The 92739-nt window shown below is 71.6% G+C and carries 73 protein-coding genes and 2 tRNA genes (1 of these 75 cut by a window edge); 37 read left to right on the forward strand and 38 right to left on the reverse strand.

Going from position 1 to position 92739, the window contains the following annotated elements; translation table 11 throughout:
- On the reverse strand, positions 1-596 hold the 5' portion of the coding sequence (locus tag JQN70_RS17020) for a dienelactone hydrolase family protein (protein WP_204132572.1). The gene continues 214 nt to the left of window position 1, outside the view; only the first 596 of its 810 coding nucleotides appear in the window; it begins with the start codon at positions 594-596; its stop codon lies beyond the left edge, outside the window.
- 35 nt (positions 597-631) lie between these two features.
- Between JQN70_RS17020 and JQN70_RS17025 the strand changes: the two genes are divergently transcribed.
- Positions 632-1189, forward strand: coding sequence for a PadR family transcriptional regulator (locus JQN70_RS17025; RefSeq protein WP_204132573.1), 558 nt, complete (start codon positions 632-634; stop codon positions 1187-1189).
- Between the two features lie 98 nt (positions 1190-1287).
- On the opposite strand, the gene JQN70_RS17030 is transcribed toward JQN70_RS17025, so the two are convergent.
- The 7 genes from JQN70_RS17030 to JQN70_RS17060 all read right to left on the reverse strand — a co-directional run bounded on the left by JQN70_RS17030 (position 1288) and on the right by JQN70_RS17060 (position 10043).
- The gene (locus JQN70_RS17030) at positions 1288-3120 is read right to left on the reverse strand and encodes an ABC-F family ATP-binding cassette domain-containing protein (protein ID WP_204132574.1); all 1833 of its coding nucleotides are present in this window, start codon (positions 3118-3120) and stop codon (positions 1288-1290) included.
- On the reverse strand, positions 3120-4049 hold the full coding sequence (locus tag JQN70_RS17035) for a 4-(cytidine 5'-diphospho)-2-C-methyl-D-erythritol kinase (RefSeq protein WP_204132575.1): 930 nt from the start codon (positions 4047-4049) through the stop codon (positions 3120-3122). Before JQN70_RS17035 ends, JQN70_RS17030 begins: the two co-directional genes overlap by 1 nt.
- 79 nt (positions 4050-4128) lie before the next feature.
- Positions 4129-4992: a 16S rRNA (adenine(1518)-N(6)/adenine(1519)-N(6))-dimethyltransferase RsmA gene (rsmA, locus tag JQN70_RS17040; protein ID WP_204132576.1), complete on the reverse strand. Its 864-nt coding sequence runs from the start codon at positions 4990-4992 to the stop codon at positions 4129-4131.
- 92 nt (positions 4993-5084) lie between these two features.
- Positions 5085-6206, reverse strand: coding sequence for a resuscitation-promoting factor (locus tag JQN70_RS17045; RefSeq protein ID WP_204132577.1), 1122 nt, complete (start codon positions 6204-6206; stop codon positions 5085-5087).
- A gap of 328 nt (positions 6207-6534) precedes the next feature.
- Positions 6535-7395: a TatD family hydrolase gene (locus JQN70_RS17050; RefSeq protein WP_239111775.1), complete on the reverse strand. Its 861-nt coding sequence runs from the start codon at positions 7393-7395 to the stop codon at positions 6535-6537.
- Positions 7392-9191 carry a methionine--tRNA ligase gene (gene metG, locus JQN70_RS17055; RefSeq protein ID WP_204132579.1) on the reverse strand — a complete coding sequence of 600 codons (1800 nt, stop codon included), beginning with the start codon at positions 9189-9191 and terminating at the stop codon, positions 7392-7394. The genes JQN70_RS17050 and metG overlap by 4 nt, the downstream gene beginning before the upstream one ends.
- Before the next feature lie 60 nt (positions 9192-9251).
- The gene (locus JQN70_RS17060) at positions 9252-10043 is read right to left on the reverse strand and encodes a GNAT family N-acetyltransferase (RefSeq protein WP_204132580.1); all 792 of its coding nucleotides are present in this window, start codon (positions 10041-10043) and stop codon (positions 9252-9254) included.
- A gap of 170 nt (positions 10044-10213) precedes the next feature.
- On the opposite strand from JQN70_RS17060, the gene JQN70_RS17065 reads away from it, so the two are divergent.
- A complete protein-coding gene (locus JQN70_RS17065; RefSeq protein ID WP_204132581.1) occupies positions 10214-10816 on the forward strand; it encodes a DUF4126 domain-containing protein in 603 nt (200 codons plus the stop codon).
- Between the two features lie 7 nt (positions 10817-10823).
- Here the strand turns inward: JQN70_RS17065 and JQN70_RS17070 are convergent, their stop codons facing one another.
- Positions 10824-11582, reverse strand: a complete 759-nt coding sequence (locus JQN70_RS17070) for a hypothetical protein (protein ID WP_204132582.1) — start codon at positions 11580-11582, stop codon at positions 10824-10826.
- Positions 11579-12187 (reverse strand): TetR/AcrR family transcriptional regulator, encoded by a 609-nt coding sequence (locus JQN70_RS17075; RefSeq protein WP_204132583.1) that lies wholly within the window; start codon positions 12185-12187, stop codon positions 11579-11581. Before JQN70_RS17075 ends, JQN70_RS17070 begins: the two co-directional genes overlap by 4 nt.
- A 114-nt stretch (positions 12188-12301) precedes the next feature.
- On the opposite strand from JQN70_RS17075, the gene JQN70_RS17080 reads away from it, so the two are divergent.
- Positions 12302-12487, forward strand: a complete 186-nt coding sequence (locus tag JQN70_RS17080; RefSeq protein WP_204132584.1) for a hypothetical protein — start codon at positions 12302-12304, stop codon at positions 12485-12487.
- Positions 12488-12602: 115 nt separating this feature from the next.
- Entirely contained in the window at positions 12603-13349 is a 747-nt protein-coding gene (locus JQN70_RS17085; RefSeq protein ID WP_204132585.1) for a CPBP family intramembrane glutamic endopeptidase, read from the forward strand.
- Positions 13350-13372: 23 nt separating this feature from the next.
- Here JQN70_RS17085 and JQN70_RS17090 read toward each other — a convergent pair whose 3' ends face one another.
- The 4 genes from JQN70_RS17090 to rsmI all read right to left on the reverse strand — a co-directional run bounded on the left by JQN70_RS17090 (position 13373) and on the right by rsmI (position 17824).
- Complete coding sequence (locus JQN70_RS17090; protein WP_204132586.1) at positions 13373-14110, reverse strand: succinate dehydrogenase/fumarate reductase iron-sulfur subunit; 738 nt, start codon at positions 14108-14110, stop codon at positions 13373-13375.
- A 52-nt stretch (positions 14111-14162) separates the two neighbouring features.
- Entirely contained in the window at positions 14163-16163 is a 2001-nt protein-coding gene (locus tag JQN70_RS17095) for a fumarate reductase/succinate dehydrogenase flavoprotein subunit (RefSeq protein ID WP_204132587.1), read from the reverse strand.
- A 13-nt stretch (positions 16164-16176) separates the two neighbouring features.
- The gene (locus tag JQN70_RS17100) at positions 16177-16881 is read right to left on the reverse strand and encodes a succinate dehydrogenase cytochrome b subunit (RefSeq protein WP_307836050.1); all 705 of its coding nucleotides are present in this window, start codon (positions 16879-16881) and stop codon (positions 16177-16179) included.
- A 106-nt stretch (positions 16882-16987) separates the two neighbouring features.
- A complete protein-coding gene (gene rsmI / locus JQN70_RS17105) occupies positions 16988-17824 on the reverse strand; it encodes a 16S rRNA (cytidine(1402)-2'-O)-methyltransferase (RefSeq protein WP_204132589.1) in 837 nt (278 codons plus the stop codon).
- Between the two features lie 56 nt (positions 17825-17880).
- On the opposite strand from rsmI, the gene JQN70_RS17110 reads away from it, so the two are divergent.
- From JQN70_RS17110 to JQN70_RS17125, 4 genes are all read left to right on the forward strand, one after another.
- Positions 17881-19440 (forward strand): dolichyl-phosphate-mannose--protein mannosyltransferase, encoded by a 1560-nt coding sequence (locus tag JQN70_RS17110; protein ID WP_204132590.1) that lies wholly within the window; start codon positions 17881-17883, stop codon positions 19438-19440.
- Between the two features lie 53 nt (positions 19441-19493).
- Positions 19494-23060, forward strand: a complete 3567-nt coding sequence (locus JQN70_RS17115; protein ID WP_204132591.1) for a TM0106 family RecB-like putative nuclease — start codon at positions 19494-19496, stop codon at positions 23058-23060.
- Between the two features lie 116 nt (positions 23061-23176).
- Positions 23177-23716 carry a SigE family RNA polymerase sigma factor gene (locus JQN70_RS17120; protein ID WP_204132592.1) on the forward strand — a complete coding sequence of 180 codons (540 nt, stop codon included), beginning with the start codon at positions 23177-23179 and terminating at the stop codon, positions 23714-23716.
- Entirely contained in the window at positions 23710-24954 is a 1245-nt protein-coding gene (locus JQN70_RS17125; protein WP_204132593.1) for a hypothetical protein, read from the forward strand. The genes JQN70_RS17120 and JQN70_RS17125 overlap by 7 nt, the downstream gene beginning before the upstream one ends.
- A 131-nt stretch (positions 24955-25085) precedes the next feature.
- On the opposite strand, the gene JQN70_RS17130 is transcribed toward JQN70_RS17125, so the two are convergent.
- Positions 25086-25158 (reverse strand) — tRNA-Ala (locus JQN70_RS17130).
- A gap of 160 nt (positions 25159-25318) precedes the next feature.
- On the opposite strand from JQN70_RS17130, the gene JQN70_RS17135 reads away from it, so the two are divergent.
- Positions 25319-26599 carry an AI-2E family transporter gene (locus JQN70_RS17135; protein ID WP_204132594.1) on the forward strand — a complete coding sequence of 427 codons (1281 nt, stop codon included), beginning with the start codon at positions 25319-25321 and terminating at the stop codon, positions 26597-26599.
- Between the two features lie 102 nt (positions 26600-26701).
- On the opposite strand, the gene JQN70_RS17140 is transcribed toward JQN70_RS17135, so the two are convergent.
- The 6 genes from JQN70_RS17140 to JQN70_RS20330 are packed head-to-tail and all read right to left on the reverse strand — an operon-like array spanning position 26702 to position 32013.
- Positions 26702-27682, reverse strand: a complete 981-nt coding sequence (locus JQN70_RS17140) for a SepX/GlpR family protein (RefSeq protein ID WP_204132595.1) — start codon at positions 27680-27682, stop codon at positions 26702-26704.
- 19 nt (positions 27683-27701) lie between these two features.
- A complete protein-coding gene (locus tag JQN70_RS17145) occupies positions 27702-28430 on the reverse strand; it encodes a GNAT family N-acetyltransferase (protein WP_204132596.1) in 729 nt (242 codons plus the stop codon).
- On the reverse strand, positions 28430-28927 hold the full coding sequence (locus JQN70_RS17150) for a MogA/MoaB family molybdenum cofactor biosynthesis protein (protein WP_204132597.1): 498 nt from the start codon (positions 28925-28927) through the stop codon (positions 28430-28432). Before JQN70_RS17150 ends, JQN70_RS17145 begins: the two co-directional genes overlap by 1 nt.
- Positions 28924-29355, reverse strand: a complete 432-nt coding sequence (moaC, locus tag JQN70_RS17155; RefSeq protein ID WP_204132643.1) for a cyclic pyranopterin monophosphate synthase MoaC — start codon at positions 29353-29355, stop codon at positions 28924-28926. The genes JQN70_RS17150 and moaC overlap by 4 nt, the downstream gene beginning before the upstream one ends.
- 55 nt (positions 29356-29410) lie before the next feature.
- Positions 29411-30631: a molybdopterin molybdotransferase MoeA gene (locus JQN70_RS20325; protein WP_239111765.1), complete on the reverse strand. Its 1221-nt coding sequence runs from the start codon at positions 30629-30631 to the stop codon at positions 29411-29413.
- Positions 30631-32013, reverse strand: a complete 1383-nt coding sequence (locus JQN70_RS20330; RefSeq protein WP_239111766.1) for a UTP--glucose-1-phosphate uridylyltransferase — start codon at positions 32011-32013, stop codon at positions 30631-30633. Before JQN70_RS20330 ends, JQN70_RS20325 begins: the two co-directional genes overlap by 1 nt.
- Before the next feature lie 14 nt (positions 32014-32027).
- Between JQN70_RS20330 and JQN70_RS17165 the strand changes: the two genes are divergently transcribed.
- Positions 32028-32597, forward strand: coding sequence for a 5-formyltetrahydrofolate cyclo-ligase (locus JQN70_RS17165; protein WP_204132598.1), 570 nt, complete (start codon positions 32028-32030; stop codon positions 32595-32597).
- Between the two features lie 132 nt (positions 32598-32729).
- On the opposite strand, the gene JQN70_RS17170 is transcribed toward JQN70_RS17165, so the two are convergent.
- The gene (locus tag JQN70_RS17170; RefSeq protein WP_204132599.1) at positions 32730-35390 is read right to left on the reverse strand and encodes a penicillin acylase family protein; all 2661 of its coding nucleotides are present in this window, start codon (positions 35388-35390) and stop codon (positions 32730-32732) included.
- Positions 35391-35437: 47 nt separating this feature from the next.
- Between JQN70_RS17170 and JQN70_RS17175 the strand changes: the two genes are divergently transcribed.
- The 3 genes from JQN70_RS17175 to JQN70_RS20335 all read left to right on the forward strand — a co-directional run bounded on the left by JQN70_RS17175 (position 35438) and on the right by JQN70_RS20335 (position 38841).
- Complete coding sequence (locus JQN70_RS17175) at positions 35438-37012, forward strand: potassium/proton antiporter (RefSeq protein WP_307836051.1); 1575 nt, start codon at positions 35438-35440, stop codon at positions 37010-37012.
- A gap of 96 nt (positions 37013-37108) precedes the next feature.
- On the forward strand, positions 37109-38008 hold the full coding sequence (locus tag JQN70_RS17180) for an ABC transporter ATP-binding protein (RefSeq protein WP_204132600.1): 900 nt from the start codon (positions 37109-37111) through the stop codon (positions 38006-38008).
- Positions 38005-38841 carry an ABC transporter permease gene (locus JQN70_RS20335; protein WP_204132601.1) on the forward strand — a complete coding sequence of 279 codons (837 nt, stop codon included), beginning with the start codon at positions 38005-38007 and terminating at the stop codon, positions 38839-38841. The genes JQN70_RS17180 and JQN70_RS20335 overlap by 4 nt, the downstream gene beginning before the upstream one ends.
- 52 nt (positions 38842-38893) lie before the next feature.
- On the opposite strand, the gene JQN70_RS17190 is transcribed toward JQN70_RS20335, so the two are convergent.
- Positions 38894-39898 (reverse strand): cyclic nucleotide-binding domain-containing protein, encoded by a 1005-nt coding sequence (locus tag JQN70_RS17190; protein WP_204132602.1) that lies wholly within the window; start codon positions 39896-39898, stop codon positions 38894-38896.
- 89 nt (positions 39899-39987) lie between these two features.
- Here JQN70_RS17190 and JQN70_RS17195 point away from each other — a divergent pair, with 89 nt between their 5' ends.
- The 4 genes from JQN70_RS17195 to JQN70_RS17210 all read left to right on the forward strand — a co-directional run bounded on the left by JQN70_RS17195 (position 39988) and on the right by JQN70_RS17210 (position 45335).
- Positions 39988-43605, forward strand: a complete 3618-nt coding sequence (locus JQN70_RS17195; RefSeq protein ID WP_204132603.1) for an ATP-binding protein — start codon at positions 39988-39990, stop codon at positions 43603-43605.
- A gap of 159 nt (positions 43606-43764) precedes the next feature.
- Positions 43765-44136, forward strand: a complete 372-nt coding sequence (locus JQN70_RS17200; protein ID WP_204132604.1) for an FmdB family zinc ribbon protein — start codon at positions 43765-43767, stop codon at positions 44134-44136.
- Positions 44137-44176: 40 nt separating this feature from the next.
- Complete coding sequence (locus JQN70_RS17205; protein ID WP_204132605.1) at positions 44177-44842, forward strand: SAF domain-containing protein; 666 nt, start codon at positions 44177-44179, stop codon at positions 44840-44842.
- A 118-nt stretch (positions 44843-44960) separates the two neighbouring features.
- Positions 44961-45335 (forward strand): MscL family protein, encoded by a 375-nt coding sequence (locus JQN70_RS17210; RefSeq protein WP_204132606.1) that lies wholly within the window; start codon positions 44961-44963, stop codon positions 45333-45335.
- Positions 45336-45681: 346 nt separating this feature from the next.
- Here the strand turns inward: JQN70_RS17210 and JQN70_RS21075 are convergent, their stop codons facing one another.
- Together JQN70_RS21075 and JQN70_RS17220 are read right to left on the reverse strand one after the other, a co-directional pair.
- Positions 45682-49422: an AAA domain-containing protein gene (locus JQN70_RS21075; protein WP_307836052.1), complete on the reverse strand. Its 3741-nt coding sequence runs from the start codon at positions 49420-49422 to the stop codon at positions 45682-45684.
- Positions 49423-49597: 175 nt separating this feature from the next.
- Positions 49598-50887: an MFS transporter gene (locus JQN70_RS17220; protein ID WP_307836053.1), complete on the reverse strand. Its 1290-nt coding sequence runs from the start codon at positions 50885-50887 to the stop codon at positions 49598-49600.
- A 91-nt stretch (positions 50888-50978) separates the two neighbouring features.
- Here JQN70_RS17220 and JQN70_RS17225 point away from each other — a divergent pair.
- A tRNA-Arg gene (locus tag JQN70_RS17225) sits at positions 50979-51050 on the forward strand.
- Positions 51051-51210: 160 nt separating this feature from the next.
- Entirely contained in the window at positions 51211-52377 is a 1167-nt protein-coding gene (locus JQN70_RS17230; protein WP_204132607.1) for a tyrosine-type recombinase/integrase, read from the forward strand.
- 224 nt (positions 52378-52601) lie between these two features.
- Here JQN70_RS17230 and JQN70_RS17235 read toward each other — a convergent pair whose 3' ends face one another.
- Both JQN70_RS17235 and JQN70_RS17240 read right to left on the reverse strand, forming a co-directional pair.
- Positions 52602-53708 (reverse strand): MFS transporter, encoded by a 1107-nt coding sequence (locus tag JQN70_RS17235; protein ID WP_204132608.1) that lies wholly within the window; start codon positions 53706-53708, stop codon positions 52602-52604.
- A gap of 87 nt (positions 53709-53795) precedes the next feature.
- Positions 53796-54479, reverse strand: coding sequence for a GntR family transcriptional regulator (locus tag JQN70_RS17240; protein ID WP_204132609.1), 684 nt, complete (start codon positions 54477-54479; stop codon positions 53796-53798).
- 241 nt (positions 54480-54720) lie between these two features.
- On the opposite strand from JQN70_RS17240, the gene JQN70_RS17245 reads away from it, so the two are divergent.
- The 12 genes from JQN70_RS17245 to rraA all read left to right on the forward strand — a co-directional run bounded on the left by JQN70_RS17245 (position 54721) and on the right by rraA (position 68220).
- On the forward strand, positions 54721-55896 hold the full coding sequence (locus tag JQN70_RS17245; protein ID WP_204132610.1) for an ABC transporter substrate-binding protein: 1176 nt from the start codon (positions 54721-54723) through the stop codon (positions 55894-55896).
- Between the two features lie 135 nt (positions 55897-56031).
- Positions 56032-57705 (forward strand): ABC transporter permease, encoded by a 1674-nt coding sequence (locus tag JQN70_RS17250; RefSeq protein WP_204132611.1) that lies wholly within the window; start codon positions 56032-56034, stop codon positions 57703-57705.
- The gene (locus JQN70_RS17255) at positions 57698-58828 is read left to right on the forward strand and encodes an ABC transporter ATP-binding protein (RefSeq protein WP_204132612.1); all 1131 of its coding nucleotides are present in this window, start codon (positions 57698-57700) and stop codon (positions 58826-58828) included. The genes JQN70_RS17250 and JQN70_RS17255 overlap by 8 nt, the downstream gene beginning before the upstream one ends.
- Before the next feature lie 27 nt (positions 58829-58855).
- Positions 58856-59947, forward strand: a complete 1092-nt coding sequence (locus tag JQN70_RS17260; RefSeq protein WP_204132613.1) for an isocitrate/isopropylmalate dehydrogenase family protein — start codon at positions 58856-58858, stop codon at positions 59945-59947.
- On the forward strand, positions 59944-60651 hold the full coding sequence (locus JQN70_RS17265; RefSeq protein WP_204132614.1) for an aspartate/glutamate racemase family protein: 708 nt from the start codon (positions 59944-59946) through the stop codon (positions 60649-60651). Before JQN70_RS17260 ends, JQN70_RS17265 begins: the two co-directional genes overlap by 4 nt.
- The gene (otnK, locus tag JQN70_RS17270) at positions 60651-61904 is read left to right on the forward strand and encodes a 3-oxo-tetronate kinase (RefSeq protein ID WP_204132615.1); all 1254 of its coding nucleotides are present in this window, start codon (positions 60651-60653) and stop codon (positions 61902-61904) included. Before JQN70_RS17265 ends, otnK begins: the two co-directional genes overlap by 1 nt.
- Positions 61901-62557: a 3-oxo-tetronate 4-phosphate decarboxylase gene (gene otnC, locus JQN70_RS17275; protein ID WP_204132616.1), complete on the forward strand. Its 657-nt coding sequence runs from the start codon at positions 61901-61903 to the stop codon at positions 62555-62557. Before otnK ends, otnC begins: the two co-directional genes overlap by 4 nt.
- Positions 62554-63621, forward strand: coding sequence for an Ldh family oxidoreductase (locus JQN70_RS17280; protein ID WP_204132617.1), 1068 nt, complete (start codon positions 62554-62556; stop codon positions 63619-63621). The genes otnC and JQN70_RS17280 overlap by 4 nt, the downstream gene beginning before the upstream one ends.
- 4 nt (positions 63622-63625) lie before the next feature.
- Positions 63626-63964 (forward strand): putative quinol monooxygenase, encoded by a 339-nt coding sequence (locus tag JQN70_RS17285; RefSeq protein ID WP_204132618.1) that lies wholly within the window; start codon positions 63626-63628, stop codon positions 63962-63964.
- Complete coding sequence (acnA, locus tag JQN70_RS17290; RefSeq protein ID WP_204132619.1) at positions 63961-66666, forward strand: aconitate hydratase AcnA; 2706 nt, start codon at positions 63961-63963, stop codon at positions 66664-66666. Before JQN70_RS17285 ends, acnA begins: the two co-directional genes overlap by 4 nt.
- 28 nt (positions 66667-66694) lie before the next feature.
- Positions 66695-67681: an amidohydrolase family protein gene (locus JQN70_RS17295; RefSeq protein WP_204132620.1), complete on the forward strand. Its 987-nt coding sequence runs from the start codon at positions 66695-66697 to the stop codon at positions 67679-67681.
- A gap of 71 nt (positions 67682-67752) precedes the next feature.
- Positions 67753-68220, forward strand: coding sequence for a ribonuclease E activity regulator RraA (gene rraA / locus JQN70_RS17300; RefSeq protein WP_204132621.1), 468 nt, complete (start codon positions 67753-67755; stop codon positions 68218-68220).
- A 175-nt stretch (positions 68221-68395) separates the two neighbouring features.
- Here rraA and JQN70_RS17305 read toward each other — a convergent pair whose 3' ends face one another.
- Together JQN70_RS17305 and JQN70_RS17310 are read right to left on the reverse strand one after the other, a co-directional pair.
- Entirely contained in the window at positions 68396-69853 is a 1458-nt protein-coding gene (locus JQN70_RS17305) for a hypothetical protein (RefSeq protein WP_204132622.1), read from the reverse strand.
- Entirely contained in the window at positions 69850-70224 is a 375-nt protein-coding gene (locus JQN70_RS17310) for a hypothetical protein (RefSeq protein ID WP_204132623.1), read from the reverse strand. The genes JQN70_RS17305 and JQN70_RS17310 overlap by 4 nt, the downstream gene beginning before the upstream one ends.
- A gap of 133 nt (positions 70225-70357) precedes the next feature.
- Here JQN70_RS17310 and JQN70_RS17315 point away from each other — a divergent pair, with 133 nt between their 5' ends.
- Positions 70358-71305 (forward strand): hypothetical protein, encoded by a 948-nt coding sequence (locus JQN70_RS17315; RefSeq protein WP_204132624.1) that lies wholly within the window; start codon positions 70358-70360, stop codon positions 71303-71305.
- A gap of 20 nt (positions 71306-71325) precedes the next feature.
- On the opposite strand, the gene JQN70_RS17320 is transcribed toward JQN70_RS17315, so the two are convergent.
- Positions 71326-71580, reverse strand: a complete 255-nt coding sequence (locus tag JQN70_RS17320) for a hypothetical protein (RefSeq protein WP_204132625.1) — start codon at positions 71578-71580, stop codon at positions 71326-71328.
- Positions 71581-72152: 572 nt separating this feature from the next.
- On the opposite strand from JQN70_RS17320, the gene JQN70_RS17325 reads away from it, so the two are divergent.
- Positions 72153-72389: a hypothetical protein gene (locus JQN70_RS17325; protein WP_204132626.1), complete on the forward strand. Its 237-nt coding sequence runs from the start codon at positions 72153-72155 to the stop codon at positions 72387-72389.
- 146 nt (positions 72390-72535) lie between these two features.
- The gene (locus JQN70_RS17330; protein WP_204132627.1) at positions 72536-73996 is read left to right on the forward strand and encodes a ParB/RepB/Spo0J family partition protein; all 1461 of its coding nucleotides are present in this window, start codon (positions 72536-72538) and stop codon (positions 73994-73996) included.
- Between the two features lie 95 nt (positions 73997-74091).
- Here the strand turns inward: JQN70_RS17330 and JQN70_RS17335 are convergent, their stop codons facing one another.
- Positions 74092-74427 carry a hypothetical protein gene (locus tag JQN70_RS17335; RefSeq protein WP_204132628.1) on the reverse strand — a complete coding sequence of 112 codons (336 nt, stop codon included), beginning with the start codon at positions 74425-74427 and terminating at the stop codon, positions 74092-74094.
- Positions 74428-74721: 294 nt separating this feature from the next.
- Between JQN70_RS17335 and mobF the strand changes: the two genes are divergently transcribed.
- On the forward strand, positions 74722-80409 hold the full coding sequence (gene mobF / locus JQN70_RS17340) for a MobF family relaxase (protein ID WP_239111767.1): 5688 nt from the start codon (positions 74722-74724) through the stop codon (positions 80407-80409).
- Between the two features lie 224 nt (positions 80410-80633).
- On the opposite strand, the gene JQN70_RS17345 is transcribed toward mobF, so the two are convergent.
- The 5 genes from JQN70_RS17345 to JQN70_RS17365 form a co-directional block, all read right to left on the reverse strand.
- Positions 80634-81725 carry a DUF3644 domain-containing protein gene (locus JQN70_RS17345; RefSeq protein WP_204132630.1) on the reverse strand — a complete coding sequence of 364 codons (1092 nt, stop codon included), beginning with the start codon at positions 81723-81725 and terminating at the stop codon, positions 80634-80636.
- On the reverse strand, positions 81706-84462 hold the full coding sequence (locus JQN70_RS17350; protein WP_204132631.1) for a class I SAM-dependent DNA methyltransferase: 2757 nt from the start codon (positions 84460-84462) through the stop codon (positions 81706-81708). The genes JQN70_RS17345 and JQN70_RS17350 overlap by 20 nt, the downstream gene beginning before the upstream one ends.
- The gene (locus JQN70_RS17355; protein WP_204132632.1) at positions 84459-87755 is read right to left on the reverse strand and encodes a helicase-related protein; all 3297 of its coding nucleotides are present in this window, start codon (positions 87753-87755) and stop codon (positions 84459-84461) included. Before JQN70_RS17355 ends, JQN70_RS17350 begins: the two co-directional genes overlap by 4 nt.
- 423 nt (positions 87756-88178) lie before the next feature.
- A complete protein-coding gene (locus JQN70_RS17360; RefSeq protein WP_204132633.1) occupies positions 88179-88460 on the reverse strand; it encodes a hypothetical protein in 282 nt (93 codons plus the stop codon).
- The gene (locus JQN70_RS17365; RefSeq protein ID WP_204132634.1) at positions 88460-88708 is read right to left on the reverse strand and encodes a DUF2188 domain-containing protein; all 249 of its coding nucleotides are present in this window, start codon (positions 88706-88708) and stop codon (positions 88460-88462) included. The genes JQN70_RS17360 and JQN70_RS17365 overlap by 1 nt, the downstream gene beginning before the upstream one ends.
- Positions 88709-89159: 451 nt before the next feature.
- Between JQN70_RS17365 and JQN70_RS17370 the strand changes: the two genes are divergently transcribed.
- Positions 89160-90293, forward strand: coding sequence for a hypothetical protein (locus tag JQN70_RS17370; RefSeq protein ID WP_204132635.1), 1134 nt, complete (start codon positions 89160-89162; stop codon positions 90291-90293).
- 248 nt (positions 90294-90541) lie between these two features.
- On the opposite strand, the gene JQN70_RS17375 is transcribed toward JQN70_RS17370, so the two are convergent.
- Together JQN70_RS17375 and JQN70_RS17380 are read right to left on the reverse strand one after the other, a co-directional pair.
- The gene (locus tag JQN70_RS17375; protein ID WP_204132636.1) at positions 90542-90913 is read right to left on the reverse strand and encodes a hypothetical protein; all 372 of its coding nucleotides are present in this window, start codon (positions 90911-90913) and stop codon (positions 90542-90544) included.
- 357 nt (positions 90914-91270) lie between these two features.
- Complete coding sequence (locus JQN70_RS17380; protein WP_204132637.1) at positions 91271-91618, reverse strand: hypothetical protein; 348 nt, start codon at positions 91616-91618, stop codon at positions 91271-91273.
- Between the two features lie 324 nt (positions 91619-91942).
- Here JQN70_RS17380 and JQN70_RS17385 point away from each other — a divergent pair, with 324 nt between their 5' ends.
- On the forward strand, positions 91943-92605 hold the full coding sequence (locus JQN70_RS17385) for a hypothetical protein (RefSeq protein WP_204132638.1): 663 nt from the start codon (positions 91943-91945) through the stop codon (positions 92603-92605).
- Positions 92606-92739 lie beyond the last annotated feature (134 nt).

The raw sequence follows: 92739 nt of genomic DNA on the forward strand, positions 1-92739 counted from the left end.
AGCGGGACGGAGGTCGCCCGGGCCGCGGCGACGGCGTCGGGCACCCCGTCCCAGTGGTCGGGTCCGGAGAGGTCGACGACCGCGTCGGCGCCGGCGGCCTCACCGACACCGAGGGCGCGCGCCCCGCCCATCGAGGCCCCGACGACCGCCACCCGCGTCGCGCCGCGCGTCCGGGCCGCGTCGACGGCGACCGCCACCTGGGCACGGGTGTCGGCCGTGACCGCCGGGGTGCAGCGGGACGCCCCGTGGACGCAGTCGTCGACCGCGAGGGCCAGCACCCCGTGCTCACCGAGCCACCGCGCGTACGGCACCCAGCCGCACAGCCCGCCGGCGCCGGTCTGGTGCAGCAGGACGACCGCGTCGGTGCCCGACCCGTACCCCACCGACGTGAGGGAGGACCCGTCCGCCCCCGTCAGCGCCTCGAGGTCGCCCGGCCCCTCGACGAAGCAGCGCTCGGCGACGGTGGCCGGCGCGTTCGTGGGCAGCGGCGTCGGGGTCCGGGACGGCGTCGCGTCATCCGCTCCCGAGGGGCCGCCCGCGCAGCCGGCCAAGAGCAGCACCGCGGCCGTCCACGCCCCCCACGCCGTCGATCGCATATGTCGACTCTGACATATCGGACTAGCCTGCGTCCATGCCCTCGGACCTCGGCCACGCGCTCCTCGGCCTGCTGGCCCGCCGGCCCTCGACGGGCTACGAGCTCGCGCGGCGGATGCAGCGGCCGGTCGGGTGGTTCTGGACCGCCGGCCACAGCCAGGTCTACCCGGAGCTCGCCCGCCTCGAGGCGGCCGGGCTCGTCCGGCACGACGTCGTCCCGGGGCGCGGGCCGCGCGCGACGAAGCGCTACGCCCCGACCGCGGCCGGGACCGCGGCGCTGCGGCAGTGGGTCACGGCCGAGCTCGCGCCCCAGCCCGTCCGCGACCTCGAGGTCCTGCGCCTCTGGTCGGTCTGGCTCGTCGACCCCGAGGCGGCGTCCGACCTCGTGCACCGGGTGCGGGACGGGCACGCGCAGCGCCTCGCCGCGTACGAGGCCGACCTCGCCACGCTCGACGGCGTGGCCGCGGCCCACGACCCCTCGGCCCCGGAGTTCGCGAGCCGGCTCACCCTCGAGGGCGGGCTGCGGACCCGCCGCGCGGCGGTGGAGTGGTGCGACTGGATGCTCGCCGAGCTGGCCCGCGCTGCGCCCGGCTGATCGCCCTCCCCGGCCTTGTGGGGAGCCGGCCGCCAAGAGGCCGCCCCGGACGGCGTGTCGGCGGACGCTGCCCCACGAAGTGGGGGATGGAGGGACGGTCAGCCGGCGACGTCGGCCGCCTCGAGCCACTCGAGCTCGAGGGCCTCGCGCTCGTCGACGACCTCGCGCAGCTCGCGGTTGAGGCCGAGGACGCGCTCGTGGTCGGTCGCCGCCGCGGCCATCGCCGTGTGCAGGCGGTCCTCGCGCTCGGCGAGCCTGGACAGCTGCTTCTCGACGCGGGCCATCACCTTGCGTGCCTCGCGGACCTCCGCGGGGCTCGGCCCGCCGTCGGCCGCACCCGGGGCCGCACCCGCAGGGGCCACCCGGCCGGCGCCGGGGACCTCGCGCACCCCTCCCCCGCGCTCGACGAGCTCGTGGCGCCGGCGCAGGTACTCCTCGACCCCGCCGGGGAGGTCGCGCAGGGCACCGTCGCCGAGCAGGGCGAGCTGGCGGTCGCACACGCGCTCGAGCAGGTACCGGTCGTGCGAGACGACGACGAGGGTGCCGGCCCAGCCGTCGAGCAGGTCCTCGAGCGACGTGAGGGTCTCGATGTCGAGGTCGTTCGTCGGCTCGTCGAGGAGCAGGACGTTCGGCTCGTCCATGAGCAGGCGGGTGAGCTGGAGGCGTCGGCGCTCGCCACCGGAGAGGTCCCCCACGCGCGTCTGCTGCCGGGGACCGGTGAACCCCAGCCGTTGCGCGAGCTGGGACGCGGAGAGCTCCTTGCGTCCCAGGCGCACGACCGAGCGGACGTCCTCGACCGCCTCGATGACCCGACGGTCGGCCCACGCGTCGAGCTCGCGCACCTCCTGGGTGAGGAACGCGAGCCGCACGGTGACGCCGACCTTCCGTTTCCCGGCGGCGAGCGGCGCCTCGCCCGCCAGCGCCCGCAGCAGCGTCGACTTGCCCGCGCCGTTGACGCCGACCAGCCCGACCCGGTCGCCCGGGCCGAGGCGCCAGGTGAACCGGTCGAGGAGGACGCGGTCGCCGACCGTGAGCCGGGCGTCGAGCAGGTCGACGACGTCCTTGCCGAGCCGGGTCGAGGCGAAGCGCATCAGCTCGACGTCGTCGCGGGCCGGCGGCTCGTCGGCGATGAGCGCGTTGGCGGCGTCGATGCGGAACTTCGGCTTGCTCGTCCGCGCGGGCGGGCCACGGCGCAGCCAGGCGAGCTCCTTGCGCAGGAGGTTGTCGCGGCGTTCGGCGACGACGCCCGCCAGCCGCTCGCGCTCGGCCTTGGCGAGGACGAAGGCCGCGTACCCGCCCTCGTACTGGTGGACCCGGCCGTCCTCGACCTCCCACGTCTGCGTCGCGACGGCGTCGAGGAACCACCGGTCGTGGGTGATGACGACGAGGCCGGTGTCCGGGCGCGCGAAGGACCCGGAGAGGTGCTCGGCGAGCCACGCGACGCCCTCGACGTCGAGGTGGTTCGTCGGCTCGTCGAGCAGGAGCAGGTCCGGCGACGCGACGAGCAGGGCGGCGAGGGCCACGCGCCGCCGCTCGCCGCCGGAGAGCGGGCCGACCGTCGCGGACAGGCCTCCGACGACCGGGGCGTCGAGACCGCCGAGCAGCCCGACGAGCACGTCCCGCACGCGCGGGTCGGCGGCCCACTCGTGCTCGGCCATCGAGCCGAGCACCGCCTCGTGCACCGTCGAGGCGGCGTCGAGGGAGTCGTCCTGGGTGAGGACGCCGACCCGCAGGCCGCCCGTGCGCGCGACCCGGCCGTCGTCCGGCGTCCGCGTCCCGGCGAGCACCCGCAGGAGCGTCGTCTTGCCGCCGCCGTTGCGGCCGACGACGCCGATGCGGTCGCCGCCGGACACGCCGAGGGAGACGGCGTCGAGCACCTGCGAGGTGCCGAGGGCCAGGGAGGCGCGCTCGACGGAGACGAGGCTGGCCACTAGTCGACCCGGTGGTGGATGACGTGCGCGCCGTGCACCGGCCCGCTGGCCCGGCGGACGTCGCGCACCGCCCCGCTGGCGGTGAGCGCGACGGCGAGGTCGATGCCGGCCTCCGTGCCCTCGACGAGGAAGGCGATGGTCGGCCCCGAGCCCGAGACGACACCGCCGAGCGCCCCGAACTCCATCCCGTCGGAGAGCACCTCGCCGAGGTCGGGGCGCAGGCTGATCGCGGCGTCCTGGAGGTCGTTGACGAGCTGCGGCGCGAGCTCGTGGGGGTCGCCGGTGCGCAGGGCGGCCATGAGGGCCGGGGTGGCGACCGGCTCGGGGACGTCGGTGCCCTCGCGCAGCCGGTCGCACTCGGCGTAGACGGCCGGGGTCGACAGCCCGCCCTCGGCGAGCGCGAGCACCCAGTGGAAGGTCCCGCGGGTGAGGACCGGTGCGAGCATCTCGCCGCGCCCGCTGCCCATCGCGGTCCCGCCCGCGACGAGGAACGGCACGTCACTGCCCAGCTCGGCGGCCATCTCCTCGAGCTCCTCGCGGTCGAGCCCGAGGTCCCAGAGGTGGTCGAGGGCCACGAGCGTGGCGGCGGCGTCCGCGGAGCCTCCGGCCATGCCGCCGGCCACGGGGATGCCCTTGCGGATCGAGACGTGGACCGGCTCGCCGTCGTAGCGGTCGGCGACGAGGCGCGCGGCCCGCAGGGCGATGTTGTCGTCGTCGGTGGGCACGCCCTCGGCGAGCGTGCCGGACACCGAGACGCCCCACTCGTCGGCCTCCCCGACGGTGACGTCGTCGTAGAGGCTGAGGGCCTGGTACACGCTCGAGAGCGAGTGGTAGCCGTCGTCCCGGCGGGGTCCGACGAGCAGCTCGAGGTTGACCTTGGCCGGGACGCGCACGGTCACCGGGCCGGGCACGATCGGGGCCGAGGTCATGAGGTCACCCTAGCCAGAGCGCGGCACGCATCCGGGGCCGTGGGGACGGGCTGTGCCGGAAGGGCTCTCGGCGGCGACGTCAGGACGCACCCCGTGCGGCGGCGATGCGGGCGAAGGCCGCCACGTCGAGCTGCTCGCCGCGGGTGCGTGGGTCGACGCCGGCCGTGACGAGGGCCTCCTCGGCCGCGGCCGGCGACCCGGCCCATCCGGCGAGGGCGGCCCGCAGGGTCTTGCGGCGCTGGGCGAACGCGGCGTCGACGACGCGGAAGACCTCCTCGCGCGAGGCCGGGGTGGCGGGCGGCTCGCGCCGGGTGAGGGCCACGAGCCCGGAGTCGACGTTGGGCACCGGCCAGAAGACGCTGCGCGGCACCTGGCCGGCGAGCCGCACGTCGGCGTACCAGGCGGCCTTGACGCTGGGCACCCCGTACGTGCGCGAGCCCGGCCCCGCGGCGAGCCGCTCGGCGACCTCGAGCTGGACCATGACGAGCACCGAGCGCAGCTCCGGGAAGTGCTCGAGCATCCGCAGGACGACCGGGACGGAGACGTTGTACGGCAGGTTCGCGACGAGCGCGGTCGGCGCGGGGCCGGGGAGCGTGCTCACGGCGAGGGCGTCGGCGGGCACCACCTCGAGCCGGTCCGCGAGCGCCGGCGCGTGGGTGGCGACGGTGTCGGGCAGCGCCCCCGCGAGCACGGGGTCGACCTCGACGGCGACGACCCGGCGCACGACGGGCAGGAGCGCGAGGGTGAGGCTGCCGAGCCCCGGCCCGACCTCGACGACGACATCGTCCTCCCCCACGCCCGAGACGCGGACGATGCGGCGGACGGTGTTGCCGTCGACGACGAAGTTCTGCCCCCACTGCTTCGTCGGGCGGATGCCGAGCCGGCCCGCGAGGTCGCGGATCTCGGCGGCCCCGAGGAGGGCGGCGTCGGGGGCGTCGGTCACGGCGGTCACCCTAGCGAGGGTCCGGGCGCGGGGACGACGCGAGCCGCCCGCCCCGGTTGTCGGGGCGGGCGGCTCGTCGGTGCTGCTCGTCGTCAGGCGGCGTGCGCGCAGCCCCAGGGGCTGAGGCCGGCCTTCGCGTAGTAGCGGTTGGCGACGGTGATCTGCTCCTCGCGCGAGGCGAGGTCGGCCCGCGGGGCGAAGTCGTCGCCACCGTTGGCCAGCCAGGACGCGGTGGCGAACTGGAGGCCGCCGTAGTAGCCGTTGCCGGTGTTGATGTGCCAGTTGCCGCTGGACTCGCACTGGGCGATCCGGTCCCACATCGCGGCGTTGGCGAGGTTGAGGCCGGCGCCGCTGACGTTGCCGGCGCTCGGGGCGGCCGGGCGGGCCTTGGTGCCGACCTTGACGACCGCCGCGACCGGCTTCGTGAGCACGGTCTTGGAGAGGACCTTGGTCGAGGCGAGCTTGCCGTCGACGTAGCGCAGCTCGCGGGTGACCTTCTGCGAGCCGTTCCTGCCCGGCGTCACCGTCTTGGACTCGCCCTCGTACATCGAGGAGTCCTTCTGCTTGGTCGTCGGGTAGCGGAGCGCCTCGGTCTTGGTCTGCCGCTTGGTGACGACCCGCTGGAGGACGATCTTCATCCCGTCGTCGACCGGGGTGTCGAGGCCCGGGGCGACGACGTCGGCGGCGTTGCGGTTGACGCCCAGCTCGCCGAAGACACCGGACACCTTCGGGGCGGAGGTGGTGACGGTGCGGGTCTTGCCGTCGACGACGACGCTGACCTTCTTCGGGGTCGTCACGGCGAGGGCCAGGCCCTGCCGGCCGAGGGACTGCGAGCGCGAGGCGGTGAGCACCGCGCCGTCGGCGCGGACGCCGATGTCGCGCAGCGCGGAGTCGACGGTGGTGGCCGTCGTCCAGTACTCCTTCGTCTCACCGTCGACGGTGACGACGAGCTTGCGCCCGTAGCGCACCGAGATGCGGTCGCCGTCGTCGATGGCGCTGTCGAGCGAGGGCACGACGACGTCGTGCTCGCCGACGCGGATGCCCTGCTTGTCGAGGGCGTCACGGACGGTGGAGCCGAAGACGTGGACCGACTGCGGCGAACCGTCGACGCTGAGCGCCACGGCCTTGTCGAAGTGGGCGACACCGACGGAACCGACGGCGACGGCGAGAGCGGCCGCGCCCTGGGTGGCGTGGCGGATCGAGCGCGAGAGCAAGAGTTCTCCAGGGGTGGTACGTCCCGGGCACCGGTGTCGGACGCCGGCCCCGCGGGGCCCCGGCCGCAGGGGGCCGAGCGGAACACAGCGCCTCCCCGCGACACTGCCGGAAGGCGCTCCGTCCACGACGTCCGGGGCGTTCCGGCCCCGGCCATCTCCCCCCACCGTGCAGGAGGCACCACCCGAAGGTCAAGTTTCGGTAACGGCCGTCTCTCAGGAAGGGACGCCGACCGATGCCTCGTACGCCTCATGAGTCACACGCGTCACTCGGCCCGTGCGGGGTGGACCACTCGGCGCCGGTTTCGTCACACCCGTCGCACGGGGCGGGTCACCAGGGGCCGTAGAGCCGCTCGGCGTTGCCCGAGAGCGCCTCGCAGAGCGTCGGCACGGCGACACCGAGCACCGAGGCCATGACCCGCACGGTCAGCGGCACGAGGACCGGGCTGTTCGACGCCCCGCGCCACGGGTGGGGCGTGAGGTACGGCGCGTCGGTCTCGACGAGGAGCAGCTCGAGGGGGGTGACGGCGAGGGCGTCGCGCAGGTCCTTGGCACTCTTGAAGGTGACCGTGCCGCTGAACGACAGGTGGTAGCCCCGGGCGACGCACTCGCGGGCCATGTCGAGGTCGCCGGAGAAGCAGTGCATCACCGTGCGCTCCGGGGCGCCCTCGTCGGCGAGGACCCGCAGGACGTCGGCGTGGGCGTCGCGGTCGTGGATCTGGAGGGTGAGACCGGCGCGCTTGGCGAGGTCGACGTGCCGCCGGAAGGACTCCTCCTGCACGGCATGCCCCTCGGGGCCGGTGCGGAAGAAGTCGAGCCCCGTCTCCCCGACGACCCGCACGCGGGGGTGCGCGGCGAGCTCCTCGATGCGCGCCAGGGCGTCGTCGAGCCGGCCCGCCGCGGCAAGGCCCGGGACCTCGTTGGGGTGCAGCGCGACCCCGGCCAGCACCGACGGGTACCGCTCGGCCGCGGCCACCGCGAACTCCGCGCCCGGCAGGTCGCACCCGATCTGCACGACCCGGTCGACGCCCACGGCGGCCGCCGCCCGCAGCACCGGCCCGAGGTCGTCGACCCGCACCTCGTCGCCCTCGCGGCTGACGTCGAGGTGGGTGTGGTTGTCCACGACCGCGATCGGCAGCGGGTCGGGCGCCACCGGCTCCCCGCGCCGACTCGGCTGCGACGTCACGCTCAGCCCTCCGCGAGGGCCAGCTCGTCGTCGACGACGGACTCGTCGAGCTTGGTGAACACCGGCGCCGGCTTGGCCACCGGCGTGCCGACCACCACCGGTCGCGACTCCCACCGCGGGAAGTCCGAGTACTCACCGGTGATCACCGGCCACGAGCGCCCCTCGTCGTCGGGGTCGAGTCCGGTGACGGTCTCGAGCCGAGGCATCGGGACGAGGTCGCCCTCGTTCCCGAGCGCCCGGTGCACCCGGTTCGCGGCGTGCGGCAGGAACGGCGAGAGCATCGTGTTGAGGTCGCTGACGCACTGCACGAGGGTGTGGAGTACGGTCGCGAGCCGCTCGCGCTGGTCCTCGCCCTTGAGCTTGAACGGCTCGGTGCGTGACACGTAGGCGTTGACCTCGCCGACGACCCGCATCGCCTCGGCGATGGCCGCCTTCTGCCGGTGCCGCTCGAGCAGCGTTCCGACGGAACCGAACCCGGCGAGCACGGTCGCGCGGACCTCCTCGTCGACGGGCTCGAGGACCCCCGGCCGCGGCACCTCGCCGAAGTTCTTGGCGACCATCGCCGCGGTGCGCGACACGAGGTTGCCCCAGCCGGCGACGAGCTCGGAGTTGTTGCGCTGGACGAACTCGCGCCAGGTGAAGTTGGCGTCCTGGTTCTCGGGGCCGGCCGCGCAGATGAAGTAGCGGATGCCGTCCGGGCCGTAGCGGTCGAGGACGTCGCGCACGCGCACGACGTAGCCGCGCGAGGTGGAGAACTGCTTGCCCTCCATCGTCAGGAACTCGCTGGAGACCACCTCGGTGGGCAGGTTCAGCTCACCGTAGGTACCGGGCTCCCCTCCGCGAGAGCCCCGCCCGGCATAGCCGAGCAGCTCGGCCGGCCAGATCTGGGAGTGGAAGGTGATGTTGTCCTTGCCCATGAAGTAGTACGAGAGCGCCTCGGGGTCGTTCCACCACTCGCGCCAGCGCTCGGGCTCGCCGAGCCGTCGGGCCCACTCGATGGACGCCGAGAGGTAGCCGATGACGGCGTCGAACCACACGTAGAGGCGCTTGGCGTGGTTGTCGCGCCAGCCGTCGAGCGGCACCGGGATGCCCCAGTCGATGTCGCGGGTCATGGCCCGGGGCTTGATGTCGTCGAGGATGTTGAGGCTGAACTTGATGACGTTCGGCCGCCACGAACCCGAGGCGTCACGGCCGGCGAGCCACTCGCGCAGCGCGTCGGCGAGCGCCGGCAGGTCGAGGAAGAAGTGCTGCGTCTCGACGAACTCCGGTGTCTCACCGTTGATCTTGCTGCGGGGGTTGATGAGGTCCTCGGGCTCGAGCTGGTTGCCGCAGTTGTCGCACTGGTCGCCGCGGGCATCGGGGTAGTGGCAGATTGGGCACTCGCCCTCGATGAACCGGTCCGGCAGGGTGCGGCCGGTGGACGGCGAGATGGCGCCCTGCTGGGTGCGCTCGACCATGTAGCCGTTGAGCCAGTTCTGCCGGAACAGCTCCTGGGCGACGGCGTAGTGGTTGGCCGTCGTCGTGCGCGTGTAGAGGTCGTAGGTGCACCCGAGGTCGGCGAGCTCGCCGGCGATGACCGCGTGGTTCGTGTCGACGAACTCGCGGGGCGTGACGCCGGCCTGGTCGGCGAGGACGAGGATCGGGGTGCCGTGCTCGTCGGAGCCGCTGACCATGAGCACGTCGTGGCCCGCCATCCGCATGTACCGGCTGAAGACGTCGGACGGCACACCGAACCCGGCGACGTGGCCGAGGTGGCGCGGACCGTTGGCGTACGGCCAGGCGACGGCGGAGAGGACCTTCATGACCCGAATCCTAGGCGTCGGCCGCAAGCGGGTTCCGGCGGCCACCCGGCACCGGAGGCGTCAGCGGGTCCACTCGTACGGGGTCGTCGTCGTGACCCTCACGAGCCCGGAGCGCTCGAGGATGGGCCGGGAGTACTCCGTCGAGTCGCTGTGCAGCACCGTCTTCCCCAGGCGCAGGGCCGAGCGGGCCCGCTCGGCGGTCAGCGCCCGGTAGATGCCCCGGCCGCGCCACCCCGGCAGCGTCGCTCCGCCCCACACGCCGGCGACCTGGGTGCTGGGCACCGGTTCGAGGCGCCCGGAGCTGACGATGCGGCCGCCGGCCTCGGCGACCCAGAGCTCCATGTCCGGGTCGCGCGCCAGCCGGAAGAGCAGGTCGTCGGCCCGCCGCGAGGAGACCGGGTCGCCGAACGCCTCGTCGGCGGCGGCGCTCATCGCCCGGACATCCTCCTCGGTCGTGACGCGGCGCAGCGTGACGTCCTCCGGCAGCGGGACGTCGACGGCGAGCCCGGCGGCGGGGCCCATCATCACGGACTCGACCTCGCCGGGGACGAAGCCGTGGTCGACGAGGGCGTCGTGCAGACCCGGCGCGACGTCGTGGCCCCGGGTCTTCCACTCGACGTCGGTGACGGCCGGGTCGGCCGCGAACCGGGCCCGCACCTCGCCGACCCAGCCGCGGACCGTGGCGGCGTCGGCGCCCCCGAGGTCGCGGTAGGAGACGAACCCCCGCCCGCCGGGGAAGGTCGCGAGCCGGAGCGGACCGAGCCGCTCGAGGGACGCCGCGCCCGGCGTCTCGGCGTCGGTGCGCAGCTGGTCGTCGTAGATCCGCAGGAGGGCGGCGGGGTCGGTGTCCACGCCCCGGATCCTCTCGTCCCGGCGACGCCCCGACCACCGGGTTTCGGTACCCGGCCACCACACAACGGTTCGGTCACGGCGGAACGCGCCGGGACTACCCTGACGTCGGAGCGGTGTTCGCTCTCCGGGTGCGGCCGCGTCGGGCGGTCGCCGCAGGTCAGGAGGTCGCCGTGCTGGCTGCCCTCACCGGGATGGGTCTGTCCGCGGCCGCGGGCCTCAACGCCTACATCCCCTTCCTCGTCGTGGCGCTCCTCGCGCGGTTCACCGACGTCGTCACGCTCCCCTCCGGCTACGAGTGGATGGAGAGCGGCTGGGCGATCGGGGTCGGGGCCGTCCTCCTCCTCGCCGAGGTCGTCCTCGACAAGGTGCCGGCGGTCGACACCGTCAACGACGCGATCCAGACCTTCATCCGCCCCAGCATGGGCGGCCTGATCTTCGCCGCGACCACGGCCGCCGCCGAGATAGACCGCTCGACGTGGATGGCCGACCACCCCTGGGTGTCGGTGGTCCTCGGGGTCGTCATCTCCGGGCTCGTGCACACCGGGAAGATGGCGGCGCGGCCCGTCGTCAACGGCGCGACCGTCGGCTTCGGCGGGCCGGTCGTCTCCACCGTCGAGGACGGCGCCTCCATCGGCCTGTCCGTCATCGCCGTCCTCGCCCCGGTCTTCGTCGTCGTGGCGCTAGGCCTGCTCGCGTGGCTCCTCGTCTGGATGTGGTTGCGGGTGCGCGACTGGCGCCGGTCACGCCGACCTCCGTCGTACGCGGGGCCCTGAGGTCCGGTCAGCCGAGGTCGGGCACGTCGCCCGCCGCCGGGGGCTGCCACACCGTGGCGCGCTCCCACCCGGTCGTCGTGAGGTCGACGGCCCCCTTGCCGGACACCGCGACCCGCAGCACCTCGCCACCGCCCGCCGCCGCCACCCACACGCGGGCGCCGCCGTCCTCGGTCCCGAGCCGCCAGGCGGGCCGACCCTCCACCTCGTCGTCGACGACGGGCGCGGGGTCCTCCTCGAGGGCGGCCACGGCGGGCCGGGAGAACGTCGCCTCCAGCACGCCGCGCAGGGTCTCGGGCCCGACGGCCCGTGCGTCGGCCGCGCGCACCGGGGCCCACGTCCCGACCCGGGCCCGCGCGTCGGCGGCGTTCGGGGTGCGGGTCCGCCAGAACGCCTCGTCACCGGCCAGCCAGTGGCCGTCCCCGACGGTGAGGACCACCGCCGTGCCCCGGCCCCGCACCGCCCGGACGAGCCGCTGGTTCGCGCCCGACGCCGACCCCTCGAGGTCGATGCGGACCGCGGCGGCCCCGGTGCCGAGCGTGCCGACGAGGTGGCCGGACTCGGCCGCGAGCGCGAAGGTGCGGGCGTCGCGGAAGGCGTCGGCGGTCGCCGGCAGCGACGGCGTGGGCGTGGGGGCGGCGGAGGTCCGCTCCGGCAGCCGGGCCGAGCCGAGCGCGGAGCACCCGGCGAGGGCGAGCAGCAGGACGGTGAGGACCGCGCCGACCGCGGCCCCGACCCCGGCCGCGGGCCGCCGGGGACCGCGCGTCACCGGGCCTCGTGGAGGGCGTGGACGAGGAGCGGGACGGCCCCGCGCAGGAACGGCTCGCGCCGCGCCGCCGGCAGCCGCACCGCCGTGACGAGCAGGCCCTCGACCGCGGCGACGACCACGACGGCGTCCTCGGCGGGCTTCGGGCGGCCGGCCCGCTCGCCGAGCCCGGCGACGGTGCGCAGCAAGCCGTCGCGCCACCGCTCGAAGACCTCCATCAGCTCGGGCTGACGGGCCGCCTCGAGGGACAGCTCGGCCTGGGCCCGGACGAGGGAGGGGTCGCGCACCCACCCGACGGTCAGCTCGGTGACCGCCGCCGACACGGCCACGGGGTCGCCGGCACACCCCTCGAGGTCGTCGCCGAGCGCCTCGACGCGCTGCTCGAGCGCCCGCCCGACGTACTCGGCGAGGGCGACGAGGAGCGCGCCACGGGTGCGCAGGTAGGCCGAGCAGGTGCCCTCCGGCAGACCGGCCCGCGCGTCGACGGCTCGGTGGGTGAGGCCCCGCAGCCCGCTGTCGGCGACGACCTCGACCGCGGCGGCGAGCAGCTCGGCCCGACGGCCGGTGGGCGCGGCCGGGCGGAGGTCGGGGCTGGTCGACGAGGTCATCCACGCCATTGTGCCGCCCCGCGTCCGACGCGACCGGCGGCCGGGGGAACAGCCGGGTGGCGCCTCGCGTTCTACTTCTGTAGAATCCTCTACATCCGTAGAAAGGAGTCGGCCATGGGACCGATCACCGGACTGTCCGTCATCGCCACCACCCTCCTCTGGACGAGCGTGGTCCTCGGGCTCGTCGTCGCGGGGCTCAGCCTCGCCGTCGTCGCCCCCGTCCTCACCCGCTCGCGCGAGGACCGTCGGCGCCGCCACCTGAGCATCCCCGCGTACTACCGCCTGACGCCGGCGCACTGACCCACCGCCGCGTCGCGGGCACCCGCCACCGGGCCACCCGCGACGCGGCGACGTCCAGCCTCCTCCCAGCGCGGTCGCGGCCGACACACCGGTCCGGCGACCTACGCTGGCCCCCATGCGACGCCGCCTCCTCACCGAGACCTGGCTCGTGCTCGGCGTCTCGCTCGGGTCCTCCGCGATCTACGCGCTGCTACGTATCGTCGACCGGCTGACCCGCCCCGAACGGCTCTCGCAGCAGACCGCCGCGATGAACACCTCGGTCACCCCCGACCGGCCCTGGCTCGACGTCGCCTACCAGCTCGTCGGCATCGGGCTGGCGCTCGTCCCCGTGCTGCTGGCCCTCCACCTGCTGCGTCGCGACGACCCCGACGAGCCGCACACGATGGGCTTCGACCTGCGCCGCCCCGGGCAGGACCTCTGGCGCGGCGCGGCACTCGCGGCCGTCGTCGGCATCCCCGGCCTCGGGCTCTACCTCGTCGCGAAGGCCGCGGGCCTCAACACGACCGTCGCCGCCGCCAACCTCGTCGGCGCGGCGTGGTTCACCGTGCCGCTCCTCGTCCTCGCCGCCGCGCAGAACGCGGTGCTCGAGGAGACGATCATGGTCGGGTACCTCTTCCGCCGCTGGCGCGAGGCCGGCTGGGGCACCTGGCGGGTCATCGTCACCTCGGCCCTCGTCCGCGGGACCTACCACCTGTACCAGGGGTTCGGCGGGTTCGTCGGCAACGTCGTCATGGGCCTGCTCTTCGGGTGGCTCTACACCCGGACCAAGCGCGTCATGCCGCTCGTCGTCGCACACACCGTCCTCGACGTCGTCGCCTTCGTCGGGTACTCACTCGTCAAGCCGCACGTCTCCTGGCTCTGAGCCGTCGCTGACGAGGCGGGCGGTCAGCCGCGCAGGGCGGTGCGCAGGTCCTTGTTGAGCGTGGAGATGACGTCCTGCGGGATGCCCTTGGGGCAGGCCTGCGAGCAGGCGCCGACGTTGGTGCAGCCGCCGAAGCCCTCCTCGTCGTGCTGGTCGACCATCGAGACGACCCGGGCCATCCGCTCGGGCTGGCCCTGGGGCAGCTCGGAGAGGTGGGTGACCTTGGCGCCCATGAAGAGCATCGCGCTGGCGTTCGGGCAGGCGGCGACGCAGGCCCCGCAGCCGATGCACTCGGCGGCCATGAACGCGCGGTCGGCGGCCGGCTTCGGCACCGGCGCCGCGTGGGCGTCGGGGGCCGACCCGGTGTTCGCGGAGATGTAGCCGCCGGCCTGGATGATGCGGTCGAAGGCGCCGCGGTCGACGACGAGGTCCTTGATGACCGGGAAGGCGTTGGCCCGCCACGGCTCGATGGTGATGACCTCGCCGTCGCTGAAGCTGCGCATGTGCAGCTGGCAGGTCGTCGTCTTCTCGGGGCCGTGCGCCTCGCCGGAGATCATCAGGCCGCACATGCCGCAGATGCCCTCGCGGCAGTCGGAGTCGAACGCGATGGGCTCCTCGCCCTTGGCGTTGAGCTGCTCGTTGAGGACGTCGAGCATCTCGAGGAAGCTCATGTCCTCGCTGATGTCCGTGACCTTGTAGGTGACCATCTCGCCCGGGTGACGGGGACCGGCCTGCCGCCAGATCTTGAGGGTGAGGTTCATGCGCGAAGTCCTCGGTGGGTGTCGGTGGTGTGGTGCGGGAAGCGGCGAGCCGTCACTTGTAGCTCCGCTGCTTGAGCTCGATGGCCTCGTAGACGAGGTCCTCCTTGTGGAGCACCGGCGTCGACATCTGGCCGTCGCCGTCGCCGCCGGAGAACTCCCACGCCGCGACGTAGAGGAACTCGTCGTCGTGGCGCAGCGCCTCGCCGTCCTCGGTCTGGCTCTCGGCCCGGAAGTGGCCGCCGCAGGACTCGCGGCGGTGCAGGGCGTCGATGCACATGAGTTCGCCGAGCTCGAGGAAGTCGGCGACACGGCCGGCCTTCTCGAGGCTCTGGTTGAGCGTGTCGGCGGCACCGAGCACGCGGACGTTGCGCCAGAACTCCTCGCGCAGACCGCGGATGAGGTCGATGGCCTTGAGCAGCCCCTCCTCGGAGCGCTCCATCCCGCAGTACTCCCACATGATGTTGCCGAGCTCGCGGTGGAAGGAGTCGACGCTGCGCTCGCCGTTGATCTCGAGCAGGCGCGTGGTGCGCTCCTCGACGCGGGTGCGGGCCTCGACGACGGCCGGGTGGTCCGCGGCGAGCTTGTCGAACGGGCCCTTGGCGAGGTAGTCGCGGATCGTGTTCGGGAGGACGAAGTACCCGTCGGCCAGGCCCTGCATCAGCGCCGAGGCGCCGAGGCGGTTGGCCCCGTGGTCGCTGAAGTTCGCCTCGCCGGTGACGAAGAGGCCGGGGATGCTCGACTGGAGGTCGTAGTCGACCCAGAGCCCGCCCATGACGTAGTGCACGGCCGGGTAGATCCGCATCGGGGTCTCGTACGGGTTCTCGCCGGTGATCCGGGCGTACATGTCGAAGAGGTTGCCGTACTTCGACTCCACGGCGTCGCGGCCCAGGCGCTGGATCGCGTCGGCGAAGTCGAGGTAGACGCCCCGGCGGAAGTCGCCGACCATCGGGCCGACGCCGCGGCCCTCGTCGCAGACGTTCTTGGCCTGCCGCGAGGCGATGTCGCGCGGGACGAGGTTGCCGAACGAGGGATAGATCCGCTCGAGGTAGTAGTCGCGGTCCTCCTCGGGGATCTGGCGCGGGTCCTTGTCGCAGTCCTCGCGGTTCTTCGGCACCCAGATGCGGCCGTCGTTGCGCAGCGACTCCGACATGAGGGTCAGCTTCGACTGGTGCTCGCCGGAGACCGGGATGCACGTCGGGTGGATCTGCGTGTAGCAGGGGTTGGCCATGTAGGCGCCCTTGCGGTGCGCCCGCCAGGAGGCGGTGACGTTGCTGCCCATCGCGTTGGTCGACAGGAAGAAGACGTTGCCGTAGCCACCGGAGGCGAGGACGACGGCGTCGGCGAGGTGGGTCTCGATCTCGCCGGTCACGAGGTCACGGACGATGACGCCGCGCGCCCGGCCGTCGGCGACGACGAGCTCGAGCATCTCGTGGCGGGTGAACTGCTCGACGGTCTTCGCGGCGACCTGCCGCTCGAGGGCCTGGTAGGCGCCGATGAGCAGCTGCTGGCCGGTCTGGCCGCGGGCGTAGAAGGTGCGCGAGACCTGCACGCCGCCGAAGGACCGGTTGTCGAGGAGACCGCCGTACTCGCGGGCGAAGGGGACGCCCTGCGCGACGCACTGGTCGATGATGTTCGCGCTCACCTCGGCGAGGCGGTAGACGTTGGTCTCGCGCGAGCGGTAGTCGCCGCCCTTGACCGTGTCGTAGAAGAGGCGGAAGACCGAGTCGCCGTCCTCCTTGTAGTTCTTCGCCGCGTTGATGCCGCCCTGGGCCGCGATGGAGTGCGCGCGGCGCGGGGAGTCCTGGAAGCAGAAGACCTTGACGTTGTAGCCGGCCTCGCCGAGCGTCGCGGCGGCCGAGCCGCCCGCGAGCCCGGTGCCGATGATGATGACGTCGAGCTTGCGGCGGTTGGCGGGGTTGACGAGCGCGGCGTCGAACTTGCGCTGCGTCCACTTGCCGGCGATGGGGCCGGCCGGGGCCTTGGTGTCGGCGACCGGCTCGCCCTCGGTGTAGAGGCCGTGGGCGATCCCGGCGTTGACGGTGGTGTCGGTCATCGGTTCTGTGCCCTCACTTGATCAGGCCGAAGAGGATGGCGAGCGGTGGGATGAGGAAGCCGACGACGACCACGGCGGAGACGGCGTGGCCGACGAGCTTGGCGCGACGGTAGGCGTGCGGGGTCATCGTCCAGCCGAGGGTCTGCTGCGCGCTGAAGACACCGTGCGAGAGGTGGAAGGCCAGCGCGACCATCGCGAGGACGTAGAGCAGGGTCAGCCACGGCACCTGGAAGCTCGCGACGACGAGCTCGTAGGGGTTCTGCTGCACGTCCGGACCCTGCTTGTCCGGGTTGACCGAGAACTTGAGGATCGTGAACTGGAGCAGGTGCCACCCGATGAAGAGGAGCAGGAAGACCCCGCCCCAGCGCATCCACGCCGTGCGCATCGCGGTCTTCACGGCGGCGTACTTCGTGCGCCGGGCGTTGCCCGCGCGGCTCCACAGGGCGAAGGCCGAGTAGGCGTGGCCGACGAGGCTGGCCAGCAGAACGACCCGGATCACCCAGAGCAGGCCGCCGTACGGGAGCATCGGCTCGCCGATGGTGCGCAGGTGCTCGGCGTAGGTGTTGAACGCCTCCTCCCCCGCGAGCGCCTTGAGGTTGCCGTACATGTGGAGGAGGACGTACAGGACGAACACGAGGCCGGTCGCTGCCATGAGGACCTTGAGGCCGATCGTGGTCCGCCGTGCCGTCCCCGCGCGCGAGGGAGTCAGTGTGGCCACGGAGGGAACCCTAGCCCCCGCTCCGCACCGGATCGACCGCTGTCGAGGGCTGGTGCGGTGTGACATTCACCCGGTTACCCCGAGGTAGCCGCAGGTGGCGGGCGGTCTACGCGCGGCGGGCGGCGACGGCCGCGTCGTAGAGCGCCTTCTTCGACAGCCCGGTGGCCGAGGCGACCTCGGCGCAGACGTCCTTGAGCCGTTCGCCGGCTGCTGTGCGCGACAGCACCTCAGGGAGGACGTCGTCGAGCCCGGCCGCCGGACCGGTGGCCCCCGCGACGACGACGGTGATCTCGCCGCGCGCGTGCTCCTCGGCCCACGCGGCAAGCTCGGCGAGCGGGCCGCGGCGCACCTCCTCGTAGGTCTTGGTCAGCTCACGGCAGACGGCGGCCGGACGCTCGGGGCCGAACGCGGAGGCCATCGAGGCGAGGGCCCGGGCCAGCCGGTGCGGGGCCTCGAAGAAGACCATCGTCCGGGGCTCGGCCGCCAGCGCCGCCAGGGCCCGCTCGCGCTCGCCCTCCTTGCGCGGCAGGAAGCCCTCGAAGCAGAAGCGGTCGACCGGCAGCCCGGAGACGGCGAGCGCCGTGAGGACGGCCGACGGCCCCGGCACCGAGGTGACCCGGACCCCGGCGGCGACGGCCGCGGCCACGAGCCGGTAGCCGGGGTCGGAGACCGAGGGCATCCCGGCGTCCGTGACGACGACGACCCGGGCCCCCCCGAGCATCGCCTCGACGAGGTCTCCGGAGCGGCCGGACTCGTTGTGCTCGTGGAAGGAGACGACCCGGCCGGAGAGCTCGACCCCGAGCTCTCCGCAGAGGCGACGCAGCCGGCGGGTGTCCTCGGCGGCGACGACGTCGGCGGTGGCGAGCTCGTCGCGCAGCCGCGGCGGGGCGTCGCGCGGGTCGCCGATCGGGGTGGCCGCGAGGACGAGGACGCCGGCGCTCATCCCGCGATCCTCGCACGGCCCGTCGGGGTCGCAGGTGGCCCACCTACGATGTGCCGGTGACCCGGACCGACGAGCTGCGCCACCGCCTGCTCGGGGTCCGGCCCACCGACACCCTGTGGGGGTGGCTGGGCCCGGGGCTCATCGCCCTCGTCGGCGGCGTCCTGCGCTTCTGGGACCTCGCGCGGCCGCAGGCGCTGGTCTTCGACGAGACGTACTACGTCAAGCAGGGCTGGTCGATGATCCGCTTCGGGGTCGAGATGCGGACGCTGTCCTCGCTCAAGAAGCCGGACGAGGCCTTCGTCGGCGGCAACCCCGACGTCTTCAGCACGGTCGACGGCGACTTCGTCGTGCACCCACCGGTCGGCAAGTGGGTCATCGGGCTCGGGGAGTGGCTCGTCGGCCCGGAGTCCGGGTGGGGCTGGCGGTTCTCGGTGGCGCTCCTCGGGACGCTGTCGATCCTCATCCTGGGGCGGGTCGCCCGGCGGATGTTCGGGTCGACCGCCCTGGGGTGCGTGGCGGCGTTCCTCCTGGCGTTCGAGGGCTCGCACTTCGTGATGTCGCGCACCGGCATCCTCGACATCATCGTCATGTTCTTCGCGCTGTGCGCCTTCGCGGCGCTGCTCGTCGACCGCGACCGCAGCCGCGAGGTGCTGGCGCGGAAGGTCGGGGCGCTGGGGCGCGGCGAGTGGCCCGGTGGCGGCGGTCCGTGGCTCGGCTGGCGGCCGTGGCGCTGGGTGGCCGGCGTCTCGCTCGGGCTGTGCACGGGGACGAAGTGGTCGGGGCTGTTCTTCCTCGCGGCCTTCGGGCTGATGACCGTCTGGTGGGACCTCGGGGCGCGGCGCGCGGCCGGGGTCCGTCACTGGGCGCGTGGCGGGCTCCTCCGGGACGGGCCGTTCGCGGCGGTGCAGCTGGTGCTGACGGCGGCGGTGGTCTACACGGTGTCGTGGACCGGGTGGTTCCTCTCCGACAACGGCTACCACCGGCACTGGGACCGCTACAACCCCGGCGAGGGGGTGCAGTGGCTGCCGTCGGTGGTGCGGAACTGGCTGAAGTACCACCAGGACGCGTTCACCTTCAACACGACGCTGCACACCCCGCACCCGTACCAGTCGAACCCGTGGTCGTGGCTGCTCCAGACCCGGCCCACGTCCTTCTACTACGAGAGCCCGAAGCAGGGGGTCGACGGCTGCACCGTCGCGCAGTGCTCGCAGGCGATCAACCCGATCGGCACGATCTCGGTGTGGTGGGTCGGCATCCTCGCGCTGCTCGTCGTCCTCTGGTGGTGGCTGGTGCGCCGCGACTGGCGGGCCGGGGCGATCGCGGCCGGCATCGTCGGCGGCTACCTGCCGTGGTTCGTCTACCAGGACCGGACCATCTACACCTTCTACGCCGTGGCCTTCGAGCCGTGGGTGGTGCTCGCGGTGACCTTCCTCGTCGGGCTGTGGGTCGGGCAGCGCTCGGCGGACCCGGCGCGCTGGCGGGTGCGCGTGTACGTCGTCGGCGGGTACCTCGCGCTCACCCTCGCGCTGTTCGCGTTCTTCCACCCCGTGTACGTGGCGGACACGATCCCGTACGACCACTGGCACTGGCGGATGTGGTTCCCCAGCTGGATCTGAGGTCGCGGCCGAGGCTCACCGGCGGTGTCGGTGGGGCGGCGTAGGTTCGGGTCATGTTCCTCCTCGGCGACGACGCGCGGCTGGTCCTCAGCGCGTCCGACCTGCGCACCGCGTCGCAGTGCGAGTTCGCCCTGGTGCGGCAGCTCGACGTCGTCCGGGGGCTGGCCGCGTCGGTCGAGGACCCCGACGACCCGATGCTCGCCCGCGTCTCGGCCCTCGGCGACCAGCACGAGAACGCCGAGCTGCGCCGTCTCGGCCGCGAGCACCCCGGCGGCGTGCGGCAGCTGCCCTCCCCCGACTACTCGCCGGCCGGGCTCGCCGAGGCGATGGGCCGGACCCTCGAGGCGCTCGCCGGCGACGCGCAGGTGCTCTCGCAGGCCACGCTCTTCGACGGCCGGTTCGTCGGGCGCGCCGACTTCCTCGAGCGCTCGCCGCAGGGCTGGGTCGTCAGCGACACCAAGCTGGCCCGCCACGAGAACGTCCCGGCGCTGCTCCAGGTCGCGGCCTACGCGGCCCTGCTCGACGAGGCCGGGGTGCCGGTCGCTCCCGTCGCGCGGCTCGTGCTCGGCGACGGCGTCGTGCGCGACGTCCCGCTCGGCGACGTGCTGCCGGTGTACCGGTCGCGCCGGGCGCGGCTCGAGTCGCTGCTCGCCGACCACCTCGCCGAGGGTGGGGCGGCGATGTGGGGCGACCCGCGCTGGCTGGCCTGTGGCCGCTGCCCGGTGTGCTCCGCGGAGGCCGAGGCCGCCCGCGACCTGCTGCTCGTCGCCGGGATGCGGGGCCCGACCCGCCGGCGGCTCCTCGACGCCGGCATCACGACGCTCGAGGAGCTCGCGGCGTCCACCGGCCCGGTCCTCGACGTGCGGGCGGCGATGCTCGAGCGCCTGCGGGCCCAGGCCCGGCTCCAGCAGGAGCAGGACGCCGACCCGCTCGGGCGAGTGCGTCACGAGGTCGTCGGGCCCGCGGCGCTGCGGCTGATGCCGCCGCCCAGCGAGGGCGACGTCTTCTTCGACTTCGAGGGCGACCCGTTGTGGCAGGAGCCCGGCTCGTCCGTCTGGGGTCTCGAGTACCTCTTCGGGATGGTCGAGACCGATTCCGGCGCACCGCGGTTCCGCGCCTTCTGGGCCCACGACCGGCACGAGGAGCGGCAGGCGCTCGTCGACTTCGTCGACCACCTCGCCGAGCGGCGGCGTCGCTGGCCCGACCTGCACGTCTACCACTACGCGCCCTACGAGCCGGCCGAGATGCTGCGGATGGCCGCCCGCCACGGGGTCTACGAGGACGAGGTCGACCAGCTGCTGCGCGAGGGCGTGTTCGTCGACCTCTACTCGGTCGTGCGGGCCGGCATCCGGGTCTCGCAGCGCTCGTACTCCATCAAGAAGCTCGAGCCGCTCTACATGGAGGCGCGCGAGGGCGACGTCCAGGGCGGCGCCGAGAGCATCGTCGTCTACCACCAGTTCACGGCGGCGCGCATCGAGGGGCGCGATGACGAGGCGGCGACGCTCATTGCCGAGATCGCGCACTACAACGAGGACGACTGCCTCTCGACGCTCCGGCTCCGTGACTGGCTGCTCGACCGGCGCCGCGAGCTCTTCGGCGACGACTGGAGCCTGCCGGCACCGGACGAGGTGTCCGAGGTCGTCGTCAGCGAGAAGCGGCAGGTGGCCCTCGACCTCGAGGCGGCCGTGCGGGGGCTCGTGGCCGATGTCGTCGCCGCCGAGCGCACCGACGCCGACCACGCCGTCGCGCTCGTCGGGTCCGCCGTCCTGTTCCACGCGCGCGAGGACAAGCCGAAGTGGCAGGAGCACTTCGAGCGGCTCCGGCTGCCGGTCGGCGACTGGCGCTCGGCGGAGGGCGTCTTCCTCGTCGAGTCCGCCGAGGTCGTGCGCGACTGGTGGCAGGCCACGCCGCGCCAGCGACCGCGCCGCACGGTCCGGCTGCACGGTGAACCGATGCGGCAGAACGGCATCGGGGTGGGTGCCGCGGTCTCGGCCGTGTACGGGGCGCCGCCGCCGCTCGGCATCGTCGCCGAGCGCCTGCACGCCAACGCCCGCTCGACCGCCACCATCACGGTGCTCGAGGTCGAGGACCGCCTCGCCGAGAACGGCCGGCTGCACCAGAGCCTGCTCGTCGAGGAGCTCCAGCCCAAGGACGGCGAGCCGCACGTCGACGTGCCCGTCGCCCTCGTGCCCAACGACAACGTCAGCTCGGCGCCCATCGACCGCGCGCTCGCCGAGGTCGCGGAGGCGGTCCGAGACACCGGGCGGGTGCCGGTCGGCGCCGGCACCGACGTGCTCCTCCGGGTGCCGCCCAGGTTGCGCGGTGGTGACGCGCTGCCGCCGGTGGGTCCGGGGCCCGACGGGTACGTCGACGCCATCACCGCCGCGCTGCTCGGGATGGACGACTCCTACGTCGCGGTCCAGGGGCCGCCCGGCACCGGCAAGACGCACGTCGGCGCGCACGTCGTCGCCCGGCTCGTCGAGCAGGGCTGGGCGGTCGGGGTCTGCGCGCAGAGCCACGCCGCCGTCGAGAACGTGCTGACCAAGATCGTGTCGTCGACGGGGGTGGCGGGCGAGCAGGTGGGCAAGGTGGCCCGGGCCACGACCGACCCGGCGTGGACCGCTCTCGGCAAGGCCGACGAGCTCGCCGGGTTCGCGGCCGGGCACCGGGCGGCCGGCCGCGGGTACGTCGTCGGCGGGACGGCGTGGGACCTCACGAACCCGGCCCGGGTCGGGCGCGGGCAGCTCGACCTGCTCGTCGTCGACGAGGCCGGTCAGTTCTCGCTCGCCAAGACCCTCGCGGTGTCGGTGGCGGCTCGTCGCCTGCTGCTGCTCGGTGACCCGCAGCAGCTGCCGCAGGTCACCACCGGGGTCCACGCCGAGCCGATCGATCTCGCGGCCCTGGCCTGGCTGGCGCGCGGCGAGTCCGTGCTGCCCCCCGAGCTCGGCTACTTCCTCGCCACGACCTGGCGGATGCACCCCGCCCTCACCGCACCGGTGTCCCGGCTGGCGTACGACGGGCGGCTGCACGCGCAGGAGGCCGTGACGGCGGTCCGCACGCTGGAGGGCATCGACCCGGGACTGCACGTGCGGCTCGTCGAGCACCGCGACAACTCGACGACCTCGGTCGAGGAGGCCGAGGTGGTCCTCGACCTCGTCCGCGACCTGCTCGGCCGGTCGTGGTCCGACCCGGGCGAGCGCGACGACGACGGCCGGCCGCTGGGCGCGCGCCCGCTCGCCGAGCGCGACGTCATCGTCATCACGCCGTACAACGCCCAGGTCGGGCTGCTCCGGCGGGTGCTCGACGACGCCGGGCTGCCGCAGGTGGCGGTCGGCACCGTCGACAAGTTCCAAGGTCAGGAAGCGGCCGTGGCCATCCTGTCGATGGCCGCGTCGTCGCACTCCGACGTCTCGCGCGGGATGGGCTTCCTCCTCGACCGGCACCGGCTCAACGTCGCGATCTCGCGCGCGAAGCACTCGGCCTTCGTCGTGCGCTCGCAGGTGCTCACCGACTTCTCGCCGCGCACCCCCGACGAGCTGCTCGCCCTCGGCGCGTTCCTCCGCCTCTGCGACGGCGCCGTGACCTCCGAGCGCGTCGGCGAGCCGCACCCCGTCGCCTGACCGGTGCCCGTCCGCACGCCGGCCCGCGCGACGCACGCGTGGCCCGCGCCCGCGATGCAACCATTGCCGCCCCCGGCCGCGTGTAGTAGGTGTCTGGGAAGGACGGATGCACGCTGATGGCCCGACGCGACGGCGACGACTTCCTCGACTTCGCGGCGGCGATGGGTCCGCGGATGCGTCGCACGGCCTTCCTCCTGTGCGGGGACTGGGACCGCGCCGGCGACATCGTGCAGGAGTCACTGATCCGCCTGTACGTCGCGTGGCCGCGGTTGGAGCCGGGGCCCGGCATGAGCAGCTACGCCCGGCGGACCGTCGTCCACGTGCACGCCGATTGGGCCCGCAAGCGCTCGAGCCAGGAGGTCGTCACCGACGTGCTGCCCCAGCAGCAGGTCGACGACGCCACGGCCGGCATCCCCGAGCGCGTGGTGCTCATGAACGCACTGGCAGCGCTGCCCGAACGGCAACGAGCGTGCGTCGTCCTGCGTTACTACGAGGACCTCGGCGTGGCCGAGGTGGCGACGCTGCTGGGCTGTCGGGAGGGGACGGTCAAGAGCCAGACCGCCCGGGGGATCGGCGCACTGCGTCGGGCGTACCAGCGGGCGGGAGGGGACCTGGGGGTCGACGACCGGGGACCGAGGGAGGAACCGGCATGGTGACCGACCTGCGCGCGGCGCTGCACGAAGCCGTCGACGACGAGCCGACCGGAGGCGTCGACGTCGTCGCGGCCCTGGCCGGGGGGCGGCACCGGGTGCGCCGCCGCCGCGTGCTCGCCGGGGCCGGCGCCGCGGCCACGGTCGTCGCGGGGGTGGTCGCCGTCCTCGCCGGCTCGGCCATCACCGGGCCCGACCGCGCCGTGGCCCCGCTCCCGGCCGGACCACCGCCGCTCGAGGTGCGCCGCGTCGTCGAGTTCGACAGCGCGCAGCCGGCCCCGCTGGACGTCCTCACCTCCACCCGGACGCTGTGGCGGGACCCGGTGCACGACCAGGACACCGACCGCTTCGTCGGGCTCACGGACGACGGGCTCGCGGTGCGCACCCGGTTCACCGCGGACGGTGTGCGGACGGAGGTCGCCCTCGTCGACCCCGCCACCGGCCGGACCACCCGGCTCCCGGACCCGGACCCCGGCGTCGGTGAGATCCGGGCGGTGTCACTCACGGCGGACCGGTTGGTCTTCCTCGTCGGGCGCCAGCACTACACCGATGCCGTCCTCACCTTCGACCGCGCAGCGGGCACCTGGTCCCAGCACTCGGTCTCCACGACCGACGAGGTGGGCCGGTTCTTCGGGTGGCAGGCGACGCTCGGCACCGACGACCGGGTCTACCTCGCGGGCGAGTCCCTGGCGCTGCGCTGGTGGTCGACCGGCACCACGGAGGGTCCGCTGGTTCACGAGGCCGGGCTCGACGGCCGTGCCGTCGCGTGGAACACCGACGAACGCGCCACGGTCGACCAGCGCGGTGAGGTCCGCCTCGAGCGCGGAGGCACCACTCAGGTGCTCGCCGAGCGGGCGCCGCGGGGTTGCACTCCGCCCGCCGACAGCAGCACGGCGGCGCCTCCCTCGATCGGCTTTTCCGGCTCCATGCTCGTCGTCCTGTTCGCGTGCACGGAGGGACGGCAGATCGTCGCCTTCGACGACTCCGGGTCGGCCGTTGCGACCCTGCCCCCGCGCGCCGTCACCGACCTCTCGATCGGCGCCGAGGGCGTCCTGTTCGCCGTCGGCGACCGGCAGGACCTGTACCTCTTCGAGCCGTCCACCGCACGGCTGCGGACCCTCGGACGGCACCTGCACGAGGAGGGTCTCCACACCGCTCACGGATTGGTGCTGTGGAACGAGCCCGGCCCCGAGGACTCCGACCAGGTGCTGGACATCGTGTACACGGTCGCGGCCCTGCCCTGAGTGCCGGTGCACCCCGGACCCGTCGCGCGGCGGCGCTTCGCGCCGGAGTCTCCTCCCGAATCCCCGCGTCTCACCGCTACCGATAGACAGAGGGCCCGGCGAAAAAGCGTGCCGGGCCCTCTGTCTATCGGTGGAGCTGAGGGGATTCGAACCCCTGACCTTCTCATTGCGAACGAGACGCGCTACCAACTGCGCCACAGCCCCGAGTGCGGGAGAAACGATAACACCAGCGCGACCACGCCCCGAAACCGGTGGGAGGGGTCGCGGTCCGCACGAGGGCGCTGCCCACGTCGCCGCAGGTCACCGGGCGCTGCGACCGCCCGGCGACCGGTCCGTGGTGGGCGCCACCCCCTAGAGTCGGGCCATGCGACTGCGACTGCCCGGCACCCGCCGCTCCCCCGGCCCGGGCGACCTCCCGGCGCACCTGGCCGCCCCCGGGGTCGACGTGCTCGGTCCGGCGGACCCGCGGCGGCCTCCGGAGTGGTCGGTCCCCCGGGGCGTGCGCACGGCCAGCGAGTGGGCCTGGCGGGCGCTGGTCATCGGCGCCGCGCTCGTCGCCGTCCTCTACCTGACGAGCCTGCTCTCCGAGGTCGTCATCCCGATCATCGTCGCCCTCCTCCTGTCGGCCCTGCTGCACCCCCTCTACGCCCGCCTCTCGCGCGTCGTGCCGCGCGGGTTGGCAGCCGGCATCACGGTGCTCGGCACGATCGGCGTGGTCGCGGGGATGCTCTCCTTCGTCGGCTCGCAGCTCACGAGCCAGCTCGGCGACATCACCGGCAAGGTCACCGACGGCATCGAGCAGATCCGGCAGTGGGTGCAGGACACCTTCGGCATCACCGACACCCAGCTCACCGACTACATCGACCGGGCCCGCGAGTCGCTCAGCTCGGGCGGCATCACCGACTCCCTGACCGCCGCCGGGCTCACCGCAGGCCACGTCATCGCGGGCTTCTTCCTCGCCCTCTTCACCCTCTACTTCTTCCTCTACGACGGCCCGACCATCTGGGCCTGGGCGGTCCGCCTCTTCCCGCGCGGCGCCCGCGAGAAGGTGCACTCCTCCGGGCTCATCGCATGGGGGCAGCTCGCGGCGTTCACCCGGGCCACGGTCCTCGTCGCCGCCGTCGACGCCACCGGCATCGGGGTCGGTGCGCTCGTCCTCGGCGTACCGTTCGCCTCCGGCATCGCGCTGCTCGTGTTCTTCGGCGCCTTCATCCCGATCGTCGGTGCGGCGGTCTCGGGTGGTGTGGCCGTGCTCCTCGCGCTCGTCGCGCTCGGCCCCGTCAAGGCGCTCATCATGCTCGGCGTCGTCATCGGCGTGCAGCAGCTCGAGAGCCACCTGCTCCAGCCGTTCCTCGTGGGACGGGCGATGCGCCTGCACCCGCTGGCCGTCATCCTCGCCATCGCGGCCGGCGTCATCCTCGCGGGGATCATCGGCGGACTCGTGGCGGTACCGACCATCGCCGTGCTCAACGCGGTGGGCCACCACCTCCTCGACTCCCCCGACGGCCCCGAGACCTCCGAGAACCTGTCGGTGTCCGACGTCGTCGGGCCCCGGGACACGGCCCGGGCCCACGCACAGGCCGCCGAGGACTCGCCGGAGTCACCGATCGTCCCCGAGGTGCCGGAGGGCCCGGAGCGCGACTGACACCCCACCCGTTCGTCGCGGGCTACCGCGCAGTACTCGTCGTGATCACGACCAGTACTGCGGTGTAGCAGGGTCCTGGAGGGGTGGCGTGGGTCGGGTCGCTCAGGCGCCGGCGACGCGACGCTCGTCGAGGTCGTCCTCGCGAGCGCGCAGGCCCTCGACCGGCACCGGGTCGGGGGTGACCGCGGCCGGGGCGACCTCGGGCCGCTCGGCCTTGGCCTTCATCGTGTAGGTCGGCCGCGGCACGGGCACCGGGTCCCACGTCAGCGGGATGTCGTCCTCGTCGACGAGGTGGACGTACTCGATGACCGGCTCGGGCTCGGGCTCGGGCGCCGCGGGAGCGGCCTCGGCGACGACCTCCACCGGCTCGGCGGCCGCCACGGGCTCGACCGCCGCCGGCACGGTCTCGGCGGCCGGCTCGGCGGCCACCGGCTCGGCGGCGGGCTCGACGACGGCGCCGGCGGGGGCCGGGCGGGCGGTGGCGCGCGAAGCGGACGGACGCGCTGCGACCGGACGCGACGCGGCCGCGGCACGGCGCCGGGCCTGTTCGCGGGCCCGACGACGCCGGGCGGCCGCGGCGGCCCGGTCGGCGCGGACCCCGGCCCGCACCCAGGCCAGGGCGAGGACGACGGCGCCCAGTGCGACGGCGGGCGCCCACGGGACGAGGACGGAGAAGGCGGCCAGCGCCGCGGTGACGAGGAGCCCGACGAGCGTCGTGAGGAGGACCAGGCCGCGGGCGCGGCGCGGCGCACCGGCGCGGGCGGCCGGCGCCGGGCGGGCGTCGCGCTCGACAGGCGCGGACACCGTTCGCGGAGAGGGGACCTCGGCCGGGACGGCGCGCTTGACGACCACCTGCGGGCGGGCCGAGCGGGCCGGGTGCACCGACCACGACCGCGGCGCGGGGTCGGAGAGGTCGGTGCGCGGGATGGTGGCCCGGCGCTCGAGGACGCGCATCGCGGCACTGAACTGCTCGACCGAGCGAGCGGTCGCCAGGTGGTCCCGCCGACGGATCCAGTACTGCACGAAGTAGGCAGCCCAGACCCCGAGGAGGACGAGGAAGATCAGGCTCGACGGGGACTGCACGGTCCGACGGTAGGCGTGCTCACCCCGCCGGTCCCGCACCCGCGTCGGTGTGTCGCGCAAGTGACTCGTGTGACGACTGTGTCGCAGCCGTCAGCCGGGTCAGGCGCTGGAGCATCGTCTCCCCCGCGAGGTCCTCGACGGTGAGCGCGAAGGACAGGTGGTCGCGCCACGCGCCGTCGATGTGGAGGTAGTGCGGACGCCGTCCCTCGGACCGGAACCCGAGCTTGCGCACCACCGCGAGGCTCGCCGTGTTCTCGGGCCGGATGTTGATCTCCATGCGGTGCAGCCCGACCCGTCCGAAGAGGTGGTCGGCGACGAGCGCGACCCCGGTGGGCACGACCATCTGCCCGGCGACCGCTCGGCTCACCCAGTACCCGACGTAGCACGAGCGGAACGAGCCGAGGACGACCGTGCCGGCGTTCACCTGGCCGACGAGCCGGCCCCCCGCCTCGACGACGAGCGGCAGCGCCCGCCCGGCGGCACCGTCGGCGTCGTACTGGCCGACGAGGTCCTCGAAGGTGCGGGCCGGCGCGTCGGGGTCCGGCGACGTGGCGTCCCAGGGCTCGAGCCACGCGGCGTTGGCCCGGCGCACCGACTGGAAGACGGACCGGTCGGCGAGGGCGAGCGGGCGCAGCGTGATGGGCGTGCCGACGGGCGTCGTGCCCTGCAGGCGCACCGGCCACACCCACTCGGGGGGCGGCGCCGCCCCGCCCGGCCCGCGCACGGCCGCGACGAGCCGGCGCCACATCAGTGGTCGCCCCCGGCCACCTGGTCGAGGGCGTGCGGCAGCACCTCGGCGAGCACCGCGAGGGCGTCCTTGACCCCGCCCGAGGACCCGGGGAGGTTGACGACGAGCGTTCGTCCGGCCAGCCCCGCGAGCCCGCGCGACAGCACGGCGGTCGGGACGCCCTGGGCGACGCCGCGGGCCCGGACGGCCTCGGCCAGCCCGGGGACCTCGCGGTCGAGCAGCGCTCGGGTGGCCTCCGGGGTGCCGTCGGTGGGGGTCAGCCCGGTGCCCCCGGTGGTGAGCAGCAGGTCGGGGCCGGAGGCGAGCGCCTCGGCCAGCGCCGCCGCGACGGCCGGACCGTCGGGGACGACGACCGGGTCGTCGACGGAGGCTCCCCAGCCGCGCAGCGCCTCGACGATCAGTGCCCCGCCCCGGTCCGGGTAGACGCCCGCCGCGGCCCGCGTCGAGCAGGTGACGACCGCGACCCGGCGGCCGGCGAGGTCGGGCCCGCCGCTCACGCCTCCTCCACCCAGTCGCCGGAGCGGCCGCCGGACTTCGCGGTGACCCGGACGTCGGTGATGCGCGCGTGCTTGTCGACGGCCTTGACCATGTCGACGAGGGCCAGCGCGCCGACCGAGACGGCGGTCAGCGCCTCCATCTCGATGCCGGTGCGGTCGGCGGTGCGCACCTCGGCCCGCAGGTCGACGCCGTCGTCGGCGACCTCGAGGTCGACCTCGACGGCGTGCACGGCGACGGGGTGCGCCAGCGGCACGAGCTCGGGGGTGCGCTTGACCGCCTGGATGCCGGCGATGCGCGCGACGGCCAGCGCGTCGCCCTTGGGCACGGTCCCGTCCCGCAGGGCGGCGACGGCGGCCGCCGAGAGGAGCACGCGCCCCCGGGCCTCGGCCCGTCGCGCCGTGACGGCCTTGGCCGAGACGTCGACCATGTGGGCCGTGCCGTCGGCGCGGACGTGGGTCAGCCCGCTCACCGGGCGCTGGGGGTCAGCCACAGCCCCGATGATGCCCCAGGAGCGGCAGGCAGACCACGGTGTCCCCGGCCTCGACCCGCGCGACGTCCTCGGGGACCATCGCCAGCGCGGTGGCCCCGGCGAGCGCGCCGAGGACGTGCGAGCGCTGGCCGCCGGAGGGACGCACCCGGCCGTCCTCCTCGACGACGCGCGTCATCTCCGCCCGGCCCGGCGCGGTGGGCCACGCCTCGGCGGCGACCGCCTCGAAGCGGCCGTCGGCGTCGGGGTCGAGGCCGGCCATCCGGCGCAGGGCCGGCAGGACGAAGACGTGGAAGGAGACGAACGAGCTGACCGGGTTGCCGGGGAGCGTGACGACGGGCAGGCCGGAGGCACCGACCGCGCCGCAGCCCTGCGGCATCCCGGGCCGCATCGCGACCTTGACGAACTCGACCCCGCCGTCGGCGGTGAGGACCTCCTTGACGGTGTCGTAGACGCCCATCGACACACCCCCGCTCGTGATGACGAGGTCGGGGTCGCCGTCGGGCGCGGCGAGGAAGGCCCGCACGGTGTCGGCGTCGTCGCGCAGGTGCACCCCGGCCGCCACCTCGGCGCCGGCGGCCTCGACGAGCGCGCGGAGCATCAGGTGGTTGCTGTCGACGATCTGCCCGTGCTCGAGGGTCGACCCGACCGGGACGAGCTCGTCACCGGTGGAGACGACAGTGACCCGCGGGCGGCGGCGCACCGCGACCTCGGCGACGTTGGCCGCCGACACCAGCCCGACGTGCCCGGGTCCGAGGCGTGTCCCGGCCCGGACGACGACCGACCCCGCGTGCACGTCGTCGCCGCGGTGCCGGAGGTGCGCGCCCTCGACCGGCGCGACCCGCACCGCCACCTGCGCGGCCCCACCGTCGGTGTGCTCGACGGGGACGACCGCGTCGCAGCCGTCGGGCAGGGGCGCCCCGGTCATGATCCGCAGCGTGCGCCCCGGCGCGAGGACGTGCCGGGCGGTGTCGCCGGCCGCGACGTCGCCGTCCACCGGCAGGACGACGGGCGCGCCGGCGGCGGCCCCGACGAGGTCGGCGGCGCGCACGGCGTAGCCGTCCATCGCGGAGTTGTCGAAGCCGGGCAGGTCGACGGCGGCCGTGACGTCCTCGGCGAGGACGCGGCCGAGGGCGGACCCGATGGCGACGCGCTCGGCCGGCAGGGCGTCGACGAGGGCCAGGACGGCGGCCCGGTGCTCGGCGACCGTGCGCATCAGGACTGCCCCTCGAGCCGGGTGCCGTCGGCCAGGGTGCGCGCCTCGCCGGTGAGGTGAACGTCGCCGACGCACACGACGTCGGCGCCGAAGGTGACGTCGGCCTCGACCCGCAGGCTCGTGCACTCGCGCAGCGACGGTGCTCCGTGCGGGAAGCGGTCCTCGAACCCGTCGAGCAGCCGGTACTCCGGGCCGAGGTCGACGAAGGGCTCGGGCCGGTCGGTGGTGGCCTCGACCCGGCCGTCGTCGGTGACCCGGTAGAGGTCGCTGCGGATGAGGAGCAGCTCGTTGGTGGTCTTGACCGGCCGGAACCGGCTGCGCGGCACCGCGATCGCGCGGGCGCCGTCGAACAGCTCGACGGCGGCTCCCATCGCCGACTCGACCTGGACGACCGGCGTGGAGTCGGGGTCGGTGGGGTCGACGGTCTTGCGGTTGACGATGATCGGCAGGCCGAGCACGCCGTCGCGGTCGTCGAGCCGTGCCGCGAGGACGTCGAGATCGACCCAGAGGTTGTTCGTGTGGAACCACCGGTGCCGGTCGAGGTCCTGGAAGTACCCCTCCTCGCCTGGGACGACCATCGCCGAGTCGCGCAGCACGAGCCGGCCGTCGGCGCGGCGCACGACGAGCTGGCCGCCCTTGCGGTCGTTGACGGTGCGCGCGCTGACCTCGGCGACGTACGGGATCCCCTCGGCCGCCATCCACGCCGGGACGGCCCCGTCGCAGGTGGCGCCGAGGTTGTCGGCGTTGGAGAGAAAGAGGTACCGGTACCCGCGGGACCGCAGCTCGTCGAGCAGGCCGGTGGTGCGCAGCGCGACGTAGACGTCACCGTGGCCGGGAGGGCACCACTCGAGCTCGGGGTCGGCCGGGTGGTCGACGGGGAAGAGGTCGTCGGCGCGGAGCTTCGGCTCCTTGCTCTGCAGGAAGTCGAGCGGCAGGCCGTCGAGCTCGATGCCGGGGTGGCGCGCGAGGACGGCCAGCGAGGCGTCGCGGGTGCGGAACGAGTCCATGAGGAGCAGCGGCACCGCGACGTCGTGCTCGGCGCGCAACGCGAGGACCTGCTCGGCGATGACGTCGAGGAAGGTGCGCCCCTCGCGCACCTCGAGGGCCGACTTCGGGCCCTGCACACCCATGCTCGTGCCCAGCCCGCCGTTGAGCTTGACGACGACCGTGCGGCCCAGGGCCGCGCGGACCTCGTCCTCCGGCGGGCGGACGTCGTCGAGCGACGGCGGGTCGGTGAGCGGGTCGACGGTGTCCTCGGGGATGGTCCCGGTGACGTCGGCCGCGAGCTGGTCGTGGAACGCGGCGAAGACCCGGACGGCCAGTTCGTCGACGCCGGCCCTCCGCATCCGGTCCGTGGCCGCGCGCAGGGCGTCGCTCGTCATGGCGCCACCCTACGATGCAGGTCGTGGCCCCCACCCCGAAGACGCAGCGCCGGCGCGAGCTGCGGGCCCGGCGCCGGGAGATCGCGGCCGGTCGCGACGCCGCCGCGGACGACGCCGCGCTCGCCGCGGGGGCGCTCGCCCTCCTCCGCCGGTCGGGCCTCGGGCCGGGCTCGGTCGTCCTGTCCTACGAGTCGGTGCCCGGCGAGCCCCCGACCCCGGCGACCAACGCCGCGCTCGTCGCCGCCGGCGTGCGGGTGCTCGTCCCCGACACCCTCGCCGACCTCGACCTCGACTGGCACGACCTCTCCGACCCCGCGGCCGGACGGCTGGGCCTCGACGCCGTGGGCCTCGCCGACCTCGTCCTCTCCCCCGGGCTCGCGGTCGACCCCGGCGGCACCCGGCTCGGGCAGGGCGGCGGGTGCTACGACAAGGCGCTGCCGCGGCGCCGCCCGGGTGTCCCGGTCGTCACGCTGTTGCACCCCGGCGAGCTCGTCGGGGTCGACGACGAGCCGCTGCCGCGCGAGCCCTTCGACCAGCCGGTCGACGCCGTGCTGACGGCCGACGGGTACACCGCCCTGCGCTGAGCGCCGGCCGCGGAGGCCGTCCATCAATCGACACATTCGTCGAAAGATGGACACCGTCCACCAATCGACACATTCGCCGAAAGATGGACGGGACGGGTCGGATCGGGTCGGGTCGGGTCCGGTCGCGAGGCGTCAGCCGGTGCCGGACACCGGGTCCGGGCGCAGGGTCATCACGTCGGGGTCGGTGTCGTCGACCGCCGCCGCCGAGAACGGCCACGGTCGCTGCCGGCCGGCGACCCAGTCGGAGATCTGGTCGGCGTAGTGGTCGTCGGTGGCGTGGCCGCTGACGCCGGTCTGGTTGACCCAGGTCGAGCCGTCGAGGTCCGAGAGGTCGACGACCATCCGCATCGACGGACCCCAGTCGACCTCGTACCCCTGGCTGGCGTCCCACCCGTTGGCGTTGACGATGGCCGAGCCGCCCGGCATGTCGTACGGGCCCTCGTTGAAGAGCCACCGCACCGGGCCCGGCACGCTGTCGCCGCCGAGGACCTTGTGCTCCAGCGTGATGCGGTGCAGCTTGCCCCAGTCCCACTCCTGCGGGTCCTTGCCGAGCTCCTTGGTGAGCTCGAGGCGGGCCTGGACGAGCGCCTGCCGGAGGATCTCGTCGCGGCCCTCGGTGACGTTGGGCGTCAGCTTGTCGTCCCACCACTCGCTCTGCGGGTCCTTGAGGAGGGCCTGCACCGCCGCGCGCCAGCGGTCGCCGCCGTCGGCCTTCATGTCGGCGGGCAGCTCGTCGTCGAAGAGCAGCTCGCAGAGGTTGCGCCACACCGCGTTGTAGTAGGCGGCGGCCGCCGAGGCGTCGGAGTCGGAGGCCGGCGTGGAGAAGTTCCAGCCGCGCAGGAGGTCGCGGGCGTCCTCGGTGAAGTCGAGGAGGTCCTGCTGGTCGGCCTCGCCCGTCGGCCCCTCGAGCGGCACCGCGAGCAGCGCCGGCACGAGGACCTTGGCGAAGAGGTCGGTGTCGTCCATCTGCACCGAGGCCATGTCGGCCGGCGTGGCCTTCTCGAGCGACGCGAGCCGCTCGGCGATGCGGGTCGAGCGCCAGCCGTGGTCCCACTCGGAGGTGAGGAACGGCGTGCGGCTCGAGGTGACCTCCTGGTTCGCGGCGACGATGACGCCGTCCGGCGGGTCGAACGCCCACGGCAGGTCCTCGAAGGGCACCCAGCCGGTCCAGTCGTAGGAGGAGTCCCAGCCCGGCGCCGGCCAGTACCCCGGCACGCTCTTGGCGATCGCCGCCCGGCGCACCGGGATCTGCCCCGGCGCCTGGTACCCGATGTGCCCCGCGCGGTCGGCGTAGAGCAGGTTCTGGGCGGGCACGGCGAACGAGCGCGCGGCCTCGCGGAACTGCTCGAAGGTGCGGGCCTTGTTGAGCCCGATGATGGCGTCGGCGGTGCGGCTCGGCGTGAGCCCGGTCCAGGCGAGGGAGACCGCGTAGTCCTGGTTCTCGTCGCCCTCCTGCTGGGTGGGGGCCCGCGCCCCGGCCTCGCGCGCCGAGGACAGGACGTCGGACATGATCGGCCCGTGGGTCGTGGCCCGGACGGTGATGCGCTGGTCGGCACCGCCGGCGACCTTGATGGTCTCCTCGCGGGTCGTCACCTGCTCCCACTCGCCGTCGCGCAGGTAGGTCTGGCCGACGATCCGCTCGAGGTAGAAGTCGGAGACGTCCGGGCCGAGGTTCGTGAAGCCCCACGCGATGTCGGCGTTGTGGCCGATGATCACGCCCGGCACCCCGGCGAACGAGAAGCCGGAGACGTCGAGCGGGCACTCGGCGCTCACCGTGCGGCAGTGCAGGCTGTTCTGGATCCAGATGCCCGGCTGGCCGACCCCGAGGTGCGGGTCGTTGGCGAGCAGCGGCCGGCCCGAGGCGGTGTGCTGGCCCGAGAGCACCCACGAGTTCGAGCCCACCCCGTCGCCGTGGCCGACGAGCTGCGGCACGGCCGCGAGGGCGCGGTCGACGGCCGCGTAGGCCGCCTGTGCTCCCGGTGTCGTCGTCTCGGCGACGACGTCCTCGTCGGCGGCGGTCAGCGCCGGCGGCACCGCCGACGGGTTCGTCGTGACGCCCGCACCGGGGGCGGTGCGCCCCGGGGCCCACTCGGCGTCGGAGAGGATCGGCGGGTGCGCCGCGGAGTCGTACGCGGGGTAGGCGGCGTTGATCTGCGCACGGGACATCCGCCCCGAGAGCCGGGCCCGGGCCAGCTCGTCGGTGTAGTCCCCGCGCAGGTCCCAGGCCATCGCCTTGAGCCACGCGAGGCTGTCGACGGGGGTCCAGTCCTCGATGTCGCCGAGCGGCAGCTGGAGCCCGAGGACGGTGTACTCGGCCGACACCTGGCCGGGCGAGCGCCCGCGCAGGTAGCGGTTGACGCCGTCGGCGTAGGCCTGGAGCAGCTGGCGGGTCTCGGGCTCGAGGGTCGGCAGCTCCTCCTCGGCGACCCGCCGCCAGCCCATCGTCCGGACGACCTTGTCGGTCTCGACGCCCGCGGACCCCACGAGCTCGGAGAGCCGGCCGGCGGTGATGTGCCGGCGCAGGTCCATCTCGAAGAACCGTTCCTGGGCGTGCACGTAGCCCTGCGCGCGGGCGAGGTCGGTGACCGAGTCGCCGTAGATGTGCGGGATGCCGCTGCCGTCGCGCTTGACGGTGACCGCGGCCGACAACCCGGGCAGGGTCGCCTCTCCGGAATGGGTCGGGAGGGAGTCACGGACGGCGCGGACGACGACCACTCCCCCGACGAGCGCCGCGACGACGACGAACGCGATCAGTCCCAGCAGGACCCGGCGGGCGACGACGAGGCGACTCACCCTGCGAGACTAGGACACCACCCCCGACGACAACGAGGACGGTCCCGGTGACACTCCCCTGGGCGAGCGCCATCGCCGGCGGTGGCGTGCGCGCCGGCCTGCCGGCCGAGCCGGCGACCTCGGGGTTCTCGCTCGACGACCTGTCCTCGGTGCTCCTCGTCGGCAGCATCGTGCTCGTCGTCGCGGTCGCGGCGGTGCGCCTGTCGCTGCGGTCGGGGCTGCCGTCGCTGCTCATCTACCTCGGCATCGGGCTGGCCCTCGGTGAGAGCGGCCCGCTGGGCATCCGGTTCGACTCCCAGCAGCTGACCCAGGTGCTCGGGTACGCCGCGCTCGTCCTCATCCTCGTCGAGGGCGGGATCACGACGCAGTGGTCGGGCATCCGGCGCTCGGTGGCCCCGGCCGCCGCGCTCGCGACCGTCGGTGTCGCGGTCAGCGTGCTCGTCGTCGGGGTCGTCGCGCACCTCGTCCTCGACTGGTCGTGGGAGGTCTCGCTGCTCATCGGCGCGGTCGTGGCCTCCACGGACGCGGCGGCCGTCTTCTCGGTGCTGCGCCGGGTCCCGTTGCCGCGCAGCATCTCCGGGATGCTCGAGGCCGAGTCGGGGTTCAACGACGCCCCGGTCGTCCTCCTCGTGACCGCCCTCGCCGCCCAGCTGGCGCCGGACGGGCAGCCCGAGCCGGTGTGGCAGATCCTCCTCGTCGCGGCGGCCGAGCTCGCCGGGGGCGCGGCGATCGGCCTCGGGGTCGGGTGGCTCGGCGCCCGGCTGCTGCGGCTCGTCGCGACGACGTCGTCGGCCCTCTTCGCGATCGGGGTCCTCTCGGTCGCGGTGCTCGCGTACGCGGCCGCCGACACGCTGCACACCTCGGGGTTCATCGCCTGCTACCTCGCGGCGCTCGTCCTCGGCAACGTCCGTCTGCCGCACCGCCCGGCGGTCGTCGGCTTCGCGACGGCCATCGGCTGGCTCGCGCAGATCGGCTTGTTCGTCCTCCTCGGCCTGCTCGCGTCGCCGGAGGGCTTCCCGGGCCAGCTGCTGCCGGCCCTCGTCGTCGGCGCGGCGGTGCTGCTCCTCGGGCGGCCGCTGTCGGTCATCGCCTCCTGCCTGCCGTTCGGCATCCCGTGGCGCACGCAGGCCTTCCTCTCGTGGGCCGGGCTGCGCGGAGCCGTGCCCGTCGTGCTCGCCACCGTGCCGGTCACGGCGGGGACCCCGGGCGTGGAGTGGATGTTCGACCTCGTGTTCGTCCTCGTCGTCGTCTTCACCCTCATCCAGGCGCCGACCCTGCCGTGGGTGGCGCGGCGGCTCGGGGTCGACGCCCCGCACCACCGCGTCGACCTCGCCGTCGAGGCCACGCCGCTCACCGACCTCGGGGCCGAGCTGCTCGAGATCGACGTCGGGCTCGAGTCGCGCATCGGCGGGGTGCGGGTCTTCGAGCTGCGCCTCCCGAAGGGCGCCAACATCGCGCTCGTCGTGCGCGACGGCGGCTCCTTCGTACCGCGCGAGTCCGAGGTGCTGCGCCACGGCGACCAGCTGCTCGTCGTCGCGCCGTCGGCGGTGCGGGCCGCGGTCGAGCGCCGGCTGTACGAGGTGAGCCGGGGCGGACGGCTCGCCGACTGGTCCGACGGCTGAGAGCCCCCGCCCCTGAGGGTCCCGGGGGCGGGTCAGGGTCGGGTCAGGGCCGACCCCCGTAGCCGCCCCACCCCGCCCGGCGGGAGAGTCCTCGTCATGATCTCCGTGGACCACCTCACGAAGCGCTACGGCGCCTTCACCGCCCTCGACGACGTGTCGTTCGAGGCCCGACCGGGCCGGGTCACCGGCTTCCTCGGGCCGAACGGCGCCGGCAAGACGACCGCCATGCGCGTCATCGCCGGCCTCACCCCGGCGGGCGGCGGCAGCGCCACCGTGCTCGGGCGCCCCTACGCCACGCTGCCGAACCCGGGCCGGCACGTCGGGCTGCTCCTCGACGCCTCGGCCCAGCACGCCGGGCGCACGGGGCGCGAGGTGCTGACCCTCGCCGCCGTGCTCACCGGCGTCGACCGCCGTCGCGTCGACGAGATGGTCGACCTCGTCGGCCTGACGTCGAAGGAGGCGAACCGCCGGGTGCGCAACTACTCCCTCGGGATGCGCCAGCGCCTCGGCATCGCCCACGCGCTGCTCGCCGACCCCGAGGTGCTCGTCCTCGACGAGCCGGCCAACGGCCTCGACCCCGCCGGCATCCGGTGGATGCGCGACCTGCTGCGCGGCTTCGCGTCCCGCGGCGGGACGGTGCTGCTCAGCTCGCACCTCCTCAACGAGATCGAGCGGGTCGCCGACGACATCGTCGTCATCGGGAACGGCCGGGTCGTCGCGCAGGGCACGACCGAGGAGCTGCTCGCCGGCTCCGGGACCGTGGTGCGCTCGACCGACGACGCCACGCTGCGCCGGGCCCTGGAGGTCGCGGCCGTGGGTGTCTCGCCCGTCGCGACGGGCGGCCTGCTCGTCGAGGCCGACCCCGAGGCCGTCGGACGGGTCGCCCTCCGGGCCGGCGTCGTCCTGCGCGAGCTGCGCTCGGGCGACGAGCGCGGCCTCGAGGAGATGTTCCTCGACCTCACCGCCACCTCGGCCCGCGAGGGGGTGGCGGCGTGAGCACCACGACGCCCGACACCCGCTCCGACGCGTCCGCCGTCCTCGTCGGCGAGCACGGCGGACGCCTCCCCGCCCCGATCCCCGGCGAGCGCCCGACCTCCGGCACCTCCTTCGGTCGCCTCGTCCACGTCGAGCTGCGCAAGATGCTCGACACCCGCGCCGGCCGGTGGCTGCTCATCGCGCTCGGCGTCGTCATCGCCGGCGCCCTGACCATCCTGTTCGTCCAGCAGGGCGGCGACCACCCGTTCGGCACCTACCTCCAGGCCACGACGATGCCGATGGCGATCCTCCTGCCGGTCGTCGGCATCATGGCGGTGACCTCGGAGTGGTCGCAGCGCACCGCCCTCGTCACCTTCACCCTCGAGGCCCGGCGGACCCGGGTCGCCTGGGCCAAGGTCGTCGCCGCCCTGCTCGTCGGGGTCGCCGCGGTCGTCTTCTCGTTCGCGCTCGGTGCCGCGGCGCACGCCGCCGCCATCGGCCTGCGCGGCGCCGAGGGCGACTGGACCTTCACGTGGACGGCGCTGCTCGGCGCGGCCGGGTACGTGCTGCTCGGGCTGCTCCAGGGGCTCGGGTTCGGGATGCTCCTGCGCAACACCCCGGCCGCGATCGTCCTGTACTACGTGCTGCCGACCGGCTGGTCGATCCTCGGGTCGCTGTGGTCGCAGGCCGAGAAGGCCGGCCAGTGGCTCGACATGAACCGCACGATGGAGCCGCTGTTCTCCGGCTCGCTGACCGGCGAGCAGTGGGCGCAGCTCGCGACCTCCGTCGGGGTGTGGGTCGCCCTCCCGCTGACCGTCGGGATGTGGTGGATCACCCGGGCCGAGGTGAAGTAGGCCCCTGGCAGGGGGACGTCCCCGGACCGGTGCGCCGGTCCGGGGACGTCGGTCACCCCTCCTCGCGCCGGTGCCCCGCGGCGAGGTCGGCGAGCCGCTCGAGGTCGATGGTGTCGCGCGGGGCGACGGCGACGCTGACGCGGGTGACCGCCCGCAGGGTCGCCGTGCGCCGGCCGCCCTCGAGCAGGCTGCGCTCGCCGAGCACGGCCCCGGGCCCGACCTGGCCGACCTCCTCGCCGTCGACCTCGACGGCGAGCATCCCGTCGAGGACGAGGAAGAGCTCGTCGCCCGGTTCGCCCTGGCGGGTGAGGGTGTCGCCGGTGTCGAGCCGGCGCACCTCGGGGGTCGCGCCGCCCATGATCTCGTCGGAGAGCTGGCGCTCGAGGTCGGTGCCGGCCTCGGCGACGACCGCGGGTGAGTCCTCGTCACCCCAGGGGGTGCGGTGGCCGAACGCGTTGCGCGTCCACGACTCCTGGTCCGTGACACCGCTCTTGGCCGCGAGCCGCCCGTCCGGGCCGTAGACCCAGTGCCGAGGGAACGGGCTGGCGCCGACGAGCTCGACGGTGCTCGACCCGTCGGGACGGAGCGTGAGCCCGAGCGTGGTCCACACGACGGGCGAGAGCCACTGGGCGAAGGGGCGGTGCGGCACCGCCCGGGGGAAGGGGGCGCCCGTGCGCCCGCCGACGGTCTGGACCAGGCGCACCGACCCGTCGCCGCCGACCTCGGGGTCCTGTCGGATGGTCGGCAGGCGTCCGGCGCGCAGGGCGACCGTGAACGGACCGACCCGCACCCGGGTGATCCCGATGACCAGGCCCGAGCCGTCGCCGTAGCCGGCGTCGGTGACGCGGTCGCCGTCGACGTCGGCCCAGCCCTCGAGGAGGTTCCCCCACCGGAAGCGGTCGTCGGCGTTGAGGGCGTGGACCTCCCCCGGGGCGAGGCGGTCGGGCGGCGGGTCGTCGGTGTGGGTGAGCCCCATCGACATCCCGGCGCGGATCATGCCCCGCGCGATGTCGGACGGGATCCACGACAGCGTGGTGGCGGTTGCCTCAACCCTCATGACGGGCCCCCTTGCTCGCAGGCGATGGCCCACTGTAGGGCCGTCGCTGGAGGCCCCGAGGGCTCCGACGCGTGGTTATCGTGGGCGCCATGCCGGACCCGGAGCCGCCGGCGCAGCCGCCTGACCAGCGGCTTCGCGAGCTCGAGCAGGCCATCGAGGCCCTCGAGGCGCAGCGTGGCGTGCTCGGCGACGCCGTCGTCGAGACCGCCCTCGGCCCGTTGCGCGAGCGACGCACTGCGCTGCGCGGCGGGACCGCGGGCGAGCAGCGGCGGCTGGTCAGCGTCCTCTTCGCCGACCTCGAGGGGTTCACCGTCCTCTCCCGCCGGCTCGACGCCGAGGACGTGCGGGCCGTCGTCGCTCGCTGCTTCAGCGCGTGGCAGCGGGTCATCGAGGAGCACGGGGGCGTCGTCGAGAAGTTCATCGGCGACGCGGTGATGGCCGTCTTCGGGCTGCACCGCTCGCACGAGGACGACGCGGTGCGTGCGGTCCGGGCGGCGCGGGCGCTCGTGGCCTCGCTCGGGCCGGTCGCCGAGGAGGTCGAGGTCCGGCACGGCGCGGCACTGCACGTGCGGGTCGGGGTCGACGCCGGCGAGGTGGTCGTCAGCACCCTCGGCGAGCGGGCCGGGCACGACTTCGTCGCCGTCGGGCCGACCGTCAACCGGGCCAGCCGGCTCCAGGGCGAGGCACCGCGCGACGGCGTGCTCGTCAGCGCCGACGTGCGCCGGCTGCTCCGCGGGAGGTTCTCGCTCGAACCCCGACCGGGGCTGTCGCTCAAGGGGATCGACGAGCCGGTCGACGCCTTCGTCGTGCTGCGCGAGCGGCCGGTCGGCTTCGACCTCGAGCCGACGGCCGGCGTCGGCGGGGTCGAGACGACGACCGTCGGACGGGCGGTCGAGCAGCTGACGCTGCGCGAGCACCTCGCGGACGTCGTCGACGAGCAGGCCTGGCGCATCACGACCGTCGTCGGCGACGCCGGGGTCGGCAAGTCGCGCCTGCTCGCGGAGTTCGACACCTGGCTCAGCGAGCGCCCCGACGCCGTGTGGTGGTTCCGCGGGCGGGCCTCGCCGTCCCAGCAGAACCGCCCCCACACGCTGCTGCGCGACGCGCTCTCGACGCGCTTCGGCATCACCCCGGACGACGACCCCGCCACCGTCCTCGCCCGCTGCGAGGCGGGGTTCGCGGCCGCCGCCGGGGCCTCGGAGCGCACCCGGCGCGACGCCCTCGTCGTCGCCCGCTGGCTGGGGTTCGAGGTGGGCGGCCCGGACGCCGCGGGTGTGCCGCGCGAGCCGCAGGCGCTGCGTGACGAGGCGAGCGAGCTGCTGGCCCGCTACCTCGCCCGGCTCGGCGCCGAGGCCCCGGTCGTGCTCCTGTTCGAGGACCTGCACTGGGCCGACGACGCGACGCTGCGCTGGCTCGAGGACGCCCACGAGGTGCTGCGCGACGTCCCGGTGCTCGTCGTCGCCACCGCGCGGCCGGCGCTCCTCGAGCTGCGGCCGCACTGGGGCGAGGGGCTCGAGCACCACCGCCGGCTGGCGCTCGGGCCACTGTCCCGGCGGGAGAGCCGCCAGCTGCTCGACCAGCTCCTCGCCCGGGTCGACCGGGTCCCCCCCGAGCTCGTCGCGCTCGTCGTCGAGGGCGCGGAGGGCAACCCCTTCTACATCGAGGAGCTCGTCACCTGGCTCGTCGACACCGGTGTCGTCGAGCCCGGCCCGGACGGCTGGCGGGTACGGGCCGAGGGGGTCCGGGCCGTGCGGGTGCCCTCGACGCTGCGCGGGGTGCTCCAGGCCCGTCTCGACGGCCTCGAGCCCGACGAGCGGCAGGTCCTCCAGCGCGCGTCGGTCGTCGGGCGGGTGTTCTGGGACGCCGCGGTCGGCCGGCTCGGCCGGGGCAGCCCGAGCGCGGTCGGTGACGGGGCGGTGGCGGACGACCCGGTGCCGGCGCTGCTCGACCGGCTGCGCGGTCGCGACCTCGTGCTGCGTCGCCCGGGGTCGTCCATCGAGAGCGCCCACGAGTACCTCTTCAAGCACGCCCTGCTGCGCGACGTCGCCTACGACGGGATCCTCCGGACCCACCGCCGCGCCTACCACGCGCGCGTCGTCGACTGGCTCGTCGAGGTGAGCGAGCGGTCCGGGCGTACCGACGAGTACGCCTTCCTCGTCGCCGAGCACGCCGACCGCGCCGAGGACCCGTCGGCGGCCGGCTGGTACCTGCGCGCGGCCGGCCGGGCGGCCTCGGTGCACGCGCCGGAGGAGGCCCTGCGGCTGCTCGACCGGGGGCTCGACGTCGCGCCCGAGGACGACCCGGGGCTGCGCTTCGACCTCCTCGCCGCCCGGGAGGAGGTGCTCGACCGCGAGGGCGACCGCGACGGCCAGCAGCTCGACGTCGAGCGGATGGAGGTCCTCCTGGGCCGGCTCGACGCGGCACGCCGGGTGCGCCTCCACCTGGCCCGGGCGCGGCTCGACTTCGACACGAGCCGGTACGACGAGGCGGTGCGCTGGGCCACCGCGGCCGTCGAGGAGTCCACGGCCGGTGACGAGGAGGCGCTGGCGCGCGGTCGGCTGCTCGCCGGCAAGGCCTTCACCTGGGCCGGGGACGCCGGGCGAGCCCGTACGGAGCTGGCGGCGGCCATCGAGGTCGCCGACGCGGCGGGGCTCGACGCGGTGGCCGGCGAGGCGCTGCGCTACCTCGGGATGATCGCCGGCAACGAGGGCGACTACGCCGGCTCCCTCGAGCGGCTCGCCGCCGCTCGTCTCCGCTTCGCGGCCGCCGAGGACCCCGAGGGCGAGGGGCGCGTCCTCGTCCAGGAGTCGGCGACGCTCTACAACCTCGGCCGGCTCGCCGAGTCGCGGACGGCGCTCGAGGCCGCCCGGCCGGCCTTCTCGCGCTCGCGCTACCGGTACGGGGAGGCGCTCGTTCTCGGCAACCTCGCGACGATCGCCGCCGGCCAGGGCGAGCTCGGTGCCGCGCTCGGCTGGGTCGTCGAGGCCGTGGAGGCCACGCGTCGCCTGCGCGACGTCGAGGCGGTGGCGACCAACCTCGGCGCCCTCGCGGAGATCGAGGTCCAGCTCGGCCGGCTGGCGGCGGCCGAGGCCCACGGCCTGGAGTGCGCCGAGCTCGCCGCCGGGGTGTCCACCGACTCGCTGCGCGCGCACGGGCTGTCGATGGCCGCGGCGGCGGCCTCGGCCGCGGGCCGCCACGACGACGCACGGCGCCTCGCCGGGGACGCCGTCGAGGCGGGGCGCACGGGCCACGAGCCGCGGGCCTTCGGCGCCGCGCAGCAGGTGCGCGGGCAGGTGCTCGCCGCCGCGGGAGCGCACGAGGAGGCGGCGGCGGCCTTCGCCGAGGCCGGCTGGTCGCTCGAGGGGCTGGGGGTCGACGGGCTGGCCCTCCAGGCCCGGGCCGGCGAGGCGGCCTCCCGCGCAGCGACGGGGGACGTCGAGCGCGCGCTCGCCCTCGTGGAACCGGTGCTCGCCGCGGTGGCGGCCGACGACCTCGGCGGGGCCCAGCCCGAGCCGGTCTGGCGGGCCTGCCTCGCGGTGCTCGACGCCGCCCGCGACCCCCAGGCCCCGGAGCTGCGGGCCGACGTGCGGCAGCGGGTCGAGGCCCGGGCCCGGCTCGTCGGCGCCGACGTCGAGGCCGAGTACCGCGCGGCGCCGGTGGTGCGCGAGCTCCTCGAGGGGGCGTCTCGGGGCGACGACCCGGCCTGACGCGGCGGCGGCCTGCGGGCGCGACGCGGCGCCGTCCACCCGGGCGGGAACACCGGAGGGCCGACCCTCGCTTATCCTTGGTGCCGCGCGCCGCCGCGAGACCCGCACCCCCGTGCCGGGACCGGCGGTGCCCCGATGTCCGTCCGAGGAGGACCCACCGTGCCGACGTACGCCTACGCGTGCACCGCGTGCGACCACCGCTTCGAGGTCGTCCAGAGCTTCAGCGACGACTCCCTCACCGAGTGCCCCGAGTGCAGCGGCCGGCTGCGCAAGCTGTTCAACGCCGTCGGCATCGTCTTCAAGGGCGGCGGCTTCTACCGCACCGACTCGCGGTCGGGGTCGGGCTCCTCGGGGTCCGGGTCGTCGTCCTCCGGCTCGTCGGGCTCGTCCGACGGTGGGTCGCCCTCGGGGTCCTCGTCGTCGTCGGACTCGGGCTCCGGCTCGGGCTCGACGTCCTCCGGGTCCGCGACGCCGGCCGCGTCGTCCACAGGGTCCTCCTCGACCGGGTCGTCGTCCACAGCCTCGGGCTGACCCCTCGTCCGCGCGGCCGCCGGCACCTAGCGTCGGCGGCATGTCCGATCGCACGCCCCCGCTCCCGGGACTCCTCGGGCGGGGGCGTCGTGCGCGCTGGCGGCGCTCGGTGCTGCGGCGGGTGCTGTCGGCCGGCTGCCTCGTCGCCGCGGCGGCCACCGGCCTCCAGCTCGTCCGCCCGCCGCCGCCGCCCACCGTCGAGGTGCTCGTCGCGGCGACGGACGTGCCCGCGGGGGCGGTGCTCGGGGCGCCGGACCTCCAGGTGGTGCGGGTGCCGGTGGCCGCCCGCCAGCCGGGCGCGCTGACCGCGGTCGGTGCGGCCGCGGGTCGGCGCAGCGCCTCGGCCCTGGCGGCCGGGGAGGCCGTCACCCGCACCCGGCTCGTGCCGCGCACGCCCGCCGAGGGGTTGACCGCGGGGTCCGTGGCGCTCCACGTCGGCCTCGCCGATCCCGCGGCCGCCGACGTCCTCGCGGCCGGGCAGCCGGTCTCGGTCTTCCCGGCCGTCGGCGGGCCGCTGCTGGCCCGCGACGCCACGGTGCTCGCCGTCGACCCACCGGCGCCGAGCGACCTCGGGTCGCTCGGTGGCGGCGGGCCGCCGCGCGGGGTCCTCCTCGAGCTGCCGGCCGGGTCGGCCGAGCGGGTGCTCGCCGGGCACGGTGGCACCGACGGCACGGTCTCGGTCACCGTCGTCGCGCGGGCCGGGTGAGGCGGGCCGTGCGGCCTCCCGCCGCCGGGTCCGTTCCACGGTGGGGACGGGGGAGTGCGCGAAACGGCGGGTGGGCCTAGGTTGGCCCCGTCGGAATCCCCCTGCAGGAAGGGTCACCATGAAGGGGTTCAAGAACTTCATCATGCGCGGCAACCTCGTCGAGCTCGCCGTCGCGTTCATCATCGGCGGCGCGTTCGCCACCGTCGTCAAGGCGTTCACGGACGTCCTCATCGAGGCCCTCGCCAAGGCCGGCGGCGCACCGAACTTCGACGAGTGGCAGCCGGGCGACTTCACGAAGGTGGGCCCGTTCCTCACGGCCCTCGTGGCCTTCGTGTTCCTCGCGGCCATCGTCTACTTCTTCGTCGTCAAGCCGTACGAGATGGCCAAGGAGCGGATGTTCCCCAAGGAGCCGGAGGCCGAGACGATCGACCCGAACACCGAGCTGCTCAAGGAGATCCGCGACGAGCTGCGGGCCGGCCGCAGCACCCCCTGACGCGGACCACCGCGCCACCGCAGCACTGCACCACCGCACGGGGCGGCGTCCCACACCGGGACGCCGCCCCGTCGTGCGCGCCTCCCGACCACGTCGTGCGAGGTGCGTGCGGTTCCGGCGGGCCCTCAGCGTGTCGATGGGCCCGCAGGTCGCACGAGGTCGCTACTCCCAGTGGGGCGGACGCTGCTCGTGCAGCCAGCGATCGTGCCCGCTCTCGCCCTCGACCGGGGCCTCGCGCGGTGCGGCGAGGTCGGGCGACTCGTCGGTGCCGGGGCGGGTCGACGGCCGCACCGCCCGGCGCGGCCGCCGTCGTCGGGGACGGGGGCGGGCGGCCTCGTCGTCGGGTTCAGCCACCGGGGGCGCGGCGCACCCCGGCCGCCTCGAGCACGCGGGAGACGACCCGGGCCGGGTCGCGGAAGACGTCGGTGGACCAGACGCGCAGGTGCTGCCAGCCGCGGCGCTCGAGCTCGGCGACCCGCACGAGGTCGCGGTCGCGCCCGGACCCGACCCGCGCGTAGCCCGGCCCGTCGGACTCGACGGCGAGCAGCAGCCGGCCCGGCCGGGTCGGGTCCTCGACGGCCAGCTCGACCGGCACCGTGGAGGTGCCGACCTGCTCGTGGACGACGAGGCCGTGCTCACGCAGCCGCCGGGCGAGGTCGCCGAGCAGCACCGGGCCGTCCTCGTCCGAGGTCCGCACGCCCTCCTCGCCCGACCGGGCCTCGACGTGCTCGAGGACCGCACGCAGCATCCGGGCGCCGGAGGTGCGCAGCCGGTCGGGGTCGAGCTCGTCGGCGGTGATGGTCGAGACGACGGTGAGGCTGCGGCGGGCCCGGGTGAGGGCGACCCCGAGCCGCCGGTGCCCGGTGTCGGTGCCGATCGCACCGAAGCGGTGCAGCACCCGGCCGTGCGGCGTCTTGCCGAAGCCGACGGTGAGCAGGACGTCGTCCCAGGTCTCGCCCTGCACGTGGTCGGTGTCGCGGACGGCGAAGGCCTCGGGGCGGTCCTCGCCGAAGAAGCCGGCGACCCGGTCGTCGGCTCGGGCGACGGCGTCGCGCACGGCCGCCTCGACGAGCCGCCGGTGGCCGGGGCCGAGGGCGATGACGACGAGCGAGCGGTCGGGGCGCCGGCGGGCGTGATCGAGGACGAGCTCGACGACCCGGGCGACCTCGGCCGGCGTGGACTCGACCGCGGCCTCACCCTCGGCGACGACGCCGTGGCCGTCGACGAGCTCGTGCCGCAGCACCGGCTCGGTGCCGGTGCCGGGGAAGGTGACGAGCGCGTCCTCGTAGAGCTCGTGGTCGACGAGGGCGACGAGCCGCTCGTCGAGCACCCCGTACTGCCAGGTCAGCCGCCGCTCGGGCAGCACGCCCTCGAGCACGTCGAGCACCGACTCGGTGTCGGTCTCCTCCGGGACGTCGACCCCCGCGGAGACGACGAACGGCGTGGGCGGGAGCGCGAGCCGGTCGCCGACGACGACGACGCGCCGGCCCCGCGAGAGCGCCGCCACGGCCTCGGCGGGCGCGACGAGCGAGGCCTCGTCGACGACGACGACGTCGAACCACTCGCCGGGGGGCAGCACCGACGGGACCGCGAGCGGGCTGGTGGTCCAGCACGGCCGCACCGCGGTGGCGAGCTCGCCGACCGAGGACAGCAGGTCGGGCAGCGGGCCGGGGCGCCGCGAGCGCGCGGCCTCCGACCGCAGGCGGGTCTCCTGGTCGGGGCGGGCCCGACGGACCTCGGCGACCCGGGCCGACACGGCGGCGAGCACGCGCGGCACCTGGCTCTCGAGGGCGTCGCGGTCGGCGTCGACGAGGGTGGCGACGGCCTCGGTGAGGGCGCGGCCGTCGTGCCCGGACACGACCGGGTCGCGGGCGCCGATCTCGTCGGCGAGGGAGCACCACCAGACCCACTCGAGCTCGGTGGCGACCCGCTCGGCCGCGACCCCGCGCCCGCGCAGGTCCTCGACGAGGGGCGTCAGCCCGAAGCGGTCGAGGGCGTCGAGGGCGAGGCGCTGCTCGGGCGCCGTCGCGAGCCGGTCGGCGGCGGCGTGCAGGGCCCCGACCCGGCCGGCGAGCTCGGGGAGGTCGAGCTCGACGAGATCGAGGTCGTCGGCGTCGTGCGGGAGGCGGTCGTCGACCCACGAGACGTCGTCGACGAGGGCGTCGTGCGCCGCCCGGGCGCGGTCGAGCTCGACGGGGATCTCGGGCCGGCCGCCGGAGCCGGCGAGGTCGCGCCAAGCGTGCCGCTGCGCGTGCGCCTCGCGCAGGGCCGCGTGCAGGTCGGCCGGGGGGCGCCCGGGGCGCAGCAGCGCCCGGGCCTGCCGGCGGACCCGCCAGCGCTCGACGACGCCGAGGTCGCTGCCCGCGGCGCGCCGGCCGGCGGCGTCCCCGGTGGCGGCGACGAGGTCGTCGAGCGGGATGTCGAAGACCTCGGGCCGGAACACCTCGAGGGTGTCGCGGACCTGGCCGACGGTGGCGAGCACGCGGTCCCAGTCGAGGACGGTCGGGCTGGCCGGCAGGTGCACGCCACGGAAGACGTCGCCGAGGGTCCGGCGCGTCTCCTCGACCCGGCCGGTGGCCAGCCGGGCGACCCGCTCGCCGGCCTCCTCGGCCTCCTCGGCGGTGCGCAGCTCGGCACCGAACCACGGGTCGCCGGGGCCGTCGGCGTCCCAGCCCGCGAGCTCGGCGAGGCGCACGAGGGTGGCCCGGGCCTCGGCGAGGGTCTCGCGGTCGAGCCGGACGAGGACGTCACCGGGCAGCCGCACCCGCGAGCGCGGCGGCCGCTCGAGCAGGGCGTGACGGCACACCTCCTCCTGCACCTCGTGGAGCGTGACCCCCCACGGCGCGCGGCGCCCGTGCAGCGCGCGCAGGTGGTCGTCGAGCAGCGCGGCGGCGTCGGCGCGGGCCCGGCCGTCGTCGGCCCCGGTCGCCGCGCGCTCGCGGTCGCGCAGCCGGCCGGCTTTGCGCGGGCCCTGCTCGAGCGCGCGGTCGAGTCCCTCGACGAGCCCGCGGACGGCGGCGCGCCGCCCGTGCCCGCCGTCGGGCAGGTCGAGGACGAGGTCGCCCAGCCCCACCGAGGCGAGGCGCTCGTGGACGCTCGTCAGGGCGGTGCGCTTCGGGGAGACGACGAGGACGCGACGGCCGTCGGCGGCGAGCGCCGCGACGAGGTTGGCGATCGTCTGCGAGGCCCCGGTGCCGGGCGGGGCGTGGAGCACCAGGTGCGAGCCGGCCCGGACGGACTCGACGGCCTCGCGCTGCGCGGCGTCGGCGTCGAGGACGAGGACGTCCTCGGCGGGGCGCTCGCCACCGTCGGTGTCGGCCCCGACGGACACGGCCGGGAGGGCGTCGGCGTACCCGGCGAGCGCCGCGACGACGTCGTGCCGGGCGAGCGCGTCGGCCTGCGCACCGAGGTCGGCGACGAGCGGGGCCTTGTGGTACGGGAAGGTGCTGACGACGACGCGGGGGTCGACGGAGAGGTCGGGGACCTCGTGGCAGGCCTCCGCGAGCGCCGCGTACGCCGGGTAGGGGTCGACGGCACCGCTGGCCGTGACGAGCGCCTCGAGCCGGTCGGTGTCGAGGACGATGCCGTGCTCGGAGGCCATGAACTCGACGAGTGCGGGGTTGACCTCGAGCTCGTCCCCCGGCTCGAGGAGCCAGTCGGAGCGCCGGGCGTCGGCGGGGCGGGTCGCGCAGGCGCGGAGGAAGACCGGCGCGCCCGGCTGGCGCGGCACGACCCGGCCGTCCTCGAGGACGACGGTCCAGGACGCCATCCCGATGCCGAGGAAGCAGGTGCGCACCCCGTGCTCGCGCTCGATCTCGGTGGCCGTGTCGTGGATCCGGGCGAGCCGCTCGCGGGCCTCCTCGAGGGCGTGCGGCTCACGGACCAGGTCGGAGAGGCGGGTCTCCTCCCCGGCGAGGAGGCCGCTGCGGGCCCCGAGGTGGGCGGTGGACAGGTCGAGGGTGCCGACCGGCAGGTCGCGGTACCAGAGCAGCGTGTTCGGTCCACCGAGCTCGACGAGGTGGCGGGTCCACCGGGCCCGGGCCTCGGCGACCCGCTCGGCGCGGAGGGTGGCGGCATCGGGTGCCACGGACAGGTGTCCTCCCCTCCGGTGCTCCTCGGGCGCGCGACCGCCGACGCCGGCCCTGTCGCGGGTCCGTGCGTCGCGCGCCGGGCCGCTCGCAGTCACCTCAGCAGGCTAACAACGGCGGCGCCGCGGGCCGGGGAGGCGCCTGCGCGGGTCGCGACCCCACCTGTGGCGGGCCTCAGGCGGTCGCCGGGGCGGGCGGGTCGGCGGGGAGACGGGTCGTGACGGCGAGCACGCCGATGGCCAGCGCGAAGGTCAGGGAGGTGAGGGCGAGGGCGTGGAAGCTCACCCGGTCGACGATGACCCCCGCGACCGCCCCGCCCCCACCGGCGGCCAGCCCCATGAGCAGGTCGGACGCCCCCTGGGCACCCGGGCGCTCGGCGGCCGGCACGGCGTTGGTGAGGAGCGTCGACCCGGCGACGAGCGTGCACGACCAGCCGAGGCCGAGGAGGAAGAGCCCGGCGACGAGGGTGCCGGACTCGCCCATCGGGGAGGCCGAGGCGAGCAGGGTGGCGGCGGAGAGGATCCCCGCCCCGAGCAGGGCCACGGACCGTCCCCCGAGCCGGTCGACCGCCATCCCGGTGAGCGGCGAGAAGGCGAACATCCCGAGGATGTGGATGCTGATGACGAAGCCGATGACGGTGAGGTCGGCGTTCCCGTGGTGCATGTGCAAGGGGGTCATCACCATGACGCTGACCATGACGCCGTGGCCGAGGGCCAGGGTGAGGATGCCGAGGCGGGCCATCGGTCGGGAGAAGGCGACCCGCAGGCCGCGCACGACCGACCCGTGGGTCGGCTCGCCGGCCTCGTCGCCCTCGTCGAGGGCGCGGCGGCGCGCCTCGACGAGGGGGTCCGGGCGCAGCCGGAGCGCGACGACCCCGATGGCCAGGAGCAGGCCGACGAGCGAGAAGACGAACGGTCCGGTGAGCCGCGGCAGGCCGAGGGCGTCGGCGACCGGGGCACTGGGTCCGACGAGGTTGGGGCCGAGGACGCTGCCGACGGTCGTCGCCCAGACGACGATGCTCAGGTCGCGGGCGCGACGGTGCGGGAGTGCGAGATCGGCTGCGGCGTAGCGGCTCTGGCTGTTCGACGCGGTCGCTCCCCCGAAGAGGAGGCTGGCGACGAGCAGCAGCGGGAAGTTCCGGACGATGCCGGCGGTGACGAGGCCGACGGCCCCGACGGCGGCCAGCGCGTACCCGAGCACGAGGCCCGGGCGGCGTCCGCGGGCGGCCATGACGCGCGCCATCGGCACGGCGACGAGCGCGGCGCCGAGGACCTGGAAGGTGCCGCCGAGCCCGGCGTAGCGGGCCGAGCCGGAGACCTCCTCGGCGAGCAGCGCCCCGACGGCCACGCCCGCGGACAGCCCGACCCCGCCGAGCATCTGCGAGGCCACGAGGGTGCGGACGACGTGCCGCTGGAGCACCGCCCGGTCGGCGCCAGCTGCGAGCGGCGTGGGCGGGGTGGTCACGCCCGGCAGTATGCCCCGGCGTGGTGACGGCGCCGGATGGTCGTCTCGCGGCGGCGCCGTGGCGCCCCGTAGGCTGGCCCGCGGTCTTCCCGCCCTCGTAGCTCAGGGGAAGAGCACTTCTCTCCTAAAGAAGGTGTCGCAGGTTCGAATCCTGCCGGGGGCACGCACGAAAACCCGCTCTCACCAGCGGGTTTTCGTCTCTCGTGGCACTGTTGAGTTGCCAAGAGCGGCCAAGAATTGCCCCTTGTGTGGCACACTTTGGGCACGGTTTGGGCACGTATTGGGCACACGGATCCCTGCCGTTAGGGCGGAAGGAGCCACGTGTGGCGGGTCGCAGCGGGTTCGGAAGCGTGCGCAAGCTGCCATCAGGGCGATGGCAGGCCCGATTCCTCGGCCCGGACCTGATCCGCCACGTCGGTTCAACGACCTTCCAGACGAAGGGCGACGCTCAAGCGTGGCTGGCTGAGGAGCGGCGCCTCATCACTCTCGGGCAATGGTCTTCACCGCACGAACGTGCCCTGAGGGCCGCGGCGGCGGAGTCCACGCGACGCGGCCGCACTCTCGCCGTCTACGCCGAGCAGTGGCTGGGCCATCGAGTCACCTCCAAGGGCGCCGCCTTGAGGCCATCCACCCTCGCCGGCTATCGCAACTCGCTAGACGTGCACATCCTCCCGGCGTTCGGTCCGCTCCCCCTCGATGAGATCACCACCGCCGCCGTACGCCAGTGGCGCGGCCAGTTTTCAGCCACCGGCCACGATGCGGCCGGCGCCAAGGCATACGGACTCCTCAAGGCGATACTCCAAACCGCGGAAGATGACGAGCTCATCCTGCGGAACCCGTGCCGGCTCAAGGGAGCGGGCCATGCAGCCAAGGTTCGCGAGTCCACCGCGCTATCTCCCGGCGAGCTGGAACACCTCGCGGCTGCCATGCCAGCCAGGTGGCGTGCCCTGACCCTGGTGTCAGGGTGGTGCGGCCTCCGCATTGCGGAGGCCGCCGGGTTGCGGCGCACTGACGTCGACCTCAACGCCGGCACTCTTCGGATCACTCAGACCGCGCAGTACGTCGGCACCCCCGCGCGCCTGGTCATCGGCCCCCCGAAGTCGGATCGTGGGCAACGAACGATCCACATGCCGCGACACGTGGTGGAGGCGATGACCGAGCACATCGACACCCGTGACCGGATGCAACCGAAGGACTTCGTGTGGGTTCGTGCCGACGGGCAACCGATCTCGCGACACACCCTGCTCGCATCGTTCAAAGTGGCCTCACGCACGGTCGGGCACGAGGGGATGGTGTGGCACGACCTTCGTCACACCGCTAACACGCTCGCAGCTGACGCCGGCGCGAGCCAAGCAACCCTGCAAACTCGCATGGGCCACGCGGACCCCAAGGTGAGCTCCATCTATCTCCACACGTCCACGTCGCATGACAAGAACCTCGCCCAAGCCCTCGAACGCATGGCTGCCGACATCGAGGGCGCTGGGGAGTGAGGTTCAAATCCTGTCACCCCGACCAGTAGGTGAAGGGCTCTGATCAGCGGAAACGCGGTCAGAGCCCATCTTGCGTTCCTATCGCCGGGCACAACTGGGGCATAACGGCGCACACCTACCCAGTACGAATGCACCGCATCGTCGCGGCCGCGAGCTCCGTCGAGAGGACGTTCCACACCGCGTCTTCACACTTGCCGCCGGCACATGCGCCCCAGCGCCTGCACTCAGCCGGGAGGGACCAAAGGCAGTCTCCGCGCCATCATGCCAACGACGACCAAGCCCGCGGATGTCACCGCCAGAACGCCCCCTGCGCCGGCGCTGGCTGCCACAGTGCCCGCGATAGCCGGGAGGAAGACCTGACCAGCGCGGTTGCCCACCAGGCGAAGGGACATGGCCTTGCCGCGGGCACCAGCCGGTGCGGAGTCCGAAAGCCAGGACATCGTCAAGGGTTGGCCAACACCCAGCCCGAACCCAGTAACGGCGAGGCAGATCGCGAGGAGCGGCACGCTCAACGGCAACGCCGCAAGCGCCATCGCCGACGCCGCGAGCAGCGTGAAGGTGACAAGCAGTCTGCGGCGTCCGAGGCGGGCGACGAGAGCGCCCAGGCCGATGCGTGAGGCCATGGAGGCGAGACCACGGATCGCGAGCAGGACCCCGATCGTGCCAGCGGCGATGCCTCGCTCAGCACCGAGGGCCGGCACGTAGACGAGCGTGATGTCCACGGCGGCCAGTACGACGCAGCTCGTCAGGAGCGCTCGAGCGAGCCCGGGGAGGCGGATCAGCTGGCGGGTACCGACTTCGGCTTGGCCAGGTGGTGGTGACAGTCGAACAGTCCGTTTCAGCCCCAGGGACACCAGCAGCAAAAGGAGGGCCGCGACGCAGGCGCTCGCGAAGATGGCACCCGTGTTGGGGATCGCGTGCCCAGAGCCAAAGAACAGCAGCAGGGCGGGACCGACGCTCTGTCCCAGCGAGGCGGCGAATGTGTACTTGCCGAATGCGGAGTCGGCGCGTCCACCGCGCGCTCGGTTGGCGACCCAGGTCTGCTCGGCGATCACGCTACCCAGATGTCCCAAGCCCAACAGGACGGTGCCTGCGACCAAGCCACCGATGGAAGTTCCGAGGGTGGCCAAGGTCAGCGCAGATGCCAACACGAGGACCGCGCCAGCGAAGGCCATGACGCGCTCCCCGACCCGATCGGTCACTGAGCCACTTGGCAGAGCCAGGATCAACGGCGCGAGCGCGAAGCACGCCGACAACAGGCCGAGCAGGCTGTTACCCAGTCCAAGTTCGATGGCCCGGTACGTAGTGGTCGGTCGAAGGACGAAGGTCACGACTTGGATGAGCAGCGCATGACTTAGCAGCACGCCCCACGCCACCCACGGCTGTCCCGCCCAACGGGCTGCCTGGCCCTTCACTAGTTAGAGGTCGAGCGCGTCGCCGTGTCCAAGTCTCCACACCGCGGTGGCACCCAGGCTGGTGTCGATGTGCTCGCGCATCACCGCGCCGGCCGCTTCGCTATCACCGGCGATCACGAACTCCACCAGCAGGGCGTGCTCGCGGGCCTTCTGGTCCCTTGCCGCCTGCCCACGGTCGGTCTGCAATGCGAGGCGGCGGTACCGATCGGCCTTGTTCCACAGGCTCTCGAGGCTGTCGATCAGCAGGTCGTTGTGCGACGCCATGTAGATGGCCGCGTGGAAGCGACGGTGAGCCCGCAGATGTTCGATGGCAGGGTGGGAGGGCAACGGGTCGAGGCCCGCCGCGGCGGAGCGGATCGCCTGGATGTCGGCCTTGGTCCGACGCTCCGCGGCAAGGGACGCCGCCAGGGGGTCCAGCGAGCGACGAACCTCGAGCAGGTCGCGTGCCTCCTCTGCGCGCAACGAGGAAATCCGAGCGTCCCGGTGAGCGTCGAGCTCGACCAGACCCTCGCTCTTCAGCCGACGCAGCGCCTCACGCAGCGGAGTCGTGCTGATTCCGATGTCCCGCGCCAGGTCGCGCTGCTGGATGACCGATCCGGGCTCCAGCTCGCCGGACAGGATGCGGTCACGGACCTGCCGATAGGCGAAGTCGCTCTTCGTCTCGTACATCTCTGCGGGCTGCGACATCCGATCTCCTCCAGATCTCAGGGTTATAACGTAGCGCATGACCTGCCCAAACGGCCACGCCTGATCGGATGTCGGGCAACTCGATGTCGCAGCCCGGCTGACCGATCTGTCGCCTGCAGAGGCCCGACCGCGCTGAAGATCCCAAGAAATTGCTCCCAAGGCTTGACGTCATAGGTTATAACCGTCAGTCTAGTGCGAACGACCCGAGGCCACTGGGCCTGGTTCTTCAAGGAGGAAGAGCATGAACGCTGTCTCATTGGACATCCGCAGTGGTGTCCGCAGGCGTCCCGCACGAGTGGCCCTGGCCCTCGGCGCTGCCGCGTCCCTGACCATCATGGCCGCCTGCGGCTCAGCCGATGGCCCCGAGCCGGGAGCCACCAACGTCGTCAAGACCGGCGAGGCCCCGGCCTACTACCCGGCTGACTACGCCGACGTCATCGCCGCCTCGAAGGCCGAGGGTGGCGAGCTCACCATCTACTCGAACACCGACCAGGAGAACTGGGACCCGATCTTCCGGGACTTCAAGAAGAAGTACCCCTGGGTGACCAAGATCTCGGCAAACAACCTGGACAGCGACGAGGTCTTCCAGAAGGTGCTCAGCGAGCAGGCCACGAGCGGCTCGCCGGCCGACGTCCTGGTGTCCAACGCCGCGCAGGCGTGGGCCGACTTCGCCGAGCGCCCGGACACCCTCCTCGAGTACACCTCGCCCGAGGTGCAGAAGCTCCCCAAGGTCGCCACGCTGATGCCCAACGTGTACGCGATGTCGACTGACCCGATGTCGATCGTCTACAACGCGTCGCTGATGAAGGACAAGCCGACCGGCCTGAAGAGCTTGGCCGACATCGTGTCCAAGGACCCGAACACCTACAAGGGCAAGATCACCACCCGCGACGTCAACGGAGCGTTCGGCTTCACGGTCTCGCACGCCTTCACCGAGGCCCGGCCCGACTCCTGGACCTCGCTTGAGAAGATCCTGCCTCTGGGCAAGGCCGAGACCTCCTCCGGGACCCAGCTCGAGAAGATCACCGCGGGCGAGTACCTCGCCGGCTTCTTCGTCAGCGCCGCCCCGGCCTACCCGAAGGTTGAGCAGAGCGGCGGCCTGCTCGGCATCACCTTCCTCGACGACGGCACCGTGGTCCTGCCCCGCGGCATCGGCATCGCGGCCAAGGCTCCGCACACCGCAACCGCCAAGCTGTTCACCGACTTCGTCCTGTCCGAGGAGGGCCAGCGCGCCGTGGCCGAAGGTGGCCTCACCTCCTACCGCGAGGGCATCGAAGCCACTGACGGCCGCCACACGTACCAGGAGCTGGTCAAGAAGGTCGGCGAGGACAACGTCATCAACGTCGAGTACACGAAGGTCCCCGAGGACGAGGTCAAGGCCTTCACCACTCGCTGGGACGGCCTCCTCGGCCGCTGAGCTCCTCAGCGCTAACGAAGGACACAGACAGCCATGACTACGACAACGACGTCGCCGCGACGAAGCGGCAGCCCGCCGGTACCGGGTGCATACCCGGCACCACGGTACCGGCGGGTCCTCGGACAGGGCAGGGAGATGCTGCTCTTCTGGGCAGTCATCATCTTCCTGGCCGTCCTGGTCCTGGCACCGGTGGTGCCCACGCTGTACCAGTCGCTGCTGGACCGGCCGCTCTACGAGGCTGGTGGCACGCTCAGCCTGGACAACTACGTCAAGCTGTTCACCGAGGCCGGGTTCGGCCAGGTGGCTCTGAACACCGTGCTGTTCGCGGTCATGACCACCGTGCTCACCCTCGTCATCGCGGTGCCTATGGCGGTCGTGGTGGTGCGCACCAAGATCCCCGGCGGCCGCTTCTTCGCAGCCGCCATGCAGTGGCCGTTCTTCATCTCGTCGCTGATCCTGGGCTTCGGCTGGATCGCGATGTACGGACCGGCCGGCTTCGTGTCGGTCAAGGTTCAGCAGGTCCTGGGCTTCGTGCCCTGGAACCTGTACTCCATCCCAGGGATGGCACTGACCGAGGCCGTCGCTCTGGCGCCCATTGCCTACACGTTCTGTGCCGGCGCACTGCGCCAGAGCGACGCCTCACTCGAGTCGGCTGCGCAGGTCTGCGGCGCAGGCCCACTGCGCATCCTGTTTCAGGTGATCCTCCCGATGCTCAGGCCGCCCATCGTCTACAGCTCGATCCTGGTCATCTCAATGTCGATCGAGACGCTGAGCGTGCCCCTGCTCTACGGCCAGCCGGTGAACATCCAGGTGTTCTCCACCTTCCTGTTCCGGAACGGGCTGCAGTCCATCAACCCCGACTACGGCGTCCTGGGAGCGGCCTCCACCATCATCCTGGCGGTGACCGTCGGGCTGGTGTTCATCCAGGCCAAACTGCTCAAGGACGCACAGCGCTTCGTCTCCGTACGCGGAAAGGCCACCCGACCCCGCCGACTGGACCTGGGCTGGCTCAAGTGGGTCAGCGTGGCGGCCATCTCGATCTACGTCGTCATGGGCGCACTCGTGCCGATCGTCGGTCTCATCTTCCGCTCCTTCACGTTCATCTTCACCCCCCTACAGTCCCCGCTCCAGTCGCTGACGATGGCTAACTACCAGCGCATCTTCAACTACGCCGCGTACATCCAGTCCATCAAGAACAGCCTCATCGTGGCCGGCCTGGGAGCCGTGCTGGTCAGCCTCGTCGCCCTGCTGGCGGTCATGGTCGCCCGACGATCCACCTTCCGGTACCGACGCGTCGCCGAGTACCTGGCCCTGGCGCCCCAGGCAATGCCCGGCATCATCGTGGGTATCGGCCTCTTCTGGGCCTTCGCCTACGCGCCCTTCGGGCTCGGCTCGTTCATCCAGGGAACCCTGTGGGCCCTGATCATCGGCTTCGGGCTACGGGCCCTCCCAAGCGGGTTCGGTTCTCTCGCACCATCGGTCATGCAGATCGGGCAGGAGCTCGACAACGCCGCACGGGTCTCGGGCGCGGACTGGATCAAGGCCTTCACCATGATCCTCGCCAAGCTCATCACCCCGGCCTTCCTCGGAGCCCTGGTCCTCACCTTCGTGACCATGCTCAAGGAGTACTCGCCCGCCGTCTTCCTCGGGTCCGCCGACACCAACATCATCGGCACGACCATGCTCGAGCTCTGGGTCCAAGGCAACACCGGCTCAGTCGCCGCACTCGCAACCATCCAGATCGCCATCACCGCAGCCTTCGTCGGGCTCGCCGGACTCCTCCTGAAGGGACACAACAGAGATGCCTGACGTCAAGGTCTCAAACCTCAACAAAATCTTCGGCGACAACGTCGTCCTCGACAACGTCGACTTCACCATCAAGGACGGTGAGTTCTTCACCCTCCTCGGCCCGAGTGGATGTGGCAAGTCCACGACGCTGAACTGCATCGCCGGCCTGGAACAGCCCAGCAGCGGCGCGATCTCCGTCGGGGACACCACCTTCGTCGACACCGACAAGAAGCTCTTCGTCCCGCCAGAGGGACGAAACCTCGGCATGGTCTTCCAGTCCTACGCCCTGTGGCCACACAAGACCATCGCCGACAACCTGGCGATGCCGCTACAGATCCGCAAGGTGGACAAGACCGAACAGCGACGCCTGATCGACGAAGCCCTCGACAAGGTCGGCCTGCTCCACCTGCGCGAGCGCTACCCGCACCAGATGTCCGGCGGCCAGCAGCAGCGCGTCGCCCTCGCGCGGGCCCTGGTCTACTCCCCCAGCGTCCTCCTACTCGACGAGCCACTGTCCAACCTGGACGCCAAGCTGCGCGAGCAGGCCCGGGCCTGGCTCAAGCGACTCCAGGAAGACCTCGGGATCACCACCGTCTACGTCACCCACGACCAGGACGAGGCGCTGGCCCTAAGTGACCGCATCGCCGTGATGTCCAACGGCTACATGATCCAGGTCGGCACACCGACCGAGATCTACGAGACGCCGGCCACCGCGGAGGTCGCAGCCTTCGTCGGACGGTGCAACTTCCTCGAGGCGACCGTCACTGACGTCACCTCGACGGGGGCGGCCCTCAAGCTCGAGGCCAACGGCCAGCAGATGACGGTCGACACCCCTGAGAAGGTCACCGTCGGCGACCACGTCACCGTTGCCGTGCGTCCCGAGAAGCTGGCCGTCCTGCCCGCCGACGACACGGCCATGCCGGGAACCAACGTCATCAGCGCGGAGGTCCTCACCACCTCCTACCTCGGCTCACGCTTCGAGTACGACCTCAAGGTCGGCGACCACGTCGTGCAGGTCGTCAACGACCGCGGCGGCCTCGCCGGAGCCGTCAACCTCACCGTCGACCCGGACGCCTGCCTGATCTTCCCCCAGGCCGATGTCCTCTCCGAGGACGCCCAAGCCCTACTGACCGTCGCCCCCTGACCCCACCGCCAGAACAGAGGAACCACCGTGACCACCACCACCACCCCCCGCCAGTACACGCTGGGCGTCCTGAACGGCGACGGGATCGGCCCCGAGATCGTTCCCGCCTCCGTGCTGATCGCCGACGCCGCCCTCGAGGTCGCCGGGGCGCAGCCGATCAACTGGAAGGAGCTCCCCCTCGGCTTCGAAGCCATCGAGGAGCTCGGAGAGTCCACGCCCAAGTCGACCCTGGCCGCCCTGGCCGACACCGACGGGTGGCTGCTCGGGCCCCACGACAGCGCCGCCTACCCCGAGCCCTTTCGTTCGGAACTCAACCCCAGCGGCACCATCCGCAAGCACTTCGACCTGTTCGCCAACGTGCGACCCGCCAAGGCATTCGAGGGCAGCACCGCCGTGGTCCCCGGCACCGACCTGGTCATCATGCGCGAGAACACCGAAGGCTTCTACGCCGACCGCTCCACCTACCGCGGCACCGGTGAGTTCATGCCCACTCCGGATGTCGCCATTGCGCTAGGCATCATCACCCGGCAGGCCTGCGAGCGCATCGCTAAGGAAGCGTTCGAGCTTGCCATGCGACGACGCAAGAAGGTGACCATCGTCCACAAGGCCAATGTCCTGAAGATGACCACCGGCCTCTTCCGCGACGTCTGCCGCGAGGTCGCGAAGGACTACCCCGACGTTTCCCTCGACGACTTCCACATCGACGCCATGACCGTCCACCTGGTCCGCCGCGCCAACGAGTTCGACGTCGTGGTGACCGAGAACATGTTCGGCGACATCCTGTCCGACCTGGCCGGCGAGCTCGCCGGATCCCTCGGCCTGGCCCCGTCGCTCAACGCGTCCAAAGACCGTGCCATGGCGCAGGCCGCACACGGGTCAGCACCGGACATCGCCGGCCAGAACAAGGCCAACCCGATCGCGATGATCCTGTCCACCGCCATGCTGCTGGACTGGCTGGGCACCCGGAACGACGACGACTCGCTGGTTCGCGCCGCACGTCTGATCGAGCGCGGTGTGACCGACACCGTGGCGGCCGGAACCGCCACGACCGACATGGGCGGCACCGTGGGATGTCGTGAGTTCGCAGAGGCGGTCGCCGTCTGCATCAAGCAGCTGTGAACCCGTCGCAGACCGCTAGGCCGCCTACCGTCGCCGTCATCAACGCAACCGCGGCATCGGTGGCCCCGGCCAGGGCTGCCCTCGCGGAAGGTTTCCCCGAGGCCACTGTGTGGAGCCTGATGGATGACCGGCTGATCATTGACGCCGAAGCCGCCGGCGGCCTCACGCCTGGGCTGTCTGCGCGCATGGCAAGCCTGATCGACTACGCCGTCAACGGGGGTGCCGACGCCGTCCTGCTCTCCTGCACCATGTACGGCCCGGTCGTCCAACAGGAGCGCCTGGCGAGCACGCTGCCAATGCTCAGTGCCGACGAGGAGCTCTTTGACGAGGTGTCACGACGTGGCTACGGCTCCGTGCTGCTCCTGGGCCCGCTACCTCCGGCGGTCCAGGACTCGGTCACACGGTTGCGCACCGTGCTCGATGATTCGCCGGCATCAGCCGCCACCACAGTCGTCGGAGAGGTCGCCCCCGGCGCGCATGCCCTGGTGGTGTCGGGTGACCTGCCCGGGCTCGAACGGCTCCTCATCGAGACCGCCACACCACATCTCGAGGAGGTCGACGCCGTCGTTCTGGGCAACTTCTCACTGGCTCCCGCGCGTTCGGGAGTGGAGCGCGCACTCGGCAAACCGGTTCTGAGCGCGCCCCTGCTCGCGGCCACAGCGCTACGCGCGCGCGTGGTGGGAGCAGGAACGGAGCGCGAGTGATGACCCAAACACCCTGGCTCGGCTGCATCGCCGACGACTACACGGGCGGCACGGACGTGGCGGCCGCCCTGCGCGGCAGCGGACTCAGCACGGCACTGGTCTTCGGTGTCCCGGAACCGGATCTGCCAGTGCCGGACAATGAGGTCGTCGTCGTCGCCCTCAAGACCCGCACAACCCCGCCCGGCGAAGCCGTGCAGCAGACGCTGGACACCCTTCGCTGGTTGAAGAAGGGCGGCGCGCAGCAGTACTACGTGAAGTACTGCTCCACCTTCGACTCCACACCGGCGGGGAACATCGGGCCCGTCGTAGACGCAGTCCTGGACGAGCTCGGCGAGGAGGCAACCGTGCTGTGCCCCGCCTCCCCGGAACACGGCCGGACAGTCTTCCAAGGACATCTCTTCGTCAACGACCAACTGCTGTCCGAGTCGTCCATGGCCACCCACCCGTTGACCCCGATGACCGACTCCGATCTTCGACGAGTGCTCGCACCCCAGTCGACCCACCCAGTTGGCCACCTCAGCCGCGAGTGCCTGGTCGGCGGGTCTCAGGTGGCCCAGCCACGGCTGGACGAGCTACGTGGCCAGGGGATCCGCCACATCATCGCTGACGCCGTCGATGACACGGATCTGCTCACCCTGGCCGCAGCGACGTCGTCGTGGCGCGTGACCACGGGCGGTGCGGGATTGGCGCGCGCCCACGGCGAGGTCCGAGCCGGCCAAAACCCACCCGCGGTCCCCGCCACGCTTCCCAAGGGTGCCGCCGTGATCATCGCCGGGAGCTGCTCCAGCGCCACCCAGGGCCAGGTTGCCAACGCACGCGCCCTGTTCCCTTCCTACCGGCTCTCCCCTTCCAACGGTGACACCCCCGAGTCTCTGTGGGAGGAGGCGCAGGCATGGCTCGACTCCGCGCCCACCGATGTGCCCGTGATGGTGTACGCCACGGCCAGCGCCGAGGAGCGCGCCCTAACCCAACACGTCTTCGGCGACAAGACGGGAACCGTCCTCGAGGAGGTGCTGGCCAAGGCGGCACGACACGCCGTCAACCGCGGCGCACGCCGAGTCGTCGTGGCCGGGGGTGAGACCTCCGGCGCTGTGGTCCAGGCGCTCGGCGTCCGCTCAGTTCTGGTCGGGCAGGAAGCCGAGCGCGGGGTGCCGTGGTGTCTGACCACCGGTGAAGAACCCATTGCGCTCCTACTGAAGTCCGGAAACTTCGGCCTTCCGGACCTCCTGACCCGGGCGGTGACGCAGCCGTGACCAGCGAGTCCACCATCCGACGCCAGATCGCCGACCTCGGCGCATCGTTCTTCAGCCGACGCCTGACCTTCGGGCGCACCGGAAACATCAGCGCCCGCATCGGCTCGACCATGCTCCTCACGCCCACCGGGGCCTCCTTGGGCGCCATCGACCCCCAAGACCTTTCGGTGCTCGACGCCAGCACGGGAAAGCACCTCGACGGGCCTCGCCCCTCCAAGGAAGGATTCCTGCACGCAGCCGTGTACCGGGCTAGACCCGACGCAGCGGCGGTCGTGCACACCCACAGCACGTACTCGGTGGCCGTCTCCTGCATGGCCGAGCTCGACCCCGACGATGCCCTCCCACCGCTGACCGCGTACTACGTCATGCGCGTCGGACGGCTGCCGCTGCTGCCGTACCACGCGCCCGGTGACGTCGCCCTCGGGTCGCTGGCCGAAGCCACGGCCCGCGCCCACCATGCGATGCTGCTCGCCAACCATGGACCCGTGGTGGCCGGACCCGACCTGGCCACAGCGGCCGACGCCGTGGAAGAACTCGAGGAGACAGCTCGGCTGTACCTGCTCCTGCGTGGCGAGAGCACCCGACCACTCACCACAGCCGAGGCAGACGCCCTGCGTCAGCCGCGTGCCGCAAGCCCGGAGGTGTCTCGATGACCGAAGCGCCAGCCACCACTGCGGTCCGACCGGAACAGCTCAGGGAACTGTGTGCGGCCGTACTCGAGTCTGTCGGGGTGCCGGCTACGGACGCCGAGTACGTAGCCGACAGTCTGGTGACGGCGGACGCCTGGGGCCATCCCTCGCACGGCGTCCTGCGGCTGAGCTGGTACGTCGAACGGCTCCGCTCCGGCGTGATGAATCCGGTCACCCGAAGCGAGCACATCCTCGACGGCGGCGCTGTCAACGTCCTCGACGGCCGCGACGGCATCGGCCAAGTCGTCACGCGCACCGCATGCGACCTCGCCGTGGAGCGCGCGCAGACCCACGGCGTAGGTGTCGTGGCGGTTCGCAACAGCAACCACTTCGGCACGGCCGCCTACTTCACCCGCGCTATGGCCGAGGCGGGTTGCGCGGCGATCCTCACCACCAACGGCAGCCCGGCCATGGCTCCATGGGGCGGACGCGTGAAGACCGTCGGCGCCAACCCGTGGTCGATCGCCGTCCCCGGTGGAACACTCGGACCCGTTGTCCTCGACATCGCCAACACCACCGTGGCCCGCGGCAAGGTCTACGCCGCACGTGAGCGTGGCACGACCATCCCCGACGGATGGGCAATCGACGCCGATGGGGTCCCCACAACTGACCCCCAGGCTGCAATCGACGGCCTGATCCTGCCCATGGCAGCCCACAAGGGCTACGCAATCTCCTTCATGATGGACATCCTCTCCGGCGTCCTGACCGGCAGCTCGTACGCCACCGACATCGCCGGGCCTTACGTCCCGGATCGGCGAAGCGGCTGCGGACACCTCGTCATCGCGATCCGCGTCGACGCCGTCCGGTCGCCGATGGAGTTCGGGCACGACCTGGCCACCCTCATCGACGGCACCAAGTCGGTGCCGCTGGCCGCGGGACATGACGAGGTCTTCTACCCCGGCGAGATCGAGGACCGGAACCTGCGCAAGGCTCAATCGGAGGGGATCTCCCTGCCACGAAGGACGATCGACGACCTGTGTGCCCTCGCGGCATCGTGCGGCGTGGACGCAGAGACGCTGGGTGGGTGACCCCGTGCACGTCGTGCTGGTGACCCTGGACGTCCGCCCGGAGCGGATCGAGGAGTTCCTGACCGCGATCCGCACCAACGCCCGCGCCAGCCTGCGGGACGAGCCGGGATGCCTGCGCTTCGACGTGCACAGGGTCGTTGGTGACCCGACAAAGTTCGTCCTCTACGAGATCTACCGAGACGAGCACGCGTTCACCCACGAACACCGGGCGGCGCCTCACTACGCCGCGTGGCGCGCGGCCGCGACCCGATGCGTGATCGACGGTGGGCATGTGAACACCTACCTCGCGCCCGCCTTCCCGGGCGACCTGGCCGACGCGACGTCACCCGAGGACGCCTCATGAACCACCCCCACCTGACCGGCACTCGACGCACGACCCAGGACACCCACGGCACGCTCGAGGTGCGTGGCTCCTTGCTCTCGTACCACCGGATCAATGCGCTCGCCCCCGACAGCATGCCGGTGAGCCGTCGCATCCTGCTGGAGAACGTCCTTCGGTTCCACGACGGGTCCCCGGGGGCCGACGCACAGGTCCGGGCCGTCCTGGCTGGAGACACCGACACGCCCGTCGATCTCTACGCATCCCGCGTGTTCCTCCACGACACCAACGGCGTGCCGACGGTGGTCGACCTCGCTGCCATGCGCGACGGGATGGCCGCTATGGGCGGCGACCCCGCCAAGGTCAACCCGGTCATCGCCTCCGAACTGGTCATCGACCACTCGGTCATCGCAGATGTCCACGGACGTCCCGACGCCATGGCCCGCAACGTCGAGCTCGAGTACACGCGCAACAGTGAGCGGTACCGGTTCCTGCGTTGGGGCCAACAGTCACTGGAGAACTTCGCGGTGGTCCCCCCGGGCACCGGGATCATGCACCAGGTCAACGTCGAGTACCTCGCCCGCGTGGTCATGGTGGAGGACGGCTGGGCCTTCCCCGACGTCTGCCTTGGCACCGACTCCCACACCACCATGGTCAATGGCCTCGGCGTCCTGGGCTGGGGCATCGGCGGCATCGAAGCCGAGGCGGCGATGCTGGGCCAGTCAATGTCCATCGTCGTTCCCCCCGTCGTCGGGGTCCGACTGCAGGGTCAGCTACCGGCCGGGACCACCGCCACGGACCTGGTCCTGACCATCACCGAGACCCTCCGGGCCCACGGCGTCATCGGCAAGTTCGTCGAGTTCTGCGGTGAGGGGACCGCAGCCCTACCCGTGGCGGACCGCGTCACCATCGCAAACATGAGCCCGGAGTTCGGCTCCACCTGTGCCCTCTTCCCCATCGATGACGAGACGCTGCGCTACCTGCGGTTCACCGGGCGGTCCGAGGATCGGGTCGAGCTCGTCGAGGCGTACGCGAAGGCGCAGGGACTGTGGCACGACCCCGAGCGCGTCCTCGACTTCGACGAGACGATCGACCTCGACCTTGGCACCGTAGTGCCTTCCTTGGCCGGCCCAGCCCGGCCCGAGGACCGCGTGCCCCTGACCCAGGCCAAGACCCGATTCGCCGCAGCGCTCTGGGAGAGCTCCGGCCGCCCGAACCGAGTGACTGCCACGCTCTCGATGCAGGGTCAGCAACACGCCGTCTCGGACGGCCTCGTCGCCATCGCCGCGATCACCTCGTGTACCAACACCTCAAACCCCTCGGTGATGGTCGCCGCCGGTCTATTGGCACGCAACGCCGTCCGAGCCGGGCTGAGGAGCAAGCCCTGGGTCAAGACGACGCTCAGCCCCGGATCCAAGGTCGTCATGGACTACTACCGTCGAGCAGGCCTGGTTCCGGACCTCGAGGCCCTCGGGTTCAACCTGGCGGGCTTCGGGTGCATGACCTGCATCGGGGCGTCCGGGCCACTGGTCCCCGAGGTCTCCGACGCGATCGCCGAGCACGGCATCAACGTGGTGTCAGTGCTGTCCGGGAACCGCAACTTCGAAGGCCGGATCCAGCCCGAGGTGGCCATGAACTACCTCGCCTCGCCGCCCCTCGTGGTCGCCTATGCGCTCGTCGGCACCATGGACGTCGACCTCTACCGGGAGCCCCTCGGGTACGACCAACACGGGGATGGCGTCTTCCTCGCCGACCTGTGGCCCGACGCCGCGGAGATCGACGCCGTCATGGCCGACAACATCGACCCCACGATGTTCAGCGCTGCGTACGCCGACGTGTTCGACGGCGACCAGCGCTGGAAGGATATCGCCGTCTCCTCCTCCGAGCGCTTCGACTGGGACGAGGAGTCCACCTACATCCGTCGTCCCCCGTACCTCGACGCGATGACCCCTGAACCCCAGCCCGCACAGGACATCACCGCTGCACGGGTCTTGGTCAAGCTCGGCGACATGGTCACCACCGACCACGTGTCCCCGGCCGGGGCCATCACCGCTAACAGTGCCGCCGCCGCCCACCTGGCCGAGCACGGCGTCCGCGGCAGGGACCTGAACACTTACGCGTCCCGCCGGGGCAACCACCAGGTGATGATGCGCGGAGCGTTCGCCAACGTCCGCCTCCAGAACCAGGTGGCCCCTGGGACACGTGCTGCCAGAACCCGCAACTTCCTCGCCGACGGTGCGGAGGCGTCGATCTATGACGCGGCTGACGCCTATCGCGCAGCCGGTGTCCCGGTGGTCGTCGTTGCCGGGCGTGACTATGGTGGCGGCTCCTCTAGGGACTGGGCCGCCAAGGGGCCGGCACTGCTCGGGGTGCGAGCGGTGATCGCGCAGTCCTTCGAGCGGATCCACCGCTCGAACCTCGTCGGGATGGGCATCCTGCCGTTGGAGCTGCTCGACGCAGGACCGGACGACCTGGCACCGACCGGCGCCGAGGAGATCACCATCACGGGCCTGACCGAGATCGGCCCGGAAGACGTGCACCCCATGGTCACAGTCCGTAACGGCGACCGCGAGTTCACTGCCCGAGCCCGGCTCGACACGCCCCGCGAGATCGACTACTTCCGCCACGGCGGGGTGATGCCGTACGTCCTGCGCGGACTGCTCGACACAGACGACGACACCCGCAATGACCCGACTGCCAAGACCCACCCGCCCAGCCTCACCTGACCCCCCACCACAAGAATCGAGTCCGACGATGCACGCGATCACCCGCAGAACCCTGTTCGCCGGAGCCGGCGCCACCGCCCTAGCCGCGACCACCACGGCGACGGCACGCGCCGCCCGGCCCGCGCCCGAGCCCACCCCCTTCTCGGTCGGCAGCAACCGCCCCAGCTTCGTCCCGCCGCACGGGAGCGTCGATAGCCACATCCACATCTTCGAGCCGGAACGCTTCCCGTACCCCTCCCCGACCGCGACGCCGCCGCCGCGTGCCACCGTCGCCGACTACCGCCTCCTCCAGGCCCGGCTGGGGACCGAGAAGGCCGTCATCGTGACGCCGTCGAACTATGCGACGGACAACCGCTGCACCCTCGATGCCATCGCCCAGATCGGCCAGCACCACGCTCGAGGCATCGCCGTCGTCGCCGGCTCCGTCAGCGACGCAGAGCTGCAGCAGCTGCATGCCGGCGGAATCCGCGGCATCCGGTTCAACCTCACCCGCCCGGGAGGGGCCGGAGCGGAGCTCATCCGCCCGCTGGCGGCCCGGGTGGCCGACCTCGGGTGGCACGTCCAGATCCACATGACCGCAGAGGGGATTCTCGAGAACCTGCAACTGCTCGAAGACCTGCCAGTGGACCTTGTCATCGACCACATGGGGCGCATCCCGGGTGCGGTTGGAACCAGCCACCCGACCTATACAGCGATACTCGGCCTGGTCGAACAGGGCCACACCTGGGTCAAGGTCTCGGGGGTGTACCACGAATCTGTCTCCGGCCCACCGCTGTACGAGGACCGCTCGGCCATCGGCAGAGCCTTCGTCAATGCCGCGCCTGAACGAGTCGTATGGGGCTCCGACTGGCCGCACCCGACGGCATCCAGGGGCGAGGTCCCCATGCCCAACGATGCCGACATGCTCAGCCTGCTCAAATACTGGGCCCCGAACCACGGCGTGATCCACCGCGTCCTCGTGGACAACCCGAACACCCTTTACGGCTTCACCACAGGCCGTCACGGCGCCCGCTGACCCAATCCACCCGCTCGGGTCGAGCGCGCGCATGCCTCCATCCACATCCCAACCAGATCAGGAGTTCACGAATGAAGCCCACCGCCGACCTATACGACGACCACGGCGAAGCCCTGCAGTCCTGCCACACCCAGTTCCGCAACCTCGGCGGCCGCTCCGCATTCGAGGGCCAGATCACTACGGTCAAGGTCTTCGAGGACAACGTCATCGTCAAGCAGATCCTCGCTGAGGAGGGTGCCGGACGCGTTCTCGTTGTCGACGGCGCAGGCTCGCTCAGCGCTGCGCTGATGGGCGACAAGATGGCCGACCTCGCCGCGGCCAACGGGTGGGAGGGCGTCATCATCAACGGCGCGGTCCGTGATGTTGACGCCCTCGCCGGTGTCGACCTCGGGATCAAGGCCCTTGGCTCGAACCCCCGCAAGAGCACCAAGAACGGCATCGGCCAGAGGGACGTGGACGTGACCTTCGGAGGAGCTACCTTCATACCCGGTCAGCGCCTCCACAGTGACAACGACGGCATCCTGACCACGAGAGGCTGAGCGGCGCGCTTTGGCGCTCGCTGGGCCCTTCGTTCCGACAGAAGCTGTGTGAGCCGCCCGCGGACGATGAGGCCGACGCGTCCCGGCCGGATGCGGGGCGTACCTGTTGCCGTAACAGGTTGCCCCGCCCCCCGCGGGGCGAGATGGCGAAGGTTCGCCATTCGATGGAACACGGCTATCGGGCAACGCGCGGCGCAACCTGAGTGTCTAGGACTAAGGCGCCTCGGTGGGTACTGGTACGAACTTGCCCCTGGTCCTGCGTGCGCGGTGGTTGCACGGGCTGGCTCGTGTCGACTGACGCGGTGGCGAGGCGGCGGCTGGCGCTGTCGATGATCTCGACGTGTCGGATGAGCGCGCCTCGGACTGGTGCTGGGAGTGGGACCTGGCGGCCCAGGGCGATGTCGCGAGGATCGATCCAGGGTTCTTGGGGGCTCAAGGCCTCCCGGTTTCCCGAGGCGAGATCCGCCAAGACCCGCTGCGCCGCGTCCGCTTTGATGCCGAGGCGTGGATCGAGAACGGCGTCCATCAGCACTTGAGCGGAGTCGCGGTGGGACTCGAGTGCTGACACCAGGGTTGCCAGGAGGTGATTCGAGGCGATCCGCTCGGAAAGAAGGGTTTGCGTAGCAACGGACGTGCCATCGAGCGCCAGCTGTGTCAGCGCATGCACGAGCTGCGTGCCTGCGAGTCTGAGGTCGCGGGCCACAAGGCGTGGGGCCATACTGGTCAGGTCTCGAGCGACGAAGTGCAGGGCGCCCCAGGCGGATTCGGCTGCGGCTAGGACCGGCTGGAGGTTGGCGCGGTATGCGCCTGCGTCTATCGCCCCGCAACCACCTGCCGCGTCGAACAGGAGGTGGGTCAGCGCAATCGTCGAGGCTTGGACCCTGCTCACTTCGAAGATGTTGGCCATGGTCGGTTCGTGCACCATGGCCCGGTGGGTCTCGACCTCCCAGGCAGCAAACGCCATCCGGAGCCCCGGTGCGGCCTCGTCTCTCCGATTGCCGACCAAAGCCTTGGGAAACGCTTGGTAGACCTCTGCGCCGGCGACCTGCTCGAACGTGTCGATGCGCGCGGCCATGAGCTTGAGCGCGGTCAGCTTGTGCACCCCTGACCGGCGCTGGAGGGCGCGGCCATTCGTTTGCAGGTCCCGGATCTCGGCTCCGGTGGCAAGGGTGATCGCGTGTGCCGTGACGTACAGGGCGTGCAGGACTCGGGTTCTGGCCGCGGCGGCATCGGTGAGCATTGCAGTGCTTGGCCGGGTGGTGTCGCGCAGGCGCCGGTCGATGAGGTCGTGGGTGTGGACGAGGTTGCCTGTCATGTCGAGGAGGCGTTCGTCTGCGGGGCCGTCGCCGGGCCACGCGCGTCCGCGCAGGTTGTCGTTGAGGGCGGTGGCCATCAGGTGTAACCGCTCTGCCAGGGGGTCGGTGCGCGTGGGTGTGGCTTCGACCCCGGGGATGGCGTGGGGACCCCTGCTGGGAAGGCTGGCGAGTAGCTCGTTGGCGGCCTGGACGAGCTCGGGCCAGACCCGGATCATCGCCGCGGTGTCGAGGTCGTCGGGGTCGAGGAGCAGCCGGCGGGCGGTGAGGTCGGTGTCCTCGAGGAGCTCACCGACGCTGCGCCGCTCGGGGCTGTTCATGTCTGTGCCGCTTCGGCGAGCAGGAGCAGCCACTGCAGTGAGGCGCGCAGCGGCACCGGGAGATGCCGCACCTCTGGCACGTCGAGCGCACGGCGTGCCGCGGCGGTGGTCGTGGCGTACCCGGCGTCGACGGGCCACGGCTGCTGTGGCGTGGCCGGTTCTGTGTGGGTGCGCACCTCGCCGGCGAGGTGCTCGGCCTGGCAGGCCACGATGTGCAGCCGAACGTCGTGGGAGGTGTGGGTGGCCCGGGAAGCGGCATCGCCGAGCAGCGCGAGCGTGATGGCAAGGTGCTCCAGGGCTGCGTCGCGGGTGGTCGTGGCTGCCGCGCCGGTGTCGGCCGCCGGGCGCTGGGAATCCGTTGACTCGTTCATGTCTCCCTAAGCCCCCCTGGTGGTGCTTCGCGGCCACTGGCCGCGAAGTCGTTTGCGCCCAATGTCGGTCGGCCCCCCGGTGTGCTGAAGACCGGGCCCGGGGTCTGTGGATAAGTCCGAGGGGATGTCAGCGGTGGGGAGGACAGTCGCGGACAAGTGGACGACGACGCCCCACTCCGCCACCGGGGCGGCGGTGTTCGTCAGGGAGGTGATGACGATGCAGGTACCAAACAGGGCGCTGCGACTGGCGGCGGCCAGTGTGCCGGCGACCTTTGGGGTGTCCGTTCTCGTCGTGGTCGCGGGCGCCCTGCACGGGGCGACGGCGTGGGCGCTGGCTGGTCTGTCGGCTGTCATGACGCTGCTGCTTCGTGGTGCAGCGGGTGAAGGGGCGGCCGGGCGCATGGCGATGAGGGCTCGCCGGCTCAGCGAGAGCGAGCAGCAGGCCCTGCGGCCGGCGATCGCGTTGATGTGTCGCGTCGGCCTGGGTCCGCCCGTGGTCGACCTCCGGAGCGCTCCCTCGCGCCCAGGCTGGGTGGCGACGCCGTTCGGGCGCCGGACCGTGGTGGTGCCCGCAGCCGTGGTGAAGGGTCTGCAGCATGGGGTGGTAAGCCCCGCGATGGCGGCGGCCAGCTTGTGCCACGCGGCCGCTGTTGCGCGGTCGGGGTGCTGCCCCGGGGCTGCCCTGCGGATGTGGTGCGCGCCGTGGGCGCTGCTGCGCGCGATCAGCACGCCAGTGCGCCGCTTGCCGCTGGTGCGGTTGGCCTGGCAGCTGCGGTGGGCCGTGGTGGCCGTCACCGTCGGCCAGCTTGCCGTCGCGCAGCAGTGGGGTCTGCTGCTGGTCGTCGTGGTCGTCGCAGCGGCCACCTACCTGGTCCCGGCCGCTGAGCGGGTTCTGGCCCGGCGGGTCGAGGAGGTCGGCGACGCTGCGGTGGTCGTGCACGGCCTGGGCCCGTACTACCTCGAGGCGCTTGCCCGGTCCGGGGTCTGCGTCAGCGTCGCTCGGTGGGAGCGGCTGACCGCCGACACTCCTCGGGCTGGATCGCCGGCTCGGGTCGTCGCGCTGGTGCCGGCTGGTCGATGAGCGCCGCTAACCGTGTGGGGTCAGCTGGTGGAGGTGGGCCGCGAGGACGAGTCTTGCTCGGGGCGGCCGGGGCGACGTGCCTTGTGGGCGCCGGCGCGGTGCCGATTCACGCTGACGCACCGGGCTCCGCAGTCGGGGCAGCTGGCCAGGTCGCAGCTGTCGAGCCAGCGACGGATGGTGGACTCCAGCCAGAGCTTGTGCGCGTCACCCAGGACGAAGTCGGGCTCGGGGGCCCGGCCGGTGCGGACCCACCGGATGGCGGCCGGGTCGCTCATGCCGGCCAGCTTGGCGATGCCCTTGACTCCGACCACACCGTCCGGCAGACGAGGACCGGTCCGCCAGAACGGGCCCCAAGGGCGGGTGGCCCGCAGCACTGTCGCCTCCGGAGCCTCGTACTCGGCCGCCAGATCAGCGACCGGTGTCCCGCTACGCCGGGCCTGAACCCACGCCTGGACCACGTCGCCGGACGGGAACGGGCCCGCCGGCTCAGTGAACCGGCTGACGATCTGGTGCCCCACCCCCTCGGCTCGCGCGATGTCGCTGACCCGGCGGCCCCGTTGACGAGCCAGCACCCACCGGCGTGTGCGCTCCTCCAAGGCCGCGCCCGCCGTGATCGTGCGCCCCAGCTGGCGAGACGGTTGCGGAAACGGCCCGTACAAGGACGTCGCGCGCCTGACCAGCAACGGAGTCACCCCCGCCTCGCGCGCAATCAGCGCGGCCGACTCCCCGGCACGGCGACGCCTCGTCCACTCCAGCGTGGGATCCAGTGCACTCACCTGACTCACCCCAGCAGCACCGCGCCCCGGCCACAACCTGAACGCGGTCCCGTCGACGACAGGAGCACGACGTGACCACCTGGCAGTACACCGCGAGGCAATGGGACCCCGAACGCGACGGGGACGAGGAGCAATGGGCCCAGACAGTTGCCGCCGACGGTTGGCGCACCTGGCTGGACGGTCCCGGAGCCTGGACGAGCATCGACGGCAGACGCGTGCGGGTGTGGTCACTGCGCCGGCCCTGCCTTCGCCCGTTCTCGGTGCACGACCACGCCGCGAAATGCGGTCCAACCACAATCAGCGGCTGAGAAGCCGACGACGGGCGCAGCGTTGTCCACAGCCCACCCGGACCGCACCGTCCCTCCACAGAACCCCACAGGCACTCCCACAACGCGCCACACGCGACGACCATAGAACTACACAGTTCGGTTGTCCAACAAGGGAGTTGACCGCAATGAGCACGACAAGCAGCACCACCTACGAGACCGGGCACAGCTACCGGGTCCCGCCGCAGGACCTGACCATCGGCACCAACGTCCGCACCGACACCCACCCCGCCGCCAGCGACTTCGCGGCATCGATCAAGGCCCGCGGAGTCCTGGAGCCCATCACCGTGTGGGTCGACGACAACGGCGACCTCGTGGTCTACCGGGGGCAGCGGCGCACCCTGGCCGCCGTCAAGGTCGGCACCCCCGACGGGCTGGTCCCGGTGCACGTCGTCGCCCGACCCGAGGAGACCGACCGGGTCATCGACCAGCTGGTGGAGAACGTCCACCGCGCACCGATGCGTGAGGCCGAGGAGCGCGACGCGATCGAGCAGCTCGCCCTGCTCGGGGTCTCCGCCGCGCAGATCGTCAAGCGCACCGCGATCGCCCGCCCCACCGTCGACGCCGTGCTGACCATCGCCGGCAGCGCCACCACCAAGTCCCGGATGGACACCCACGGGCTGACCCTGGCCCAGGCCGCGATCTTCGCCGAGTTCGAGGGCGACCTGGCCGCGACCGAGTCCTTGGAGCAGGCCGTGTCCTGGGGCCGCCCCCTGGAACACACCGCCCAGCGGCTGCGCGACGCCCGCGCCGAGGCGCACGCGGTCCGGGCCGAGGCCGACCGGCTCCGCGACCAGGGCATGCCCGCCCTCGACCCGGACGAAGTCCCGGAGCGGACCTGGCCGCTGCGACTGGACGGGCTGGTCACCGCCGACGGTGAGCCGGTCCCCGAGGCCGACTGGCCGAACGTCCCCGGAGCAGCGGTCGTGGTCCGGGCCGAGTGGGCCTACCCCGACGAGGACGACACAGAGGACAGCGACGCCGACGGCGAGCCGGTCCTGCGATTCGTGCCGGTGTGGATCTGCACCGAACCCGCCGCCGCCGGCCTACGCTCCGCATACGACCAGCCCTCCCCCACCGGAACCACCAGCCCCGGCGAGAGCGAGGCCGGTGCAGAGGACCGTGCCGAGCAGCGTCGCGAGGTCATCACCAACAACAAGGCGTGGCGGTCCGCCGAGACCGTACGCCGCGAGTGGTTGGCCCAGTTCGTCACCCGCAAGGCCGTCCCGGCCGGGGCCGAGGCGCTGATCTGCGAGTCCATCCTGTCCGGGCAGTACTCGCTGACCAAGGCGATGAGCGACTCGCACCGGATGCTACGCACCCTCCTCGGCGAGACGGAGCAGGAGGGAGACCTCGCCGGATCCCAGGCCTGCGCCCGCCTCGCTGCCAACGCCACCACCGCCAAGGCGGCCACCGTGCGAACGCTCGCGGCCGTCCTGGCCGCGTGGGAAGCCAGCACCAGCGTGCACACCTGGCGCAACCCCAGCGAGTGGGACGCCCGGATCATGACCGCGCTGACCGGTTGGGGCTACCAGCCCAGCGAGGTCGAGCAGCTCCTGCTCGGGGCCGACGCCGACCACGCCGCCTGACCGCCCGGCAGGGTCCGCCCCTCGGACCCTGCCGGGCCCAACCACCACTGGGCACACGAGGCCCGGCGCGAGACACGACTCCGCGCCGGGCCCCGTCATTGCGCCTGCCCGGTCGTCGGCCGCTCGCCGTCACCCGACGGCTGCGCTGCGAGCCGCCGAAGCCGGGTCGCATCCGCGACTGTGACCGCTCCCACGCACCAGCCCACCGCGTCCCGCACCGACAGGCCCTCCTCCTCGACCAACCGGGTCAACGCGTCCCCGGCCCGGCGCTCGCACTCCTCGACCCAGGCGTCCCTCTCCTGCAGCGCCAGCACCACAACGATGCCGAGCCGGCCGCACCGGTCGTCCTGCTCCCTGCGCTGCGCCCGCAGCAGGAGCTGGCTCGCCGCCGCCTCCCGCCGCGCCTCGATCTTCCCCTCGCGCCGGCCCATATGGTCCACCCCTTCTCGCCCGTTCGGGAACCTGCTCCTGCCTCCCTAAGCCGGCCCGCGGCCGCTTCCCGGCCACCGCGCGACAAACCAGTTCTCCACCGACCCTCCCCGCCCGAGAGCACCCACTCTCCACACCGCGCCGCACCGCGACCCTCCCCCTCCGATCCGCCCGCAACGTCCCTCCCCCGAAAACCCAAACCCTCGACGACTGCACACCTCTTGCACCCCGGGCCAACCAGTCCGCGACCGGGTGGCCACGAGGGACAGGTAGGTGGGCTTAGGGGAGGTATGACGATGAGCCTGCACAAGCTCACGGCCGGGACCGGGTACACGTACCTGACCCGGCAGGTCGCCGCGCAGGACCGCACCAGCGGAGCCCGCCAGCCCTTGGCGTCGTACTACACGGAGAAGGGCGAGACCCCCGGTCGCTGGGTGGGCTCCGGAATGGCCGGAATCGACGGCCTGAGCATCGGGGACGAGGTCACCGCCCAGCAGATGCAGGCCCTGTTCGGTGCCGGCCTGCACCCGCTGGCCAACCAGCGCGCGGACCGGCTCGAGGGCCCGGACCTGACGGATCGGGACCTGAGGGCGGTGACCCGGCTCGGGCTGCCGTTCGCGGTGACGTCACCTGATGTCACGGCGTTCCAGGTCGAGGTGGCCCGCAGGATCGAGGACCGTGCGGCGTCGTTGGGTCACCCCCGGGACTACCCGGTCCCCGCTGCGGATCGGGCGCGGATCCGCTCCCAGGTCGCCGTAGAGATGTTCCACGGCGAGCACGGTCGGGACCCGAAAGACGCCCGTGAGCTGTCCGCAGCGATCGCGAAGCTGACCCGCTCCCGCACCGCGGCGGTGGCCGGGTACGACCTGACCTTCTCGCCGGTGAAGTCGGTCAGCACCCTGTGGGCGATCGCCCCACCCGAGGTCGCCGCACAGGTCGAGCAGGCCCACAACGACGCCGTCACCGACGCCCTGGCGTTCATCGAGAAGCACGCCCTGTACACGAGGGAGGGCAAGCGTGGCGTGCGTCAGGTCGACGTCACCGGGCTGGTGGCGACCGCGTTCACCCACCGCGACTCGCGCGCCGGCGACCCCGACCTGCACACCCATATCGCCGTCGCGAACAAGGTCCAGACGCTGTCCGGGAAGTGGCTGTCCATCGACGGGAGGGTGCTGTTCAAGGCAACGGTCTTGGCCTCGGAGGCCTACAACACCGCCTTGGAGACGCACCTGCGGACCCGGCTCGGGCTGGTCTTCGCTGAGCGCCCGGGGACGGACCGGACCAAGCGCCCGATCCGTGAGGTCGTCGGGGTCGACCCGAGGTTGAACCGTCGCTGGTCGTCCCGCCGGGCGTCGATCGAGCACCGCCGCGCCCAGCTCGCTGCCGCCTTCCAGGCCGACCACGGGCGCCCGCCCACCACTATCGAAGCCATCCACCTTGCGCAGCAGGCCACCTTGGAGACCCGCGACGGCAAGCACGAACCACGCACCCTGGCCGAGCAGCGCGAGGCGTGGCGGGAGCAGGCCGAGGAGGTGCTCGGCGGGTCGTACGCGGTGCACGCGATGGTCACCAAAGCACTGACGGCACCTCGCCCAGCGTCGTCGGTGCGGGTGGATGAGGCGTGGGTCGCGGACACCGCCGACGTTGTCCGCGACACCCTCCAGGCCACCCGTGCGACCTGGCAGACGTGGCACGTGCGCGCCGAGGCACTGCGCCGGGTGAGGGCGGCGAACCTGCCCGCCGAGCAAGTCGAGACGGCCGTGGACCAGGTCACCGAACACGCCCTCAACGTGTCCTCGGTGCGGCTGACCGCTGTTTCGGACGGGATTGAGGAGCCTGCCGAGCTGCGCCGGGTGGACGGATCCAGCATGTACGAGGTCGCCGGCTCCGCGACCTACACCAGCACCGCCGTACTGGCCGCCGAGCAGCAACTCGTTGAGGCCGCCGGCATCCACGACCGACACCAAGCCCGGCCCGAGGCAGTCACCCTCGCGCTGCTCGAGCAGGCCGCCAACGGCACCACCCTCAACCCCGGCCAGGCCTCCCTCGTCACCGCGATGGCCACCTCCGGCGCCTGCCTCCAGCTCGCTCTCGCGCCAGCCGGCTCCGGAAAGACCACCGCCATGCGCACCCTCGCCGCGGCATGGGTGGAGGACGGCGGAACCGTCCTCGGGCTCGCCCCCTCCGCCGCCGCGGCCGCGGTCCTGCGCGAGCAGATCGACGCCCACACCGAGACCCTGGCGAAGCTGACCTGGTCGATCACCCACGACGACCTGCCCGACTGGGCGAGCTCGGTGGGGTTTCGCACCCTCGTGGTCATCGACGAGGCCGGGATGGCCGACACCCTCTCGCTGGCCGCCGTGGTCGACTTCGTGGTCGCCCGCGGCGGGCAGGTACGGCTGGTCGGGGACACCCAACAGCTCGCCGCGATCGGCGCCGGCGGCGTCCTCAGCGACATCGCCTCGACGCACGGGGCCGCACACCTGAGCGAGCTGGTCCGCTTCGTCGACCCCGCCCAAGCCGCCGCCTCCCTCGCCCTGCGCGACGGCAAAGTGGAGGCTTTGGGGTTCTACCTGGACCACGACCGGGTGCACGTCGGGGACCTGACCACCTGCACCGAGAACCTCTTCACCGCCTGGGCCACCGACCGCGCCCACGGGGTCGACGCGATCATGCTCGCCCCCACCCGCGAGCTCGTCGGCCAGCTCAACCATCGCGCCCAAGCCCACCGTCTCAACGGCATCACCCCCGGCCAAGGCGTCGCCCTGGCCGACGGCAACACGGCGTTCGTTGGGGAGCGGATCACGACCCGCTCCAACGACCGCCGCCTGCGCCTCGGAGCGAACGACTGGGTCAAGAACGGCGACCGCTGGACCGTCCAGGCCGTGTCGTCGAACGGGTCATTGGTCGCTGAGCACAGCCGCACCCACCGGCAGGTCACCCTGCCTGCGGACTACGTCGCGACCTCCACGGAGCTCGGGTACGCCAGCACCGTGCACGGCGCCCAGGGCGTCTCCGTCGACACCATGCACGGCCTGGCCACCGGCACCGAAACCCGCCAGCAGCTCTACACGATGCTCACCCGCGGCGCCGTCGCCAACCACGTCCACGTCGCCGTCGTCGGCGACGGAGACCCGCACGACGTCATCCGCCCCGAGAGCATCCACCCGCCGACGGCCGCCGATCTGCTCGAAGGGATCCTGACTCGCGACGACACCCCCACCTCCGCCACCACCCTGCTCCACGAGCAGGACACCCCGGCGCCCAGGCTGGCCGACGCCGTCGCCCGTTACGTCGACGCCCTGCACGTTGCCGCCGAACACCACCTCGGGCCCCACGCCGTCGCCGCCCTCGAGAAGGCCACCATGGACCTAGTCCCCGGGGTCGAGGAGGACCCGGCCTGGCCGATCCTGCGATCCCACCTGATCCTCCTGGCCGCCGCCGGCACCGACCCGCGCGCCGCGCTCCAGCAGGCCGTCACCGGGCGCGAGCTCGACACCGCCGGCGACCGGGCCGCCGTCCTCGACTGGCGCCTTCCCGATACCACCGGGACAGGGCCGCTGCCCTGGCTACCCGCCACCCCTGCGACGCTGTCCGGCCACCCAACCTGGGGTCCGTACCTCTCCGCCCGCTCGGATCTCGTGGCCAGCCTGACGGTCGATGTGCGGGCTTCGGTAACCGACCAGCGGCCCGCGTGGCTGCAACCCGGACAGCCCACCCCAGCCCCCGAGTTGCTCGCCGAGGTCACGCTCTGGCGGGCCGCCAACGCCGTCCCCGACACCGACCGTCGACCCACCGGACCCCGACAGCACAACAAGGCCGCCGCCCACTGGCAGCACCACCTCGACACCCAGCTCCAGCCCACGCAATCACCGGCGGTGGCGGAATGGTGGCCGCTCCTCGACGCCCTCGCCCCAGCGCTCAGCCACGACCCCGGCCTGACGCAGCTGGCCGACCGGCTCGCGGCCATCTCCCGCGCCGGCCTCAACACCCCAGCCCTTGTTCATGCCGCGCTGGCCCAGGGCGACCTGCCGGACGACCACGCCGCGGCCGCGCTCTGGTGGCGGATCAGCCGCGACCTCTCGCCCACCGTCGCCGCACAGTTCACCAACCAGCACCAGCTCGCGCCGGGCTGGGGCCACCAGTTCTCCGACCACCTCGGCCCCGACCGCGCGGAGCAGCTCATGGCCAGCCAGTGGTGGCCCACCCTGGTCGCCACCATCGAGCAGGCCCTCGCGGCCGGCCACCCGCTCGAGGCCATCACCGGCATGGCCGGGGCGTTCGACCCCGCCGTCGACCTCGACGAGTGCCAGGCCTTGGTCTGGCGGCTGTCAGTGCTGACGAGCCCGGAACTCGGCACCGAGACAGCCGGATTCGAGGAGCCAGCCGGCGAGGAGCTCGACCTGTGGCGAGCGCCCGTCGATGGTCTGGGCCTGGAGGCGCCTACGCCGGCCCAGTGGCAGGAGCTCACGGCGACCCCGGCCCTGGACGACGTCGCACCGGACGACGTCGCGACCGAGCTCGCCGCCGCGGCCCTGTACCGGCAGTCCATGGGGGTATTGCCACCCACCGACGCCCAGATCGAGCGCATGGTCGCCCGCGCCGTCGCCTGGGACGACGCCTGCGCCACCCCACAACGCCTCGTCGCGATCAACACCATGGCGATGGACTTCTACGCCAGTCAGGTCGACACCGCCTGGGCCGGGCCCTACCTGGACCAGCGTCTGCCGGGCTGGCGAGACAACCCGCACATCACCGCCGGGTACGCCCCCAAGGGGTGGACCACCCTGGTCGACCACCTCGGCGGCCGGGGCGTCACCGACGACGAGCTCCTCGAGGTCGGCCTGGCCACCCGGTCCAGCACCGGCCGGCTCATCGACCGGTTCCGTAACCGCGCAGTCCTGCCCATCACCCACGAGGGCCAGATCCTCGGGTTCGTCGGCCGCCGCCACCCCGCCCTCACCGACAACGACGATCACGCCGGACCGAAGTACTTCAACACCCCAGACACCGTCCTGTTCCACAAGGGCGCCCAGCTCTACGGGGTCATCCCAGAGCTACTCGAGCACGGGGCGACGCCAGTACTCGTCGAAGGGCCCTTCGACGCCCTCGCAATCACCCTCGCCGGCCAAGCCCAGTACGTCGGAGTGGCACCGCTGGGAACCGCGCTCACCGACGAACAAGCCAGACAGCTAGCCACCCTCCACACCTCCCCCGTCGTCGCCACCGACGCTGACCCAGCCGGGCGTGCCGCCGCCGAACGCGACTTCTGGCTCCTCACCCAACACGGAACAGACCCGCGCACGAGCGACCTGCCGGCGGGCAGCGACCCCGCTGCGGTGCTCACCTCGGCCGGACCCCTCGGGCTGCGCGATCGCCTCGACGCCGCCGAGTCGCTTGCACACGTTCTGCTCCTTGCACGGCTCCACGTACCGCACCACCAGGCGACTCTGGATGATGCGGCAGCACTCATCGCCGCCCAACCATCGAGCGCGTGGGCACATGAGGCCGCGCTTGTCAGCGACCAGCTGAGCGCCCCCCACGATCGGGTGGACCAGGTGATCCTGGCTCGAGTACAGGCTTGGAACAAGGACCCCGGCGCCGCAGCCACCCAAGCCAACTTGACGACGAAGCTGCGACCCAGCCTGGTGCCGTCCCCGCCATCCGGCCTGTGGGAGCAGCTGGCAGCCAACGTCGACTCGCGACTCACCTCGGAGCCGGACTGGCCGGCACTGAGGTCCACGCTCGAGCGGATCCAAGCAGGCGGCCACGACGCGACGCAGATCGTTCGCCAAGCCGTGTCCCACGGTCCGCTCGACGACGCGCCGGCGCGGGACCTCCGCTACCGCCTCGCAGCCCTGCAGCCCGCTACGCCCGACTACCTCGACCCCCCGCAGGCGCCTCGCAACTTCACCGACCGCGAGCTCGACAACAACTCACTCCGGGAGGTCAGAGAGACCCAGGCAAGGGCTCCCCGGCGATAGCCACTGTCCGCCGGAGCCGTCGCTGCCGCGACGGCATTTCGCCCACTGTGCGTCCGCGTCACAACGCCCAATTGACCCGCGCAGATCGGCATATCCGTTGGTTTAAGATGCACTGAATCTTCTAAGAACGGACGTCCATTCTGGATATCTATCCATGTTATGAATCTCGGGCGAGTCACTAGCCGCCGCTGGTCGTTGGACGGGTCCGAAGGTTGCCCAGGCACCTATGATCGAAGCTTGGCTTCTTCCTGGATCCGTCGGTACTCCTGCCAGATCGCGTCGACCCCCTTCTCGGCCAGGAGCGCGCGGATCCGTCCGATCGCGTTCTGCGAGTACCTCTGGTGCCGGACCGCCCCGATCTTGAACTCCTTGTAGCAGTCCGGATCCGACTTGAGGTTGAGCAAACGAATAGCTGCCGAAGTCTTGTTCGGAGTCAGGCCTACCTTCTTGGCAAGATCGTTGTGACCGAGGTTGTAAAAGCCCAGCTCGTCCACGCGCCTGACGGCGATGACCGATGACCCGGGGGTGCCCTCGGGGACGATCGTGATCGGCACCCCTTCGTTCTTGGCAATCCTCAGTGACACGTTGGGGCCGGAACCGTCAGTCACGAACGTGACGGAGGCGATGCCCTGAAAGATCTGGCCGAAGTCGTGCCCCGACCGAACCTTCTTTACGAGCTGGCGGAGGTCCCCTTCACCTGGCTGGAGCAGTTCACCCCGGATAGCTCCGTCAACGATCGCCAAACCTCGCAACTTCGCCTGGGCTTCAGCCTGTCTGCGGCTGCCAGGGGCGAGGAGCTGGCGCACCTCTTCTAACTCCTCCTCGAACATCAACATGGGGTCTGTGATGGCTCGGGTTGAGATCGGCAACACACGAGCGGGCAAGAGATCGCTCAGCTGCTCCTGGAACACGGCGTCCAGGACGTCGCGGAACAGGGTCACGCCGCCCTGGGCGTGCAGGTAGAGCTGCGCCTCGGAGAGATCGACCAAGTGGTGCTGAGCGGCGTCTCGAAGGCCGTTGATGGCCTGTAGGACAAGGGCCTGCTCATCTGTGAGGAACTGCACTCCAGGTGTTGACAAGGCCCTGCGCACGCAAGCGTCGAACCCGATGGTGTTCTTCTCGCGCGGCTCCCGGATCCTTCCGCCGCGGTGAAGGATCGAAGCCTTGAGGAGCATCTCAAAGGCGTGGTCCAGAAGGATCAGCACCGCATCGCCTCGGCCAAGGTCCCAGGGACGATTGAAGTGTTCGACGCTCAGGGTGAGCGAGGCAACGGCCTTGTCCTTGAGCAGCCTCACCTCACGCTTCACGGCGATCACTCTCAGCGTGATACCTGTACCGTTCGAATAGGGCGGCCTCACGCTGGGCAGAGTCCGGTTGGCGAAGGCCGTAGAGCTCATCGACTACGGCGTCCAGCTGCCGATGTGCCATCTCCAGTTCGACGGGCATACTTCTTGGTTCATAGAGTTGGGCCAGGCTGCGGCTCGCCCTCAGCGGCGCACGCACGGCAACCAGATGCTCGGTAGCCCAGGTCAACCGACCTCTAGCATGCTCGTCCAAGTCCGGCCAAGGGTACGAGTTGTAGGCGAGGTCGGCTGTGATAGTCGGATCGGACTTGAGCCGGCCACCGACCGTCCGGATCCATGTTTGATACATCTGCGATTGCAGTAGCCCGAGCAGCCACGTCTCCGCGGGGTACACGATGGTTGCCTTGTTCGAGGCGACGGTGCCCTCGTCAAAGACCTCGGCAGGGATCCAAGTTCTCGAGTCCGTCGAGTTCTGCGGAAGGGCGATGTATGACCCTCGTGGGTGCTTGCGATGTGTGAACAGGTGGGGGGGTGTCTCCCTGAACGCCTTGGTGGGCGACTTTGCGCGCGCAGCAGACACGATCGCCAAACGCTCGGAGATCCGTTGCGAGGTCAGCGCCCCGTTTGAAGCCGAAGTCAGCCAGAGGCACCACTTCCACTTGTCATGTAGCAGTTCCTCGGCGCCCATGTAGCGCTTGACGAAGGGAGCGGCCACGGGGTCATCGCGAAACGACTGCACCTGCTCCTGTGTGATTAGGAGGCCGGCGCCGTCCGTTGGCTGGGATCCGACTGTCATTCGTGGGAGGCCCGACAGGAAGGGGTGCCGGCGAGGTGGGATTTCAACGTGGTGGGCAGGAGCCAGCCACCAATTGGCCACTACCTCTTGACGTGGGCCACCGCCGTTCTCGGCGAAGAGGGTCACGGAACGGGCTGGGACTGAGCGGAAGCCGATGATGACGACGTGCACGGCGGCCTTGCCTTGAGCGTCCGAGTCCCAGGCAAAGGTGCGGTACGCGAAGTGAATGTGGGCGCCAAGCCGGGTCATCAGCGGACCCATGACGCGGGCCTGCTCGCCCTGCGTGATGCTGTTCGTCGCTACGAATGCAACACGGGCTCCGGTCCTGCGGCTGGCTTCGGCACCCTTGGCGAACCAAGCGCACACATAGTCAACGCGTCCCACGCGTAAACCGTTGGCCTCCGGCATGCTGTTATAAAGCACGGAGCGCTCCGCGGCCTGGTCCGATGAGAGCTTCAGGCCGCCGCGGAACGGAGGGTTGCCGGCAATGAAGAGTTCGCCGCCGCCATCAACCAGTGAAGGCCAATCCACGGCAAGGGAAGGCGAGATCGTGATCGTGGCCTCGCGTTGGAGAGGTAGCCGTTCAGGGGCTTGCCCGAAGCGCTCCTGCAGCTGGAGGTCGCATTGTCGGTCCATCATGAACATGGCGGTCTCGGCTATGCGCGCCGGCCACTCGTCGATCTCGATACCGTAGAAGTGGTCCAGGGTGACTTTGAGGTCGGACTTCGCGTCGAGCGAGAGCTGGTGCTTGTCGCGGAGATCGTAAAGGGCTTCCATGACCTGGAGCTCGATGGCGCGGAGCTCTCGGTAAGCGACGATGATGAAGTTTCCGCATCCGCACGCGGGGTCCATGAACCGGACATCGCCGAGGCGGTCCCAGAGCTTGTTGAGGGCGTTGACCTTCTTCTGGGTCGTGTCGCGGGCAAGGGCCGCCGCCAGCTCGTCCCTTAGTTCGTCCAGGAAGAGCGGGCTGAGCGTCTTAAGGATGTTCTCCTCTGATGTGTAGTGCTCGCCGAGGGCGCGGCGCGTCTCCGCGTCGCGGACCGACTGGAACATCGAGCCGAAGATGGCGGGGCTGATGCCCGACCAGTCGACGGCGCACGCGTCCAGGATGGCGGTGCGGAAGTCCTTGCCTAGGGGCGGCAGGTCGATCTTCTCGTCGAAGATTCCACCGTTCACGTACTTGAACCCCTCGAACCCGGTCGGCACCGGCTTGGGCTGTGGCGTGTCGAGGAATGTGAAGAGGTCATTGAGCACGCGGGTAAGGTCGGAGCCGTCGGGACGTGTCTCGTGCTGGATGACGTTGCGGAAGGCGTCGGTCTGCCACATCTCGGTGTCGTCGCCGAACATGAGGAAGAGGATCCGGGCAAGAGTCACCGAGATCTCGTGATCGCGCCTCTTGGGATCCGTGGACGCTGGGTAGGCTTTCTCGACGGCGCCGTACATGTTCGCCATGAGCTTCGAGGCACGCTTGGACTCGTTCTGGGCCTCTGTGTCGAAAGCGTGTCTGACCTTGCCCAGGACGGCGTTCGCGTCGAGGACGACGTCAAACGGCATACGGATGATGTCCAGGCGAGCCGCAAACTTGGGGTCGGGGTCGCCCTTCCTGTGGCGGTGGCTGGTCAGACGCGAGGTGACGGACCCGTCCTTAGCTCGCCGCACGGGCCATCGCCAGACCTGCTCCTGATCGCCGTCGAAGATGACCAGGCGGTCAGTGCTGGTCTTCGCAATCAGACGATCGAGCTCGGCCTCAAGTGCGGAGCCCGGTCGTTCTTCGCAGACCCAGACCCGAAGGCCCTTGTAGGAGGCGACGTTTCGGGCGCTGATCTTGCGTCCTTCGTCATTGGTCACGCTCACCGTCTGCTTGACGTCTGGTGCGAGCCAGTTGAGGTCCTCGATGAAGACCTCCTGGAAGTCGCCGCGGTCGATCTTGGGGAGAAGGTTTTGGCTCACGTGTCGGTCACTCCAATCGAGCAGACGATGCGCAGCTCGTCGGAATCGCTAGAGCCGATGACGAGGCGGTCTTCGCGGTGCAGACGGTCAAGCAGATCGAGGACGTCCTGGTCGGCGTACTTGTTCCGCAGGGCTATGGACAGCTGGTTCGTGGCGTGCGTGGTCAGTGGGCGCTCATGCAGGGCGTTGAGCGCGTCCTCGGCCTGCTCGGCGTAGAAGGTGCCACCGAATCTCTCCCAGATGCGCTTGCGAACGCCGCGGAGGTTGCCGGCGGCGCGGGCCTCGACGGTCAAAGGGCCTCGTACGAGCTGTGCTTCGAGGTCAAAGTGGTCGTCGCGAAGTGGCGCTGTGGGCGTGGTGGGTTCGGCCTCGAAGACACGCAGCGCCTCAGCGGGCGTGAGGAGGCGTTCGGAGCCGTGGGAGTCGCTCATCGCGAAGGCGTCGATGCCGGACTCGGTACGCACGAAACAGGCAACGCCGCCGGCGGACTCGCGCGCGTACCGGTCGCGGGTTGAGTGGATGAGGTCTGGGAGGCTGAGAACCTGCTTGGTGACCAAGGGGTGGCTGTCCTGGGCGTTGCTCCAAGCGAGCCAGGCTTCGCTCACGGCGTCGGCTTCACCCTCGCCGTCGTCATCGTCATCGGACAAGCGCCCGTCGTAGAAGTCGTGCAGGAGCTTGACCTCGTCGTCCGTGCCGAAGAACTGCTCGTCGGAGCCGAAGGCCTCGGCCGCGGCGGTGAGCCGGGCACGGATGCGGCGGCGAAGGTGAATCTGCTGCTCGACCTTGTCGTGGGTGATGAGGTACACGTGAACCGTGTCTGACTCCTGCCCAACGCGGTCGACGCGGCCGGCGCGCTGGATGAGCCGGATGATCGCCCAAGGAAGGTCGTAGTTGACGATGACGTGGCTGTCCTGGAGGTTCTGTCCTTCGGAGAGGACGTCGGTGGCGATCAGGACGTCGATCGGGTCTTCGGGTTCCTTAACGTCCTCCACGCTCTGGCCCGGGAGGCGGTTGGAGCGAGGGCTGAACCGTCGCGCGACATCGGACGGGTCGGTGGAATCCCCGGTCGCCCGTCCGACGTTGTCAATGCCCGCCTCCTCCAAGGCGGCGGCGACGTAGGTGGCGGTGTCCTTGTACTCGCTGAAGACGAGAACCTTCTTGCCCTCATGCTCGCCACGCAGGAGATCGACGAGCGCGTTGACTTTGCTGTCCCGGGTTGAGTCCCACGCGCCGAAGCGGGTCAGCAGGGTGCCGATGAGCTCGTTGTCCTTGATCAGGTCGTGCCGCAGGGTGCTCTTGAAGACGGTCGAGTTGAGCCACTTCGTCTTGGCCGGTGCGCTCTCGCGCAGCTCCTGGTATCGGCTCGCCAACGATCCACCCAGAGGCTCATCGCTCTCCAGGTCTTCGTCGCTCACGGTGATTTGACGGTCGGTGAAGGTGCCCAGTGGGACCTGGAGCTTGTTGTCCATGGCGTAGACGAACAGCTCGTTGCGGGCACGCTGCCGCTGCAGGGAAAGGATGAAGGAGTGGCCCGAGGATGAGAGGCGCTTGAAGAGGCCGATACGGACGAACCCGCTGACGTTGCCGCGGCCGGAGCGGATGTCGTCGAGGTACTTCTTGTCCTCGGCCGTCTTGGACGCGCGTGGGTCTTCGTAGTCGGACAACCGGTAGCGCGGAAGGGTAAGCCGGGCGATGGCATCCAGCGTGATGTCGTCCTCCATTTTCGACGCTGGGTCGTTGTCGCCGAAGGCATGTGTCAGGGGGTGCGGGATGCGTGTGGGGAAGAAGAACTCGGTCCCGTCGGCAAACTGCAGATATTCGCGCATCTGAGTCGTCCCGTCGGCCAGGGTGAGCGCTTTCTTCCGTGCGGACTTCTTGATGAAGCTGCGGGTTCGGCGGACCAAGTGGTCGGACATGAGGCGGCGCCAGTCGTCGGCTTCCTCCGACCTCTTGAACGCATCCAGAGTGTTGGTCTTGCCGTCGACCTTGTCCTCCAGGGTGGGGTCCTTCGCCATGGCTGCGGAAGGGACGATCCCTAGGTCATCGTCCTCGTCGATGTACAGCGCGAGCTGGTTGGCGACGTCAGCGAACGCAAGGTTGTAGGGCGTGGCCGTCAGCAACAGGACTTTGCTGGAGTTGCGGCGAACGTAGTCGCGGATAGCTTCATGCGCTTTAGTTGTGTCGTTGCGCAGGTTGTGTGACTCGTCGCAGATGACGAGCTTGAACAGCTTGAGGTCGGGAAGGACCTTGTCGGCCATCGAGTAGGGAACGACCCTGGCGCCTTCAACCCCGTAAGCCTCAAGGTGTTCCTGCCACATTGTCTCGAGGTTCTTCGGGCAGAGGACCAGCGTGCTGTAGTCCTCGGCAGCCTGCAGCATTAGTGCGGTCGCCACGGCGGTGAGGGTCTTCCCCAGGCCGACGACGTCGCCGAGCATTGTGCCGCCCCGCCGCACAATGCGACGCGCGAGGGTGCGAACAGCAGTGACTTGGTAGTCCAGCAGCAGGTCCTGCATGGACTTGGGCAGAACGTAGCCGAGCCCATCCCGCGCATCTTGGGACAGCGCGTGGCAGACCTTCAGGTACACCTCGAACGGAGTGGCCTGTTGCTCCCCTGACCAGGACTCTTCGATCAGCTCGATGATCTCCTTGGTAATGACCAGGGAGTATTTGTCGTTCCAGCGGTCCTCGAACCATCGGGCGAGCTTGGCGTTCGCGTCCTGCTCCGCGACGTCGATGTTTAGCTCGAGGTTGTTGAACAGGCCGGCGCCGGTGAAGTTGGAGGAGCCGACGTAGGACCAGAGCGGAACCGGCCCGGTGCCGCCCCGCAGGATGTAGGCCTTGCCATGCAGGGGGCGCCGGGTGAAGACGCGGATCTGGACGCGACCAGCCTCCAGCTGGCGCTTCATCAGCCGCAGCGTCTCCTGGCCGCTCTTGGTCGGCAGTCCACGCATCAGCTGGGTGCGCAGATGCCGGACCAGGCGCTCCTTTTGCTCCAAGGCCTTGCTGCTGTCGTGGATCGATGCTCCTGGACCGTCCTCGGATAGCTCGGATTGGAGCGAGTCCAGGATCGCCTGAGAGTCGGACGGCGCCACCATGCCCACAAGCACCCGGGCTACTGCCGCGGTACCCGTCTCATGCTCCTTGCCCTCGATGACATCCCCGAGGTGGGACCATCCCCGTAGGTCGAGATACCCGGTCGCGACGTCGACGCTCGAGTAGGAGTCGCCGAAGTGTTGGCGCAGAGCTATCCCCAGCTGACTCTCGGCGGTGAGGTTGTCGAAGATCGTTGGCACGTCTCGATCCTGCCCTACCCCACTGACTCTGCCTGGGGGCGGTACCCGTGGAGCAGGAGGAGTCGCTGCACTATGGCCATGGCAGACTTCACGAGCTGCCTCTCACGGAAGGCCCCGCCGGGCTAACTCAGCGTCTGCAAAAGGCGCTCTTCGTCCAAGAGGAGTGTGCGCGCTCATATTTCTTACGCCCGGCGGCATTTCGTTCCGCAGCACAACCGCGGACGCCGCCTATCGTCCGATGGCGTGCACTTCGGGCCGCATCGGCGCGTCATGGATTCAGGCTGAGAAGGACCCACTACCCGACCGGGAAATAGAGTCGCGTCTCTAGGCCGCCTGCCGAGCCCCTTCGGCACACTCGCTCGAAGCCTTGACGGCTACGCGGCCCGTCAACTGGGGACCATCGGCCCGTCGAGGCTCAGATCGTCAGGCTCGTGGTGACGCATGTCGTACAGCAGTGGCCACGTCATCAACGCCATGGAGCTGTCGCCAATTGATACCGGTGGCCTCGCTTCCGCGAGGCGTGAACCACCCCAATTCGCGCATTACGGCGGCCGCGCTTGTCAGGGACTTCGAGACGAAGACCCCGTCCTTGTCGTAGATGTGACCCTGACCGTCAATCTGCCAACCGGCGTGTGATGCGACCGTCTGCGCGAGGACCTCGTCGGGGTCCTTGGTGTTTGAACGCGGTTCGGCGATTGGCTCCATCAGTGCTTCTTGTCGCGAGGCGGGTTCGGGTCATTGCCTGGCGCCACGGTGTCCGAGTCGCGAATGAGACCGTCTCGGCCGTGGATGACGACTTCGCCGCCACCTGCATTGCGGACGATCTCCTTGGCGCGGGCTTCAGCTTCCGCCTGCGTACCCGTGTGGGCGCTGGCCCTGCTCGCGCCCGGCGCCTTGACATCCCAGCCGCCGTCCTCGTTCGGCACCACGTGACGCCTGTTGTCGTTCCCCATGTTCTCTCCCCTCGGCTCCCCGGCCGAATCGGCGGGTGTGGCGACACTACTGCTTAGCCCTGCCGGACGGCTTGCTGTGCCGTACGCCATTGACGCCTTCAACACCCAGGCGGCGCACTTGCGTCGGGAGGCGAAGTGTTCACGTCCTGGTGCGAGGAGCTCCTCGTTGTGCACGATGCCTACGAGGGTGGAGCACCTGGAGGACATGGCGCGCATCCGCGACTGGCCCCAGGCGACCCCACGCCGCCGAGGTGAGCCGAAGCCACGCTTGGTCGTCCTTTGCCGACCCATCGCCAGTTGGAGCACGCCCACCCGCTCCCAAGCGGGTGAGTCATTTCGCCGCTTCGGGCCCGTGGGCTCTTTGCGGCAGGTCCGCACTCTGGCAGTGCGCTAGATCGCGCTCAGATCGCCCGAGGCCTCGAGTGTCGGTGGTTTGGGGCACGCTCTGTGCATGAGATTGCGTCGCTCCCCCGTTGAATCGCAGTCGCTCTATGCGTGGTTTCTTCATGTGGGGATGCTGGACGCCTTATTCGACGACGCAGCCCGTAGTCGGATCGTGCGCCGCGCTCGCCAGAAGCTGATGTCGGGTGATGCCGATGCTTACACCAGGGAGCTGGAGAAGTGGCTGGCAGCGCATCCTGTCCGAGCCCTCGATGTCGCGGTGGCCACGAAGCAGTGTCGCCCGGGGGTCTTGGTGTGGTGTGAGCTCCCGTTTCACTGGAGCGACGTTTCATCAGAGAGGCGGCGCAGTCATCAAGGGGAGCCCGATCTGCGCAGCTCGTTTCACAGTGGCTTGGACACCGCCGACGGGACTGCACGGGTCCACGGCACATTCGATCCCAGCCGATTGACATGCTCAACTGCGAACAGCGAACTGTCCGGCGTTCGGACCCAGTACATGCTGGCCCAGGTGGCTGGCTACTCAGCGGACGATATCGAGCTTCGCCCGGTAGCCATCGGAGCTCGCCTCCTCAGTGAGGTGGGCGGCTGGGTCGATCGGCTCGACCGGCCTGAGGGTGGACAGCGAATCGCCCCTGACGAGGTTGAGCAGTTCCGGGGCGTCGACTTTGCCCGGACGCCACATCATCAGGACTTGCGCGTAATGCAGCAGATCCCCGAGTCGGAGGTAAAGCGGCAACTAGCACGGGCGCTCGGGGAACCAGTCGTTCCGAAGGACCGGGGTGGGGAACAGAGCGATCTTTGGACTGCGCGGCTGCGAGTTGCAGGGCGCTCCTATACGGCGGCGTTCTTGCTCAAAGGGCCCGCGGGAGGTCGCCTGGCCCGGCCGATGACGATCGGCATGCTCGGCAAGAACGGCGACCAACTACAGCGTTTGGCGAGCACGCCGGCCGAAGTACTGGTCATTCAACACTGCCATGAGGTGAGACCAGAAGTAGTAGGGATGCTCCGCAGTCTCGCTTCAGACTTCCGCCATGTGCGGCACTACATGGTTCTTGACGGTTACGAGACGTTCGCGATCCTTCATCAGAAGGCAGCAGCGAACGAGTTCACGGAATCCCCTGCCGGCTCCGTCACGGAGAGCCCTCGGGTGGCAACACAAGGGCCCAAAGGGCGGCCTCACTAAACGTGGTCTTCCCGGCGTGGTCGGTCATACCCCTTTCCAGCGCTGGGAGCCAACGTCTGACCATCGGGCATGATCGACGGATGAAGTGCCTATGGAGGGGCCTACGCGCAGCCGCCCCTCTACTCCGCAGATGGCGGACCGACGGCCGTGTTGCGGTTGCACCACCCCCGAGCCGTCTCATGCCGTGACCGCGAGGTCCATCTGCTTCACTGCGCCGCCTGGCGGTTGCACCCGAGTAGTCGCCGACATCAGCGGACTGTCTCGGATTCATTGAAGTTGCTGAGGTGCGTGGAGACAGAGATCAGTAGATCAAGCACGTCGCCGGGGCCCATGAACTCAAACAGCACCTCGGTTCCGTCAAGGTCGGGCGTGATCTCGAGCGGCGGTGAGAGCTGACAGGCGGCGTCTCTGGTGTGGGCCGGCCACTTCGTCAGTTCACCGGGGTTACGAAGTGTGAACCGGTTCCCGTGCGCGATCCCGTTCCGCAGGTGTCGCACCATCTCCAGCACAGGGGCCCGGTCGTAGTAGCCCTCCGCTAACAAACGGTCGCCCAAGAGGACGAGGGAGCTAACGCACCAGGCCCGGTCCATCTCGTCGCGCAGCGCTGGCTCGGCACCCATGAGGTCAAGCGATTACTTCAGATCGAACGGCCTACTGGATCCGTCCTTGCAGATGACGGTTCCGGTGGGCCCCCCCGCCCTCTTCAGTGAGGCGGGCCGACGAGACCACTCGAGGATCTCGACCGAATTCGACAGCGGCCGCATGCGCATAGAGGCCAAACCTCAGAAGCGAGGCGAGTTGGGCGGTCTCTTCAGCGCTCACGACACAGATGCTCCCGCACGCCAAGGAGCGCAAGGGTCAATTCGATCAGCGAGGCGTCGTTCATGTCGGCAGCGCTGAGCGAGGCGGCGAGCCCGTCTGGGTCATGTTCGCGTCACATCGCCGCGTGCAGGGTTGGCGAGACTGATGTTGCAACCTCAGGAACCCGAGCCCGGAGCTACCTCAACGAGGTCGCCATGGACGGACCTTGAGCGTAGGCAGGTAGCCGGGAAGCCTTTAAGAAGCGCCGCCACCCCAGCGTCATCGACGATGCAGATGTGGTTCCCCCAGCGCCGTTGGTTCTCCACGTAGACCAGATTCTGGCTGCGAACATCCACTGGATCGGTGACCACCTCAGGCAGGAGCTCGCCCAGGACCAGGACCGTGACGCGCGCGTTGCGGGTCCCAGATATCGGTTGTCCGCTTCGAGCGCGCACCATGGCGAACAGCTGGGCGCGGGCAACATGCTCTCCGGCGATCCTGCTCTTGCCGGTGAACAGGACCACTTGGTTCGTGAGGGTCGTCACTAGGCCGCCGCATGGCGCCCTTCCGGGCGGAGAAGACATAGGAGCAGCGTTGCAGACGGCGTCGGTTCGCCGCGACGGCCTCCCGCGGGTGTCAGGTCGCGGATTGGGGCAGCAGCACCGGTGCAGCCTCTGGTGTGGCGATACAAGGTGCCTCCAGCGACTCCGCTCGTCGTAACGAATCAACGCCTGAAGCATTAGTTTCGAGCGACGCTTAACCCATTAGAGATTTGCTGGCCCGCAAGGGTCCCGTGCTGTTCAGATGGGTCCAATGGCCCGCAGGGGCCGTGGACAGGAGACACGCAGATGACATCACGACCCGCCCTGGTCTACGCCACGGCCGCCCACCGCGCGGACGTCGACCACTACCTGCGCGACAACCACATGTACCGCTGGGACGACCTTACCGAGTCCGACGCGCACCTCGACCTGCCCCCGGAGCAGCGACCCGTCCTGCGACGCCTCCTGTGGCTCGCGGAGGCTGCCTGCCGCCACATCGACCTTGGAGAGCCGGAAGCGCCCTGCGACGTCGTCATCGATGACCTGTCAAGCCTTGGATCCGACCTGTCTTCCCAGGTGGCTGTCGTCGGGGCCCTCTTCGACTTCGACCTACGAATTCACCTCGCGTATGCCGAGCTTCCTCAGCAGTGGTACTTCGACCAGCGCGAAGCCCTGAAAGACGAACGCGTCGATGACCTGTCGCGCCGGATGCAGGAACTCGACTCGATGTATGACGTCATCGCCGCCAAGCGGCCCGAACTGACCAAGGACTTGGCATGGTTCCTGCCCAGCAGCTCAACCCGTAGCGCAGCTGACACGACTGCTCGCCTCCAGACCTTGATGGGTGACCTCGGGCTCAGCCCAACTCAGGCGGCTGAACAGCTGAGCGTCGAGGGCTACCCCAACCGCCACGGCCGCGTGCGCTGGTACACCAAGGCCGCCCGGGACACCTTCGAGGCCGGCCGATGAATCCCCGCTGTCAGCGACGGGTGAAAACTGACCCCTAATCGACGGGTGAAAACGGACCCCCTCGGTGACCCTGTGGAGGGTGATCAGTGTGGAGGACTGGGCGGAGATCCGACGGTTGCGTCGGGCGGAGGCGA

This window comes from Phycicoccus sonneratiae, from assembly GCF_016887965.1.
GTDB lineage: Bacteria > Actinomycetota > Actinomycetes > Actinomycetales > Dermatophilaceae > Phycicoccus > Phycicoccus sonneratiae.

Bases quoted from the DNA above. Each gene is read 5' to 3' on its own strand.
- JQN70_RS17025 (WP_204132573.1), top strand. From the start codon at position 632: ATGCCCTCGGACCTCGGCCACGCGCTCCTCGGCCTGCTGGCCCGCCGG.
- JQN70_RS17035 (WP_204132575.1), bottom strand. From the start codon at position 4,049: ATGACCTCGGCCCCGATCGTGCCCGGCCCGGTGACCGTGCGCGTCCCG.
- metG (WP_204132579.1), bottom strand. From the start codon at position 9,191: ATGAAGGTCCTCTCCGCCGTCGCCTGGCCGTACGCCAACGGTCCGCGC.
- JQN70_RS17075 (WP_204132583.1), bottom strand. From the start codon at position 12,187: ATGACCTCGTCGACCAGCCCCGACCTCCGCCCGGCCGCGCCCACCGGC.
- JQN70_RS17080 (WP_204132584.1), top strand. From the start codon at position 12,302: ATGGGACCGATCACCGGACTGTCCGTCATCGCCACCACCCTCCTCTGG.
- JQN70_RS17085 (WP_204132585.1), top strand. From the start codon at position 12,603: ATGCGACGCCGCCTCCTCACCGAGACCTGGCTCGTGCTCGGCGTCTCG.
- JQN70_RS17090 (WP_204132586.1), bottom strand. From the start codon at position 14,110: ATGAACCTCACCCTCAAGATCTGGCGGCAGGCCGGTCCCCGTCACCCG.
- JQN70_RS17095 (WP_204132587.1), bottom strand. From the start codon at position 16,163: ATGACCGACACCACCGTCAACGCCGGGATCGCCCACGGCCTCTACACC.
- rsmI (WP_204132589.1), bottom strand. From the start codon at position 17,824: ATGAGCGCCGGCGTCCTCGTCCTCGCGGCCACCCCGATCGGCGACCCG.
- JQN70_RS17115 (WP_204132591.1), top strand. From the start codon at position 19,494: ATGTTCCTCCTCGGCGACGACGCGCGGCTGGTCCTCAGCGCGTCCGAC.
- JQN70_RS17120 (WP_204132592.1), top strand. From the start codon at position 23,177: ATGGCCCGACGCGACGGCGACGACTTCCTCGACTTCGCGGCGGCGATG.
- JQN70_RS17125 (WP_204132593.1), top strand. From the start codon at position 23,710: ATGGTGACCGACCTGCGCGCGGCGCTGCACGAAGCCGTCGACGACGAG.
- JQN70_RS17135 (WP_204132594.1), top strand. From the start codon at position 25,319: ATGCGACTGCGACTGCCCGGCACCCGCCGCTCCCCCGGCCCGGGCGAC.
- JQN70_RS17145 (WP_204132596.1), bottom strand. From the start codon at position 28,430: ATGTGGCGCCGGCTCGTCGCGGCCGTGCGCGGGCCGGGCGGGGCGGCG.
- moaC (WP_204132643.1), bottom strand. From the start codon at position 29,355: ATGGTCGACGTCTCGGCCAAGGCCGTCACGGCGCGACGGGCCGAGGCC.
- JQN70_RS20325 (WP_239111765.1), bottom strand. From the start codon at position 30,631: ATGCGCACGGTCGCCGAGCACCGGGCCGCCGTCCTGGCCCTCGTCGAC.
- JQN70_RS20330 (WP_239111766.1), bottom strand. From the start codon at position 32,013: ATGACGAGCGACGCCCTGCGCGCGGCCACGGACCGGATGCGGAGGGCC.
- JQN70_RS17165 (WP_204132598.1), top strand. From the start codon at position 32,028: ATGCAGGTCGTGGCCCCCACCCCGAAGACGCAGCGCCGGCGCGAGCTG.
- JQN70_RS17180 (WP_204132600.1), top strand. From the start codon at position 37,109: ATGATCTCCGTGGACCACCTCACGAAGCGCTACGGCGCCTTCACCGCC.
- JQN70_RS17190 (WP_204132602.1), bottom strand. From the start codon at position 39,898: ATGAGGGTTGAGGCAACCGCCACCACGCTGTCGTGGATCCCGTCCGAC.
- JQN70_RS17195 (WP_204132603.1), top strand. From the start codon at position 39,988: ATGCCGGACCCGGAGCCGCCGGCGCAGCCGCCTGACCAGCGGCTTCGC.
- JQN70_RS17205 (WP_204132605.1), top strand. From the start codon at position 44,177: ATGTCCGATCGCACGCCCCCGCTCCCGGGACTCCTCGGGCGGGGGCGT.
- JQN70_RS17210 (WP_204132606.1), top strand. From the start codon at position 44,961: ATGAAGGGGTTCAAGAACTTCATCATGCGCGGCAACCTCGTCGAGCTC.
- JQN70_RS17240 (WP_204132609.1), bottom strand. From the start codon at position 54,479: ATGTCGCAGCCCGCAGAGATGTACGAGACGAAGAGCGACTTCGCCTAT.
- JQN70_RS17245 (WP_204132610.1), top strand. From the start codon at position 54,721: ATGAACGCTGTCTCATTGGACATCCGCAGTGGTGTCCGCAGGCGTCCC.
- JQN70_RS17250 (WP_204132611.1), top strand. From the start codon at position 56,032: ATGCTGCTCTTCTGGGCAGTCATCATCTTCCTGGCCGTCCTGGTCCTG.
- JQN70_RS17255 (WP_204132612.1), top strand. From the start codon at position 57,698: ATGCCTGACGTCAAGGTCTCAAACCTCAACAAAATCTTCGGCGACAAC.
- otnK (WP_204132615.1), top strand. From the start codon at position 60,651: ATGACCCAAACACCCTGGCTCGGCTGCATCGCCGACGACTACACGGGC.
- JQN70_RS17280 (WP_204132617.1), top strand. From the start codon at position 62,554: ATGACCGAAGCGCCAGCCACCACTGCGGTCCGACCGGAACAGCTCAGG.
- acnA (WP_204132619.1), top strand. From the start codon at position 63,961: ATGAACCACCCCCACCTGACCGGCACTCGACGCACGACCCAGGACACC.
- JQN70_RS17295 (WP_204132620.1), top strand. From the start codon at position 66,695: ATGCACGCGATCACCCGCAGAACCCTGTTCGCCGGAGCCGGCGCCACC.
- rraA (WP_204132621.1), top strand. From the start codon at position 67,753: ATGAAGCCCACCGCCGACCTATACGACGACCACGGCGAAGCCCTGCAG.
- JQN70_RS17305 (WP_204132622.1), bottom strand. From the start codon at position 69,853: ATGAACAGCCCCGAGCGGCGCAGCGTCGGTGAGCTCCTCGAGGACACC.
- JQN70_RS17310 (WP_204132623.1), bottom strand. From the start codon at position 70,224: ATGAACGAGTCAACGGATTCCCAGCGCCCGGCGGCCGACACCGGCGCG.
- JQN70_RS17320 (WP_204132625.1), bottom strand. From the start codon at position 71,580: ATGAGCGACCCGGCCGCCATCCGGTGGGTCCGCACCGGCCGGGCCCCC.
- JQN70_RS17330 (WP_204132627.1), top strand. From the start codon at position 72,536: ATGAGCACGACAAGCAGCACCACCTACGAGACCGGGCACAGCTACCGG.
- JQN70_RS17335 (WP_204132628.1), bottom strand. From the start codon at position 74,427: ATGGGCCGGCGCGAGGGGAAGATCGAGGCGCGGCGGGAGGCGGCGGCG.
- mobF (WP_239111767.1), top strand. From the start codon at position 74,722: ATGAGCCTGCACAAGCTCACGGCCGGGACCGGGTACACGTACCTGACC.
- JQN70_RS17360 (WP_204132633.1), bottom strand. From the start codon at position 88,460: ATGGAGCCAATCGCCGAACCGCGTTCAAACACCAAGGACCCCGACGAG.
- JQN70_RS17365 (WP_204132634.1), bottom strand. From the start codon at position 88,708: ATGGGGAACGACAACAGGCGTCACGTGGTGCCGAACGAGGACGGCGGC.
- JQN70_RS17370 (WP_204132635.1), top strand. From the start codon at position 89,160: ATGAGATTGCGTCGCTCCCCCGTTGAATCGCAGTCGCTCTATGCGTGG.
- JQN70_RS17375 (WP_204132636.1), bottom strand. From the start codon at position 90,913: ATGGGTGCCGAGCCAGCGCTGCGCGACGAGATGGACCGGGCCTGGTGC.
- JQN70_RS17385 (WP_204132638.1), top strand. From the start codon at position 91,943: ATGACATCACGACCCGCCCTGGTCTACGCCACGGCCGCCCACCGCGCG.